The 115,343-nt window shown below is 61.6% G+C and carries 84 protein-coding genes (2 of these 84 running past the window's edge); 37 read left to right on the plus strand and 47 right to left on the minus strand.

Annotation, left to right across the window (positions count from 1 at the left end; translation table 11 throughout):
* Together AB5Y81_RS03270 and AB5Y81_RS03275 are read left to right on the plus strand one after the other, a co-directional pair.
* Positions 1–1,580, plus strand: partial view of a cation acetate symporter gene (locus tag AB5Y81_RS03270; protein WP_017779662.1) — the 3' portion only. Its footprint begins 76 nt before the window's first position; the window shows 1,580 of its 1,656 coding nt (coding positions 77–1,656); its start codon lies beyond the left edge, outside the window; it ends in the stop codon at positions 1,578–1,580.
* Between the two features lie 235 nt (positions 1,581–1,815).
* A complete protein-coding gene (locus AB5Y81_RS03275; protein ID WP_010633798.1) occupies positions 1,816–3,408 on the plus strand; it encodes an ABC-F family ATPase in 1,593 nt (530 codons plus the stop codon).
* Between the two features lie 244 nt (positions 3,409–3,652).
* On the opposite strand, the gene ppiD is transcribed toward AB5Y81_RS03275, so the two are convergent.
* From ppiD to tig, 6 genes are all read right to left on the minus strand, one after another.
* Positions 3,653–5,566 (minus strand): peptidylprolyl isomerase, encoded by a 1,914-nt coding sequence (ppiD, locus tag AB5Y81_RS03280; RefSeq protein ID WP_017779660.1) that lies wholly within the window; start codon positions 5,564–5,566, stop codon positions 3,653–3,655.
* A gap of 151 nt (positions 5,567–5,717) precedes the next feature.
* On the minus strand, positions 5,718–5,990 hold the full coding sequence (gene hupB, locus AB5Y81_RS03285) for a nucleoid-associated protein HU-beta (RefSeq protein ID WP_005315375.1): 273 nt from the start codon (positions 5,988–5,990) through the stop codon (positions 5,718–5,720).
* Between the two features lie 240 nt (positions 5,991–6,230).
* Positions 6,231–8,585 (minus strand): endopeptidase La, encoded by a 2,355-nt coding sequence (gene lon / locus AB5Y81_RS03290; protein ID WP_005301522.1) that lies wholly within the window; start codon positions 8,583–8,585, stop codon positions 6,231–6,233.
* A gap of 141 nt (positions 8,586–8,726) precedes the next feature.
* Positions 8,727–10,001, minus strand: a complete 1,275-nt coding sequence (gene clpX, locus AB5Y81_RS03295; RefSeq protein ID WP_279484269.1) for an ATP-dependent protease ATP-binding subunit ClpX — start codon at positions 9,999–10,001, stop codon at positions 8,727–8,729.
* A 146-nt stretch (positions 10,002–10,147) separates the two neighbouring features.
* Complete coding sequence (gene clpP / locus AB5Y81_RS03300) at positions 10,148–10,771, minus strand: ATP-dependent Clp endopeptidase proteolytic subunit ClpP (protein ID WP_005301526.1); 624 nt, start codon at positions 10,769–10,771, stop codon at positions 10,148–10,150.
* Positions 10,772–10,857: 86 nt separating this feature from the next.
* Complete coding sequence (tig, locus tag AB5Y81_RS03305) at positions 10,858–12,168, minus strand: trigger factor (protein WP_005301527.1); 1,311 nt, start codon at positions 12,166–12,168, stop codon at positions 10,858–10,860.
* A gap of 428 nt (positions 12,169–12,596) precedes the next feature.
* Here tig and AB5Y81_RS03310 point away from each other — a divergent pair, with 428 nt between their 5' ends.
* Together AB5Y81_RS03310 and yfbR are read left to right on the plus strand one after the other, a co-directional pair.
* The gene (locus tag AB5Y81_RS03310; RefSeq protein WP_043166338.1) at positions 12,597–13,031 is read left to right on the plus strand and encodes a YccF domain-containing protein; all 435 of its coding nucleotides are present in this window, start codon (positions 12,597–12,599) and stop codon (positions 13,029–13,031) included.
* A gap of 72 nt (positions 13,032–13,103) precedes the next feature.
* The gene (gene yfbR, locus AB5Y81_RS03315; RefSeq protein ID WP_010633794.1) at positions 13,104–13,694 is read left to right on the plus strand and encodes a 5'-deoxynucleotidase; all 591 of its coding nucleotides are present in this window, start codon (positions 13,104–13,106) and stop codon (positions 13,692–13,694) included.
* Between the two features lie 86 nt (positions 13,695–13,780).
* Here the strand turns inward: yfbR and lolE are convergent, their stop codons facing one another.
* Genes lolE through AB5Y81_RS03330 form a run of 3 tightly spaced genes read right to left on the minus strand, consistent with a single transcriptional unit; the run spans position 13,781 to position 16,996 of the window.
* Complete coding sequence (gene lolE, locus AB5Y81_RS03320) at positions 13,781–15,022, minus strand: lipoprotein-releasing ABC transporter permease subunit LolE (protein WP_005301531.1); 1,242 nt, start codon at positions 15,020–15,022, stop codon at positions 13,781–13,783.
* Positions 15,022–15,720, minus strand: coding sequence for a lipoprotein-releasing ABC transporter ATP-binding protein LolD (gene lolD, locus AB5Y81_RS03325; protein WP_026141350.1), 699 nt, complete (start codon positions 15,718–15,720; stop codon positions 15,022–15,024). Before lolD ends, lolE begins: the two co-directional genes overlap by 1 nt.
* Before the next feature lie 40 nt (positions 15,721–15,760).
* On the minus strand, positions 15,761–16,996 hold the full coding sequence (locus AB5Y81_RS03330) for a lipoprotein-releasing ABC transporter permease subunit (RefSeq protein WP_017781394.1): 1,236 nt from the start codon (positions 16,994–16,996) through the stop codon (positions 15,761–15,763).
* A 76-nt stretch (positions 16,997–17,072) separates the two neighbouring features.
* Between AB5Y81_RS03330 and AB5Y81_RS03335 the strand changes: the two genes are divergently transcribed.
* Both AB5Y81_RS03335 and mfd read left to right on the plus strand, forming a co-directional pair.
* Positions 17,073–17,648, plus strand: a complete 576-nt coding sequence (locus tag AB5Y81_RS03335) for a hypothetical protein (protein WP_010633791.1) — start codon at positions 17,073–17,075, stop codon at positions 17,646–17,648.
* 9 nt (positions 17,649–17,657) lie between these two features.
* Positions 17,658–21,122, plus strand: coding sequence for a transcription-repair coupling factor (gene mfd, locus AB5Y81_RS03340; protein WP_025201612.1), 3,465 nt, complete (start codon positions 17,658–17,660; stop codon positions 21,120–21,122).
* An 86-nt stretch (positions 21,123–21,208) separates the two neighbouring features.
* Here the strand turns inward: mfd and fbp are convergent, their stop codons facing one another.
* Positions 21,209–22,243 carry a class 1 fructose-bisphosphatase gene (gene fbp / locus AB5Y81_RS03345; protein WP_017764306.1) on the minus strand — a complete coding sequence of 345 codons (1,035 nt, stop codon included), beginning with the start codon at positions 22,241–22,243 and terminating at the stop codon, positions 21,209–21,211.
* Between the two features lie 384 nt (positions 22,244–22,627).
* Between fbp and AB5Y81_RS03350 the strand changes: the two genes are divergently transcribed.
* Positions 22,628–24,244 carry a peptide ABC transporter substrate-binding protein gene (locus AB5Y81_RS03350; protein WP_279484268.1) on the plus strand — a complete coding sequence of 539 codons (1,617 nt, stop codon included), beginning with the start codon at positions 22,628–22,630 and terminating at the stop codon, positions 24,242–24,244.
* 48 nt (positions 24,245–24,292) lie between these two features.
* Here AB5Y81_RS03350 and AB5Y81_RS03355 read toward each other — a convergent pair whose 3' ends face one another.
* From AB5Y81_RS03355 to sixA, 3 genes are all read right to left on the minus strand, one after another.
* Positions 24,293–25,210, minus strand: coding sequence for a DMT family transporter (locus tag AB5Y81_RS03355; protein WP_017781390.1), 918 nt, complete (start codon positions 25,208–25,210; stop codon positions 24,293–24,295).
* A 201-nt stretch (positions 25,211–25,411) separates the two neighbouring features.
* Positions 25,412–25,618 (minus strand): DUF1107 domain-containing protein, encoded by a 207-nt coding sequence (locus AB5Y81_RS03360; RefSeq protein WP_005301545.1) that lies wholly within the window; start codon positions 25,616–25,618, stop codon positions 25,412–25,414.
* A gap of 133 nt (positions 25,619–25,751) precedes the next feature.
* The gene (sixA, locus tag AB5Y81_RS03365) at positions 25,752–26,219 is read right to left on the minus strand and encodes a phosphohistidine phosphatase SixA (protein ID WP_139752874.1); all 468 of its coding nucleotides are present in this window, start codon (positions 26,217–26,219) and stop codon (positions 25,752–25,754) included.
* A 162-nt stretch (positions 26,220–26,381) separates the two neighbouring features.
* On the opposite strand from sixA, the gene AB5Y81_RS03370 reads away from it, so the two are divergent.
* Positions 26,382–29,156 (plus strand): insulinase family protein, encoded by a 2,775-nt coding sequence (locus AB5Y81_RS03370; protein ID WP_279484267.1) that lies wholly within the window; start codon positions 26,382–26,384, stop codon positions 29,154–29,156.
* A 308-nt stretch (positions 29,157–29,464) separates the two neighbouring features.
* Here AB5Y81_RS03370 and AB5Y81_RS03375 read toward each other — a convergent pair whose 3' ends face one another.
* Positions 29,465–30,118, minus strand: a complete 654-nt coding sequence (locus tag AB5Y81_RS03375; protein ID WP_017781387.1) for a thiopurine S-methyltransferase — start codon at positions 30,116–30,118, stop codon at positions 29,465–29,467.
* A 216-nt stretch (positions 30,119–30,334) separates the two neighbouring features.
* The gene (locus AB5Y81_RS03380) at positions 30,335–31,684 is read right to left on the minus strand and encodes a leucine-rich repeat-containing protein kinase family protein (RefSeq protein WP_279484266.1); all 1,350 of its coding nucleotides are present in this window, start codon (positions 31,682–31,684) and stop codon (positions 30,335–30,337) included.
* A gap of 312 nt (positions 31,685–31,996) precedes the next feature.
* Between AB5Y81_RS03380 and AB5Y81_RS03385 the strand changes: the two genes are divergently transcribed.
* The 4 genes from AB5Y81_RS03385 (at position 31,997) to AB5Y81_RS03400 (ending at position 35,767) form a co-directional block, all read left to right on the plus strand.
* Complete coding sequence (locus AB5Y81_RS03385; protein WP_279484265.1) at positions 31,997–32,761, plus strand: SDR family oxidoreductase; 765 nt, start codon at positions 31,997–31,999, stop codon at positions 32,759–32,761.
* Between the two features lie 51 nt (positions 32,762–32,812).
* Complete coding sequence (locus tag AB5Y81_RS03390; RefSeq protein ID WP_279484264.1) at positions 32,813–33,640, plus strand: methylated-DNA--[protein]-cysteine S-methyltransferase; 828 nt, start codon at positions 32,813–32,815, stop codon at positions 33,638–33,640.
* A gap of 532 nt (positions 33,641–34,172) precedes the next feature.
* Positions 34,173–35,204, plus strand: a complete 1,032-nt coding sequence (locus AB5Y81_RS03395) for a hypothetical protein (RefSeq protein ID WP_219312607.1) — start codon at positions 34,173–34,175, stop codon at positions 35,202–35,204.
* The gene (locus AB5Y81_RS03400; protein WP_219312609.1) at positions 35,201–35,767 is read left to right on the plus strand and encodes a hypothetical protein; all 567 of its coding nucleotides are present in this window, start codon (positions 35,201–35,203) and stop codon (positions 35,765–35,767) included. The genes AB5Y81_RS03395 and AB5Y81_RS03400 overlap by 4 nt, the downstream gene beginning before the upstream one ends.
* A gap of 330 nt (positions 35,768–36,097) precedes the next feature.
* Here the strand turns inward: AB5Y81_RS03400 and AB5Y81_RS03405 are convergent, their stop codons facing one another.
* The 3 genes from AB5Y81_RS03405 to guaB form a co-directional block, all read right to left on the minus strand.
* Positions 36,098–36,370 (minus strand): hypothetical protein, encoded by a 273-nt coding sequence (locus tag AB5Y81_RS03405; RefSeq protein ID WP_010633780.1) that lies wholly within the window; start codon positions 36,368–36,370, stop codon positions 36,098–36,100.
* A 379-nt stretch (positions 36,371–36,749) separates the two neighbouring features.
* Positions 36,750–38,339 (minus strand): glutamine-hydrolyzing GMP synthase, encoded by a 1,590-nt coding sequence (gene guaA, locus AB5Y81_RS03410; protein WP_016350936.1) that lies wholly within the window; start codon positions 38,337–38,339, stop codon positions 36,750–36,752.
* 83 nt (positions 38,340–38,422) lie between these two features.
* Positions 38,423–39,886 carry an IMP dehydrogenase gene (gene guaB / locus AB5Y81_RS03415; RefSeq protein WP_005301581.1) on the minus strand — a complete coding sequence of 488 codons (1,464 nt, stop codon included), beginning with the start codon at positions 39,884–39,886 and terminating at the stop codon, positions 38,423–38,425.
* 446 nt (positions 39,887–40,332) lie between these two features.
* Here guaB and AB5Y81_RS03420 point away from each other — a divergent pair, with 446 nt between their 5' ends.
* The 6 genes from AB5Y81_RS03420 (at position 40,333) to xseA (ending at position 46,955) form a co-directional block, all read left to right on the plus strand.
* On the plus strand, positions 40,333–42,219 hold the full coding sequence (locus AB5Y81_RS03420) for a potassium transporter Kup (protein WP_279484262.1): 1,887 nt from the start codon (positions 40,333–40,335) through the stop codon (positions 42,217–42,219).
* Between the two features lie 236 nt (positions 42,220–42,455).
* Positions 42,456–43,238, plus strand: a complete 783-nt coding sequence (locus tag AB5Y81_RS03425) for an energy transducer TonB (RefSeq protein ID WP_279484261.1) — start codon at positions 42,456–42,458, stop codon at positions 43,236–43,238.
* 2 nt (positions 43,239–43,240) lie between these two features.
* Positions 43,241–43,996, plus strand: coding sequence for a MotA/TolQ/ExbB proton channel family protein (locus AB5Y81_RS03430; RefSeq protein WP_279484260.1), 756 nt, complete (start codon positions 43,241–43,243; stop codon positions 43,994–43,996).
* Positions 43,996–44,415, plus strand: coding sequence for a biopolymer transporter ExbD (locus AB5Y81_RS03435; RefSeq protein WP_042065041.1), 420 nt, complete (start codon positions 43,996–43,998; stop codon positions 44,413–44,415). The genes AB5Y81_RS03430 and AB5Y81_RS03435 overlap by 1 nt, the downstream gene beginning before the upstream one ends.
* A 138-nt stretch (positions 44,416–44,553) precedes the next feature.
* Positions 44,554–45,483, plus strand: coding sequence for a DMT family transporter (locus tag AB5Y81_RS03440; protein ID WP_279484259.1), 930 nt, complete (start codon positions 44,554–44,556; stop codon positions 45,481–45,483).
* A gap of 107 nt (positions 45,484–45,590) precedes the next feature.
* Positions 45,591–46,955, plus strand: a complete 1,365-nt coding sequence (gene xseA, locus AB5Y81_RS03445) for an exodeoxyribonuclease VII large subunit (RefSeq protein WP_117403380.1) — start codon at positions 45,591–45,593, stop codon at positions 46,953–46,955.
* An 85-nt stretch (positions 46,956–47,040) separates the two neighbouring features.
* Here the strand turns inward: xseA and hutW are convergent, their stop codons facing one another.
* Complete coding sequence (gene hutW, locus AB5Y81_RS03450; RefSeq protein WP_279484258.1) at positions 47,041–48,411, minus strand: heme anaerobic degradation radical SAM methyltransferase ChuW/HutW; 1,371 nt, start codon at positions 48,409–48,411, stop codon at positions 47,041–47,043.
* 260 nt (positions 48,412–48,671) lie between these two features.
* Here hutW and AB5Y81_RS03455 point away from each other — a divergent pair, with 260 nt between their 5' ends.
* On the plus strand, positions 48,672–50,267 hold the full coding sequence (locus AB5Y81_RS03455) for a methyl-accepting chemotaxis protein (RefSeq protein WP_010633772.1): 1,596 nt from the start codon (positions 48,672–48,674) through the stop codon (positions 50,265–50,267).
* A 106-nt stretch (positions 50,268–50,373) separates the two neighbouring features.
* Here AB5Y81_RS03455 and aroG read toward each other — a convergent pair whose 3' ends face one another.
* From aroG to AB5Y81_RS03480, 5 genes are all read right to left on the minus strand, one after another.
* Positions 50,374–51,429, minus strand: a complete 1,056-nt coding sequence (gene aroG, locus AB5Y81_RS03460; protein WP_279484257.1) for a 3-deoxy-7-phosphoheptulonate synthase AroG — start codon at positions 51,427–51,429, stop codon at positions 50,374–50,376.
* A gap of 213 nt (positions 51,430–51,642) precedes the next feature.
* Entirely contained in the window at positions 51,643–52,926 is a 1,284-nt protein-coding gene (aroA, locus tag AB5Y81_RS03465; RefSeq protein WP_010633771.1) for a 3-phosphoshikimate 1-carboxyvinyltransferase, read from the minus strand.
* A 171-nt stretch (positions 52,927–53,097) separates the two neighbouring features.
* The gene (gene serC / locus AB5Y81_RS03470) at positions 53,098–54,186 is read right to left on the minus strand and encodes a 3-phosphoserine/phosphohydroxythreonine transaminase (protein WP_017779633.1); all 1,089 of its coding nucleotides are present in this window, start codon (positions 54,184–54,186) and stop codon (positions 53,098–53,100) included.
* A gap of 224 nt (positions 54,187–54,410) precedes the next feature.
* Positions 54,411–55,337 (minus strand): electron transfer flavoprotein subunit alpha/FixB family protein, encoded by a 927-nt coding sequence (locus AB5Y81_RS03475; protein ID WP_279484256.1) that lies wholly within the window; start codon positions 55,335–55,337, stop codon positions 54,411–54,413.
* 100 nt (positions 55,338–55,437) lie between these two features.
* Positions 55,438–56,187 carry an electron transfer flavoprotein subunit beta/FixA family protein gene (locus AB5Y81_RS03480; RefSeq protein WP_162513062.1) on the minus strand — a complete coding sequence of 250 codons (750 nt, stop codon included), beginning with the start codon at positions 56,185–56,187 and terminating at the stop codon, positions 55,438–55,440.
* A 123-nt stretch (positions 56,188–56,310) separates the two neighbouring features.
* On the opposite strand from AB5Y81_RS03480, the gene AB5Y81_RS03485 reads away from it, so the two are divergent.
* From AB5Y81_RS03485 to AB5Y81_RS03495, 3 genes are all read left to right on the plus strand, one after another.
* A complete protein-coding gene (locus tag AB5Y81_RS03485; protein WP_279484255.1) occupies positions 56,311–57,954 on the plus strand; it encodes an electron transfer flavoprotein-ubiquinone oxidoreductase in 1,644 nt (547 codons plus the stop codon).
* Positions 57,955–58,367: 413 nt separating this feature from the next.
* A complete protein-coding gene (gene corA, locus AB5Y81_RS03490) occupies positions 58,368–59,315 on the plus strand; it encodes a magnesium/cobalt transporter CorA (protein ID WP_005301617.1) in 948 nt (315 codons plus the stop codon).
* A gap of 142 nt (positions 59,316–59,457) precedes the next feature.
* A complete protein-coding gene (locus AB5Y81_RS03495) occupies positions 59,458–59,919 on the plus strand; it encodes a DUF2919 domain-containing protein (RefSeq protein WP_024941953.1) in 462 nt (153 codons plus the stop codon).
* Positions 59,920–59,932: 13 nt separating this feature from the next.
* On the opposite strand, the gene AB5Y81_RS03500 is transcribed toward AB5Y81_RS03495, so the two are convergent.
* A complete protein-coding gene (locus AB5Y81_RS03500; protein ID WP_024941952.1) occupies positions 59,933–60,685 on the minus strand; it encodes a hypothetical protein in 753 nt (250 codons plus the stop codon).
* A 251-nt stretch (positions 60,686–60,936) separates the two neighbouring features.
* On the opposite strand from AB5Y81_RS03500, the gene AB5Y81_RS03505 reads away from it, so the two are divergent.
* The 5 genes from AB5Y81_RS03505 to AB5Y81_RS03525 all read left to right on the plus strand — a co-directional run bounded on the left by AB5Y81_RS03505 (position 60,937) and on the right by AB5Y81_RS03525 (position 67,212).
* Positions 60,937–62,166, plus strand: a complete 1,230-nt coding sequence (locus AB5Y81_RS03505; RefSeq protein WP_216972748.1) for a siderophore amonabactin export MFS transporter — start codon at positions 60,937–60,939, stop codon at positions 62,164–62,166.
* A 57-nt stretch (positions 62,167–62,223) separates the two neighbouring features.
* Entirely contained in the window at positions 62,224–64,197 is a 1,974-nt protein-coding gene (locus tag AB5Y81_RS03510) for a siderophore amonabactin TonB-dependent receptor (RefSeq protein ID WP_279484254.1), read from the plus strand.
* A gap of 70 nt (positions 64,198–64,267) precedes the next feature.
* Positions 64,268–65,284, plus strand: coding sequence for an amonabactin ABC transporter permease subunit 2 (locus AB5Y81_RS03515; protein ID WP_005301628.1), 1,017 nt, complete (start codon positions 64,268–64,270; stop codon positions 65,282–65,284).
* Between the two features lie 13 nt (positions 65,285–65,297).
* Complete coding sequence (locus tag AB5Y81_RS03520) at positions 65,298–66,365, plus strand: amonabactin ABC transporter permease subunit 1 (RefSeq protein WP_181969382.1); 1,068 nt, start codon at positions 65,298–65,300, stop codon at positions 66,363–66,365.
* A gap of 43 nt (positions 66,366–66,408) precedes the next feature.
* Complete coding sequence (locus AB5Y81_RS03525) at positions 66,409–67,212, plus strand: amonabactin ABC transporter ATP-binding protein (protein WP_279484253.1); 804 nt, start codon at positions 66,409–66,411, stop codon at positions 67,210–67,212.
* Positions 67,213–67,273: 61 nt separating this feature from the next.
* Here AB5Y81_RS03525 and amoD read toward each other — a convergent pair whose 3' ends face one another.
* Positions 67,274–68,059 (minus strand): amonabactin biosynthesis phosphopantetheinyl transferase AmoD, encoded by a 786-nt coding sequence (gene amoD / locus AB5Y81_RS03530; RefSeq protein WP_279485538.1) that lies wholly within the window; start codon positions 68,057–68,059, stop codon positions 67,274–67,276.
* A gap of 156 nt (positions 68,060–68,215) precedes the next feature.
* On the opposite strand from amoD, the gene AB5Y81_RS03535 reads away from it, so the two are divergent.
* On the plus strand, positions 68,216–69,160 hold the full coding sequence (locus AB5Y81_RS03535; protein ID WP_017778923.1) for an amonabactin ABC transporter substrate-binding protein: 945 nt from the start codon (positions 68,216–68,218) through the stop codon (positions 69,158–69,160).
* An 86-nt stretch (positions 69,161–69,246) separates the two neighbouring features.
* On the opposite strand, the gene amoH is transcribed toward AB5Y81_RS03535, so the two are convergent.
* The 7 genes from amoH to amoC form a co-directional block, all read right to left on the minus strand.
* Positions 69,247–70,791 carry an amonabactin biosynthesis glycine adenylation protein AmoH gene (gene amoH / locus AB5Y81_RS03540; protein ID WP_279484252.1) on the minus strand — a complete coding sequence of 515 codons (1,545 nt, stop codon included), beginning with the start codon at positions 70,789–70,791 and terminating at the stop codon, positions 69,247–69,249.
* Entirely contained in the window at positions 70,788–77,084 is a 6,297-nt protein-coding gene (gene amoG, locus AB5Y81_RS03545; RefSeq protein ID WP_368146544.1) for an amonabactin biosynthesis non-ribosomal peptide synthetase AmoG, read from the minus strand. Before amoG ends, amoH begins: the two co-directional genes overlap by 4 nt.
* Before the next feature lie 135 nt (positions 77,085–77,219).
* Positions 77,220–77,969 carry an amonabactin biosynthesis protein AmoA gene (gene amoA / locus AB5Y81_RS03550; RefSeq protein ID WP_126881703.1) on the minus strand — a complete coding sequence of 250 codons (750 nt, stop codon included), beginning with the start codon at positions 77,967–77,969 and terminating at the stop codon, positions 77,220–77,222.
* Between the two features lie 29 nt (positions 77,970–77,998).
* On the minus strand, positions 77,999–81,100 hold the full coding sequence (gene amoF / locus AB5Y81_RS03555; RefSeq protein WP_368146545.1) for an amonabactin biosynthesis non-ribosomal peptide synthetase AmoF: 3,102 nt from the start codon (positions 81,098–81,100) through the stop codon (positions 77,999–78,001).
* Positions 81,097–82,020, minus strand: coding sequence for an amonabactin biosynthesis bifunctional protein AmoB (gene amoB / locus AB5Y81_RS03560; RefSeq protein ID WP_279484249.1), 924 nt, complete (start codon positions 82,018–82,020; stop codon positions 81,097–81,099). Before amoB ends, amoF begins: the two co-directional genes overlap by 4 nt.
* 23 nt (positions 82,021–82,043) lie before the next feature.
* A complete protein-coding gene (locus AB5Y81_RS03565; RefSeq protein WP_279484248.1) occupies positions 82,044–83,711 on the minus strand; it encodes a (2,3-dihydroxybenzoyl)adenylate synthase in 1,668 nt (555 codons plus the stop codon).
* Between the two features lie 76 nt (positions 83,712–83,787).
* Entirely contained in the window at positions 83,788–84,975 is a 1,188-nt protein-coding gene (amoC, locus tag AB5Y81_RS03570) for an amonabactin biosynthesis isochorismate synthase AmoC (protein ID WP_279484247.1), read from the minus strand.
* Between the two features lie 314 nt (positions 84,976–85,289).
* Here amoC and AB5Y81_RS03575 point away from each other — a divergent pair, with 314 nt between their 5' ends.
* Both AB5Y81_RS03575 and AB5Y81_RS03580 read left to right on the plus strand, forming a co-directional pair.
* Positions 85,290–85,841: a lipoprotein gene (locus AB5Y81_RS03575; RefSeq protein ID WP_279484246.1), complete on the plus strand. Its 552-nt coding sequence runs from the start codon at positions 85,290–85,292 to the stop codon at positions 85,839–85,841.
* A 145-nt stretch (positions 85,842–85,986) separates the two neighbouring features.
* Complete coding sequence (locus AB5Y81_RS03580) at positions 85,987–87,987, plus strand: hypothetical protein (RefSeq protein ID WP_279484245.1); 2,001 nt, start codon at positions 85,987–85,989, stop codon at positions 87,985–87,987.
* Between the two features lie 77 nt (positions 87,988–88,064).
* Here the strand turns inward: AB5Y81_RS03580 and glgC are convergent, their stop codons facing one another.
* The gene (glgC, locus tag AB5Y81_RS03585) at positions 88,065–89,339 is read right to left on the minus strand and encodes a glucose-1-phosphate adenylyltransferase (RefSeq protein ID WP_005301813.1); all 1,275 of its coding nucleotides are present in this window, start codon (positions 89,337–89,339) and stop codon (positions 88,065–88,067) included.
* Positions 89,340–89,527: 188 nt separating this feature from the next.
* On the opposite strand from glgC, the gene AB5Y81_RS03590 reads away from it, so the two are divergent.
* Positions 89,528–91,168, plus strand: coding sequence for an EAL domain-containing protein (locus tag AB5Y81_RS03590; RefSeq protein ID WP_025201585.1), 1,641 nt, complete (start codon positions 89,528–89,530; stop codon positions 91,166–91,168).
* Here AB5Y81_RS03590 and AB5Y81_RS03595 read toward each other — a convergent pair.
* From AB5Y81_RS03595 to AB5Y81_RS03655, 13 genes are all read right to left on the minus strand, one after another.
* Entirely contained in the window at positions 91,131–91,625 is a 495-nt protein-coding gene (locus AB5Y81_RS03595; protein ID WP_010633746.1) for a hypothetical protein, read from the minus strand. The genes AB5Y81_RS03590 and AB5Y81_RS03595 overlap by 38 nt on opposite strands.
* A 169-nt stretch (positions 91,626–91,794) precedes the next feature.
* The gene (locus AB5Y81_RS03600) at positions 91,795–92,157 is read right to left on the minus strand and encodes a DUF2750 domain-containing protein (protein WP_005301823.1); all 363 of its coding nucleotides are present in this window, start codon (positions 92,155–92,157) and stop codon (positions 91,795–91,797) included.
* Between the two features lie 188 nt (positions 92,158–92,345).
* A complete protein-coding gene (locus tag AB5Y81_RS03605; RefSeq protein WP_005301825.1) occupies positions 92,346–93,650 on the minus strand; it encodes an inosine/guanosine kinase in 1,305 nt (434 codons plus the stop codon).
* Positions 93,651–93,829: 179 nt separating this feature from the next.
* Positions 93,830–94,222: an MAPEG family protein gene (locus tag AB5Y81_RS03610; RefSeq protein WP_005301828.1), complete on the minus strand. Its 393-nt coding sequence runs from the start codon at positions 94,220–94,222 to the stop codon at positions 93,830–93,832.
* Positions 94,223–94,295: 73 nt separating this feature from the next.
* Positions 94,296–95,270, minus strand: a complete 975-nt coding sequence (hemH, locus tag AB5Y81_RS03615) for a ferrochelatase (protein WP_201883716.1) — start codon at positions 95,268–95,270, stop codon at positions 94,296–94,298.
* A 114-nt stretch (positions 95,271–95,384) separates the two neighbouring features.
* A complete protein-coding gene (gene adk, locus AB5Y81_RS03620) occupies positions 95,385–96,029 on the minus strand; it encodes an adenylate kinase (protein WP_005301834.1) in 645 nt (214 codons plus the stop codon).
* A 254-nt stretch (positions 96,030–96,283) separates the two neighbouring features.
* Positions 96,284–98,197, minus strand: coding sequence for a molecular chaperone HtpG (gene htpG / locus AB5Y81_RS03625; protein ID WP_279484244.1), 1,914 nt, complete (start codon positions 98,195–98,197; stop codon positions 96,284–96,286).
* A gap of 245 nt (positions 98,198–98,442) precedes the next feature.
* Positions 98,443–99,045 (minus strand): recombination mediator RecR, encoded by a 603-nt coding sequence (recR, locus tag AB5Y81_RS03630; protein WP_010633741.1) that lies wholly within the window; start codon positions 99,043–99,045, stop codon positions 98,443–98,445.
* Positions 99,046–99,170: 125 nt separating this feature from the next.
* Positions 99,171–100,028, minus strand: coding sequence for a formate dehydrogenase accessory sulfurtransferase FdhD (gene fdhD / locus AB5Y81_RS03635; RefSeq protein ID WP_279484243.1), 858 nt, complete (start codon positions 100,026–100,028; stop codon positions 99,171–99,173).
* 11 nt (positions 100,029–100,039) lie between these two features.
* On the minus strand, positions 100,040–102,169 hold the full coding sequence (locus AB5Y81_RS03640) for a sigma 54-interacting transcriptional regulator (protein WP_279484242.1): 2,130 nt from the start codon (positions 102,167–102,169) through the stop codon (positions 100,040–100,042).
* 354 nt (positions 102,170–102,523) lie between these two features.
* Complete coding sequence (locus AB5Y81_RS03645; protein ID WP_025201581.1) at positions 102,524–102,922, minus strand: hypothetical protein; 399 nt, start codon at positions 102,920–102,922, stop codon at positions 102,524–102,526.
* Between the two features lie 81 nt (positions 102,923–103,003).
* A complete protein-coding gene (gene fdhF / locus AB5Y81_RS03650) occupies positions 103,004–105,148 on the minus strand; it encodes a formate dehydrogenase subunit alpha (protein ID WP_279484241.1) in 2,145 nt (714 codons plus the stop codon).
* 46 nt (positions 105,149–105,194) lie between these two features.
* Positions 105,195–105,794, minus strand: coding sequence for a 4Fe-4S binding protein (locus tag AB5Y81_RS03655; RefSeq protein ID WP_279484240.1), 600 nt, complete (start codon positions 105,792–105,794; stop codon positions 105,195–105,197).
* Positions 105,795–106,357: 563 nt separating this feature from the next.
* Here AB5Y81_RS03655 and AB5Y81_RS03660 point away from each other — a divergent pair.
* The 6 genes from AB5Y81_RS03660 to AB5Y81_RS03685 all read left to right on the plus strand — a co-directional run.
* A complete protein-coding gene (locus tag AB5Y81_RS03660; protein WP_279484239.1) occupies positions 106,358–107,062 on the plus strand; it encodes a hypothetical protein in 705 nt (234 codons plus the stop codon).
* On the plus strand, positions 107,055–109,370 hold the full coding sequence (locus AB5Y81_RS03665; protein WP_368146547.1) for a DEAD/DEAH box helicase: 2,316 nt from the start codon (positions 107,055–107,057) through the stop codon (positions 109,368–109,370). Before AB5Y81_RS03660 ends, AB5Y81_RS03665 begins: the two co-directional genes overlap by 8 nt.
* 550 nt (positions 109,371–109,920) lie before the next feature.
* Entirely contained in the window at positions 109,921–111,789 is a 1,869-nt protein-coding gene (kup, locus tag AB5Y81_RS03670) for a low affinity potassium transporter Kup (protein WP_279484236.1), read from the plus strand.
* Positions 111,790–112,373: 584 nt separating this feature from the next.
* Complete coding sequence (locus tag AB5Y81_RS03675; protein WP_279484235.1) at positions 112,374–113,039, plus strand: 4Fe-4S dicluster domain-containing protein; 666 nt, start codon at positions 112,374–112,376, stop codon at positions 113,037–113,039.
* Positions 113,039–114,937, plus strand: coding sequence for a hydrogenase 4 subunit B (gene hyfB, locus AB5Y81_RS03680; protein ID WP_279484234.1), 1,899 nt, complete (start codon positions 113,039–113,041; stop codon positions 114,935–114,937). The genes AB5Y81_RS03675 and hyfB overlap by 1 nt, the downstream gene beginning before the upstream one ends.
* Position 114,938: 1 nt before the next feature.
* Positions 114,939–115,343: the start of a respiratory chain complex I subunit 1 family protein gene (locus tag AB5Y81_RS03685; protein WP_279484233.1), read on the plus strand. Its footprint extends 549 nt past the window's final position; 405 of the gene's 954 nt are visible here — the first part of the coding sequence; the start codon lies at positions 114,939–114,941; the stop codon falls past the right edge of the window.

The following is a 115,343-nucleotide window of genomic DNA, read 5'->3' on the forward strand; positions in this document are numbered from 1 at the left end:
AAGTGCATCGCCAGCCCCTCAACATCCCGGCCATCATCATGTTCGTGGTCTTCGTGGCGGCGACCCTGTTCATCACCTACTGGGCCTCCAAACGCAACCGTTCGGCCGCTGACTACTACGCCGCCGGCGGGCGCATCACCGGCTTCCAGAACGGTCTGGCCATTGCCGGTGACTACATGTCTGCCGCCTCCTTCCTCGGCATCTCGGCGCTGGTCTACACCTCCGGCTACGACGGTCTCATCTACTCCATCGGCTTTCTGGTGGGCTGGCCCATCATCCTGTTCCTGATCGCCGAACGGCTGCGCAACCTCGGCAAGTACACCTTTGCCGACGTAGCCTCCTATCGCCTCAAACAGACCGAGGTGCGCACCCTCTCCGCCAGCGGTTCCCTGGTGGTGGTCGCCCTCTACCTCATCGCCCAGATGGTCGGTGCCGGCAAGCTCATCGAGCTGCTGTTCGGCCTGCAATACCACGTGGCCGTGGTGCTGGTCGGCATCCTGATGGTGCTCTACGTACTGTTTGGCGGCATGCTGGCCACCACCTGGGTGCAGATCATCAAGGCGGTGATGCTGCTCTCCGGTGCCAGCTTCATGGCCATCATGGTGATGAAGTCAGTCAACTTCGACATCGGCACCCTGTTCAGTGAAGCGGTCAAGGTGCACGAGAAGGGCATCGCCATCATGAGCCCGGGTGGCCTGGTCGCCGATCCCATCTCCGCCATCTCGCTGGGTCTCGCCCTGATGTTCGGTACCGCCGGCCTGCCCCACATCCTGATGCGCTTCTTCACCGTGAGTGACGCCAAGGAAGCGCGCAAGAGCGTGTTCTATGCCACCGGCTTCATCGGCTACTTCTACATCCTCACCTTCATCATCGGCTTTGGCGCCATCCTGCTGGTCAGCACCAACCCCGACTTCAAGGATGCCACCGGCGCCCTGCTGGGCGGCACCAACATGGCCGCCATTCACCTGGCCGATGCGGTAGGTGGCAGCCTGTTCCTGGGCTTCATCTCCGCCGTGGCGTTTGCCACCATACTGGCGGTGGTGGCCGGGCTGACCCTGGCCGGTGCCTCTGCGGTCTCCCACGACCTCTACGCCAGCGTCATCAAGAAGGGCAAAGCCAACGAAGCCGACGAGCTGCGCGTCTCCAAGCTCACCACCATAGTGCTGGGTGTGGTTGCCATCGGGCTGGGGATCCTGTTCGAGAAGCAGAACATAGCCTTCATGGTGGGACTGGCCTTCTCCATCGCCGCCAGCTGCAACTTCCCGGTGCTGTTCCTCTCCATGTTCTGGTCACGCCTGACCACCCGCGGCGCCGTCTATGGCGGCTGGCTGGGGCTGGTGAGTGCAGTCAGCCTGATGATCCTGGGCCCGACCGTGTGGGTGAAGGTGCTGGGTCATGCCCAGGCCATCTTCCCCTACGAGTACCCTGCCCTCTTCTCCATGGGGCTGGCGTTTGTCGGGATCTGGTTCTTCTCGGTGACCGACAAGTCACAAAATGCCGCCGACGAGCACGCCAAGTTCTTCCCGCAGTTCGTTCGCTCCCAGACCGGGCTTGGCGCCGCCAGCGCCAGCTCCCATTAAGCCTTCCATTGGCAGTTGCAAGCCGGCCTCAGGGCCGGTTTTTTTCATGCCGACAGGCCGCGCTTAGTACCCGTTGCAGTCCGATCGACGCGGCCATGGCCGCCAGGGTGCGCGAGTGCCCAGCACCACCATCCAAATCCCCCCTGCAATAGACCCGGATCACAGTTCTTGCTAAAACTTTCGGGGGATCTGTGCCATAATGCGCGCCATTTGACAGATCAACCGGGACATTCCAGTGCTTTCAAGCAACAACATCACCATGCAGTTCGGCGCCAAGCCGCTGTTTGAGAACATCAGCGTCAAGTTTGGCGGCGGCAACCGCTACGGCCTCATCGGCGCCAACGGCTGTGGCAAGTCCACCTTCATGAAGATCCTCGGCGGCGATCTGGAGCCCACTGGCGGTAATGTGAGCCTGGACGTCAACGAGCGGATCGGTAAGCTGCGTCAGGATCAGTTCGCCTACGAAGAGATGCGCGTACTGGACGTGGTCATGATGGGTCACACCGAGCTGTGGGCCGCCATCGCCGAGCGCGACGCCATCTACGCCAACCTGGAAGCGACCGACGACGACTACATGAAGGCCGCCGAGCTGGAAGGCCTGGTCGCCGAGTATGACGGCTATACCGCCGAAGCGCGCGCAGGCGAGCTGCTGCTGGGTGCCGGCATTCCCATCGAGCAGCACAACGGCCCGATGAGCGAAGTGGCGCCGGGCTGGAAACTGCGGGTGCTGCTGGCACAGGCGCTGTTCTCCAACCCCGACATCCTGCTGCTGGACGAACCGACCAACAACCTGGACATCAACACCATTCGCTGGCTGGAACAGGTGCTCAACGATCGCGAGAGCACCATGATCATCATCTCTCACGACCGTCACTTCCTGAACTCCGTCTGCACCCACATGGCGGATCTGGACTACGGCGAGCTGCGCGTCTACCCGGGCAACTACGACGAGTACATGACCGCCGCTACCCAGGCCCGTGAGCGGCTGCTGGCCGACAACGCCAAGAAGAAGGCCCAGATCGCCGATCTGCAATCCTTCGTCTCCCGTTTCAGCGCCAACGCCTCCAAGTCCAGCCAGGCCACCTCTCGCCTCAAGCAGATCGACAAGATCAAGATTGAGGAAGTGAAGGTCTCCAGCCGCCAGAACCCCTTCATCCGCTTCGAGCAGGAGAAGAAGCTCTACCGCAACATCCTGGAGATCGAAGGCGTTTCCAAGGGTTATGGCGACGGTCCCCTGTTCAAGGGGCTCAACATGATGCTGGAAGTGGGCGAGAAGGTCGCCATTCTGGGTACCAACGGGATCGGTAAATCCACCCTGATCAAGACGCTCGTTGGGGCACTGGCACCGGATACCGGCACTATCAAGTGGTCCGAAAACGCCCAGATCGGCTACTACGCCCAGGATCACGCCGAGGACTTCGACACTGACCTCAATGTGTTCGACTGGATGGCCCAGTGGAAACAGGAGAACGAAGACGAGCAGGCCGTACGCTCCGTGCTGGGCCGTCTGCTGTTCTCCCAGGACGACATCAAGAAGCCGGTCAAGGTGCTCTCCGGTGGTGAACAGGGCCGCATGCTGTTCGGCAAGCTGATGATGCAGCGCCCCAACATCCTGATCATGGATGAACCGACCAACCACCTGGACATGGAATCCATCGAATCCTTGAACCTGGCGCTGGAGATGTACAAGGGCACCCTGATCTTCGTCTCCCACGACCGTGAGTTTGTCTCCTCCCTGGCGACCCGCATCCTGGAGCTGACCGAAAACGGCATCCGCGATTTCGGCGGCACCTACGAGGATTACCTGCGCACTCAGGGCGTGGTGTAACTCCCTGCCCGCACATCCCGTCAATAAAAACCGGCACCTGAGTGCCGGTTTTTTTATGCCTGTTGGCAAGGCTCCCTCTTGGGATGCAGACCAGAAGAGCCAAGGGTTTGGCTCCCGCAGCTTATCTTCGGCCAGGCAGCTTATTTCGGTCAGAAGGGGCAGCACATCCCGCCCCTTCTGCCGCGTGCAGATAAAAAAACGGCCCCATCAAGGGGCCGTTCTCGTATCGACTGATCGGTTCGACTTATTCGACCGTGGCTTCCACGTCGGTGAAGTACTCAATCTTGGCAGACTTGCGCAGCTCGTCGATGAGAGACTTGTAGCTCACCTGAGCCTTGCCTTGACCCAGCTGGCCTTGCAGCAGCTTGGCCATGCCGGACGGCTCCTTGGCGACGGTCACCTTGTCCAGAGCCACCACCACGCGGTCGCCATTGGCTTCGGTCACCAGCTCGACGCTCGGCTTGCCATCGACCGGATGAGGCATGCGGAAGGCCTGTGCCACCAGGTTCTGATCCAGATCCTGGGCGAAACGGGCGACGCCATCGTGGCTCTCCACCTTCAGACCCAGTGCAGTCAGCTCGGGCTGGATGTTCTCACCGGCCTTGAGCTTGTCCAGCAGACCCTGCGCCTTGCCACGGGCCACTTCACTGGCCTTGTCGTGCTTGATGGCGGCAATCACCTGCTCTTTCACCTCCGCCAGCGGCTTGGCCGCTTTCGGCTGGTGACCGGTGATGTGCATCACCAGCGCCTTGCCGTCAGCCAGTTCGATCACGTCGGAGTTGGTGTTGTCATCGCGCAGCTGCTCGGAGAAGGCCGCAGAGAGCGCCTTGGGATCATTGAGCGGTGCCGGGGCATCAGCCTGGCTGAAGTAACCGGTGGACTGCACCTTGAGGCCCATGGTCTCGGCGGTCAAGTCCAGCGAGTCCGGGTTCTCGAAGCTGCTGTCGGCCATCTTCTGCTGCTCGGCAAAGAACAGCTCCTTGGCCTTGTCGCTCTGCAGACGGCTGATGGTCTCTGCCTTCACATCGGCAAACGGCTTGGTCTGGGCCGGTTCAACCCCCAGCAGCTTGATGACGTGGAAGCCGAACGGGCTCTTGACGACGGCGGAGAGATCGCCGGCCTTGGCCAGGGCGAATGCCGCCTTCTCGAACGCCGGATCCATCACCCCTTTCTCGAACCAATCCAGCTCGCCGCCTTTTTTGGCGGAGAAGGTATCGGAAGAGTCGGCCTTGGCCAGGGCGGCGAAGTCGTCACCCGCCTTGGCTTTTGCCAGTACGGCTTCTGCCTTCTGCTCGGCGGCTTTCTCGTCCTTGCCAAACGGGATCAGGATGTGAGCCACGTGGCGACGCTCGGCACGCTGGAACAGATCCTGATGCTGATCGTAGTAGTCCTGGGCATCCTGCTCGCTCACCTTGACGTCTTTGCCAAGGGTGGCGGCGTCCAGCAGCAGATAGTCGACCTTGACCTGCTCGTCGTTCATGAAGCGGTTGCTGTTGGCCTTGTAGTACTGCTCCACCTCTTCATCGGAGACTTTTACGTCACCCAGATAGGCGGAGGCGGCCAGGCGCACCAGACGCAGATCGCGAGTCTGGTTGTAGAGCTTGTCCAGTTGCTCGGCTTCACCCTTGAGCGCAAATTCGGTGCCCAGCAGGGCGCCCATCAGTTGCTGACGCACCATGTCCTGGCGCAGGGAGTCACGGAACATCTCGGGGGTCATGCCGGCACGGCGGATCAGCTGCAGGTAGCGATCATTGTTGAACTTGCCCTCTTCGGCAAACTCGGGCATGGCTACGATGGCCTGCTTGATCTGCTCATCGCTGACCCGCAGACCCAGTTCACGGGCCTTGCTGTCAAACAGGGCCTGATCGATCAGACGGTCCAGTACGCCGCGACGGAACTGTTTCATGTAATCGGGATTGGCGGCCAGCTGATTGAAGGACTCCCCCATTTGGGACTCCATGCGGGCGCGCTCGTTGCGGTAGGCATTTTCCAGTGCCGCGGCAGTGATATCCGTGCCGTTGACGGTGGCGGGGGCGGTACGGGCCGGACCGTTCAGATAGCTACCTACACCGGCCAAGGCAAAGGAGAGGATGATCAGGCCCAAGATAACCTTGGCCACCTTGCCCTGCGCCCCTTCGCGTAGTTTATCCAACATCATGTTTGTACTTATGCTCCCGAACTCGATGGGCGTAAATAATGAAAAGGCGCACCGATTGCGATGCGCCTTGGTCAATCAGTATGAGGGAGAGCCCTCTCACTTGTCTGGTCTGTGACCAAGGACGGTAGCCGATGTAGAATCAGCGCCCGGCTTAGTTGACCGCGTCTTTCAGGGCTTTACCGGCTTTGAAGGCAGGAACTTTACCAGCGGCGATTTCGATGGTCGCGCCAGTTTGCGGGTTACGGCCAGAACGGGCAGCACGTTCGCGCACGGCGAAAGTACCGAAACCAACCAGAGCAACCTGGTCACCCTCTTTCAGAGCTTCACCGACGGCGTCAATGAAAGCATCCAGCGCACGGCCAGCAGCGGCTTTGGAGATATCAGCACCGTCTGCAATCTTGTCAATCAGTTGAGATTTATTCACTCTTATATTCCCCTTTTATCGAACATCGCTGCGGCGCCGATTTCCCTGGCCACAACAAGTGGAGGTTTTATAGCAAGCCTCCTGATCAGTTGCAAGTGACAATCTGGCGCAAACCCGCGCCACATCACGCCTTGCGACTCATCATGAGTTCCCGATCGGTGGTCAAGGCTACTTCCGTTATCCGGAGCATGCAAGCCTTAACCACCGCCCGAATGCGCCAAATTTGCGGCGCATCAACATTTATACGACAGAAACGCGCTCAAACCCTTGCGGATTGTCCTGCAACGCCAGTTCCAGTACCTCGTCAATCCAGCGAACCGGATGAATTTCAAGGTCTTGTTTGACGTTGTCCGGGATCTCCTCGAGGTCCCGCTCGTTCTCTTTCGGGATCAGCACACGCTTGATGCCACCACGATGCGCCGCCAGCAGCTTCTCTTTGAGACCGCCGATGGGCAGCACTTCGCCGCGCAGGGTGATCTCCCCCGTCATGGCCACATCAGCACGAACCGGATTACCGGTCAAGCTGGAGACCAGGGCGGTACACATGGCGATACCGGCGCTCGGACCGTCTTTGGGGGTGGCCCCTTCCGGTACGTGCACGTGGATGTCGCGCTTCTCGTAGAAGTCCGCATTGATGCGCAGCTTCTCGGCACGGGCCCGCACCACCGTCATGGCGGCCTGGATGGACTCCTGCATCACGTCACCGAGGGAGCCTGTGTAGGTGAGCTTGCCCTTGCCCGGCATGTTGGTGGTCTCGATGGTGAGCAGATCGCCCCCCACTTCGGTCCACGCCAGACCACAGACCTGACCCACCTGGTTCTGGTCGGTCGCCTTGCCGTAGTCGAAACGCTGCACCCCGAGGAACTCCTTGAGGTTGGCCTGATTGACCTGAACATGCTTGATGCTCTTGTCCAGCAGGATGCGCTTGACCGCTTTGCGACAAATCTTGGAGATCTCGCGCTCCAGGCTACGCACCCCCGCCTCGCGGGTGTAGTAGCGGATCACTCCGACCAGGGCGGAATCCTCGATGGTGATCTCGGACTCTTTCAGGCCGTTGCGCTGGATCTGCTTGGAGACCAGGTGCTGCTTGGCGATGTTGAGCTTCTCGTCTTCGGTGTAACCGGACAGACGGATCACTTCCATTCGGTCCAGCAGCGGACCCGGGATGTTCATGGAGTTGGAGGTGGCCACGAACATCACGTCCGACAGGTCATAATCCACTTCCAGGTAGTGATCGTTGAAGCTGTTGTTCTGCTCGGGATCCAGCACTTCCAGCAGGGCGGATGCGGGATCGCCACGCATGTCCGAGCTCATCTTGTCGATCTCGTCGAGCAGGAACAGCGGGTTCTTCACGCCGACTTTCGCCATCTTCTGGATGAGCTTGCCGGGCATGGAACCGATGTAGGTACGACGATGACCGCGGATCTCCGCCTCGTCACGCACGCCGCCGAGCGCCATGCGCACATATTTGCGACCGGTGGCCTTGGCGATGGACTGACCCAGGGAGGTCTTGCCCACACCGGGAGGCCCAACCAGGCAGAGGATGGGGCCCTTGAGCTTGTTGACCCGCGCCTGCACCGCCAGATACTCGAGAATGCGATCCTTGACCTTCTCCAGGCCATAGTGATCGGCATCCAGCACCTCTTGCGCCTTGCCCAAGTCTTTCTTGACCTTGGAGCGCGCCTTCCACGGCACCTGCACCATCCAGTCGACGTAGCTGCGCACCACAGTGGCTTCCGCCGACATGGGGGACATCATCTTCAGCTTGGCAAGCTCGGCCTGCGCCTTCTCACGGGCATCTTCCGGCATGCCGGCCTCTTCAATCTTGCGATTGAGGGCCTCGAACTCATCCGGACTGTCTTCCAGCTCACCCAGCTCTTTCTGGATGGCCTTCATCTGCTCGTTGAGATAGTACTCGCGCTGGCTCTTCTCCATCTGCTTCTTGACCCGGGAGCGGATGCGCTTCTCGACCTGCAGCAGGTCGATCTCCGACTCCATCATGGCCATCAGAAACTCGATGCGCTCGGACACAGAGGCAATTTCCAGCACCTTCTGCTTGTCTTCGAGCTTGAGCGGCATGTGGGCAGCCATGGTATCGGCCAGGCGCGCCGCATCGTCGATCGCCGAAATCGAGGTGAGCACCTCGGGCGGGATCTTCTTGTTGAGCTTGATGTAACCTTCAAACTGACCGATGGCAGAACGTACCAGCACGTCCTGGTCCTTCTCGTCGATCGCCTTGGAGGCGATGTACTGCGCCTCGCCAACGAAGAAGTCCCGGTCGTCGATCATCCGCTCAAGACGGGCACGCTGGCCCCCTTCCACCAGCACCTTGACGGTGCCGTCGGGCAGCTTGAGCATCTGCAGAATATTGGCCACTGTCCCGACGGAGAAGATCTCCTCCACCGTCGGCTCATCGGTTGACGCATCCTTCTGGGCCACCAGCAGAACTTTCTTGTCCTGCTCCATGGCCGCTTCCAGACAGCGAATGGATTTTTCCCGCCCCACAAAGAGTGGAATGACCATGTGGGGATAAACCACCACGTCACGAAGAGGCAGGACGGGAATCTCGATGCGTTCTGAACGCTCTAGGTTCATATATGTCCTCTCGGCTTGTTATACCGTTGGCAAAGCGCTTGGCTGAGTATATGGGGGCGCTTAGATGAGATTCAATCGCCGAAACCGCAAAAAGCATGAAAGGGGCAAAAAGCCCCTTTCATTTGATTAAAAATCAGACATTTACTCTGATGCGGCGGCCTGGGTCTCGGGATTTTCGTAGATCATCAAGGGCGCGGAGTCCCCCTTGATCACGGTCTCGTCGATCACCACCTTGCTGATACCGTCCAGCGACGGCAGGTCATACATGGTATCCAGCAGCACGGCTTCCACGATGGAACGTAGACCGCGAGCGCCGGTTTTGCGCTCCATCGCCTTGCGGGCAATGGCGTTCAAGGCGTCGTCACGGAACTCCAGCTCCACCCCTTCCAGATCGAACAGCGCGGCATACTGCTTGGTCAGCGCGTTCTTCGGCTCTTTCAGGATCTGGATGAGGGCAGCCTCGTCCAGCTCGGTCAGGGTCGCGACCACCGGCAGACGACCGATGAACTCGGGGATCAGACCGTATTTGATCAGATCTTCCGGCTCCACCTTGGCAAAGCTCTCGCTCAGGGTCGCCTTGGCGCTCTTGGACTTCACCTCGGCACCAAAGCCGATGCCGGTGCCCTTGACGGAGCGCTGCTCGATCACCTTGTCCAAGCCGGCGAAGGCGCCACCGCAGATGAACAGGATCTTGGAGGTATCCACCTGCAAGAACTCCTGCTGCGGGTGCTTGCGACCACCTTGCGGCGGCACGGAAGCTATGGTCCCTTCGATCAGCTTGAGCAGGGCCTGCTGCACCCCTTCCCCGGAGACGTCGCGGGTGATGGAGGGGTTGTCCGACTTGCGGGAGATCTTGTCGATCTCGTCGATGTAGACGATGCCACGCTGGGCCTTCTCCACGTCGTAGTCGCACTTTTGCAGCAGCTTCTGGATGATGTTCTCCACGTCCTCGCCCACGTAACCGGCTTCGGTCAGGGTGGTGGCGTCGGCCATGGTGAACGGCACATCCAGCAGACGAGCCAGGGTTTCGGCCAGCAGGGTCTTGCCGCTGCCGGTCGGACCGATCAGCAGGATGTTGGATTTGCCCAGCTCCACACCACCGGACTCGCTGCCGCTGCGCAGCCGCTTGTAGTGGTTGTAGACGGCCACCGCCAGCACCTTCTTGGCGTACTCCTGCCCGATCACATAGTCATCCAGATGAGCGCGGATTTCATGAGGGGTCGGCAGCTCGCTACCATCGCGCTTGGGCGAGATCTCGCGGATCTCCTCGCGGATGATGTCGTTGCACAGCTCGACGCACTCATCACATATGTAGACGGAAGGGCCAGCGATCAGCTTGCGCACTTCATGCTGGCTTTTGCCGCAAAAAGAGCAGTAGAGCAGCTTATCACCCTCACCCTTGCGTTTTTCTGTCATTCAGCAACCTCGTTTTATCAATAGAGGATGGATTGTCCTGTTGAGTTTACAACAGTCCGGAACACCCTGCCCATGCCTGATCTGCCGATTTAGGGCATCACCAAATCAGATGATGTCCTCAATGATGGTACGGGCTAGCTCGTGGCTCAGCCGCGGCGGCTCAGGACACCGTCAACCAGACCATAGGCCACGGCCTGCTCGGCGGACATGAAGTTGTCACGGTCGGTGTCACGCTCGATGGTGGCCATGTCCTGTCCGGTATGGAAGGCAAGACGCTCGTTCAGGGTATTCTTGATCTTCAGGATCTCCTGGGCGTGGATCTGGATATCAGATGCCTGGCCCTGGAAACCGCCCAGCGGCTGGTGGATCATCACGCGGGCATTGGGCAGGCAGAAACGCTTGCCCTTGGCACCACCGGCCAGCAGGAAGGCGCCCATGGAGCAGGCCTGCCCCATGCACACAGTGCTGACGTCCGGCTTGATGAACTGCATGGTGTCATAAATGGACATGCCGGCCGTGACGGCCCCACCCGGAGAGTTGATGTAGATGCTGATGTCCTGATCCGGATTTTCGGACTCCAGGAACAGCAGCTGAGCCACCACCAGATTCGCCATGTGATCTTCGACCTGACCGGTCAGGAAGATCACCCGCTCCTTCAGCAGACGAGAATAGATGTCGTAGGAACGCTCCCCTTTCGCGGTTTGCTCTACCACCATCGGGATGAGCGCATTGCGTGGGGATTCAGTCACATCGTTATAGTTCTTGTACATAAGGCATTGTCCCTAAAATAAAATGGCCCGAGTGGAGATCACACGAGCCATTATACTTAACAGTCTTGACCTTAAGTCAAATGTTCTTAGGCAGCGGCACCGGACTTGTTGATCACTTCGTCAAATGCAACTTCTTTCTCGGTCACCTGGGCCTTGGAGAGGATCAGGTCGATGGCTTGATCTTCTACCGCCAGGTTGCGAACGCCGTTCAGCATCTGCTCGTTCTTCTGGTAGTACTCGATCACTTCCTTCGGATCTTCGTAGGCAGTGGCCATGGATTCGATGATGCTGTTGACGCGGGCGTCGTCAGCCTTGATCTCGTTGGTACGGATCACGTCACCCAGCAGCAGACCTACGCGTACGCGACGCTCGGCCTGGGCCTGGAACAGCTCGGCCGGCAGTTCAGGTGCGTTGCCGCCCTGGAAGCCGCCGAAACGCTGCAGTGCCTGCTGACGCAGGGCATCGATTTCCTGAGCAACGGCAGCCTTCGGCAGATCGATCTGGTTGGCTTCAACCAGGCCGTTCAGCACCTGCTCTTTCACGCTGTTTTTCAGGGCTTGAGCCAGTTCACGCTCCATGTTCTTGCGCACTTCGGCTTTCAGCTCTTCAACGCTGCCGCTCTCGATGCCGAAACGCTTGACGAACTCTTCGGTCAGCTCAGGCAGGATCTGCTCTTCCACCTTGTTCAGCTTGGAAGCGAACTTGGCAGCTTTGCCTTTCAGGTTTTCAGCGTGGTAGTCAGCCGGGAAGGTCACGTCGATGGTGAACTCGTCGCCTGCTTTCTTGCCCATGATGGCGTCTTCGAAGCCAGGGATCATGCGACCGGCACCCAGTACCAGGTTGAAGCCTTCGGCCTTGCCGCCGTCGAACTCTTCACCGTCGATGGAACCGACGAAGTCCATGGTCACACGCATGCCATCGGCAGCGGCGGCGTCCACTTCACTCCAGGTAGCGTGCTGCTTGCGCAGGGTGTCGATCATGTTGGCCAGATCTTCATCCTTCACGGTAGCAACCGGCTTCTCGACCTTGATGGTCTCCAGACCGGCAACTTCGAACTCCGGATACACTTCGAAAGTGGCGGTGAATTCGAAATCCTGACCTTCTTTGATCTCTTTCGGATCCATGGTCGGGGCACCAGCCGGGCTCAGTTTGTTGTCGATGATGGCCTTGATGAAGTTGCTCTGCATCATTTCGTCAGCAACGCGAGCATGAGCCATGGCGCCGAACATTTTCTTGATGATGGCAACCGGAGCCTTGCCAGGACGGAAACCGTCGATGCGACGGGTTTTGGCCAGGCCGTTCAATTCTTTGCGCACGGCGGCGTCAACGGTAGCGGCCGGTACGGTGATGGTAAGACGGCGTTCCAGACCCTGGGTTGTCTCTACAGAAACTTGCATTCTTCTACCTCGTTCAACTCAGCACTGCGTGCTGACCCTTTATTGCCCCTGGGCAAAGCCCGGAGTCTTCCTGTTTATAAAGACAACGACTGTCTTTGTGATGAGAAAATATGACGCGACATTATAGCGGCGCACTTTGATCGAGTCGAGCCACACGTCCCTAAACCGGGCTGGCAATGGCACAATTCGCGCAAAACTGCCCCTTATATGGGGAAAACCGAGCCCGACTTCAAGGATGCAGACTGCAAGAATTTGCACTTGCTCACCTTTTTTCGTGCAAGAGCCTACTTTTTCAGCTCATCAGCCGGCAGACCGGCCACGGCGTGCAGGCTGCGACCCAAATTGTCCGCCCCGCCCCTTCAACCATTGCGTCCATGACCATCGCTCGTTATGGTGGCAGCCATCTTGATAAGTCTGGAGTCACCGACATGGCCTTTTTCCGCTTCTTGTTCAATCTGCTCTGGTTCGTACTGGGAGGCGTCTTCATGGGGCTGGCCTGGTGGCTGGCCGGACTGATCTGTTTCATCTCCCTCATCGGCATCCCCTGGGGACGCGCCTGCTTCGTCATCGGCACCTTCACCTTCTTCCCGTTTGGCAAGCAGGCAGTCAACCGCAAGACCATGACGGGGCTGAGCGACATGGGCACCGGCACCATGGGGCTGATTGGCAACATCATCTGGTTCGTGCTGATCGGGATCTGGCTGGCCATCGGCCACATCGCCTCGGCGCTGGCCTGCTTCGTCACCATCATCGGCATCCCGTTCGGCATTCAGCACCTCAAGCTGGCGCTCATCAGCCTGGCCCCCATCGGCCAGATGATCGTCACCAATCAGGAAGCCGAATCCGGTCGCTATATTCGTTAAGGGCGATGCCGCCGACCGCAAAAAAGGGCAGACTAGGGTCTGCCCTTTTTCATTGCCATCTTGAGGTACCCCATGCTGCCCAGCCACTTCTTCGCCAATCTCGCCCGCATGAAACTCATCTACCGCTGGCCGCTGATGCGCAACATCCAGCCCGAGAACATCGCCGAGCACAGCCTGCAGGTGGCCATGGTGGCCCACGCCCTCGGCCTCATCAAAAACCGGCTCTTTGGCGGCAGTGTGGATGCCGATCGCGCCGCCGTGATGGCCCTTTATCACGACAGCAGCGAGGTGCTGACCGGCGATCTGCCCACCCCGGTCAAGTACTTCAATCCCGAGATTGCCCGCGAATACAAGAAGATTGAGTTGGCGGCCGAGCAGCGCCTGCTCGGCATGTTGCCGCCTGAGCTGGTAGAGGATTTTCGCCCGCTGCTGGACTCGGGTGCCCAGGACGGCGAGCTGGCCAGGTTGGTGAAGGATGCCGACACTCTCTGCGCCTATACCAAGTGCCTGGAGGAGATCAACGCCGGCAACCGGGAGTTCGAGCCGGCGCGCAAGCGCCTCGAGCAGATGCTGGCCGCCCGGATGAGCGACGAGATGCGCTACTTCATCGACATCTTCGTGGCGAGCTTCTCCCTGCCACTCGATGAACTCAACGCCCATTAAACCAGCCAGCTCCCCTCAAAACAGAAAGACCCGCCGGTTTGCGCCGGCGGGTCTTTCGTTTTTCTCAGCAGACAAGATGCCGCGTATCAGTGCCCCAGCTCGCGCGACGGCACCAGCCCGCTCGCCCGCCAGGCGGGGTAAAGGGTCGCCACCAGGCTCATCAGGATGGCGGCGCCGGTCACAATGAGCAAGTCCTGCATGTGCAGCTCGGTCGGCAGAAAGTCGATGAAGTAGATGTCCGGATTGAGGAAACGGTGGCCGATCACCCCTTCAATGGCGCTCAGGATCTGGGTCAGCTTGCTGGAGAGCAGGCCACCGAGCAGGGCGCCGAGCAGAGCCCCTGCCACCCCGTTCACCATCCCCTGAATGACGAAGGTGAGCCGGATCTGGCCCGGGCTCGCCCCCATGGTCTTCAAGATGGCGATCTCGCTGCGCTTCTCGTTCACCGCCATCACCAGGGTGGAGACGATGTTGAAACAGGCCACCGCCACCACCATCAGCATCACCACGTACATCACGGTGCGCACCATCTGGATGTCCTGATAGAGATAGCCCTGGCGGCTCATCCAGCTGCTGATGTAGACGTAGTGCGGAAACTTCTGGGCGGCCGCCACCGTGATGGACTGCGCCTTGAGCACATCGTTCACCTTGAGACTGAAGCCCTCCACCGCACTACCCATGCCGGTGATGGCCTGGGCATCCGCCAGATGCATGAAGCCGAGCACCCCATCGAGCTGGCCGCCGATCTCGAGCAGCCCCACCACCTTGAGGGTCTCCCGCTTCGGGTTCTTGATGCCGGTGGCATCGCCCCCCTGAGGCAGCAGCAGGGTGACGGTATCCCCTATCTTGACCCCCAGCTTGTCGGCAATGGTTTTGCCGAGGATGAGGCCGTGCTCGCCGGCTTGCAGCTCGCGCAGGCCGCGCCCCGTCATGTAGTTGCCCGCATCGGAGAGATTGGCCTCGAGCTCCGGCAGCACGGCGCGCACTTGCAGCCCCTTGAGGGCGCTGCCGTGCTCCAGCAAGCCGTCGAGTCGGATCACCGGGGCGGCAGCCTCCACCCCGGGCTGGGCCAGCAGGTAATCCCGCAGCTTGGGCCAGTTGGGGAGCGGCGCCTCCATCCCCATCAGCTCGCCGTGGGGCACCACGGAGAGCACCCGGTTTTTGAGCTCCCGCTCAAAACCGTTCATGGCGGAGAGCCCCAGGATCAGCGCCATCACCCCGAGGGCGATGCCGATGAGGGAGGAGGCGGAGATAAAGGCGATGAAGCCGTTGCGACGGCGGGAGCGGCTGTAACGCAGGCCCAGAAACAGGGGCAGCGGTTTGAACATCAGGCGACCTCCGCCATCACGCCGCTCACCAGGGTCACCCGGCGATGGAGCTTGGCTGCCAGGCTCAAGTCGTGGGTCACCACCACGAACGCGGTGCCGAGCTCGCGGTTGAGCTCGCAGAGCAGCTCATAGACGGCGGTGGCACTGGCGTGATCCAGGTTGCCGGTGGGCTCGTCCGCCAGCACCAGGCTGGGTTCGTTGACCAGGGCGCGGGCGATGGCCACCCGCTGGCGCTCACCACCGGAGAGCTCGGACGGTCTGTGGTTGAGACGATGGGAGAGCCCTACCCGCCCCAGCATCTTGCTCGCCTTCTCGGTGGCGCTCGTCACCGACTCGCCGGCGATCAGCAGCGGCATGGCAGCATTTTCCAGCGCACTGAATTCGGAGAGCAGGTGGTGGAACTGGTAGACAAACCCCAGCTCCTGGTTGCGAAACTTCGCCTGGGTGCGGCTGTCCCAGCGGTGGATATCCTGCCCCTTGAACAGCACGGCGCCGCTGGAGGGGTTGTCGAGCGCCCCCATCAGGTGCAGCAGGGTGGTCTTGCCGGAGCCCGAGCTGCCCACCACCGCCAGCATCTCGCCGGGCGCCACACTAAGATCGATGCCCTTGAGTACCTGGGTCTCCAGATCGCCCTCTTTGTAGACATGGTTGAGGGCCTGACAGCGCAGCAGCGGCTCGCAGGAGACGGATTGATTCATAAAGGGGGCTCCACTTGCACCAGTAACAACAGAAGATGAATTATTCATAGCGCAGCGCCTCCGCCGGTTTGACCCGGGCCGCGCGGGCCGCCGGGTAGAGGGTGGCGCTGAAGCTGAGCAGCACGGCGCCCAGCAAAATGGTCACGACCTGAGCCGGTTCGACGATGACCGGCAGGCCCGAGCCGCCGGCCGTCATATAGAGGTTGAGCCCCACCGCATTGAGCAGAGGGTTGAGCCCCATGGAGAGTGCCAGCCCCGCCAGCCCCCCGAACAGGGCGCCGATGACGCCGCTGGAGGCCCCCAGCACCATGAAGATCTTGACGATGCCAGACTCGCTCATGCCCATGGTACGCAGGATGGCGACCTCCCCTTCCTTGTCGGTCACCACCATCACCAGGGCGGAGAGGATGTTGAAGGTGGCGACCGCGATGATCAGCACCAGCATCAGACCCATCATCCGCTTCTCCATGGCCACCGCCTGGAACAGCTCGCCGCGCTCGCGGCGCCAGTCCTGCCACTCCAGCCCGTCCGGCAGCGCCGTCTTCACCACCTGATCAGCGGCGAAGGGATCATCCAGCCAGAGGCGGATGCCGCCTACCTTGTCCGCAGGCAGGCGCAGCAGACGCTGGGCATCTCCCAGCGCAATCAGGGCAACCTGGCTGTCCACGTCGGCGCCGACCCCGAAGATGCCGGAGACGGTGAAGAGGCGCTGGGCCGGCACCCGGCCAAACGGGGTGAAACGGGTGCCTTCGGTCAGGATCAGACGGACCTGGTCGCCCATGGAGACCTTGAGACGATTGGCCACCCCCTGCCCCAGCACTATGTGGTATTCGCCGGCTTGCAGGCTGTCCAGACGCCCCATCTGCATCTGGGCGTGCAGGATGTCATCCTTGGGCCACTGGGCGGGATCGATCCCCTGCACGCTCACACCGGTGAGCTGACCGGGGCTTTGCAACATGCCTTCGCTGTCGAGCATGGGGGCATGGGCGATCACGTGGGGCAACCTGGCCAAGTCCGGCAGCCCCTGCGGCGCGGCGTCGATGCGCCCCGCCGGGCTGGTCACCACCACATGGGGGATCACCCCGAGGATGCGCCCCTTGAGCTGCCCTTCAAAACCGTTCATCACCGAGATGACCACCATCAGGGCCGCGACCCCGATGGCAATGCCGAAAGTGGAAAACAGGGAGATAAATGACACGAAGCGATTGCTGCGTCGCGAGCCTGCGTAACGCAGGCCGATGGCCAGCGACAGTGGCTGAAAAAGTCCAGTCTTCAAGGATATCTACGTTGCCAACAAAATAAGATACCGGATAATAAAGGGAAACCGTCTATGACAACAAGGGATAGCCTCCATGCAGGAACAGTTCTTCAGTGTCACCCATGCCACGCCGGTCAATGTGATCCCCATGCCCGGCGATTTTCACCTGCCCTCGCTGGAGGCACTGGAAGCCGAGCTGCCCGAACCCTTTCGCATCGCCTCCTCCATCACTTCCATCGACATGGTGACCAGCCGCCTGCTCCGCAACCAGAGTGAGTCGATGCACGATCTGGTGGAGATCATCAACCAGCAGTCGCGCAAGATCGACATGATCATGGGCTATGTGCTGTCGGTGCAGGATCACCCGGAGCACCGCTTCCACACCCTGCGCTTTGGCGCCGGCCAGCTCACCTATCTGCACCCGCGCCAGGGCCACGGCGAGGCACCGCACCTGCACCAGATAGTGCGGCTCAAGATCTTCCTGCGCGAAGAGGCCTCCGCCATCTACTGCTACGGCCAGGTCAAGCAGCTGGAACCGAGCGAGCACGGCACCCAGGTGGTGCTCGACTATGTGCGGATCCGCGAGGATGACCGCGAACTGCTGGTACGCGCCAGCCTGCATATCCAGTCCAAACAACTCAAACTTCGTGCGCAAGACCGTCAACGTTAAAAGAATCGAATGATGCCAATGAAGCTCCCCGCCTTGCCCGCCAAGGCGGGCCAAAAGTTAACGCTCGGCCAGCTGACAGGCAGCAGCCTCTCGCTGATGGCCGCTCGCCTCACCGAGGAGGCTCATCGCCCCGTCCTGCTGGTGACCGCCGATACCCCGAGTGCCCTGCGCCTCGAACAGGAACTGCAGTACCTCTTGGCCGACAAGGGCTGCCCGGTGCTGCTGTTCCCGGATTGGGAGACCCTGCCCTACGACACCTTCTCCCCCCATCAGGACATCATCTCCCAGCGGCTCGAGACCCTCTACAAGCTGCCGCAGATGAGCAGCGGCGTGCTGATCGTGCCCATCTCCACCCTGATGTTGCGCACGGCGCCCCGGGTCTATCTCGACAAGTACAGCCTGATGGTGAAGAGCGGCCAGCGCCTCAACCTGCAGCAGCTGCGCGCACGCCTGGCCGAGGCAGGTTACGTGGCGGTGGAGCAGGTGCTGGAGCACGGCGAATTTGCCGCCCGCGGCTCACTGCTCGATCTCTTCCCCATGGGCAGCAGCAGCCCCTATCGCATCGACTTCTTCGACGACGAGGTGGACTCCATCCGCCCGTTCGACCCCGAGACCCAGCGCTCCAGCGAGCCGGTCAAGAGCGTCAGCCTGTTGCCGGCCCGGGAGTTTCCCACCGATGAAGCCGCCATCGAGCTGTTTCGCGGCCAGTATCGCGAACAGTTCGAGATCTCCCGCGCCGATGGCTCCATCTATCAGGAGGTGAGCAAGGGGCGCTGGCCGGCGGGCATCGAGTACTATCTGCCGCTCTTCTTCCAGCAGACCGCCAGCCTGTTTGATCACCTGCCGGACAACACCCTGCTGCTGACCGTGGGGGAGATCTACCCCGCCGCCCAGCGCTTCTGGAACGACATCGGCCAGCGCTACGAAGACAGGCGCTGGGACAATACCCGGCCCCTGCTGCCACCCCAGCAGATCTACCTGCCGGTGGAACAGCTGTTTGCCGCTCTGGGTCAGTACGCGGCCGTACGGCTGCAGGAGGCCCCCACCGCCGGCGATGCCGGCCAGCACGACCTCCCTCTCTCGGCGCTGCCGGACCTTCAGCTCGATCACAGCAAGGAGCAGCCGCTGCTGGCCCTCAGCCAGTTCCTGCAAGATTTTGCCGGCCGCACCTTGTTTGCGGTGGAGTCCGAAGGACGGCGCGAGGTGCTGGGGGACCTGCTGGCGCGCATTGCGCTGCAACCCAAGGAGTTCACCTCGCTCGATGCCTTCATCACCAGCAAGGCCCGCCACGGCCTGCTGGTGGCACCGCTCGAACGCGGTTTCTTGCTGCGAGAGCCGGGGCAAGAGGAGCTGGCGCTCATCACCGAAACCGAACTGCTGGGCGGCAAGATCCGCAGCAAACGGCAACGGGAGAAGAGCAAGAATTTAAGCTCCGATGCGGTGATCCGAAACCTGGGCGAGCTGACCCAGGGTCAGCCGGTGGTGCATCTGGATCACGGGGTCGGTCGCTATCTGGGGCTGGAGACCATAGACGCCGGCGGCCTGCCCACCGAGTTTCTGACCCTGGAGTACGCCGGTGGCGACAAGCTGTTCGTGCCGGTCACCAGCTTGCACCTCATCAGCCGCTACACAGGTTCCGACAATCCGCCCAGCCACAAGCTCGGCGGCGAGGCCTGGGTCAAGGCGCGGCGCAAGGCGGCCGAGAAGGTGCGCGACGTGGCGGCCGAGCTGCTCGATGTCTACGCCCACCGCGCGGCCCGCGCCGGCTTTGCCTTCAAGCACGACCGCGAGGCCTATCGCCAGTTTGCCGCCGGCTTCCCGTTCGAGGAGACCGAGGATCAGCTCAACGCCATCAATGCTGTGCTCGGCGACATGTGCCAGGCCAAGAGCATGGATCGGCTGGTGTGCGGCGACGTGGGCTTTGGCAAGACCGAGGTGGCGATGCGGGCAGCCTTTGTGGCCGTGCACGGCGGCAAGCAGGTGGCCGTGCTGGTGCCCACCACCCTCTTGGCCCAGCAACACTATGACAACTTCCGCGACCGCTTCGCCAACTGGCCGGTGCGGGTGGAGGTGCTGAGCCGCTTCCGCTCCGCCAAGGAGCAGAGCGCGGTGATGAAGGAGATGGCCGAGGGCAAGGTGGACATCATCATCGGCACCCACAAGCTGCTCGGCGCCGAGCTCACCTTCAAGGATCTCGGCCTGCTCATCGTCGACGAGGAGCATCGCTTCGGGGTGCGCCAGAAGGAGAAGATCAAGGCGCTGCGCGCCGACGTGGATATCCTCACCCTCACAGCTACCCCCATTCCGCGTACCCTCAACATGGCGATGTCGGGCATGCGGGATCTCTCCATCATCGCCACCCCGCCCGCCAAGCGCCTGGCCATCAAGACCTTCGTGCGCCAGCATGAGCCGGCGGTGGTGCGCGAGGCGGTGCTGCGGGAATTGAAGCGTGGCGGTCAGGTCTACTACCTGCACAACGACGTGGAGAGCATCGAGAAGTGTGCGGCGGATCTTGCCGAGCTGGTGCCGGAGGCGCGCATCGGCATCGCCCACGGCCAGATGCGCGAACGGGAGCTCGAGCGGGTGATGTCGGACTTCTACCACCAGCGTTTCAACCTGCTGGTCTGCACCACCATCATCGAGACCGGCATCGACGTGCCGAGCGCCAACACCATTATCATGGACCGGGCGGATCATCTGGGCCTGGCCCAGCTGCACCAGCTGCGGGGCCGGGTCGGCCGCTCTCACCACCAGGCCTATGCCTATCTGCTCACCCCCCATCCCAAGCTGATGACCAAGGACGCGGCCAAGCGGCTGGAGGCCATCGCGTCCCTCGAAGATCTCGGCGCCGGCTTTGCGCTCGCCACCCACGATCTGGAGATCCGCGGCGCCGGCGAACTGCTTGGCGACGATCAGAGCGGCCAGATCGAATCGGTGGGCTTCACCCTCTACATGGAGATGCTGGAGCAGGCGGTGGAGGCGCTCAAACATGGCAAGGAGCCGTCGCTCGAACAGCTCATGAGTCAGCACACCGAGGTGGAGCTGCGCCTGCCGGCCTTGCTCCCGGACGACTACATCCCGGACGTCAACATGCGCCTCTCCATGTACAAACGGATCGCCAGTGCGGCGGACGAGCAGGAGCTGCGCGAACTCAAAGTGGAGCTGATCGACCGCTTCGGCCTGCTGCCGGAACCGACCAAGACCCTGATGGAGCTGGCCGCCTTCCGCCAGCGCGCCACGGCGCTGGGCATTCGCCGGGTGGAGATGAGCGAGCGCGGCGGCTATCTGGACTTTACCCAGGAGACCCGCGTCAACCCGGCCTATCTGGTCAAGCTGCTCTCCGAGCAACCGCGCATCTACAAGATGGACGGGCCGACCCGGCTGCGCTTCCAGGTGCCGACCCAGGAGCGGGCCATGCGCCTCAAGCTGGTGGACGGTCTGCTGGCGGATCTCGCCAACCACGCCAGCCCCTGAGGTGGCGGTGATTGAGCGGCTAGCCGCTCATCCAAATAAAACGGGAGCCATATTGGCTCCCGTTTTTTATCCCGTGACACAAGCGGTCAAGACTGCTCGGCCGGGTTCTCGTGGGCGGAGAACTCCCGCATGAAGGCCTCGGCCCGCTCCACCATCTTGGTGGAGCCCACGAAATAGGGGGTGCGCTGGTGCAGCGCGGTGGGCTGGATATCCATGATGCGGTTGAAGCCGTCGGAGGCTCTGCCACCCGCCTGCTCCACCAGGAACGCCATGGGGTTGCACTCATAGAGCAGACGCAGCTTACCGTTCGGCGAGTTGGTGCCGGACGGATAGATGTAGATGCCACCCTTGAGCAGGTTGCGGTGAAAATCGGAGACCAGGGAACCGATGTAGCGGGAGGTGTAAGGGCGGTGGGTCGCCTCGTCCCGCTCCTGGCAATATTTGAGGTACTTCTTCACCCCGTCCGGGAACTTGATGTAGTTGCCCTCGTTGATGGAGTAGATCTTGCCCTCCTCCGGAATGCGGATGTTCTCGTGGGAGAGGCAGAAGCAGCCGATGGAGGGGTCGTAGGTAAAGCCGTTGACGCCAAAACCAGTGGTGTAGACCAGCATGGTGGAGGAGCCATAGACCACGTAACCGGCGGCGACCTGACGGTTGCCCGGCTGCAGGAAGTCTTCCAGGGTGACGCCGGCACCCGGCTTGCTGACCCGGCGATAGATAGAGAAGATGGTCCCGACGGAGACGTTGACGTCGATGTTGGAGGAGCCGTCGAGGGGATCTATCAGCACCACGTACTTGGAGTGGCGGGAGAGCTCGGAATCGAAGGAGACGAAATCCTCCTCCTCTTCGGAGGCCATGCCACACACCTCGCCACGGGCTTCCAGCGCAGCCTTGAAGCGCTCGTTGGCGTAGACGTCCAGCTTCTGCTGCACCTCGCCCTGCACGTTTTCAGCACCCATGGAGCCGATGATGTCCGCCAGCCCCGCCTTGTTGATCTCCCGGTTCACCACCTTGGCAGCCAGGCGAATGGAGCTGAGCAGAGAGGTCAGCTCGCCGGTCGCAGTGGGATAATCCGCCTGCTTTTTGACGATGAACTCGCCCATGGTGATCATGTTTCGCATTATGGTTCCTTTAAGATCGTTTCCGTTGGCATTGAAAACGTTTGCAAGCATCAGCAAAAAAAGTGCCGATCCTCGACAGCGTTGTTTTGTAACCTAATGTAACGTCTGTTTTTTGTTTTTGCAGCGAATTAAGCCGCTTGATAAATGCACATTCCCGCCATTTTTTCTGCCCGACGCTCGCCATAAACTGGTTTCAATCGGTAACTTTTCGAATGTTAATTCGTGGCAAAAAATCACGAAGATGTTGCCATGAAGGCGCCAAGATCCCCGCTCTGCCCCCTATCTGGGGCGCATGCCAAAGGAGACCGGCCTGCCTCTTGAGATCTCGCCATCAATCCCGCACACTGGCCAGGCTTTGGAAGCAAAAAAACATAAGGATATTCAATGAAAAGGACTCTCATTGCCGGCACGGTGGCCGCTCTGTTCGCACTCCCCGTCCTGGCGGCCCAGGTACCGGCCGGTACCAAGCTGTTACCCGCAGAACAGCAAACCTTCATCCGCAACATAGGTACCGAACCCGCCTCCATCGATCCCCAGATGGTGGAAGAGAGCGCGGGCAGCGAAATCGTCAACGATCTGTTCGAGGGGCTCTACACCCTGGACGGGGACGGCAAGCTGCAGCCTGCCGGCGCCCTGGGTTACCAGCTCGATCCCACCGGCACCGTCTACACCTTCAAGCTCAGACCAGATGCCAAGTGGTCCAACGGCGAGCCGGTGACGGCGGCCGATTACGTCTATGGCTGGCAGCGGGCGGCGGATCCCAAGAACGCCTCCAACTACGCCTGGTTCATCGAGCTGACCGGTGTCACCAATGCCGCCGAGGTCATCCAGGGCAAGCAGAGCCCGGATACGCTGGGCATCAAGGCGCTCGATGAGCATACCCTGCAGATCACCTTGAAAAACCCGGTCCCCTTCTTTCTGAAGACCCTCTCCCACTACACCACCTTCCCGGCACCGAAGGCGACCATTGAGAAGTTCGGTCATGAGTGGGTCAAGCCGGGCAACATCGTCTCCAACGGCGCCTTCGTGCTCAAGGAGTGGACTCCCAACGAACGCCTCATCGCCGAGCGCAACCCCCATTACTGGGACAACAAGAATACGGTGCTGAACAAGGTGCTCTATCTGGAGATCGTCTCCGACACCGCCGCCTACAACCGCTACCGCGCCGGCGAGCTGCACTACACCAGCTACCCGCTCGAGCAGTACAAGCAGCTCAAGCAGCAGAGTCCGCAGGAGCTGGTGAGCGTACCGACCCTGGCCACCTACTACTACGTGTTCAACACCCAGCGTAAACCGTTCGATGACCCCAAGGTGCGCAAGGCGCTGTCGCTTGCCATCGACAGGGACACCATCACCGAGAAGATCCTGGGACAGGGTCAGATCTCTGCCTTCAGCCTGACCCCGCCCATCGTCGACGGCTTCGAGCTCAAGCGACCGGCCAGCGAGCTGATGAGCAAGGAGGAGCGGATCAAGCAGGCCAAGGCGTTGCTCGGCGAGGCGGGCTACGGCCCGGACAAGCCGCTGACGGTGGACATCCTCTACAACACCAACGAGGGGCACAAGAAGATAGCGCTGGCCATCTCCTCCATGTGGAAGCACAACCTGGGTGTCCAGGCCAAACTCAACAACATGGAGTGGAAAACCATGGTCTCGGCCCTCAACGAAGGGGATTTCGGGGTCAGTCGCTACTCCTGGAACGGGGACTATAACGACGCCTCCACCTTCCTCGATATCCTGACCTCCAGCAGCAGCGCCAACAGCGGCAAGTGGTTCAACAAGGAGTACGACGCCCTGCTGAGCAAGGCCCACGACTCGCAGGATGGCGCCGAGCGCAACCGCCTCTATCAACAGGCGGAAGCGGTGATCGAGGCCGACGCCCCCATCGCCCCGGTCTACTTCTACGTCAAGTCCCGCCTGCTCAAGCCCAACATCAAGGGCTACCCCTACCAGAATCCGCAGGATCTGGTCTACTCGAAGGACCTCTACCTCACCGCGCAGTGAGGCTAGCTATCCCGCATAAAAAAAGACCGCCATTCGGCGGTCTTTTTTTCAATCCTCCTGGCAGGCGGCCAGTGCCACCCTGCGCCGGCGCAGCACCACAGGTTGTACCAGCAGCTGGGCCAGCAAGACCCCAAACAGGGTCATGCCACCGCCGATCAGGTGGTAGCTGGTCAATCTCTCGCCGAGCCAGCTGATGGCCAGGCCCGCTGTCATCACCGGCAGCAGGTTCATGAAGATGGCAGTGCGGCTCGCCCCGAGCAGAGCAATGCCCTGCATCCAGAGCCAGGGGGACAGGGCCGAAGTCGGGATCCCCGCGTAGAGGATGAGCCAGAGCGCCCGCCCGTCCGGCCAGTGCCCATCCACCAGCAGATAAAACGGGGTGAGGAACAGCAGACTGCAGAGCACCTGGCCGTAGAGCATGGACCAGTTGTCGAGCCCCAGATCCCACTTCTTGAGCAGCACGCTGTAGAGCGCATAGGTGCCCGCCGACAGCAGCATATAGACGGAGCCGATGTGGATGCCCTGGGTAAAGAGGCGGGCGGGATCCCCCTGCCCCAGCAAAATGGCCAGCCCCAGAATGGAGATGACGCCGCCTAGCAGCGCCCCCCAGGTGGGACGTTCGCGCAGCAGCCAGATGCTGAGCAGCACAGTCATCAACGGCGTCAGCCCCATCATCAGGCCAATTTCGGTCGCCCCCAGGGTCTGCGCTGCGTAGTAGCCGAAGGTCTGGTTGAGCACCATGCCGAGCAGGGCCAGCGCCGCCAGTTGATAGAAGCCGGCCCGCAGTTTGGCTCGCTCGCGCCAGGCCCGATGGGCCAGAAACGGGGTCAGCACGATGGCGGCCACCATCCAGCGCGACCAGGCAAGCGCCGCCGGTGAGAGTACCCCCACCGCCAATTTGCTGACGATGGCGTTGCCGGCCCAGATGGCCATGCAGGAGAAGGGAAACAAGAAGGCAAGGGGCATCGCTATATCCAGAAAAAACCAGCGGGTATTTCAGGCGGGAGTATAGGGAGGCCGGCAGGATTAGCAAGCATCAGGCCGTCCGGGGTGGATTGCCTGACAAAAAGGGGAACCGAACAGCGCCAAAGAGGCCGGAATGGCCCCAAAAACAATCATGCCCGCACAGTGGCGGGCATGATACGGATCAGCGAGGTGACGAAGCTATCACGCCGCATCCATGTGCAGTCTCGAAATCAACGCGTTGACCTCGACCACGGTCTGGCGGTGGGGAATGTCCGCCGACGTGGGCATCATCAGCAAGCCGGACTGGAAGTCGAAGCGTCCTCTGCCGTGGATGTAAATCCGCCCCTTGAAGAAGGTTTTGACATGTTTTGCCACCATCAGTGGCAGGTACTTCTTGAATACTCTCATCGTTTGCAACCTCTTGCAGTTGTATCCGTATGACAGCAGCTTCTGCGAAATAATTCCGTCAAATCTGTATAAAAATCCGGAAAAATCGCAACTCTCTTCCCCAAAAAACCAATCTATAACTTTTTATTAACTTTTAGCGTATTGTATGTGGTCCTTCCAACCAGAGCAAGGCCCCCTTGCCATCCTGCCACTCGATACAGGCCAGGCCCGAGGTGGCAAACATGGGGGCACCGGCCGCCGGACAGAGGCTCTGCACCAGGTATCCCACCAGCGGCAGGTGGCTCACCATCAGGATGCTGTCATGTTTGGCCGCAAGCGCAGTGAGGTAACTTGCCACGAAGGCCGGATCGCCATAAGGGGTGATGTCACCACTCTCTTCGACGGCCCCCGCCTTGGGTAATTCACTGCATATGCTCTGCCAGGTTTGTCTGGCGCGCAGGTAGTTGCTGTGGATCACCCGATCCAGCTTGCCGCCAAGCTGGGGGGCCAGCCAGCGGGCCATGTGGATGGACTCTTCGATTCCCTGCTCGGTCAGTGGACGCTGTTCATCTGTTTTCGCATTCATGCCAGCCTGGCCATGACGCATGATGTAGATTTTCATTACAACCTCGCCCAACGGGCCTGTTTTGATAGCGGGGGGATCTTACCCCGCCATGCCGGGGGAAACAATTGCGCTACCTCTCAGAAAAGGGTTTGCCTCACCGGGTAGCGGGGTCGATAATCATGTTTAAATTCAAATAAATCCAACAAGAGTCACGCGCCAATGAGCCCATATGCCAGTCCCAACGACCATCGGCAATACCACTATCTGGAGCTGGCGAACCGGCTCAGGGTCTTGTTGATTTGCGATCCCGACACCGACAAGTCCGCCGCCTCCCTGGCCGTCAACACCGGCCACTTCGACGATCCGGCGGACCGGCAGGGGATGGCTCATTTCCTTGAGCATATGCTGTTCCTTGGCACCTGCACCTATCCCAAACCTGGTGAATACCAGCAATTTATGAGCCGTCATGGCGGCAGCAACAACGCCTGGACCGGCACCGAGTTCACCAACTTCTTCTTCGAAATCGACAACGGCTTCTTCGAGGCAGGGCTGGATCGCTTCTCCCAGTTCTTCATCTGCCCCACCTTCGATCCCGAGTGGGTGGACAAGGAGCGCAACGCGGTCGACTCCGAATACCGCCTCAAGCTGCAGGACGACGTGCGCCGCAGCTACCAGGTGCACAAGGAGACGGTCAACCCGGCTCACCCCTTCGCCAAATTCTCGGTGGGCAACCTGGATACTCTGGCCGATCTGCCCGGCCGGGATCTGCGCTCCGACCTTATCCGGTTTTACGAAACCCACTACAGCGCGGATCGCATGGCGCTGGTGATGATCTCGCCAGCGGATATCGAGACCCAGCTGGGTTGGTGCGATCGCTTTTTCGCTCCCATTTTGAATCGCAATTTGGGAACGCCGACCCTAGACATGCCCCTCTACCGGCTCGATGACCTGGGCATTCGCATCCAGATCAACCCGGTCAAGGAGACCCGCAAGCTCGCGCTCACCTTCCCGCTGCCCAACGTGGATGAGTATTACGACAAGAAGCCCCTCACCTTCCTGAGCCACCTCATCGGCTACGAAGGGGACGGCAGCCTGCTCTCCCTGCTGAAAGCGAAGGGCTGGGTCAACCAGCTCTCCGCCGGCGGTGGCATCAGCGGCGCCAACTTCAAGGATTTTGGCGTCAACTTCGGGCTGACCCCGCTCGGGCTCGAACACGTCAACGAGATAGTGACGGCCCTGTTCGGTTACTTGAAGCTCATCGAGCGCGGCGGAGTGGAAGCCTGGCGCTATGACGAGAAACGCACCGTACTCGAATCGGCGTTTCGTTTTCAGGAGCGGGGCCGGGCGCTCGACACCGTCTCCGGGCTGGTGTTGAACCTGTTCAGCTACGCCCCAGATGACCTGCTCTACGGCGACTACATGATGCGCGCATACGACGAGCCGCTCATTCGCCGCCTGCTCGCCAAGCTCACCCCCCACAACCTGCGCATGACCGTCACGGCGCCGGAGCTCGGCACGGACCGGCTGGCCCGCTGGTATCAGACCCCTTACAGCGTCTCCATCATCACCGAGGCGGAGAAGATCCGCTGGCAGCAGAGCGAGCCGGATCCGGCGCTGGCCCTGCCGCTGCCCAACCCCTTCATCAGCAACCGGCTCGACGTGCGCACGCCCGAGCTTGCCGCCGACATGCCCGCCTGCCTCATCGATCGGCCCGGCTTTCGGCTCTGGCACCTGCACGAGCATCAGTTCAGCGTGCCCAAGGGCAACCTCTACATCTCCATCGACAGCGAGCACGCGGTCAAGAGCCCGCGCCACATCGCCATGGCACGCCTGGCGGTGGAGCTGCTCACCGACCACCTCAACGCCCTCACCTACCCGGCGGAGCTGGCGGGGCTCGGTTATCAGATCTATGCCCACCAGGGCGGCTTTACCATCAACCTGAGCGGCTTTGCCGACAAGCAGCCGCTGCTGCTCGACATGATCCTCGGCAACCGCACCCTGGGTTACCCGGATCCGGCCCGTTTTGCCGAAATCAAGGAGCAGCTCATCCGCAACTGGGACAACCAGTCCAAGGCGCGCCCCATCTCCCAGCTGTTCAACCAGCTCACCAGCCTGCTGCAGCCCAACAACCCGCCGTTCGAGCAGTTGCTGCGCCACCTGCGCAGCGTCGAGCTGGGCGAGATGCCCGCCTTCGTGGCGAGCCTCTTTGCCGAGGTGCACGTAGAGACCCTGGTGCACGGCGACTGGACCGCCGCCGAGGCCCTCGAACTCGCCGCCCTGCTGGAGCGCCACCTCGGCGTCAACAGCCAGCCCAGTGCCGAGACCCGTCGCCCGCTCATCTCCATTCAGGACAGGGGCACCCTCATTCGCGAACAGGGCTGCGAGCATGAAGATTCGGCCCTGCTGGTCTACTACCAGTCGCGCACCACCCGGGCGCGGGATCTGGCCTGCTTCACCCTGGCCAACCACATCATGTCCTCCACCTTCTTTCACGAGCTGCGCACTCGTCAGCAGCTCGGCTATGTGGTGGGGGCCGGCAACCTGCCCCTCAATCGCCATCCCGGCCTCATCTTCTACATTCAGTCGCCGGTGGCCGGGCCGCAGATCCTGCTGGATGCGGTGGAGGAGTTCATCGACCTGTTTCCGCTGGCCATGCTCGAACTCACCGCCCAGCAGTGGCAGGACAGCAAGGCGGGCCTGCAGGCCCAGCTGAGCGAGCGGGATGCCAACCTGCGCAGCCGCGGCCAGCGCCTGTGGGTCAGCATCGGCAACAAGGATCTCGGCTTTGATCAGCGCGAAAGGGTGTGCGAGGAGGTCGGCAACCTGAGCCGCGCCGATCTGGTGCGCTTTATCACCCAGCTGAGATCGAGAACGTCGGATCGGCTGATCCTCTGCAGCTATGGTCAGGGCCACGAGCACGACGAGCGCATCACCGGCCAGTTTATCGACGACCCGCGCGCGTTCCGGCTCAATGCCGCCACCTTCGAGGCCTGATCAGGCCTCTTTTTCCCCTTCTTGCAGCCAATAAAAAGCCGACCCCGTGGGGTCGGCTGGAAAAACCATAATCAATTGCGACCAGAGCCGCCAAAAGTGAACATGAGCGTGAAAATCAGACACTGAGTTGATGGTCGGCGGGCAGTCCCAAACCAGAGCGCGCCTGCCGATGACAACAGTGATTGAGAAACAGGCTCATCTTAGGCACTCCCCTCCCTTGTCACGTTGATCTATGTCAAAGGAGGTAATAAAGAGTCAACCAGCTGCAGCTTTATGGCCAGTTTTATGGCCTCAGGTCACGCTTTTGGTCAGGCCTCTGGACGGCGTACCAGCCGGTAGGCCACCTCGTCGAAGTAGGAGAGCTGACCCGACAGCACCCTGGGATGATCGAGCTCCGCCGCTCGCCCCAGCACCTCTACCTGGAAGTGGCGCTCGAACAGGGTGCGCACCTCCATCTCCCCCACCGAGAACGGCGGTTGGCGCTGCTGCTCCGGCTGATACTCCAGAGTCACCAGCAGGATCTGACCACCCGCCTCGATAAGCCGGCTCATCAGCTCGGCATATTGACGGCGCATGGCGGTCGGCAGGGCAATGAGGGCCGCCCTGTCGTAAGCCAGCCGATAACGGCGGCCAAGTTCGGGGGCGGCGAAAAAATCCCCCTCATAGATGCGCAGGCTGTCGTGCTGATGGCACTGATAGGGCCCCTCGGCACTCACCGTTTCACTCAGTTTGTTCTCGCTGAAAAAGCTGTTGATGGCGACGGACGAGAGCTCGAACCCGTCGACCGGATGACCCTGCCCGCTCAACCAGAGCATGTCGCGGGACTTGCCGCACAGGGGCACCAGCACGGGCTCGCCCTGCTGCTGGGCCGACCACCAGGATTGCAGCCAGCGATTGAAATCCGCCTGATGAAAGCCGATCCGGTTCTCTTCCCAACGCTGATGCCAAAAAGCCGCTTCCATCCTGTCACCCCTGTCATGTAAAGATGCCTCAATATCACAACTTAGCCCGCTGCGCGCAAGCACCAACAGGGCCACAGCCACAACTTTTACCCAAAAAAGCACAGCAAAACAAAAAAGGGCCCCAAGGCCCCCTTTTGACATCTTTTTGTCATCCACTCCTGCTCTTGCTCGCCAGCTTTGCGCCCGCTTGCTACCGCGACGGCAGGGCGAGCCGGATCAGAGCAAGACTGGCTCGGCACAGATGACCGCCGCCACCGCAGCAAGCCTTGCCACAACCTCGGTAAAGTCGGGGCGCGCCGCTACCACCTCGGCAAGACATTCATCCACCAGCACATACAGGGCATCCAGCCTGTCATCACGGGGAGCGCAGCGGGCCAGCAGCTCTTCCAGCAGGCAGCCGAAGGCCCTCACCTCCAGTCGCTCCAGCAAGCCGGCCAGCTCGCCGTTGGTTCGCTCGTAACAGGAGGCGGCGCCGAAATCCCCGAGCAGCAGCCGCCCCTCCCCTTGCAAGGAGTGCAGCATGTTGTGGGCGTAGAGATCGCCGTGCAGGATGCCGCGCCTGTGCAGATGCAGCGCGGCGCTCGCCACCCCCTGCGCCATGGCCAGCAGCGCCGCCGGGGTAAAGCGGGCATCGGCCGGGTAGATGTCGCGGGTGCAGGAGTCTAAGCTCGGCGGCCCCGCCAGGTTGATAAAATCAGGGTCTATCAGCGCCATCACCAGCGCCGGGATGCCGGAGGGGTGATCGCCCACCCGCCCCTCGACCCCGACCAGATGGAGATGACGGCCGGCCGCCAGCGACACCGCCAGCTCGCAGCGGGGCAGCCCATCGCTGGTCACGGCCCCCTTGAAGCATTTGACCGCCACCGCCCGCGGCCCCGTCGGCGTTGCCAGCTCGGCGCGATGGATGACGCCGGATGCCCCCTGCCCCAGCAGCTCGCCCACCGTCAGCGCAGCCCACGGGATGTCGGCCACCGAGGCGCACTGGCCCAGCCGCTGCTCCTGCCTGTCGCTGAAGGGGTTGCCTGCATACGCCAGCCAAGCGAGGCGCGGCAGGCTCACCAGCCAATGCGGGAGCGCGTCGAGCCGGTTGGCGGCGATACGCACCAGCTCCAGACGCTGGCAGTTGGCAAGGCTTGCCGGCAGCTCGCGCAGGCGGTTGCCCGAGAGCATCAGCTTTTGCAGGGCGCCGCATTGACCCAGCTCATCGGGCAACTGCTCCACCACGTTGTCGGTCAGGATCAACCAGCGCAGCCCCATCGGTAGCGACGCAGCAGACACAGTGGCGATCCGGTTGGCCTTGAAGCCCACCATGGTAAGTGCCGGGCAGCGCCCCAGCACCTCGGGCAGCTCGGTAAAGCGGTTTTCGGAGCAGAAAATGATGCGCAGCTTGCTAAACCCGGCCAGCTCGTCAGGCAGCCGACTCAACTGGTTGCCGGTGAGATCCAGCACCTCCAGCGTCTCTTTGAGAGCCAGGATCTCGGGCGGGAACTCCGTCAGGTTTTCGGCGAGTTTGAGGTGGCGGGCGCCGCAGAGTTCACCTGCGCGCAGCTGTTCCAGGGTATGCATGACATCATCTCTATCGGGGTGGCCGGCTCGCGGCCAGCGGCGCTGCCGGTGTGGCCCGGCAGTCAAACCGGCAGTCAAAAAAAGAGGGGGCATTATAGAGAATGACGGCCGAAGATCCCCTGTTTTGTTGCCGCAAGGGCCGCTATCTGCGCACGGTGCCGTGATAGGGGGGCAAAGAGAGCAAGATCCGGGTCGTGTCTGCGAGGGCCGGTTGCCATAGTGGGGCTAAACCAGCTTGGAGTTGAACCCATTGAGGGTCCAACCCACTGCCAACCCTGTGCGCCCGCACAACACACCTGCGAGGGAACTGCCATGTCATTACTGTCCAACAAGGTCGCCATCATCACCGGCGCCAGCTCCGGCATCGGCCGCGCCAGCGCCATCCTGTTTGCCCGGGAAGGGGCCAGCGTGGTCGTCGGCGCCCGCCGCCAGCCCGAGCTGGATCTGCTGGTGGAGGAGATCCGCCATGAGGGGGGACAGGCGGTGAGCCTGGCGGGGGATGTGAAAAGCGAGACTTACGCCCGCGCCCTGGTGGATCTCGCGCTGACCCGTTTCGGCGGGCTCGATATCGCCTTCAACAACGCCGGCACCACGGGGACACCGGGCAGCGTGCCGGCGCTTGGACTGGCGCAGTGGCAAGAGACCCTGGATACCAACCTCACCAGCGCCTTTGTGGGGGCCAAGTACCAGATCCCCGCCATGCAGGCACGCGGCGGCGGCTCGCTTATCTTTACCTCCACCTTCGTCGGCCATACCCTGGGGTTGCCCGGCATGGCGGCCTATGCCGCGAGCAAGGCCGGCCTCATCGGCCTGACCCAGGTGCTGGCCGCCGAATATGGGGCACAAGGGGTGCGGGTCAACGCCCTGCTGCCGGGGGGCACCGACACCCCCATGGGGCAGGCCTTTACCAATACGCCGGAGAGTCTCGCCTTTGTGCAGAATATGCATGCCCTCAAACGGCTGGCCCAACCGGAGGAGATCGCCCGCTCGGCCCTTTATCTCTCGTCCGATGCATCCAGCTTTACCACCGGCATTGCCCTGCTGGCCGATGGTGGGGTATCTATTTGTCGCACATGACCTTGTCACACCCAAGATACTGCGGCTGCAAACCTATCGTGAGAGCGCCTTATGTCTGATTACGCCCGCATCGCCGATGCCATCCGTTTTATCGCAAGCCAGGTGGCGCGCCAGCCCACCCTGGACGAGATAGCGGCGCACGTTCACTTAAGCCCCTTTCACTTCCAGCGGCTGTTCAGCCGCTGGGCCGGGGTGACCCCCAAACGCTATCTGCAGGTGCTGACTCTGGAGCGGGCCAAGGCGCTGCTGCAGGAGTCGCGCCCGCTGCTGGAGGTGGCCGATACCCTGGGCCTTAGCAGCGGCTCGCGGCTCTACGATCATTTCGTACAGCTCGAAGCGGTGACGCCGGGCGAATACAAGCAGCGCGGGGCCGGGCTGGTCATCGATCACGGGGTGCACGACACCCCCTTCGGTCAGGCATTCGTCGCCCTGACCCCGCGGGGGGTATGCAACTTCTCGTTTCTCGATGACCAGACACCGCAGGCGCCGCTGACCGCCCTCGCCCAGAGCTGGCCCGAGGCGGAGCTGCGAGAATCGCCATCACGCACCCAGGGGGTCATCCACACCATGTTCGACACCAGCAAGGCACCGGATCGCCCCATCTCCTTGCACGTGAGCGGCACCAACTTTCAGATCAGCGTCTGGCGGGCGCTATTGCAGATCCCGCCCGCCAAGGTGGTGAGCTACGCCCAGGTGGCGAGCGCCGTCGGCAACCCCAAGGCCGCCCGAGCCGTGGGGCTGGCGGTGGGCGCCAACCCCGTCGCCTTGATGATCCCCTGTCACCGAGTCATCCAGCAAAACGGCAAACTCGGCGGCTATCACTGGGGCGAGACCCGCAAACAGGCGATACACGCCTGGGAAGCGGCGAGGTATGAGTGAAAGTGGCTTTCTCCGCTCGGCCTGATGAGGAAAACAGGAATCTTGGTAGTGAGTCAGCAGATAATCAGGCAGCGCCAGACAAACATGCGGCGATATAAAGCAGGGAGATCAGAAGAATCGGGGCGCAAATCGCCCCTTTTGTTGCTTTGGCAAGGCTCGGCGCTCAGCCACACCACCACGGCGAATTAACGAAGAGACGTAGGGTGCAATAAGCGCAGCGCATTGCCCCCTACCCTCACTACCTCACTACCTCGCTACCTCACTACCTCGCTACCTCACTACCTCGCTACCTCACTACCTCACTACCTCACTACCTCACTACCTCACTACCTCACTACCTCACTACCTCACTATAAAATCAATCATTTCCTACCTAGAAAACTACGAAATAGTTACATTTTCATTCACTAAGCAGCGATGCATTTGATATAATTCTCATTCGACCCTCGTCGTGCCCCAAACAGGTAATGAGGGAAAGATGTTAAGTTGTAATCATGGCGCCAGTGCTAGTAATAAAAATATTGAGGTTTGAATGAACGGAACTCTACAGTATTACAACATCCACAAGTTAGGAATCTACAAAAGAGGTTCAGACCAAGAATTATTTGACTCAAGCGAGTTAATCATCAACTCATTAATTGATTGGTTTAATTCTAGGCCAAACTTAGTTAACACTAGCACCAAAGTGGCTGAAAAGACCACTGGGCAAATTAACGTTTACTGTTATGATATCACTGGCCAGGATGGAGAGTATGTCATTATTCTTTGGAATGAGCTGACTAATGCTGAAAATGAAATCCTAACCGTAAGCAAGGACTCAAAACCTGGAAAGGCCAAAGTTAAATCTGGTGTAAACTCAAAAGATGACATACCTGGTCTACCTAGCTATTACTGGATATCACTTAATAATGGCTTCGTCGCGACAATAGCTTTTGACCATGCAATAACATCATTAGCTGCACTAAAAAACTACATTACTTCATATGTTCAAAGCTACTCTGAGTTTGCTATCACTCATGAGGAAGATGAAAATAAAGTTATCGGTTATCGTCACCCTGACAATGACGGTGAGTTAGGCTATTTTAAATTTGAACTAAAAAGAAAAATTGATGAATTGACTATAGAGGAATTGACAGAAAAATATGACCGAATAACTAAAATTGTTCGCAGAATAAAGAAATCTGCAGTAAACACTGAACTAAAAGGCTTTTTCCACAATCTTGCTAGCAACGCAATTAATAGAGGAATCCCTGACAATAAAGATGCAAATGTAGAAATTGAACTTGATTTCACCCCTGCAACACAACAAGACTTCCTTAATATAGTAAATGCTTATAAAAAGCAAATTACTGACCCTGAAAGATATAACAATCTAGGGTTTGTAATAAAAGGGGAAAATGGGAAGAAAATATTTTTAGATGGAAAGCATCTCCGAACTGAGCATGGTTTTGAAATTGTACGTAAAAAGAAAAATCCCTTTGGAGCATCTGAGCTACTTAACTATATAGAGGCTAAGTATCGTATATTAATTCCTAGGAAACAGAAAAAAAGAAGGGCTGCATGAACGATAATATCGTACACTACTGCAAATTGGTCAAGCCGATTTTATGGCTATTAGCTATTTTTGGCTATATAATGCTCGCCAATCAATATTTATTTGACTTTGCATTAAGCCTAAAAGTTGATTTAATCAAATCTCAAATAGGAATACTAATCAATGTCTCCGCTATATTATTTGGTGTTATTGGTGCATGGTTGGCTCTAATTTACCCAACTGCTTTGCAGAAAGCTCAAGGAAAAGAAAATGTTGGGTTAATTTATAGTGGAGTAGACCTTAGCGTACTAAAAAGCTTGGTTTTAGTATTGCTTTTTAGTACAACAGCACTAGTAACCTCCTTATGTTGCGATTTAATTTTAACTTTTTCCACTCATAGTCTTATTACACCTACCATTAGTGCCGACAAAATAAAAGCAACATGTGCCACAATAGTTTGGTTTCTCTTCTTTCTACAAATATCAGCTATATCATCCTTGCTAACATCTGCATTAAAACTAGTTTATGACTTGTTTATAAGTAAATCATTCACTGATCTTCATCGATTGCTTAGACGAAAAAAAACTAGTTAGAATATATAAATTTACTTTCCACCTAGTTATAGTTCATAAGAAAATTTTTCTTTTATAAATGAGTAAAGTAACTATAAACATAAAAACAATACTTTATAGCAGACTTTATTTTACTCATCATCAACTCGGGTATTCATGGGTGCTATGCTAATAATATTTGGCACTCAACATAAAAATAAATTCACTCACATTAGAAATAAGCGTTTTTTCTGGAATCATTTATGTCTTTAGTTTGAGTAAAAAGACGCCCTAAGGCGTCTTTCTTATTTCTAGAATCTGGAGCAAGCAGGTTGGAAGCTACTCCCCCTCCCCGCCTTGCCCACAACCCTATCAGATCGGGGTGATGGAGGTGATATGGGCCGAGCCATCCAGGGATTGGAAGATCTGCACCACGGCTTCCCCGTGGATCGGGTTGGGCAGCGGCACCGTGGTTTTGCATTTGAAACGGTAGTTGGTGCCGGCGACGACCTGGGTGGAAACTTCAAAGGGGGTGTACTGCACCCCGACAAATCCTTCCAGCGCCTGGTTGAATACGGCCTGATCTTTTGCGCTCAGCTTGTGGTAGGCAGTCCATCCGCCCAACAACACTGCTTGTTCTGACATAACAAACCCTCCGTGATCTCTTGTCCCTACTCGTTTGGCTGTTCGGGTTCCGCCCCGTTTATTCAAGTGGTGTCCGGACTCCACCGGGGGCCATACCAGATATCGGTATGTCCGGTGTCGACAGTGCCCATGAAGACTTTGCTGTCGCCACCCTCCCCTGCTGCCGCGACCGCCGCCTCACAGAGTCGGTCTCAATTGGCATGGCTGAGCCTAGTGCGAGATCCATAAAACACCCCCTGTCAGATATGACAGAGGCAGGGAGGCGAGAAAGCGGCTAGCGAGGGGAAAAATGAGGCGCAAACGATTGGAAAAAGAAAAGACGCCGCAAGGGCGTCTTTTTTACATTTTTATGCTTGAAGGGTGAAAGGGCGTGCGCCGCTTATTCCCATTCGATGGTTGCAGGCGGCTTACCGGAGACGTCGTACACCACGCGGGAGATGCCGTTGATCTCGTTGATGATGCGATTAGACACGTGACCGAGGAAGTCGTACGGCAGGTGGGCCCAGTGGGCGGTCATGAAGTCGATGGTTTCGACGGCGCGCAGGGCAATGACCCAGTCATATTTGCGACCATCGCCCATCACGCCAACGGAGCGCACCGGCAGGAACACGGCGAAGGCCTGGCTGACCTGGTTGTAGAGGTCGGCTTTGCGCAGCTCTTCGATAAAGACCGCATCGGCCTTGCGCAGCAGATCGCAGTACTCTTTCTTCACTTCGCCAAGTACCCGCACGCCCAGACCCGGGCCCGGGAACGGGTGACGGTAGAGCATGTCGTAAGGCAGACCCAGCTCGAGGCCAACGCGGCGCACTTCGTCCTTGAACAGCTCGCGCAGCGGTTCGACCAGACCCATCTTCATCTCTTCCGGCAGGCCGCCGACGTTGTGGTGAGACTTGATGACGTGGGCCTTGCCGGTCTTGCTGGCGGCAGATTCGATGACGTCCGGGTAGATGGTGCCTTGTGCCAGCCAGCGGGCGTTTTTCAGCTTTTTCGCTTCATCGTCAAACACTTCGACGAAGACGCGGCCGATGATCTTGCGCTTGGCTTCCGGTTCATCTTCACCCGCCAGGGCGGAAAGGAAGCGCTCTTCGGCATCGACCTTGACGATGTTCAGACCAAAGTGATCGCCAAACATCTCCATCACCTGCTGACCTTCGTTCAGGCGCAGCAGACCGTTGTCGACGAAGACGCAGGTGAGGCGATCGCCGATGGCACGGTGTACCAGCATGGCGACCACGGAGGAGTCCACCCCGCCGGAGAGACCCAGGATCACCTCGTCGTCACCCACCTGCTCGCGGATGCGGGCAACGGCGTCGTCGATGATGGTGGCCGGGGTCCACAGGCATTCACAGCCACAGATGTCTTTGACGAAGTGCTCCAGCATGCGGGCACCCTGACGGGTGTGGGTCACTTCCGGGTGGAACTGCACGCCGTAGAAACGCTTGGCTTCGTTGGCCATGGCAGCGTGCGGGCAGGTGGCAGTCTGGGCGATGGTGGTGAAGTCGGCCGGGATGGTGGTGACCTTGTCGCCGTGGCTCATCCAGACATCCAGCAGCGCATTGCCGTTGTCGGCGATGGCATCTTCGATGTTGCGCAAGAGGGCACTGGTCTTGCCAGAGTTGCCCAGCACTTCCACCTTGGCGTAACCGAACTCACGCTCGGTGGAGGATTGCACCTTGCCACCCAGCTGCTCGGCCATGGTCTGCATGCCGTAGCAGATGCCGAACACCGGCACGCCGGCGTTGAACACGTACTCGGGGGCGCGCGGGCTGCCCGCTTCGGTGACGGACTCGGGGCCGCCGGAGAGGATGATGCCGCTCGGATTGAATTCGCGGATCTGCTCTTCGGTCACATCCCAGGCCCACAGTTCGCAGTAGACGCCGATTTCGCGCACGCGGCGGGCGATCAGCTGGGTGTACTGGGAACCAAAGTCGAGGATAAGGATACGGTGCTGGTGAATGTCTTTAGTCATTTTATTCCTGCATCAGGCTGCTGTTGTCACAAAAAGCACGGGATAAAAAAGGGGTGGAGAAACGGGGCCGCAGCCCCGTTTTATCAGCCCATCCGGTAGTTGGGGGCTTCTTTGGTAATGGTCACGTCGTGCACGTGGGACTCTTTCATCCCGGCGCCCGAGATGCGCACGAATTCGGCCTTGGTGCGCATGTCGTCGATGGTGGCGCTGCCGGTCAGGCCCATGGAGGAGCGCAGACCGCCCATCTGCTGGTGGATGATCTCCTTGAGGCGGCCCTTGTACGGCACGCGCCCTTCGATCCCTTCCGGCACCAGCTTGTCGGCGGCGTTGTCGGTCTGGAAGTAACGGTCGCTGGAGCCTTTGGACATGGCGCCCAGAGAACCCATGCCACGGTAGGACTTGAAGGAGCGGCCCTGGTAGAGCTCGATCTCGCCCGGTGCCTCTTCGGTACCGGCAAACATGGAGCCCACCATGACGCAGCTGGCGCCAGCGGCGATGGCCTTGGCCACGTCACCGGAGAAGCGGATGCCGCCATCGGCAATCACCGGAATGCCGGTGCCTTCCAGCGCGTCGACGGCGTCGGAGATGGCGGTGATCTGGGGCACGCCCACGCCGGTCACGATACGGGTAGTACAGATGGAGCCCGGGCCTATCCCGACCTTGACGGCGTTGACGCCGGCAGCGGCCAGCGCCTTGGCGCCCGCGGCAGTCGCCACGTTGCCGCCGATGATCTGCAGATCAGGGTAGGCTTCGCGGGTCGCCTTGATGCGATCCAACACACCCTGGGAGTGGCCGTGGGATGAATCGATCAGCAGCACGTCCACACCGGCTTCCACCAGGGCGGCGACGCGCTCTTCGTTGCCAGCACCGGCACCGACGGCAGCGCCGACCCGCAGACGACCCTTGTCATCTTTACAGGCGTTCGGCTTGCGCTCGGCTTTCTGGAAGTCCTTGACGGTGATCATGCCCTTGAGTTTGAAGTCGGCGTTGACCACCAGCACCTTCTCGATACGGTGCTTCTGCATCAGGCCGACCACCTCTTCACGAGGAGCCCCTTCACGCACGGTGACCAGACGATCCTTCTGGGTCATGATCTGTTCGACAGTCTGGGAGAGATCGGTCACGAAGCGCACGTCACGACCGGTGATGATGCCCACCAGCTGGTTGCCTTCGGTTACCACCGGATAGCCGGCGAAACCGTTCTTGTGGCTCAGCTCCTTGATCTGGGCGATGGTCAGGTCAGGGCGTACGGTGACAGGGTCGGTGACCACGCCGCTCTCGTACTTCTTGACCTTGCGCACTTCTGCAGCCTGCTGCTCGATGGACATGTTCTTGTGGATAAAGCCGATACCGCCTTCCTGGGCCAGTGCGATAGCCAGACGGGCTTCGGTCACTGTGTCCATGGCAGCGGAGATCATGGGGATGTTCAGGCTGATGGCAGAGGTCAGCTTGGTACGCAGATCGGCAGTATTGGGAAGAACTTCGGAGTGGGCGGGAACCAACAGTACATCGTCGAAGGTTAACGCTTCTTTGGCAATCCTGAGCATGGCAATATCTCACCGTTGAGGAAGTGGGGGTGTAAAATATTGCCGACGAAGTTTACTCACGCATTGGTCACTGGTAAAGAAGTTTTTTGAATTTTTTATGGCGTTTTGACCTTTTCAGCCGCCAAGGCGCTAAAAACCCAACAATTTTCGTCATAAAACGGCCGTTTGCAGGCAAAAGAGTTGCCTCATTGCGGTTTTATGCAAAAAAGCCCCCGTTTAATTTTTTCAGGCAGCCCCGCAACCCCTCCCCCGTCACAGACCCGTTGGTACCTGTCGAGCGCCCTCGCAAACCGGGTCACTCGCCTCTGGCAAGTTCGTCAACAACTAAGCCAAGCTGCGCCGTATCCGGCTGGTTTCCCCGAGCCGGTACGTTCAGGCGACATGACCTTTTGATGACGCGGGTTTGCTTTGAGCCGGCGCCTACGTATCATGATTAACATTCTGAATTGAAATGGAATTTCATGATGAATCACGGACACCCGCAAGGGCGCATGGCCATTACCCTGGCGGCACTGGGGGTCGTCTATGGCGATCTCGGCACCAGCCCGCTCTATGCCCTCAAGGAGAGCTTCGCCGGACACCTGGGCCTGCAACCTACGCCGGCGGGGATCCTCTCCATCGTCTCCCTCTTCTTCTGGACCATCATGATCGTGGTCTCATTCAAATATGTGCTGCTGGTGCTTCGGGCCGACGACAAGGGAGAAGGGGGGATCCTCACCCTCGCCTCGCTGGCCTCCCGCCGCCTCCCGGCCAAGCCGCGCGCCCTGCTCATGATGCTCGGTCTGGTCGGCGTCGGGCTCTTCATCGGGGATGCGGTGATCACCCCCGCCATCTCGGTGCTCTCGGCGGTCGAAGGGCTGCAGGTGATCACCCCGGAGCTGGCGCCCTTCGTGCTGCCCATCACCCTCACCGTACTGGTGATCCTGTTCGGGGCCCAGCATTACGGCACCGCCGGCATCGGCCGCCTGTTCGGCCCGGTCATGCTGCTCTGGTTCGGGGTGCTGGCGGCGCTCGGGGCCTATGAGATCGCTCAAAACCCCGCCATCCTGCAGGCCGTCAATCCGCTCTACGCCCTCGATTTCATGGCCAGCCGACCGGGTGTCGCTTTCATCACCCTGGGGGCCGTCGTGCTCTGCGTCACCGGCACGGAGGCGCTCTACGCCGACATGGGCCACTTTGGCCGTGGCGCCATCCGGCTGGCCTGGGGCTCCCTGGTGATGCCGGCCCTGCTGCTCAACTACTTCGGCCAGGGGGCCCTGCTGCTGCGCAATCCCACCGCCATCGAAAATCCCTTCTACCTGCTCGCCCCCTCCTGGCTGGCCTTTCCCCTGTTGATCCTCGCTACCCTGGCCACCGTCATCGCCTCCCAGGCGGTGATCTCGGGCACCTACTCGGTGGTGCGCCAGGCCATCTTGCTCGGCTACCTGCCGCGCCAGGAGATCCGCCACACCTCGGAGCACGAGATAGGCCAGATCTACCTGCCGCTGGTGAACTGGTTGCTGCTGGGGGGCATCGTCATCGTCATCTTCTGGTTCCAGAGTTCAAGCAACCTGGCGGCCGCCTACGGCATTGCGGTGACCGGCACCATGGCGCTCACCACCCTGCTGCTGATGGTGGTGGCCGCCCGCCGCTGGAAGTGGTCGCGCTGGCTCATTGCGCTGGTATGCGCGCCGCTGCTGCTGGTCGATGTCACCTTCTTTGCCGCCAATACCACCAAGTTTCTGGCCGGTGGCTGGCTCCCCATCCTGTTTGCTCTGCTGGCCATCCTGGTGATGACCACCTGGAAGCGCGGACGGGAGCTGGTGCTCGACAAGCTGGAACACAAGTCACTGGCGCTGAAAGGGTTTGTCGACAACATGCAGGCAGACCCGCCGCTGCTGGTACCCGGCACCGCCGTGTTTCTCTCGAAATCGGTGCAGGTGGTGCCCCACGCCATGCTGCACAACCTCAAACACAACAAGATCCTGCACAAACGGGTCATTTTCCTGACCGTTCAGATCAAGGACGAGCCCTGGCTCTCCTTCAAGGAGCGCATCGAACTCACCCACCTTGGCGAGGGGTTCTGGCAGGTGATCGCCCACTTCGGCTACAAGGAGGTGCCCTCCATGGAGGAGATCTTCCAGGCCTGCGCCCAGGAGGATCTGAAGGTCACCATGGCCAAGACCTCCTTCTTCCTCTCCCACGAGCACCTTGTCAGCACAGATCTGCCCGGCATGGCGCGCTGGCGAGAGGGCCTGTTCGTCTGGATGAACCGCAACTCCCTCAAGGCCACCGACTTTTTCCATATTCCTGCCAACCGGGTGGTGGAGCTCGGGGTATTGCTGGAGCTGTAACCCGCTGCCGCCACTCATTACCAGAAGGCGGCGTTGCAACCTGTGAGGCGCTAAAGGGAGCCCAGTATCGATGCTTATCCCCAGGTTTTTCATCCTGTTACGATTAAAACACGATTGATAATAGTTATTGTTTGATAGGTTGTTCGTCGGGCAAGCTTGCGGCATCGGCGCCGGTTCGGGCGCCTTCACACTAGCCGTTCGAGTATGTATATGAAGACTCGTCAGGGAGCCCAGTGATGGACGCCTGCAGCCCGAGACCAACACTTCCTGCCAACGATCCCGGCGCCGCCCGTCTCGTTTGCCTTGCCATCGCGATCGCCCTGCATCTTGCCGCCTTCTGGTGGCTCTATGCGCACCAGCCTGCGCCCATCACCCCGCCCTTGCCGCTGACCCTGTCGGCCCGCTGGGTCGGTGAGGCAGCGACCAATGATGCACCGGCCAAGGCGGCCCCCGCCCCTGCTACCACAACGCAGCAAATACAAAAAGTGCAGCAAAAGGCCAGGCCGTTGCCACTACCCAAAAAACCGCCGCTCAAGCCAGTCAAAAAGAGCATCAAGCCGCTGGTCAAACCGCTTGAAAGCCGCACGCCTCCCGTACAGCCCACCAAGGTCACGCCGATGAGCAGTCCGCAACCACCGGTCACCGTGCCCGCCCCTGCGGCGGCAACAGCCACACAGATGAGTGGCGCAAGTGCCAGTCAGCATCCTGCCCAGAAGGCTGGCGGCGACGCGGGCAACAGTGCCCCCATCGCCCGCGATGCACGGCTCAACAACCCCGAGCCCCAATACCCCTATGAGTCGAGACGACGGGGAGAAGAGGGGCGGGTCATCCTCAATGTGCGGGTGACGGCCGAGGGCACCGCCGCCTCGGTGGAGGTGGCCAAGAGTAGCGGCTATCGGCGGCTGGACATGACGGCCCGCAAGACCGTCAGCCGCTGGAAATTCATTCCTGCCAGACAGAACAACCTGGCCGTCGAGGCCTCGGCAAACGTCACCATCATTTTCAAATTATGGGCTTGAACATGGATCCTGAAATCGCAAGCAACGGTATGGGCATCGCCCACCTGCTCAGCCAGAACAGCGGCGTGGGGCTGATCCCCTTCATCCTGCTGGTACTGATGTCCCTTGGCACCTGCTACTACGCCCTGCTCAAGGGCTATCTCGCACAGCGGGAACTACGCCTCAACGCCCGCTTCGTTGCCGATTTCTGGCAACACGACAACGTGCAGGAGATGGAGCGCCAGCTGGCCCACCTGCCGCCGCAGGAGGCCTATGGCCGGCTGACCGGCGCAGCGCTGGCGGCCGTGGCCCAGCTGAACCGGGCCGAGGAGCGTGCGGTCAGCTGCAAGCTGGGCTCTCCGGATGAATATCTGCTGCGCGCCATGCGCCGGGCCATCACCCAGGAGCGGGTGCGGCTGGAGCAGGGGCTGGCCTTCCTCGCCTCGGTGGGCTCGGCAGCCCCCTTCATCGGGCTGTTCGGCACCGTCTGGGGCATCTACCACGCCCTGCTGGCCATCGGCGCCGCCGGTCAGAGCAGTCTGGACAAGGTTGCCGGCCCCGTGGGCGAGGCGCTGATCATGACCGGCTTCGGCCTCGCGGTCGCCCTGCCGGCCGTGCTCATCTACAACTTCTTCGTGCGGCGCAATCGCCTCAGGCTCGCGGCGCTGGAGGAGTTTGGCCACGATCTGTTCACCCTGCTGGTGACCGGCTGCGAGCAGATCGCCACCACCAAGGTCACTCCGCTGATGGAGCGGAAAGCCAGAGAGGGGCGCGGCTGATGGCATTTGGCAAACTGTCGGACGAGGGGGACGATCAACCCCTCTCCGAGATCAACATGATCCCGATGATCGACGTCATGCTGGTGCTGCTCATCGTCTTCATGATCACCGCCCCCCTGCTCACCAACGCGGTCAAGCTGGAGCTGCCAGAGGCCAGCAGCCAGCTCAACCAGCCAGACAAGCAGGACATAAACCTCGCCATCGATGGCGCCGGCAAGATCTACTGGAACGATCAGGAGGTCGATGAGACCGCCCTGCTCGCCAAGATGGAGAGCGCCGGCCAGGCCGAGGGGGAGCTGCCCGAGATCCAGCTGCGCATCGATCGCAAGGTGGAGTACGGCATCATCGCCAGGGTGATGGCCCAGGCCTCCCAGCACGGCCTGCACAAGATTGCCTTCGTGAGCCAGCCGGAGCCGTAACGCTCCCGTCACCCACACACCGGTACGCCAGGGCATGGACGCCCTGCTGCCATCCAGGCAGTTGCCAGCACAGGCACCTTGTCGGCATCATGCCGATGCAGCGTCAATATTGGCCACCATCACCGCAAGGACGACACCATGAAACCTGCCGATTATGGGCGCCTGCTTCTGCTGGCCGCCATCTGGGGCGCCAGCTTCCTGTTCATGCGCATCGCCGCCCCGGCGTTTGGCGCCGTCAACACCACCTTCCTGCGGGTACTGTTCGCCCTTATCGGGCTTGCCGTCATGCTCCTGCTGCTGCGCGCCCCCATGGGGTTTCAGGGCAAGCTCAAGTCCGCCATGCTGCTCGGCGTCATCAACTCCGCCATTCCGTTTCTGATGTACGCCATCGCCGCCCTCTGGCTGCCGGCCGGCTACTCGGCCATCCTCAACGCCACCACGCCGCTGATGGGGGCCCTCATCGGCTTTTCCTGCTTCAACGAGCACCTTGACCGGCGCAAATGGCTGGGGGTGGTATTGGGGGTGATCGGGATCAGCCTCATCACCACCACCGGTGAGGTGAGTGCCGATGGGCATCTGCTGCCCGGGGTGCTGGCCTGCCTGTTTGCCACCGCCTGCTACGGCCTCGCCGGCTTTCTCACCCGCAGCTGGATCACCCATCGCGGAGGGCTCGATGCCAAGCTGGTGGCCTTTGGCAGCCAGCTGGGTGCCAGCCTGTTCCTGCTGCCCTTTTTCGCTTACCAGCTGGCGGCCGGCCCCGCGGTCGACTGGGCCGTGCCCACCGCCTGGGCCAGCGTGCTGGCGGTCGGCGTGGTCTGCACCGCCCTCGCCTACCTGCTCTATTTTCGACTGATCGCCGATATCGGCCCGCTGCGCAGTCTCACCGTCACCTTCCTGATCCCCCCCTTCGGCATCTTGTGGGGCGCGCTGGTGCTGGGCGAGACCTTGAGCCAGGGCTTCGTACTGGGGGGCCTGGTCGTCTGCCTCTCGGTCTGGCTGGTGACCAGCCAGACCAGTGCCCCGACCGTTCAGGCCCGGGCGCAGCCTCAGGATCCGGACGCACGCTGAACCCGCCAGGGGCAGCGCCGCTCGGCGTTCGCCCCGAACTGCGTTAAGATGGCGCCATTGTTTTATGCCCCCGCCCCCAAGACGGGGCACACAGTGCAGGACCAGCCTTGAACTACCGCAACGAACCGAGTCAAAGCAGACAACAGCAGGTCTTTACCGTCACCCGCCTCAACAGCGCCGTGCGCATGATCCTGGAGCAGGATCTGGGGCTGGTGTGGCTGACCGGCGAGCTCTCCAACCTGGCGATGCCAAGCTCCGGCCACTGGTACTTCTCCCTCAAGGACATGTCGGCCCAGGTGCGCTGTGCCATGTTCAAGGGCAACAACCGGCGGGTGGCCTTCCGCCCTCAGGACGGCATGCAGGTGCTGGTGCAGGCGCGGGTCTCGCTTTATGAGCCGCGCGGCGACTACCAGCTGATCATCGAATCGATGCAGCCGGCGGGTGATGGCGTGCTGGCGCTGCGCTTTGAGGAGCTCAAGCGCCGCCTCGGCGCCGAGGGACTGTTCGACGAGGGGCGCAAGCGACCGCTGCCCCGCGAACCGCGCGCGGTGGGCCTCATCACCTCCGCCACCGGTGCTGCCCTCCATGACATGCTGACGGTGCTCAAACGCCGCGCGCCGGATCTGCCGGTGTTTATCTACCCGACCCAGGTGCAGGGCAGCGCCGCCATCGGCCAGATCGTCTCTGCCATTGCCCTGGCCAACCGCCGCGCCGAGGTGGATGTGCTGATCGTCGGACGCGGCGGCGGGTCGCTGGAAGATCTCTGGTGCTTCAACGAAGAGGCGGTGGCGCGCGCCATCGCCCACTCCGCCATCCCGGTGGTGAGCGCGGTGGGCCACGAGGTGGACGTCACCATCAGCGACTTTGCCGCCGACCTGCGCGCCCCGACCCCGTCGGCGGCGGCCGAGCTGGTGGCGCCGGATCAGAGCGCTCGCGCCCAGCGCCTCGCCCATCTCAAGCAGCAACTGCTGCAGGCGATGAACCGCCAGCAGACCGCCGCCCGCCACGATTTCATCCTGCTGCAAAAGCGGCTCGACCATCAGGATCCGAAGCGGCGGCTGGAGCAGCAATCCCAGCGCCTCGACGAGCTCTCCGCCCGTTTGCAGCAGCTGATGAACCACAGACTGCATCAGGGGGAGCGGCGCCTTGCCAATCTGGAGTTGCGCCTGCAGGGCAAGAGCCCGGAGCGCTTGCTGGCCGCCGGCAAGCGTCGCCACCAGCTGGCCGAGGAGCGCCTCCATGCCCTCATCGCCAAGCGCCAAGACCTTGCTAGCCACCGCCTCGCCATGCTCAGCGCCCGCCTCGACGGGGTGAGCCCGCTCGCCACCCTGGGCCGCGGCTACTCCATCACCCGCACCCAAAGCGGTGAGGTGATAAGCCGCGCCGCCCAGGTCGATGCCGGCCAGACGCTGGTCACCCAGCTTGCAGAGGGGCAGTTGCGGGTGCGGGTGGAAGAGGTCCACCAGCCATAACGCACAAGGGGGCACATCAGGTGCCCCCTTGTTTATCATCTCTCTTTGCCCGGCCCTCTTGGCCAGTGCACTCACACCAGCACACTCACACCAGCGAATGGCGTACCGCCTGCGCCGGATCGGCAGGCGCCGTACCCGACCCCGCCAGCGGGTTGAGCTGCAAGTATTCAAACAGCCCGACCTGCAGATTGACGTTCCAGAAGCGCCCCGCCAGAGTGAGCTCGAGCCGCACCTCGCTCAGCGTCGCCAGCCCGTGCTGCTGCCAGGCCTCGAACAAGGGTTGCAGATGTACCCGCAGCGGCGTCGGCAGGCGGGCCAGCGCCAGCCAGCCGCTGTCGAGCGCGCCGCGCAGCAGACCATCGAGGCGGCCATTGGGATTGCGCCCCATCACCATGCCGGGGGCCCGCTGATCCGCCGCCAGCGCCTCGTGCCAGAGCGCCAGATCCCGGCCATACATGAGGCCGTGCCCATGCACGTTGCCGCCAGCCCCGGCCCCGAAGGGGAGGATCTCGGCGCCGCGCTTGGCCATCTGGTTGTAGCGGCTCTGCTCGGCCTCGCAGCGCCGCCAGTGGCTGCAGGAGAGCCGCTGCCAACCCCCCTGCTCCAGCGTCTGGGCGCCATAGGCATACATGGCGGCCCGCTGCTGGCCGTCGGCGGCCCAGCCGAGTTTGCCCTTCGCCTCGGCACGGGCCAGATGGGTGCCGGCCATGGCGATGAGCTGATAGAGATCCACTCCGTGCACCCCGCTCACCATCACATCCGCGATGTCCTGACGCCACACCGCATCGTCCTGGCCTGGCAGGCCGAAGATGAGATCGGCCACGATCACCGCATCATCGTGACGGGTCAACTCCCCCAGCCGGGTCAGCAGGGTCTCCCGGTCGTCGAAGCGGGCCGCCGCCTGGCGCACCTCGGTATCAAAGCTCTGCACCCCGAACGAGAAGCGGTTGAAGCCGCCCGCCAGCGCACTGCGCCACTTGGCATCGTCAAAACCGTTGAGGCGCCCCTCCAGGGTCACCTCCGCATCCGGGGTCAGGGGAAAACGACGGATGGCGGCGGCCAGCATCGCCAGCTCGTCGGCGCTCATGTCCGTCGGCGTGCCGCCCCCCACATAGACGGCCGAGAAGGGGCGGCTCTGGGTGAAGGGTGTCTCGGCGGCCCGGGCAAGCGCGCCGCAGAGCGCGTTGACATAGCGGGTGATGCGGGCCGGGTTGGCGCCATTTTCAAAGAAATTGCAGAAGCTGCAGCGCTTGCGGCAAAACGGGATGTGGATATAGAGCGCCCGCTCGTCCGCCTCGCTCTCGCGGCGCCACCAGGCTTGCCAGTCGGCATGGTCGAGGGTGAGCGGACGCATGCCGCCACGACTGGCGTGGGCCGAGGTCTTGGCGCCAAAGGCGAACTTGAGGGGATCCGGGGTGGCAAGACCTGTCATGGTCGGGGTCAGCAGTGGTGTCATCGCAGGCAGGCTATCGAGTGAAATAATGCAAATGATAACCACTATCAATAAGTGCCAAGTTTGTGCTGGATCAACTCAATGACGAACAACCCTCGTTTGCTACGCACCATTAACCTCCATCATGGATCCAGTTAACAGTTAATTTACTCAAGATGAGGTAGGGTGAGCCGATAGAGAACCATCTCCCCCGTTCTGATGAGCAAACGGGGGAGAGTCATCAACCATTGACGATCGCTCACCTGCGCATGGACCTGCCAACGATGCAAAATCTGTCTCTGAACTGGAAAATCTTTCTCCCCCTCGCCCTGGTCATCGGCTGCACCTTCGCCCTCAGCTTCGAGCTTTCCGCCTGGCTGCAACGGGATCTCGCCATCCGGCTGGCGGGTGAAAAGGTGGAGAGCGCCGCCAACACCTACATGGATCAGCTCAACGTGCTGATGATGACGGGGGCCATCGCTAATCGCCAGATCGTGCAGACCAAGCTCAAGAGCGAGGCCGGCATCGTCGAGGCCCGCCTGATCCGCGCCCCGGCGGTCACCAGCCTGTTCGGCCCAGGCCACCCGGATCAGCAGATTGAAGACAAGCTGGACGAGCGCGCCATCCAGCAGGGGGAGACCATTCTCGAGCAGCAGGGCAACCAGCTCACCCTGATCAAGCCCTTCAAGGCCTACAAGGAGTACCGCGGTACCCAGTGCACCACCTGCCACCAGGTGGCGGAAGGCACCGTCATGGGGGCGGTGCGCATCAGTTACGATCTCAGCCACACCTTTGGCGAGATCCATCGCAACAACCTGATCCTGAGCGGCAGCCTGGTAGCGGTGTTTGGGCTGGGCTTCGGCCTGCTGGGCTGGGTGCTGCAGCGCTACATCAAGCGGCCGGTACGCCACCTGCAACTGGCCATGACCCGCATGGCCAAGGAGCGGGATCTCTCCCTCCCCCTGGAAAACCCCAACCGGGATGAGCTGGGCGAGATGACCCGTGCCGTCAGCGCCATGGTGCAGGGTTTTCGCCACAGCCTGCAGGAGGTGGAAAGCGCCACCCACCAGCTCTATCAGGAGTCCAACCAGATCCGCCAGGTGGCGACCCAGACCGAAGGCTCGGCCCGTCAGCAGGAGAGCATGACGGTACAGGTGGCCGCCGCCGTCAGCGAGCTGGCCGCCAGCTCTCACGAGGTGCGCGAACACGCCCGCAAGAGCGCCGAACTCTCCGCCCTCACCAACCAGGATGCGGCCAACACCAGTCGCCTCGCCCAGCACTCCATCAACGACATGGGCGAGATGTCGGCTGAGATCGAGCGGGTCGACAAGGTGATCCAGCAGCTCGACAACCGCTGCCTGGCGGTCGACGGGGTGCTGGAGGTGATCAAGGGGATCGCGGATCAGACCAACCTGCTGGCTCTTAACGCCGCCATCGAGGCGGCCCGGGCCGGCGAGCAGGGCCGCGGCTTTGCGGTGGTGGCCGACGAGGTGCGCGCCCTCTCCAACCGCAGCCGCGCCGCCAGCGAGGAGATCTCCCAGATGATCGCCGCCCTGCAGAACGAGGCCCAGAGCGCGGTATCGGTGATCGGGGATGCTAAGGCCAAGGCGGACGAGAGCATCCACAAGACGGAAGCGACCCTGGCCGCCATGCAGAACATCATCGGCCGCATCAGCAGCATCAACGATCTCAATGCCCAGATGGCTCAGTCCGCCGAGGAGCAGGACAGGGTCTGCAGCGAGGTGGACGGCTCGGTGAGCGACATTCGCAACACCTCCAACGACACCCTGGGCCAGGCTCACGCCGCCAATCTCGCCAGCGTCCAGCTGGTGGAGCAGTGCCGCAAGCTCGAGCAGCTGCTCAAGACCTACCGCTGGTGATCATGCCTGCCGCCCGCGGCGGCCAATAAAAAAGCGCGACCCAGGGTCGCGCTTTTGTTTTGTGTGTCGTAGCTCAGGCGCGCCACGTGGCGCAGCCTGCCCGAAATTAGCCTGCGTTGCGGGTGGCCACCGCATCGGCCAGATTGCGCAGCAGGGTCTCGGTGTCGGCCCAGCCGATGCAGGCATCTGTGATGCTCTGACCGAAGGTGAGTTCGCACCCTTCCACCAGATCCTGACGACCCTCCACCAGGTGGCTCTCCACCATGACGCCGAACACAGCCCGGCTGCCGGCACGCAGCTGACCGGCCACGTCCTCGGCCACCAGCATCTGGTTCTTGAACTGCTTGCTGCTGTTGGCGTGGCTGAAGTCGATCATCACCTTCTGCGGCAGACCGGCCTTGTCCAGCCCCTTCACCACTTCGTCCACATGGGCGGCGCTGTAGTTCGGCTCACGGCCGCCGCGCAGGATGATGTGACAGTCCGGGTTGCCCCGGGTCGCGACGATGGCGGAGTGGCCGTACTTGGTCACCGACAGGAAGTGGTGCGGCGCACTGGCAGCGCCGATGGCATCGATGGCCACCTTGATGGTGCCGTCGGTGCCGTTCTTGAAGCCCACCGGGCAGGAGAGACCGGAGGCCAGCTCGCGGTGCACCTGGGATTCGGTGGTGCGGGCCCCGATGGCGCCCCAGCTCATCAGATCCGCCACGTATTGCGGGGTGATCATGTCGAGGAACTCGGAGGCGGTCGGCAGCCCCATGTCGTTGAGATCCAACAGCAGCTTGCGACCGATGCGCAGGCCGTCGTTGATCTGGCAGCTGTTGTCGAGGTAAGGGTCGTTGATCAGCCCCTTCCAGCCCACCGTGGTGCGCGGCTTCTCGAAATAGACCCGCATCACTATCTCCAGCTGGCCCTTGAGTTCGTCACGCAGCACCTTGAGGCGCTTGCCGTACTCCAGCGCGGCAGCCGGGTCGTGAATGGAACAGGGGCCGATCACCACCAGCAGGCGCTGATCTTCACCGGCCAGGATCTGATGGATGGCCTGACGGGATTCAAAGACGGTATTGGATGCGACCTCGGTGGCCGGAAACTTCTCAAGCACCGCAACCGGGGGTAATAACTCTTTGATTTCACTAATACGAACGTCGTCGGTTTGATGCTGCATGATAAGGCTTCCTGCTAGATGACTGCGATAAAGAAACTTCAATCTAGCCCGCACAAGCAGCAGTGTAAATAGAAAATTACATTATCTCATAAGGAATTTTCTTAACCTACCTTGCAAGTTTGAATAATGCTGCTAGGCGAGGATGAAAAGAGGGGAACAGCAGGCCGGGGCAGCCCAAAGAAACAGGCCCGCTGCGAGGCGGGCCTGGTTGACTCATGCACGCTGGCTGATGCTGGCCAGCTTGTCGAAGTAGTCCGGGAAGGTCTTGGAGGTACAACCCGGATCATTGATGGTGACAGCAGTATCGGACAGCGCCACCAGCGAGAAGCACATGGCGATGCGGTGGTCGTTGTAGGTATCGATGGCCGCATGCTTGAGTTGGGCTGGCGGGGTGACGGTGATGAAGTCACGCCCCTCCTCCACCTCGACGCCCAGCTTGCGCAGCTCGGTCGCCATGGCGTGCAGGCGGTCGGTCTCCTTCACCCGCCAGTTGTAGATGTTGCGAATGGAGGTGGGCCCCTCGGCGAACAGCGCGGCCACGGCGATGGTCATGGCCGCATCGGGAATGTGGTTCATGTCCATGTCGATGCCGTGCAGCGGCGCCTGCTCGGCCTCGATGAAGTCATCGCCCCAGGTGATGCGGGCGCCCATCTTCTCCAGCACGTCGGCGAAGTGGATGTCGCCCTGAATGCTGTGCTTGCCGATGCCGGTGACCCGCACCTTGCCCTTGATGGCGCCCGCCGCGAGGAAGTAGGAGGCGCTGGAGGCATCCCCTTCCACCAGGAAGTCACCCGGGCTGACGTAGCTCTGGTTGCCCTTGATGTAGAACAGCTTGTAGTTGTCGTGCTCGATGACCACCCCGAACTGCTTCATGATGTGCAGGGTGATGTCGATGTAGGGCTTGGAGACCAGCTCCCCCTTGATGTGGATGCGGGTGTCGCCCGCCGCCATCGGCGCCGCCATCAGGAAGGCGGTCAGGAACTGGCTGGAAACGGAACCGTCGACATGGACGTCGCCGCCCCACAGCCCCTTGGCATCCACCACCAGCGGCGGATAGCCGTCTTTCTTCAGGTACTGGATATGGGCGCCCGCTTCGCGCAGGGCATCCACCAGATGGCCGATGGGGCGCTCTTCCATGCGCGGTTCCCCGCCCAGGGTGTATTCGCCGGAGCCCAGACACAGGGCGGCGCACAGCGGTCGCATGGCGGTGCCGGCGTTGCCAAGGAACAGATTGACCGGCTCCTTCACCGCGAAGCTGCGACCCAGACCGTGCACTGTGCACTCGGTCTTGTCGGCGGAGAGCTTGTACTTGACCCCGAGCTGGGTCAGCGCCGCCAGCATGTGACGAATGTCATCGCTGTCGAGCAGGTTGGTAAGCCGGGTGGTGCCACGGGCCAGGGCTGCCAGCAGCAGGGCCCGGTTGGACACGCTCTTGGAGCCGGGCAGATTGACCTCACCGGCCACACGAGAAATGGGTTCCAAACGCAACGAATTCATAGACTTCCTGTACGATCTCAAAAAATTGACCTGACCGGACGTTAGCAGCCCACGCCCTGCTCGGCAAGACTGCACGTGGCACAAAAGCGGGCCGCGGGGACGGCCGGTCCGGCATCAGGGAAAAAACAGACGCCGGGGAGTCCCCGGCGTCGGCAATCGGGGAAAAACGCCTCAGCCGTGGCGCTTGGCAAAGCCGTCCATAAAGCTGACCAGCGCCTTCACCCCTTCCAGCGGCATGGCGTTATAGAGGCTGGCGCGCATGCCGCCGACGATGCGGTGTCCCTTGAGCGCCAGCAGGCCGGCGGCTTCTGATTCGGCCAGGAACAACTTGTCCAGCTCGGCATTTTTCAGCTGGAACGGGATGTTCATCCGCGAACGGCAGCTGGCATCCACCTGGTTGCCATAGAAGCTCGACTGATCGAGATAGCCATAGAGGAAATCGGCCTTCTCCTTGTTGCGCGCTTCCATCGCCTCGAGGCCACCCTGTTCTTTCAGCCACTCGAACACCAGCCCGGCCAGATACCAGGCGTAGGTGGGCGGGGTGTTGAACATGGAATCGTTCTTGGCGGTGAGCTGGTAGTCGAAGATCGACGGCACATCGGCGCGGGCCTGGTTCAGCAGATCGTCGCGCACGATGGCGATGGCCAGCCCAGAGGGGCCAATGTTTTTCTGCGCGCCAGCATAGATGATGCCGAAGCGGCTCACGTCGATGGGACGGGAGAGGATGGTGGAGGAGAGATCCGCCACCAGCGGCACCTCGCCGGTGGCCGGGATGTCGAACATCTCGATGCCATCGATGGTTTCGTTCGGGCAGTAGTGCACATAGGCCGCATCGGCGCGAAACGCCGGGGTCGGCAGCAGGTGGGAGATCCCCTGCTCGTTCTTGGCAACACCCTGGAAGGTCTGGATATCGCCATACTTTTTGGCCTCATCCACCGCGCTCTGGGACCAGACCCCGGTCAGCAGGAAGTCGGCCTTCTTGTTGGCGCCTCCCAGCAGGTTCATGGGCACCGCGGAGAACTGGCCACGGCCGCCGCCGTGCATGAACAGCACCTTGTAGTTGTCCGGCACCGCCAGCAGCTCGCGCAGATCGGCTTCGGCCTTCTCGGCGACCGCCATGTAGGGCTTGCCGCGGTGGGAGAGCTCCATGACCGAGGCTCCCAGCCCCTGGAAATTACAAAATTCGCGCTGGGCGCGCTCCATGACTTCGACCGGCAACATGGCGGGGCCGGCGCAGAAGTTGTAAATCTGTTTGCTCATGACGCTTTCCGTGAGTGGATGAGTGTGATCGGGGACTTGTCTGGTTTTACACAAGTGCAGCCCCCGGATCAAAGGCTTTTTGGGAGCTGGCTCAACCTTTTGCCGACCCGCCGCCAGTGCTCTTGGCAGAAAAAAGCCCTGAACGGGTCAGGGCTTGCAGAGAACATGCGTGGAAACGGGTGCCTGCCGGTGCTCAATGCCCCAGGCCCCCTTTTTTCACCAGGTTACAGCTTGGCGGTGAGCTCCGGCAGCAAGGTGAAGAGATCCCCCACCAGCCCGTAGTCGGCCACCTGGAAGATCGGGGCCTCGCTGTCTTTGTTGATGGCGACGATCACCTTCGACTCCTTCATCCCCGCCAGATGCTGGATGGCGCCCGAGATGCCGACCGCGATATAGAGCTCAGGCGCCACCACCTTGCCGGTCTGACCCACCTGCAGATCGTTGGCGACAAAGCCCGCATCCACCGCCGCCCGCGACGCGCCCACCGCGCCGCCCAGCTTGTCGGCCAGCGCCTCGATCAGAGCGAACTGCGCCTTGGAGCCGAGCGCCCGCCCGCCGGAGACCACCACCCGCGCCGCCGCGAGCTCGGGTCTGGCGGAGCGCACGGCGCGCCGTTCGATGAGGCGGGTACGGCAGGCCACCTCGCTCACCGGCAACCGCTCTACCTCTGCCTGGCCGCCGCTCGCCGCCTTGGCGAAGGCGGTGGGCCGGATGGTGAGCACCTTGATGGGGGCGCTGCTCGCCACCCGGGCCACGGCGTTGCCCGCGTAGATGGGGCGCAGGAAGGTGTCGCCGCTCTCGATGCCGGTCACCTCGGAGAGCATCTCCACCCCGAGCCTGGCCGCCACCCGCGGCAGCAGATCCTTGCCCTGGGTGCTGGCGGCCATCAGGCAGTGCTGATAATCCCGCGCGATATGGGCCAGCAGCGGATCGACTCCGTCGCTCAGCCCCTCCGCCAGCATGGGGTGCTCGGCCAGCAGCACCCGGCTCACCCCCTGCAGGGCGGCGGCCTGTTCGCCCGCCTCGGTCAATCCCTGCCCCAGCAACAGCAGATGCACCTCGCCGCCCAGCTGGCCCCCTGCGGTGACCAGACGGGCCACGTTGTCGGCCAACTGGCCCTGATGATGTTCGGCAATGATCAATACTCTCATGACTGCCCCTTGCTATCGTCCGTTGATGTCCCTGCCTGTGTGCCCATCACGCCCCCGAGCCTGTCGCCGGCGAGCGGGGTTCTGTTGATTGCTGGCAGCATCAGAGTACCTTCGCTTCATGCTTGAGTTTGTCCAGCAGCTCGTCCACCGAGCTCACCATGATGCCGGCGCTGCGGGCAGCGGGAGCCATCACCCCGAGCAGCCGGGTCTGGCCGGCCGGCTCGACGCCGAGGTCGGCAAAGGGCGCGCTCTCAAGCGGCTTGCGCTTGGCCTTCATGATGTTGGGGAGCGAGGCAAAGCGCGGCTCGTTGAGGCGCAGATCCACGGTCACCACCGCCGGCAGCGCCATGCCGAGGGTCTCGAGGCCGCCGTCAATCTCGCGGGTCACCTGCAATTCCCCCTCCACCAGCTTGATGGCGGAGGCGAAAGTGGCGAGCGGCCAGTCATTGAGGGCGGCGAGCATCTGGCCCACCTGGTTGTTGTCGGAATCGATGGACTGCTTGCCGAGCAGCACCAGATCGGGCTTTTCCTGCTCGCATACCTGTTGCAGGGCGCGCGCCACAGTAAGCGGGGTCAGGGTCTCGCCGGTCACGTAATGACGGGCTCGATCCGCTCCCAGCGCCAGGGCGTGACGCAGCTGTTCGGCCGCCGCCTCGGGGCCGAAGGTCACCACCACCAGCTCGGATGCCACGCCGGCTTCGCGCAGCCTGACCCCCTCTTCCACCGCAATTTCACAAAACGGGTTGATCCCCATCTTGACGTTGGCCAGCTCCACGTCCGAGCCATCGCTCTTGACCCGGACCTTGACGTTGTAATCCAGCACCCGCTTGACCGCGACCAGCAGCTTCATGACGCGCATCCCTCGCTTCTGTTGAGTGAATCCATGAAAACCCTCACATTTTTTGCTTACATTTACTTTACGTTTACGTAAACTACCAGCACTACCCTAGGCCAAGTCGAGCACAGAGGCAAGATGGAACGCGAAGCAATGGAATTTGATGTCGTCATCGTCGGTGGCGGCCCGGCGGGACTCAGTGCCGCCATCGCCCTCAAGCAGCACAATGCCGAGCTGTCGGTCTGCCTGCTGGAGAAGGGAGCGGAGATCGGCGCCCATCTGCTCTCCGGCGCCCTGCTGGATCCCGTCGCCCTCAAGGAGCTGCTGCCAGAGAGCTGGCAACAGGCCCCGCTCGGGGTCGAGGTCAACGACGATCAGGTGCACCTGCTGCAAAGCGACAGCCGCGCCCTGCAACTGCCCAACTGGGCGGTGCCGCCGCGCATGCACAACGAGGGCAGCCGCATCATCAGCCTCGGCAACCTCTGTCGCTGGCTCGGTCAGCAGGCCGAGCTGCTGGGAGTCGAAATATACCCGGGTTTTACCGCAAGCGAACTCATCATGGAAGCGGGACGGGTCAAGGGTGTGATCACCGGCGATCTCGGGCTGGATCGGGCGGGCAATCCGAAAGCGGATCACGTGCCCGGCATGGCGCTGCTCGGTCGCTACACCCTGTTTGCCGAAGGGGCCCGTGGCCATCTCGGCAAGCAGCTGATCGCCGACTTTCATCTGGAAAACGCCGCCCAGCCGCAGCACTACGCCATCGGCTTCAAGGAGCTGTGGCAGCTCCCCCCCGGCCAGGGCAAAGCGGGCCAAGTGCTGCACGGCAGCGGCTGGCCGCTCTCTGAGGGGAAGGAAGACAAGAGCCAGGGCGGCTTCTATCTCTATCATCTGGAGCAAGATCAGGTGGCGGTCGGGCTGATTGTCGATCTCAACTACCGCAACCCCTGGCTCAGCCCGTTTGACGAGTTTCAGCGCCTCAAGTATCACCCGCTCATCGCCGCGGCATTGCAGGGGGGCGAGCGCATCAGCTACGGCGCCCGCGCCATCGCCAAGGGGGGCTGGCACTCCCTGCCCCGCATGCACTTTCCCGGCGGCCTGCTCATCGGTTGCGATGCCGGCACCCTCGACTTCTCCCGCATCAAGGGGATCCACACCGCCATGAAGTCCGGCATGCTGGCGGCCAAGACAGTTGCTATGAGTCTGCGCGGCGGCGATGAAGGGGGCCGGGATCTGGCCGAATACGGCGATGCGCTGCAACAGAGCTGGCTGGCCCATGAGCTCAAAACGGCGCGCAACTTCGGCGCCGCCCTGCACCGCTGGGGCCCCTGGCTCGGTGGCGCTTTCAACTGGCTGGAGCAGCGGTTGTTTGCTAACTCCTCGCCGTTCACCCTGCTGGACAAGGAGCCGGACTACCGCCAACTGCGCATGGCCAGTCGCTGCCAGCCCATCGACTACCCCAAGCCGGATGGCAAGCTCAGCTTCGACAAGCTCTCGTCTGTCTATCTGGCCAACACCAGCCACGACGAGGATCAGCCCTGCCACCTCAAGCTGCAGGATGAGACGATCCCGGTGGCGGTCAACCTGCCCACCTGGGCCGAACCGGCCCAGCGCTACTGCCCGGCCGGGGTGTTCGAGATCCTGGGTTCGGAGAGCCAGCCCCGCCTGCAGATCAACGCGGCCAACTGCATCCACTGCAAGACCTGCGACATCAAGGATCCGAGCCAGAACATCGTCTGGACGCCGCCGCAGGGAGGCTCAGGCCCCAACTATCCCAATATGTAACAGGCCGGCCCATGCAGACCTGTGCAGATAACAAGGATGTGCAGCCCCAACACATCAAATAGAGGCGGTTTCCGGCGTGCAGCCGGGGGCTGTCGCAGGGCGCTCGGGAGCCCGCCATCCCGGCCGGTGAACCCAAGTCCTCCCGCCTATCGGGGGGAATAAAGGAGGCCACGCCGGGATCGCCCGTTTTGAGGTCGGCGCGGCTGCTCCGACCTCGCTGTTTTTTTGAGCGAACAGGCTGAACCTCCGATGAATAGGCCCTGACAAGCGCGGCCCGCCCCTGTATAGTTCGCCGCATTCAGGTTTTCCATCGGCCCGTTCAGCTTGTCCACGGGATCGCTTTCTACGCGCTCTAAGGCCGCATGACCTGTGCAACCATCCCTGATTACCCATGACTTCTTAAGGGGGGACAGATGATCACCGCTTACATTCTCAATAACAAGGTACTGGACATAGTCACGCTCGGGCCTGACGACATAGTGCCTGACAACACCGTCTGGCTGGATGCCTACAAGCCGGACACGGCGGAACGAGAATGGTTGACGGGCCTGTTTCTGGAAGAGGTGCCCGACAAGGAGGAGCTCGATGACATCGAAGCATCCGCCCGTTTCTACTGGGATACCGACGGTCTGCACATTCACTCCCTGTTTCCCCAGCGGATCGGCCGTGACACCAAGGGTGTCCACGTCTCCTTTACCCTGCGCAACAATTTGCTGATCAGCATCCGCGAAGATGACATCGGCTTGGTGCGCCTGCTGCGCCACTACATGCGCCAGGACCGGCTGGAGGTGGAGGACGCCCTCGACATCCTGCTGGAGGTGCAGAACCTGAAAGTCGAATACCTCTCCGATCTCATCGAAGATGGCTACAAGACGTTGGAAAACACCGCCGATCAGATCTTCGAGCCGGATCAGATCAATCCCATGCTCAAGGAGTTGATGGCCCAGGAAGAGGCCAACGGCCAGATCCGTCTCTCCCTGCACGATACCCGTCGCGCCCTGCGCTTCTTGAAACGCAGCCTGCGCCAGCGCATGACGGGCGAGCAGAACAAGTGGATCGACGAGATGCTGCACGACGTGGAGTCCCTGCTGCCCCACACCCAGTTCCTGTTCGACAAGATCAACTTCCAGCTCGAGGCCTCCATGGGGGTGACCAACCTGGAGCAGAACAAGGTGATCAAGATCTTCTCGGTAGCGGCTGTCATCTTCCTGCCGCCAACCCTTATCGCCAGCATATACGGCATGAACTTCGGTCGCATGCCGGAGCTCGCCTGGGAGTACGGCTATCCCCTCTCCCTGGTACTGATGGTGATGTCATCGCTCGGCACGGGTCTCTTCTTCAAGCGAAAAGGCTGGCTGTGACGCCGGCGGCCCGGCACCAAAAGTGATAAGCGGATTGGGGGGCCTGGCCCCCCGATTAATTCCCGTCCCTGGCTCGCCTTGCAAAGGGCTCTGCTTCGCCCCATATCCCCTTCATCCTTTGCACAGACGACCCCGGGCAACCATGACCCTCTACCCCGAACACAGATATGACGATCACGGCCAGCTGCGTCCCCCGCTCTGGTTCTGGCCCATCGCCCTCTTGCTGACCCGCTCGGTCTGGCTGTTTCTGATGGCCGGCGTCACCCGCGAGAGCGGCAGCGCCATCCTGACCCTCTTCTACCCGGACCGGCTCACCCTCTACATCAGCCTGCTGACCGACGTGCCCGCCATGCTGGCGCTGCTCGCCTGCGGCGGCACCTATCAGCAGACCCAGAGCATCCGGGCCTGGCTCAGGCGCCACAGCCCCTTGCTGCTGCTCTGCTCTGCCGTCAGCGGCCTGCTGATGCAACTGCACAGCCTCAATCTGCAGAAGTGGTCGTTCAGCTGGCCCACCGCCCTGGTGCTGGTCGCCACCCTCTGGTCACTCTGGTATCTGCTGCGTAGCCGCCAGCTGCGTGAATACGCGGTGGATCAACCCCACTGAAGGGCGAGTCGGCTCACTGGCGGGTGACCCGGATCTGCAGGGTCTGGCGATCACTCTGACTGCCACTGCCCCCCTGCAACTGGGTGCCCAGGCTGCTGCCCTGCTGCGCCGCGCTGGTGGAGAGCTCTCCCACCGTCAGCCACTGACCGGGGGCACCGCTCACCTCGGTGGCACTCTGCCCCCGGTTGATGGTGCCCTGCTCCAGCCTGGCCTGCTCGCTGCTGAGCGCTATCTGTACCCTGTCGCCAATCAGGGTGGCGGTGGCATAGAGGCCGTTCACCAGTGGCATCAGCCCCACCACCTGGCCACCGCGCCACTGATAGAAGGTGACCGGTTGATAGGTGCCCATCTGCAATAGCACGGGCCGACCCGACAGGCCGCGTACCTGCCAGCTGTCGTTCTGGCTGCGCTGATACTGCTGGGCATTGCCCTCCAGCAGCCACTGCCGCTTGGCGGCATCCCGGCCCAGCCCCACCCCGGCCTGCTGGCTACTGGAAGCGCCATCCACCCGCCACTCGATGAGCAGGCTCTGGGGCGGCTGGTTGAATTTGGCCAGCGCCGCTTCCGCCTCCTGCAGCTGGGCGGCGCTGCCGCTCAGCACCAGCTGGTTGCCCATGGCGCTCACCCCCAGCTCCGGATAGAGATCCTTGAGGGTCTGCACCGCCGCCTGGGTTTCGAATACCGGGATCACCTTCACCTCGGCCCGCAGCGGTAGGCACCAGAGCCCCCACAGCAGCCAGAGTCCAAACCCGCGCCATCTTCTCATCTTCTCCTCCCGTCCCACTCGGCAGCCCTCCGCCTCATCGGCCTGCTCATCACCTCGTCATCATGGGCCATCCCGCCCGCTTTTCAATGATTTTGCCCGTGAGCGGTGAACGCCGTGCAGGTCAGGTCCTTCATTTTTCGATGAAAAGAGCGGAGATAGATCAAATAACACAAATAAAAATGATTACCATTTGTTGTCACGAAAAAATCGCTCGGATACAATTCGGTCTCATTTTTTCGAGCTTGCCGTCGATGAAGCCAGTGACCACCACCCCCGCCGCCATCCACCTTGCCCTGCTGGTCAATATGCTCTCCATGGGCAGCATGATGATGGTGATGCCCCTTGGGCCGGACCTGGTCATCAGCCTCGGCATGCAACCGGAGCAGACCGGCTACTTCAGCGGTGGTGCCACCCTGGGGGCCGCCCTGATGGGCCTCATCGCCGCCCCCTGGCTCGATCGGGTCAATCGCAAACCCGCCCTGCTGGTGCTGCTCACCCTGCGTTTTCTGCTGCTGATGGCCTGCCCCCTGGTGCAAAACAGCCAGCAGCTGCTGGTGCTGTTCGTCCTGTCGGGCTGTGTGGCCGGCCCGCTCGCCGCCATCCTGATGGCAGCCGTGCTGGATCTGGTGCCGCCTGCCGAGCGGGGCCGCCGCCTCGCCTACGTGGGCATGGCGTTCTCCCTGGCGGCCATTCTGGTAGTGCCCATCGCCCTGGTGCTGGCCCAGTGGTTTGGCTGGCAGAGCCCCTTCCTGCTGTTTGGTGCTAGCGGCCTGCTGCTGGCGCTGCTGAGCAGCCGCCTGCTGCCCTCCTTGCCGGTCAACCGCGCCCCTCACGGCAGCGGCCTGCGCCAGTTGCTGGCCTCCCCGCTCTGTCAGGGGGCCCTGTTGATCCTCTGCCTGCAGATGTTCGGCCACTTCCTGCTGATCCCGCACTTTGCCAACTACTTCCAGTTCAACCTCGCCTTCCCGCGCGAGCAGATCGCCGCCCTCTACCTGTGCGGCGGCCTCGCCAGCATGGCCACCATGCGGCTGTGCGGCGGCTGGATTGATCAGGGCCGGGCCCAGGCCGCCATCCTGATCACCAGCCTGCTGCTGGCGCTGATCACTTTGCTCGGTTTCGCCATGCCGGTCGGCATGCCCGTCTACCTGCTGTTCACCCTCTTCATGGCGCTGAGCTCGGCCCGATCCAGTTCGACCCTCGCCATCACCGCATCCATCCCAGCCCCTCATCAGCGCGCCGCCTTCATGTCTTTTCAGGGCACGGTCACCAATGTGGCGGCCGGGCTTGGCAGCCTGCTCTCCGCCAGGTTGCTGGTGTCGGATCAGAGCGGCGCCCTGCACGGCTTTGCTGGGCTCGCCTGGATCAATATCGGCTGCGGTCTGCTGGCCTGCGGCGGTGTCTGGCTCCTGCTCAAGGGGCTGGCACAGACAAGGAACAACAATAACCCCGAGTCTGGCCCCGCCAGACAAGGAAGTCAGTGAGCCACCGGCCCCAGAGCCGGACCCCATAACCTCTGTTTTATTCATGGAGTTTTGACTATGCAGTTGCAGCCTGGCGTCTTTCGCCTGAACCCCGTCCTGCTCTCCCTCGGTCTTATCGCCCTGCCGGGCCTGGCCCAGGCCGAAGCGCCCAAAGCCAACGAGACCCTGGTGGTCACCGCCACCCAGACCAAGCACACCGAGCTCTCCGCGCCGGCCAGCGTCTCTGTGGTAACCCGCGCCGATCTGGACAAGATGAACGCCAACAACATCGGCGAAGCGCTCAAGCACGTGCCGGGCGTCAACGTCATCGGCACCAACCCCACCGGCCGCAACGAGATCAAGATCCGCGGCATGGGCGGCGACTACACCCTGCTGCTGATCAACGGCAAGCGGGTCAACGCCCGCGAGACCCTGGGCAGCTCGTTTGGCAATGACTTCGACTTGAGCTCCATCCCCATGGCTGCCATCGAGCGCATCGAGGTGATCCGCGGTCCCGTCTCCTCCCTCTATGGCGCCGACGCCCTCGGTGGCGTGGTCAACGTGATCCTGCGCCAGGCCAAGGAGCAGACCGAGGCGGCCTTCGGCTACACCCATACCATGCCCACCAAGGGTGATGGCGGTGATGCCAACCGTGGCAACGCCTTCGTCTCCGGCGCCCTGATCGACAACAAGCTGCTCGGCAGCCTGGTGGTGGAAGGCTATCAGCGAGATCGCTGGCACAGCGATCAGTCCAACAACAAGGACGCCGATGCGCTGGAGAAACGGGAAGTGGTCAACATGCTCTCCAGCCTGAAGTGGCTGGTCAGCGACAACCAGGATGTGGAGTTCGATCTGGGCTACAACCAGAACGACATGGACAGCTACTTCAACAACGTGCCGCGCGCCCCTACCGCCCCGGCCACTCCGCACAACGTGCAAAAGCTCGATCGCCTGAGCCTGGGGGTCACCCACAACGGCCGTTGGGAACACTTCGACAGCCGGGCTCGCTACTACTTCGAGCAGACCGATCTGATGGATGACTCCCAGCTCAACGGTGGCGCGGCCGACGTCACCCAGACCAACCACACCGTCGACGGCCAGCTGAGCGGCTACCTCGGGGATCATCTGCTGACTTCCGGCGCAGAATTCCGCAAAACCGAGCTGGAACACAGCCGCAGCATCACCAACGGCAGCGTGGATGCGAGCCAGAGCGCTCTCTATCTGCAGGACGAGTTCGGCTTTGGCGATCTGGCGCTGACTCTCTCCGGTCGTCTGGATCACCACGAAACCTATGGCAACGAGTTCAGCCCGCGCGCCTATGCGCTCTACAAGCTGAGCGACGAGTGGGTGATCAAGGGCGGCGCCGGCAAGGCGTTCAAGGCCCCGACCCTGGCACAGTCCAGCGAAGGCTTCGCCACCACCGCCTGCCGCGGCGCCTGCAAGGTAGTCGGCAACCCGGATCTGAAACCGGAAACCGCCGTCAGCTACGAGCTGGGCACCGCCTATGAGGCAGAACGCTTTGGCGCCGGCCTCACCGGCTTCCACAACGACATCGAGGATCTGATCCAGAGCGATCAGTGGGGCCCGGGCTACCGTCCGAGCGTGATGACCTACCTCAACCTCAAGAAGGCGCGGGTCAAGGGGCTGGAGCTGACCGGCTGGGTCGATGTGATGGACGACGTCAAGCTGACCGGCAACTGGACCATGCTGGACTCCGAAGACAAGAGCACCGGCGACGATCTGGCCAAGACCCCGGATCACACCGGCAACCTGAGCCTGGATTGGCAAGCCACCGAGATCGTCAGCACCAACCTGGCCTGGCAGTACGTGGGCAGCCAGTTCATCAAGGTGCCGATGCACAACTCCCAGGCGCTCAAGTCCGACAGCTACCAGACCCTGGACGTCAACACCAAGTGGAAGGTCACCCCGGCGCTCGACTTCAAGCTGGGCATCACCAACCTCACCAACACCAAGCGTGACCAGGTCGCCACCGACGCCGACTTCATTCTGGAAGGTCGTACCGTCTACGCCGGCGTGGATTACAAGCTGTAAGCCCCGCAGGGGAGTCCGTCAGGGCTCCCCTCTTTCTGCTGTTATTGCCTCGACATGAAGGAGTAGCCGGGTGCAGAGACACCAAACACACCTGTTCTGGCTGGGAGTGATCCTCCTGTTCCTGCTGATCTGTCTGTCACTGGCCACTGGCGCCGGTGTCTATGGTGGCCGCGAGGTCGCCGGTTTTCTGCTGGGCGATCCCGCCCTCGTGGCCGATGAAAAACTCGCCATGATAGTTCACACCCTGCGTCTGCCCCGCACCCTGTGTGCCCTGGTGGTGGGCGTCTCCCTGGCGCTGGCGGCCTCCATGCTGCAAAGCGCCACCCGCAATCCGCTGGCCGAACCCGGCCTGCTCGGGGTCAACGCCGGCGCCGTGTTCGCCCTGGTGATCGGCCTCACCTATTTTGGCGTCGAATCCGCCTACGGTTATCTGCTCTGGTCCGGCATGGGGGCCCTGCTCGGCAACCTCATCGTGCTCGGTCTCGGCCTGATGGTGGGGCGCTCCAACCCCCTCAAGCTCATTCTGGTGGGGGTCGCTCTCTCCGCCACCTTCGGCGGCCTCTCCAACTTCCTGCTGCTCTCCAACCAGGTGGTGCTGGAGCAGTTCCGCTTCTGGAATCTGGGGTCGCTGGCCGCCTCGGATCTCGATGCGGTGCTCACCGTGATGCCCTTTGCCCTGCTCGGCCTGCTGCTGACCCTGGCACTCTGTCGCCAGCTCACCCTGATGCAGATGGGTGACAGCCAGGCGCTGGCGCTCGGCATCCGGCCGACCCGGGTGCGCATCGGCGTGCTCTTGGCCGCCACCCTGTTTACCGCCTGCGCCATCGCCATCGCCGGCCCCATCGGCTTCGTCGGTTTTCTCGCCGCCTACTGCGCCCGTCTGGTGGAGCCGGTGCGCCTCGCCATCCAGGTGCGCTTCTCCGCCCTGTTCGGGGTGCTCTTTCTGCTCGGCGCCGACATCCTGGCGCGCTGGCTGATCCAGCCGTTCGAGCTGCCCAACGGGGTGATCCTGGCGCTGATCGGTGCCCCCGTGCTCATCCTGGTGGTGCGCAGCGGCGGCTTCCGCGCCCTGCTGGCCGTCAAATAAGGTTGCCTGCCTCATGAACAATTCCATCCATCCCTCCCTCACCACGACGCTTCCCACCGGTACCGTCTGCCTGCGCGTTGGCAGCCGCACCCTGTTGCTGCACCGCCGCGCCTGGCTGATCACCCTAGGGCTCCTGGTGGCCCTGGTGCTGCTCTCCCTGCTGGCGCTGACCCTGGGCTCCGGCAAGCTCACCATGCTGGGGGTGATCCAGACCCTGCTTGGCGAGGGCAACCGGCTGAGCGAGGTGACCGTCTTCAAGATCCGCTTGCCGCGCATCGTCGCCGTGCTGGTGGCGGGAGCGGCCATGGGCCTCTCCGGCTGCCTGGTGCAGACCCTCATTCGCAACCGCCTCGCCACCCCGGACATGATCGGGGTCAACGAGGGGGCCTCCTTGGCCATCATCGCCTTCTCCCTCTACCTGACCCTCGGCAGCTGGCCCTGGTGGGCCGCGCCGCTGGGTGCCCTGTTTGCCGCCGCCGTGCTCTATGCCCTGTGCAACAAGCCGGGGGAGCAGGGCTACCTGTTCGTGGTGATCGGCATCGGCGTCTCCGAGCTGATGAACGCCATCGGCCAGTTCGTGATGTCCACCCAGTCGCTGGTGCACCTCACCAGCCTCTACCTGTGGAACATGGGCAACTTCGTCGGCCAGGGTTACAGCACCGTGCTGCCGGTGGGGATCCTGATCCTGCTGGTCTGCCCCTGGGTAGTTTATCTCTCCCGGGCCCTCGGCGTACTGCGTCTGGGCCCCGTCACCGCCCAGAGTCTGGGGGTGAACGTCAACCGGGTGCAGCTCGGCGTGCTGGCCCAGGCCATCGTGGTGGCGGCGCTCGGCACCGCCATCGGCGGCCCGGTGGTGTTCATCGCCATGGCGGCCCCGGTGCTCGCCTCCTGGCTCAGCCGGGATCGCATCGTGCCGCTGTGGATTGCCGCCCTGTGCGGCGCCCTGCTGCTGCTGGCCAGCGACACCCTGGTGCGGGTGCTGGCCAGCCCCCACGAGGTGGCCACCGGCATCATGACCCGTATTCTCGGCGGCCTGCTGCTGCTGTTCATCCTGCTCAAAGACCGCCAGAAGGCCGACTGACGATGCCATTCATCCAATTTCAAGACAGACCGAGGGCCGCCTGATGACGCTCACCATCAATCACCTGCAATTTGGCTATCAGCACAAGCCCGTCTTCAACGACATCTCCTTCACCATTCCCCAGGGCAAGCTGGTGGGGATCGTCGGCCCCAACGGCGGCGGCAAGTCCACCCTGCTCAAACTGCTGGCGGGCCAGGAGCAGCAGCAGGCCGGCGAGATCCTGCTCAAGGGCAAGCCGCTGGCAAGCTACGGCAAGAAAGCGCTGGCCCGCGAGCTCGCCTACCTGCCCCAGCGCCCGCTGGTGCCCGCCGGCATCCAGGTCGAGCAGCTGGTGCAGTACGGCCGCCATCCCCATCAGGGCTGGTTCAATCAGTGGAGCGAGGAGGATGCCCGCATGGTGAGCTGGGCCTGCGAGCGGATGCAGCTCGGCGACATTTTGCAGCAGAGCGCCAGCTCTCTCTCAGGCGGTCAGGCCCAGCGGGTGTGGCTCGCCATGGTGCTAGCCCAGGATGCGGACATCATCCTGCTGGATGAACCCACCAGCGCCCTCGACATCGGCCACCAGACCGAGGTGATGGAGGCCATCCACCAGATCACCGCCGAGGGCAAGACGGTGCTTATCGTCATCCACGATCTCGCCACCGCCGCCCGCTACTGCGACGAGCTGATCGCGCTGGGGAATGGCGGCATCCAGGCCATGGGGCCGGCCCGCGAGGTGGTGACCAAGTCCCTCATCGACCGCCTCTACCAGACCGACGTGGACATACTGCACGCCCCCGGCGACGGCGCCCCCATCATAGTGCCGCGCCGCAGACCGCACGCCTTTGCCATGAAGCAGCAGGCCTGAGCCCCATAAAAAAACCGCCCAGAGGCGGTTTTTTTATGCTTGTGTCTCGGCGCACCGCCACTCACAACAGCAGGCTGGTGAGCACCCCGCCCGGCCGTGTTTGCCAGTGCCCTGTTTGCCAATGCTGTGCCTGCCAGTGCAGTGTTTGCCAGTAGAGCGTACAGCGCCAACCGGCGGGCAGATCTGGGGTCAGCGTGTCTACGAGCTCGAGGGTGAGGGTCTGCTCCGTCATGGTCAGCCAGCGGGCATCGAGAAAGTCAAAATAGCGCCCCACCCTGGGGTAGAGCGCCTTGAACAGGCTCTCCTTGGCCGAAAAGATCAAGGTGAGCGCCTCAGCCCTGCTCAGGCCGATGGCAGGGGCAGCGGCCACCAGCCGGGCCCACTCCTCCCCACTGGCAATACCGGGCCAGAGCTCGCTCGCCTGCCCCTCTGCCAGCCAGCCCTCCAGATCCAGCCCCATTCCCGCCCGGCCCGGACGCACCGCACACAGGGCCATGCCGCGCCCCTGCAACAGGCTGTGGCTGATGCTGCCCTCAAACCCCGCAGGCCAGCAGGGTTCGCGGGCGTTGCCGATGGCCACGGGGTGCTCCGCGAGGTGGAAGGGGCGCAGGGCTTCGCGGGCCGCGAGACGCCCCGCCAGAAACTCCCCCAGCCGCTTGGGGGCCGCGCGCTGCAAGCTGGCGGGCAGCACCATGCCGGCCGCATCGTAACAGGCCTGGGTGAAGGCGGCGGGGTCAAAGCAGACCCGTTGCAGCGCCAGATGCGCCGCGCAGGGCAGCGGCAGGCTGTCGGCCTGCACGATAAAGCGGTCCAGTGAGCAGGCTGGCGCGGTGGCAATGAACATCACGAAGAGCCCTTGGTGGATGAGCCAGCATGGTAGCAAACCGTCCGCTCCTTACGCCACAAACACAAATGACAATCCTTATCATTTGAATTTGTGGTAGCATGAGTTCGCCCGTTTGGGACCCAGTGTTCCACTGATTTCACCAAGAAGGATGTAACGATGAAGATCTCCTCTCCCCTGGCTGCCGTGCTGATGCTGGCCAGCCTGGTCGGCTTCCAGGCACAGGCCGGCAGCGAGACCCGTCAGGTGACCGATGCCGACGGCAAGACCCAGGTCGTACCGGCCCAGCCCAAGCGGGTGGTGGTGCTGAGCGAAATCGATCTGGACAGCGCCCTGACCCTGGGGCTGCAACCGGTCGGCACCGTCAATGGCCGCGGCCAGTCCACCCTGCCCCGCTACCTGCTGCAACAGGCGGGCAAGGAGATCGCCGTAGTCGGCGATCTGGACAACCCCAATCTGGAGAAGCTGATCGATCTGGAACCCGACCTCATCCTCACCGGCCAGACCAAGCCCGAGTTGCTGGCCCTGCTCAAGGAGATCGCCCCCACCGTCGTCACCGGCAACTGGGGTGACTCCTGGAAGGAGATCTTCAATCGCAGCGCCCACGTGCTGAACCGGGACGCCGAAGCCAAGACCTTCCTCGCCCAGTATGACGCCCGCCTGCAGGAAGCCCGCAGCAAGCTCGCCAAGCATCAGGGCGAGCGCCTGAGCATAGTACGCTGGAACCCCAAGGGCCCCAGCTACATGCACAGCGGCACCTTCGCCAGCAGCGTGGTGGAAGAGATGGGGCTGACCCGGCCGACCCACCAGATCGGTGACAAGACCCCCCACTCCCCGGCCCTGAGCCTGGAATCCCTCAACCTGCTGGACGGCGACTGGCTGGTGATCGGCACCCTCAGCGCCAGCGGCGATGCGGTGGATGCCATGAAGCAGGCCGAGCAGACCCCGGCCTTCCAGCAGCTTGGCGCCATCAAGAGCAAGCGCTTCGGCGCCGTGGACGGATCCCTGTGGACCTCCACCGGCGGCCCCCAGGCGGCCCTCAAGGTGATCGACGACGTCGAGCAGCTGCTGGCCAAACCCGATGCGGCCCCCATCACCCAATAAGCCCGCGTGATGAGCGCCCACAAAGAAGCCCGCATATGCGGGCTTCTTTTTTATCCATGGCTTTTAACGTCTATTCAGACAACCATTTATTGCGGCAAGGGCAGCGCCTTTCTGTCCAGTTTGCCGCTGCCGGTCTTGGGCAGGGCATCCAGCAGGATGAGCCGCGCCGGCACCATGTAGTGCGGCAGCGTCGCCTGCAACCCCTTGCGCAGGGCGAGGCGATTGAGGGTCACCCCGCTTTTCGCCTCCACATAGCCCACCAGCATGGCCTCGTCCCCCTCGCCCACCAGACGCACTGCCGCCTCCTGCACCCCGGCCTGGCGGCGCAGTCCCGCCTCCACCTCGCCAAGCTCGATGCGAAAACCGCGCAGCTTGACCTGATCGTCGCGCCGACCCAGATAGAGGAAGCGGTCCGCCCCCAGCCGCCGCACCCGATCGCCGGTGCGATAGAGGCGATGGGTGGCCAGGCGCAGGAAGGCGGCGCGGGTCAAGGCCGGCTTGCGCCAGTACCCCTCGCACAGGGCCGGGCTCTCGATGCAGAGCTCGCCGTACTCCCCCTCCGCCACCGGCTGCCCCGCCTCGTCCAGCACCCAGTGCCGATAGCCGGGCAGGCTGTGGCTGATGGTGATCTGGCCATCAGTCGGTGGCCAGCGCACCTCGCTCACCAGCGACCAGACGGTGGCCTCGGTCGGCCCGTAGCAGTTCCACAGCCGCCGGGTGCGGGCACAGAGCTGCTCGGCCAACCCTGGGTCCAGCGCCTCGCCGCCGCACAGGGCGGTAAGGGTATTGCGCCCCTGCCAGCCCGCTTTAAGCAACATACGCCAGCAGGCCGGGGTGGCCTGCAGCCAGTTGATGGAAGGGTCGGCCTCGAGCAACGCCTGCATCCCCAGCGGATCCTTGTTGTGCTCGCCACCGGCCACCGTCAGCCGGCCACCGCCCCAGAACGGCCCCAGCATCTCCAGCAGGGATATGTCGAAGGCCGGGGTGGTAATGAAGAGCCAGTGGCAGCTCGGTGAAAGTCCGAGCCGATCGCGGATCCCGTCGAGGAAGCAGAGCAGGGCCCGCCGGCTGATGACCACCCCCTTGGGCTCGCCGGTGGAGCCCGAGGTGAACATCATGTAGGCAGCCAGGGCGTCATCCACCTGGGGCCAGGAGACAGGCCCTGCCGCTGCCGGCCCGTCGAGGGTGCGCAGCGGACAGCCGAAGGCGGGAGCCGGCCTGTCGCCGTCGCAGATCACCGCCGACAGGCGCGCCTGGCGGGCGATCCCCTGCAACCGCTCCACCGGAAAGTCCGGCTCAAGGGGCACGAAGGTGAGGCCGAGCCGCAGGCAGGCCAGCAGGCTGGCCACCAGATCGGGGTTGCGGGAGAGATAGAGGCCGACCCGCTCCCCCACCGCCAGCCCCTGCAGGCGGGCGGCAATCTGGGCCACCCGATCATTGAGCGCGCCGTAGCTAAGCCACTGCTCATCCGATCCTCCCTCACTGATGCCCTCCCCGCCCATACGGATGGCGGGGGCCAGCGGGGTGGCGGCCAGACAGGCCGCCAGCCGCGCGCCCAGGTTGGCCGCCCCCTTGGAGGCACCTCTCGGGGATGACACGGCCGGGGCCTTATGCTTGATGGTCACCGTCATAGCGCGGCCTCCGTTTGGCGCACCAGCCAGTGCCGATAGAGCCGGCTGGGGGATGGATGGGCCTTGAGCATCTGCAGGGTAAGCGGCGCCCGCTCCTGGCCAAACGCCTCGTTGAGAGCCGCCAGCAGGGCGAGCTGCTGCACCGAATCCACCCCGAGTTCACACAGGGTCTGCTGCCAGATGCCGGGCACGCCGCACAGACGCTCCCACAGGGCCACCAGCGCGCGGGCCTCGGCCGGTGGCTGAGCCAGGCCGGGCTCAGCCCTGCTGGCGGCCACTTGTGTGGCTGTCGCTTGTGCTGAGTACGGCGCGGCCACAGCCACGCTGGCCGGCTGGCCCAGATCCGCCTGCGCCAGCCAGCCAAGCTCGGCCAGCCAGTCAGCCAGCACCGCCTCGGCCCGGGCCTCGGGGATCTGCTCGCCGTCGAATTCGAGGCGCAGCTGGAGCGTCTCGCCCCGGCTGCTGACCACCAAGGAGAGCGGCAGCGCCACCTTCTCCACCACGGCGCCAAAGCGCGGCACCAGCTGGTGGGGTTCGGGGGTAGCAGGGGACGCCGGCATGGGGTAGTTCTCGAACACGAACAGGCTCTGGAACAGGCGTGCCCGGCCTTTGGTCAGTGCCGCCAGCGACTGGGTGCCGTGCTCGTTGAGCGCCATCAGGTCGGTCTGCAACCTGGCGATATGCTCGGCCAGGGTCAGCTCGGTGCGCCACGCCAGCGCCAGGGGCAGGCTGTTGATGTAGAGCCCGACGCTCGCGGTGATCCCCTCGATGGGATAGTCCCGCCCTGGAGTCACGTTGCCCACCAGGGTGACGGCATCGCCAGAGCGGCGTGCCAGCAGACGGTGCCAGGCATATTGGGCCAACAGGCCCGCGGTCACGCCAAGGTCGCGGGCACGGTTCGCGAGCAAGGTCGCCACCTCGGCCGACAACGCCGTGGCGCACACCGCCGGTCGCAGCTGGGTATGGCGCCCGCTTGAGCTAGCGTCCAGCGTCACCCCGAACAGGCAGGCGAGATCGTTAGGCGTTGCCAAGAGCTCGCCACGCCCCTGCCAGTAGGCATCGGCGCTGCGGGCTTGGCTCGCGATATGGCGGCCAAATTCGAGCCAGGCCGTATCCGACTCGCCCTGCGGCAGCAGGCCGTTCATCAGCGCCTGATAGCCGCGATGCAAGGAGCCCAGCAACACGGGGCCGCTCCAGCCATCCAGCACGCCGTGATGGACGCTGAAGATCACCTTGTGGTGATCGGGGGCCAATTTGAAACAGGCAAGGCGCAGCAGGGGCGCCTGCTCCAGCGGGATCGGGCGGGCCAGATCCTGCTGGCGATAGGCCTGGACCCGTGTCTCTGCATTTTCCACTTCAGACAAGTCCTCATAGTGGAATGGCAACTCGGCGTGCTTCAAGATGCGCTGCAGCGCCACCCCGTCCGCCAGTACCAGTTCGCTGCGAAGGGCCGGCCAGCGGGCGATCTGCCCCTGCCAGGCCTGACGGTAGACCGCCATGTCCAGCGGCTGGTGATAGTCAATCTCGGTCTGCAGGTGATAGGCGTGATCCCGGGGCAGCAGCGCCCTGTGATGGAACATGCTCTGCTGAAGCGAGGTCATGGGCAGCAGGGTCTCCACCTCGCGCCCGGCCAGCACCCCATCGAGCGCAGCTTGTGAGAGAGCGATCCCCAGGAAGTCGCTCGGGGTGTGACGCGGAGCCTTCAGGTTGCAGCAGTGCTCCACCAGTGCCGTCAGGTTGTCCGCCAGCCGTGCCATCAGGGCGTCGCTCGCCTGCTGGTTGAGGGCACCCACCTGGCGCAGGGTGAGGCGGCCGTTGTAGACGCCACCGTGCAGACTGACCAGCTCGCGCGGCAGGTTGTCAGGGGACGTGGGTGCCCCGGGTGCCATCGGCAGGGGCTGCCAGGGTTGAGCGGCCTCGCCCTGATGGCTGACCCCCAGGTAGTTGAAGACCACCAGGGCTTCGGGCAGTGCCCAGCCACCTGGGTGGTGCAGTCGCAGGGCGTTGAAGCCCACCCCCTTGTCCGGCACGGCGCGCAGTTGCTCCTTGGTGGTGCACACCAGCGCATCCCACTCCTTGGCATCCGCCAGCGCCAGCGGATAGGTGCTGGTAAACCAGCCCAGGGTACGGCTCACGTCGAGTTCGGCATCGATGGCCTCACGGCCGTGTCCTTCCAGCATCACGCAATGACGGCTGCCGTAACCCTGCTCGCTCAGGGTACGGGTCAGGGCCGCCAGCAACAGGTCTGGCACCCGGGTGAAGTAGGCCTGATTGGCGGTGTCGATTAGACGAGCCGTGGTCTCCTGACTCAGCTGCAGCAGGCTGGCGGCGGCGCGGCCATCGGCGGCGCGCGCCGCTTCCAGCAGGTGACCCTGGCTGCCTTCCCCCTGAGCCAACCAGAAGCCAAGCTGATCCTCTTCCCGTTTGGCATAAGCCGCGAGCCCCTCGCCCCACTGGCGATAGCTGCTGCCCTTGGCGGGCAGCGGCTCGCCCCTGCTCACCCGTGCCAGATCCTCGGCCAGAATGCGCCAGGAGACCGCATCGATGACCAGGTGATGGAAGGCAAGGAAGAGTCCCTCCACCGTCTCGCCCTCGCGATCGCCCTCCAAGGAGATATTGCGCAGGCGGGCCCAGGCCAGGGTGTGGCCGCTGGCAGGGTCGAAATCTCCCTGCAGTTCGGTCAGGCGGGCCTGCAGCCCGGCCTCATCCAGGCTGCCAGCATCCAGGGTCGGCAGCGGCGGCAATGGCAGTTCGGCCAGGTAGCGCTGGCCGGTCGGGGTCACCGCCAGGCGCAGGGCATCGTGGTGCTGGCGCAGGGTATCCAGCCAGCCGCGCAGGGCCTCATCGTCCACCCCGGCCGGCAGGCGCAGGATCACCCCCTGGTTCCAGTGACCGTACTTGGCAAAGCCCTGCTCGAAGAACCAGTGCTGAATGGGGTGGAGCGGGAACTCGCCAGTCAGGCTGCCCTGCTCGCTTCTGTGGCTGACGGCCTGCTGCTGGCCGAGCTGGCGGCAGAGGCGGCGCACCGTCTTGGCTTCGAACACGTCCTTCACGCTGCAGTGCAGCCCCGCATCCCGCAACCGGGTGGTGAGCTGGATGCTGAGGATGGAGTCACCGCCCAGACGGAAGAAATCATCCTCCACCCCGAGCGGTTGCTTGAGCACCCCTTGCCAAATGGCGAGCACGGTCTGCTCCAGTTCGTTTTGCGGCTCGCCCTTGCTCTGCTGCCAGACGATGGCGGGCAGGCGGCGCAAGTCCAGCTTGCCGTTGGGGGTGAGCGGCATCTCGGGCAGCCAGCAGAGGCGGGCCGGCACCATGTATTCGGGCAGACACTCGCCGGCCCGCTGCAGCAGGGCATCGCCGTCGGGCTCCCTTGCCCCGGCCTGCAAACAGGCGTAAGCGAGCAGGCGCCCCTCCTGCACCACCACCTTGATCTGGCGCATCGCCGGGCACAATTCGGCAAGCCGGGTCTCTATCTCCCCCGGCTCGATGCGATAGCCGCGCAGCTTGATCTGCTCGTCAATCCGGCCCAGATACTGGATGTTGCCATCGCGGCGCAGCAGGGCCCGATCGCCGGTGCGATAGAGGCGATGGGCACGTTCCTCATTCGTTGCATCAAAGGCCAGCTCGATAAAGGCCTCCTGGGTGCGCTCCGGCAGATTGAGGTAGCCGCGGGCCAGCCCCAGCCCCGCCAGGCAGAGCTCGCCGGGCACCCCCACCGGGCAGAGGTTGCCCGCCTCGTCCAGGATCAGCGCCTTCAGGTTGTTGACGGGGCGACCTATGGTGATGGGCGCCCCCGGGGTGAGCCGCGCGCAGAGCGCGGTGACGGTGCACTCGGTCGGACCGTACATGTTGAACAGCGCCACCCGCTCTCCCCAACGCTCCACCAGGCTGCTCGGGCACGCTTCGCCGCCAAAACCGATGGCCTTGAGGGAACCGAGATCCGCCACTGGCAATAGATTCGCGAGCAGGGCGGTCGGCAAGATCATATGGCTGGCACCCCGAGCGATCGCGGCACTGATCACCCCCTCGCCCGGCTCGCCGAAGTGCAGGGGCGCGCCGCAGTAGAGCGGCAGCAGGGTGGTCATGTTGCCCGCATCGAACGAGAGGGACATGCAGTTGAACATGGCGCCACCCTTCCCAAGAGCGATGCGCTCGCCGTGATCCGCCATCAGGTTGACCAGGCTGCCCTGCTCCACCATGACCCCCTTGGGCAGGCCAGTGCTGCCGGAGGTGTAGATGATCTGGGCCAGCATGGCAGCGTCCCGAGGCAGTGCGGGCGTGCTGGTTGGCATCTTGTCCAGCGCCAGCCCGTGCAGATCGTGATATTCGGCAGTCGTGCCCTTGATGGCCTCGGCAAGCCGGGCATCCGGCTCTCCCCCGAGCACCAGTGCAATACTGGCGTCGCTCAGGATATGGGCCAGTCGCTCGGCGGGATAGGCAGGATCCAGCGGCACATAGGCCGCCCCCGCCTTCCAGCAGGCGAGCAGGGCGATGACGAAGGCGACATCACGTCTGGCCTGGATGCCGATGGCGGCGCCCGGGGTGACCCCCTGAACCTGCAGCCAGTGGGCCAGCCGGTTGGCACGCACCTCCAGTTCGCCATAGGTCAACGCATCCGCTCCATCGCTCACCGCCAGCGCGTCCGGGCACTTCCCAGCGCGCCGCTCGATATGGCAGAGCAGAGTGTCACGGCTCGGGTAGTCTTGCGGCAGGTCGGCAAGCTCGGCGGCCAGCGCCGCCTGGTCGGTGCCCGCCTCCAGCGGCAGTTGCCAGATGTCGGTCTCGGGGGCCGCCACCACGGCGCGCATCAGGTGCAGCAGGCGATCGGCATAAGCCTGGATGGTCTCTCGCTCGAACAGGGCGGTGGCGAACAGCCAGTCCACCCGGACGGAGTCCATCAGCTCGGTCACCTTGACCGAGATGTCGGTCTTGGCCGGCAGCACCGGCGAGGTCTCCTCCACCAGCTGGCAGCCGGGGATGAGATCGTTGAAGTCCACCTTGGCCTGATAGACCAGCATGATCTGGAAGATGGGGTTGATGGCGGTAGTGCGATCGGCGCCGATGGCCTCGGCCAGCGCCTCGAAACGGTAGAGCTGGTGATCGAAGGCCGCCAGATCCTCCTCCCGGCACTGCTGCAGATAGTCGACAAAGCTGGGCTTGCCGCTGAGTTGAGTGCGCAGCACCAGCGTATTGACGAAAAAGCCCACCAGCGACTCGATCTCGTGGCGCTCGCGATAGGCGAGCGGGGTGCCGATCACCACCTCCTTCTCGCCGCTCTGGCGCACCATCAGCAGGGCAAACAGGGCGTGCAGACCGATGAAGTTGGAGGTGCTGTGGCGCTGGCAGAGGCGCTTGAAGCTCTCCCACAGATCGTTGTCGATGGTGGAGAAGACCAGCTCGCCACCGCTGTCCTGATGGGCCGGGCGCGGCTTGTCGAGCGGCAGGCCGTGCACCTCGGGGCTGCCACCGAGTCGGTCGACCCAGAACGGCTTGAACTCGGCGTGATAATCGAGAAAACGCGGTGAGTTGAACCAGCGGGCATAGTCGATGTAGGTGAGCGGCAGCTCGCTCACCTGCAGGGGTTCGCGGTTCTGATGAGCAAGAAAGGCGCGCTTGAGATCCGCGAACATGTTCTTGACCGACCAGCCGTCGGAGATGATGTGGTGCTGGGTGATCAGCAGCACGTGTTCGCGGCTGCCCAGCCGTATCAGGTGCACCCGGCTCAGATCCCCCTGGGTCAGGGAGAAGGGGCGGCCTATTTCCTCGCGCACCCGGCGGGCCACATAGGCCTCGCGCTCGGCAATGGGCTCTACGCTCACGTCCTCAATCTGCAACGTGAAGGGCGTGTGGGGCAGGATCTCCTGCGCCCCCCTGCCCGCCTCGTCCTTGATGAAGCGGGTGCGCATGCTGGGGTGGTGGGCAAACAGGTGGTCGAAGGCAAACTCCAGCGCCGCCGTGTCCAGCTCTCCCTTGACGCGAAAATAGACCGGCATGTTGTAGAGGTGGGAGGCCTCCTCGTACTGCTCGATAAACCAGAGCCCGCTCTGGGACGACGAGAGCGGCCCCTGCCGGGCGCCCTCGGCATCACGTTGCGCAAGAATGGGCGCCTCGAAGGCGGCACGGGCCGCCAGGCAGCGCACCAGCTCATCCTTGTGGGCCTTGATGGTGGCACCGATGGCCGGTGTCACCGCCTCCTTGCTCGACTGGGAGATAAGCTGGCCCTTGTCGTTCAGCCCAAGCTTGACCCCCTGCCGTTCCAGCTGCTTCAACAGCAAAATCATATTGTTCATCTGTACCTCAGACAGCCGGCGTGGCTCGATGGGAAGAAAAACCGTCCTGCCCCTTCTCATTCAGGGCGAGCTTCACGCTCTGACCGTCCAGCCGTTTCAACAGCAAAATCATATTGTTCATCTGTTTCTCAAGCCTCAGGCACTCAGGGTGGCGCCGCCGTCGACGACCAGATCCTGCAGCGTGATGTGGCTGGCCAGATCCGAGGCCAGGAAGAGGACGGTATGGGCGATCTCCGCCGGGGTGGCTACCTTGCGCAGGGGGATGCCGAGCTTGAACTGCTCCGGCAACCCGGCAATGGTGCGGGCCATGGCCTCCTCGCTTGGCAGCATGCCGCGCAGCATGGGGGTATCCGTCGAGCCCGGCGACACCAGGTTGGCGCGCACGCCGAAGGGGGCCAGCTCCAGCCCCACCGTCTGGGTCAGGCTGGTGACCGCCGCCTTGGAGGCGCAATAGGCCGCCATCTGCATGCGCGGCACATGGGCGGCATTGGAGCCGATGGTGACGATGGCGCCGCGCCGCTGCCCCTTGAAGTGGGGCACCAGGGCCCGCAGCAGATAGAAGACGCCGCTGGCGTTGACCGTCATGCAGTCGTGCCAGTCGTCATCGTTTAAGGTCTCGGTGGGGCCGAGGCGCAGCACCCCGGCCCCGTTCACCAGCACATCGAGCCCGCCGTCCGCCAGCAGCGCTGCGCAGCAGGCGTTGACCGCCTTCGAGTCGCCAATATCGAGCAGCCGGGTGGCATAGGGGTAGTCGGCTTCGGGAAACGCCAGATCCAGCCCCACCACGGATGCGCCGGCCGCCACGAACTGCGTGGCCACCTCGCGGCCGATGCCACGCCCGGCCCCGGTCACCCAGACCCGCTTGCCAGTGAAATCAAAGGCCATTTTTTGCTGATCCTTCGTCATCTTGCTCATCACCACACCATCTCCACGCTCTCTTCGTCCTCGGCAAGCAGGCCGTCGAGGAAGCGGCAGAAGTCGTCGAGGCGCGGGTGATCGAACACATCGGAGACCTTGACCTGCACCCCGAACTCGGCGCCGAGCCGGTTGACGATCTGGATGGTCTGCAGGGACTGGCCCCCCAGTTCGAAGAAGTTGTCCGCGGGCGCCATGGTGGCCAGCCCCAGGATCTGCTGCCAGATGGCGCCGACCCGGTTCTCGGTTTCGCTGCCCAGGGTCAACGCTTCGCCGCCCGCCTGGTAGGCGGCCAGCAGGGCCTTGCGATCCAGCTTGTTGGAGCCGGTGCGGGGCAACTGGTCATAGTGGCGATAGTCGGTGGGGATCATGGCGGCAGGCAGCACCCTGGCCAGCTGCACCTTGATGACCCGGCTGTCGCGCTCCGGCCCCGCCACGAAGGCCACCAGCCGGCGCACGCTGCCGATGCTCACCCCCTGCACGCAGGCCTCGTCCACCCCGGGCAGGGCCAGCAGCTGGGCCTCCACTTCGCCGGGCTGGATGCGATAGCCGCTTATCTTGAATTCGTTGTCGCGCCGGCCGAGGTAGACCAGCCGGCCAGCCACCAGGCGCACCCGATCGCCGGTGCGATAGACGGGCATCTGCTCCGCACCGACACGCAGGGTGCCAAAGCTCCCTTGCTCGCCCCCCACATAGCCGTTGGCCAGCTGCGGGCCGAGCAGCACCAGCTCCCCCTCGCTGGCGGGTTGCTCCCCTGCCCCGAGGATGAGCGCCTGCATACCGGGCAGCGGCAGGCCGATGGGCAACTGGGCCTGGCTCGGGTCTTCCTGTTGCAACTCCTGAGTGGTCACCACCACGGTCGTCTCGGTGGGGCCGTAGGTGTTGAACAGGCGCACATCGGAGCGGCCCTGGCGCTGCCACTGGGCCAGCTGCTCGGGGTAGACCGCCTCGCCGCCGATGATGACGGTGGTAAGCCCGGCAGGAATGTGGGCCTGACCCGCCGTCAGCGCCACCACCCACTCGTTCCAGAACGCGGTGGGCAGGTCGAGGTGGGTGATCCCCTGCGCTTCTACCCCAGCCGCAAAGGCGGGCATGGATTCGAGCAGGGCGTCGGTGCGCAGCACCAGGGTGGCACCGGCACTCAGGGTGGCGAACACCTCCTCGATGCTGGCGTCAAAGTTGAAGGGGGCGAATTGCAGCATCCGCGCGTCTTCATCCAGGTGATAACGGCAGCGGGCGGCGGCAGCGAAGTGATCCAGCGCGCCGTGGCTGACCGCCACCCCTTTGGGCAGGCCGGTCGAGCCCGAGGTGAACATCAGGTAGGCGACGGCGCGGCCGGCGGCCGGCTGGTTGAGCCGATCATCGCTCACCAGATCCCCCGCCAGCAGCGTACGTCCCTCAAACATGCTGGCCAGCTTGTGGCGATACTCGGCCTGGGTGATCAGGGTCTTGACCTCCCCCAGCCGCAGAATATGGCCCTGACGCTCCAGCGGTTGCTCAGGGTCGAGCGGCACATAGACGGCGCCCGCCAGCAGCACCGCCAGCTGGGCGAAGATGGCCTGGGGGGTGCGGGCCAGCATGACCCCCACCTTGTCGCCGGGGGCGACGCCTGCAGCCTGCAGGGCGGCCGCCATCTGTTCGCAGCGGGCCAGCAGCGCCTCGTAGCTGAAGCGGGCCTCTCCCTGCGCCGTGCTCTGAATCAAGGCAATCTTGTGCGGGGTCTGGGCGGCGAAGTGGCAGAGTGCCTCCAGCACCGGTCGTGCCTGGATAGCCTCGTGAGCGGGGCCGGCGATCAGGGCGCTGGCTCGCTGCTCCGCCAGCCAGTCGGCCTTGAGGGTCCTCAGGGTCTGGGCGGGCTCGGCCAGCCAGCGGCCCAGCAGGGCAAACAGGGTATCGGCGATGGCTGCCAGATCCCCCTGCTGGTAGCAGCCGGGGTTGGCGTCCAGATCCAGTCTGGGCTGGCCATCGACGCCGACCTGCACTTCGATGGTGAGGTCCTCCACCGGGCCGGCGCTGATGTTGAGAATATGGGCAGATAGCGGCCCGAAGCGGCGAGCGTGATCGAACGGCATGATGTTGACCAGGGGGCCGAACAGGCGTTTGTCGCCCCCCACCAGGCCAAGATCGCGGCGCAGCAGCTCGTAGCGATAGTGCTGGTGTTTGCGCACCCCGCGCTTGGCCTTGGCCACGGCGCCGGCGGCCCCCGCCAGATCCAGTTCTTCACCCAGTGTCAGCGCCAGCGGGGTAATGTTCATCTGCATGCAGGGCACGGTCAACGATGCCGAGCCGATGCGGTTCATCATCATCAGGCCGAGCAGGGTCTTATCCTGGCCGCTCGACAGCGACAGCTGGGCCGAGAGGCCGGCCAGCAGCAGATCGGGCCAGCCCAGCTTGTGCTCGTCGGCAAAGCCGGTCAGGGATTGCCACAGCGCCGCTGGTAGCGGGCGGCTCTCGCGGATAAAGTCGGCGGCGATCGGCGCGCGGGTCTCGCCAAAGGACTTCACCTCGGGCCAGCCTTGCAGCTGCTCCTGCCAGAAGGCGCGGGCGGCGGCGTTCTTGCCGCTTAGCTCGCGGCTCGCCTCTTCCGCCAGCACCTCCGCCAACGAACCGAAAGGGGATGGGGAGTGCATCTCACCGGCCAGTCCCTCTGCATAGATCTCGGCGATGCGCTGGAACAGCAAGGTGGTGCCAAAGCCGTCGAGGGCGATGTGGTGCACGCAGCTGTAGAGGTAATCGCGGCCGGGGCCGCGCAGCAGGGCGAAGCGGCAGGGCGCTTCTTGGGTCAACTCGAACGGGCGGCGCAGATCGGCCCAGGCCCAGGCGCGGGCCAGCGTCTCGTCATCGCGCTCGAGGGAGACCTCTTCATAGGCCAGGGGCAGCTCGGCCGGGACGAAGCAGACCGCCTCGCCATCCTGCTCGAAATGGCCCCTGAGCGCCTCGCACTCCCCCACCGCCTTGGCAAGGGCCGCGGCCAGCACGGCCGCCTCGACCTTGCCGTCGAAGGCGATGCACTCGGCGGTGTTGAACATCGCCTTGTCGTCGTTGAGCAGATGTCCGGACCAGAGCCCCTGCTGGGGGATGGTCAAGGGGAAGCGGTTCATGGGGTCACCTCCAGCGCCTGGGCTGCCAGTTTGGACTCGATGAGGCGCCACCAACCGTTGAGGGTCGGCAGCTTGGCGAGATCCACGAAGCCGAGCTCCACCCCGGCGGCGCGCCACTCGGTGAGCAGGGCCATGATCCGCACCGAATCCAGACCGTAGTCGATGAGGTTCTCGTCGGGGTCAAACTCCCCTTCGTCCTCGTCGATATGGCTCAGCAGCCGCGCCTTGAGACCCTCATACGTCAGCAACGGATTGGTGGACAACGGGTTGGCCTGGGCGGCAGAAGCGGAAGCCGGGGCAAGGGCCAGCACCTCCTCGCAGCGGATCACCTTGCCGCAGCGGGTCGCCACGTAGTCGAGCGCCATCTGGTGATCGGCCAGGGAGAAGTCCGCCACCCCGTCCGCCAGGAAGAAGGGCTGGATGTCGCGCATGAAGGCGTCGCAGGCGGTCATCATGCAGCCGATATGGCCGTAGATGCCGCCGATGATCAGCTGATCCCGTCCCAGCGCTTTGAGCATCTGCTCGAGCTCGGAGCGCTGGAAGGCGCTGTAGCGCCACTTGACCAGCACGGTGTCGTCACGCTCCGGGCGCAGCGCTGCCACCACCTGCTGCTGCTCGGGCCGCTTGTTGAGCCCCGGGCCCCACATGTCGTTGAGCAGGGCGCGATCTTCAGGGGATTGATCCTTGGGCTGGGCGGTGTAGAAGACCGGAATGCCGAGGGCCTTGCACTGCTTGCGCACGGCGGCCAGGCGCTCGGTGAGCGCCGCGATCAGCGGGCTGTTTTCGCCATAGAAGGCGGTGAAGTACTCCTGCATGTCGTGGATCAGCAGGGCGGCGCGTTTGGGATCCAGAGACCAGTCGACCTTGTTGGCCTTCCACTGGCTGGGCATGGCGTAATTGTTCAGGGTTGGGATAGCCATAACGTCATGATTCCTTTTTAGTTTTATGCAGTTGTCAGGGACTGGTTGGCGGCGATGGCGTGCGCAATGCGCGCCCGCAGCCCCTGCTTGTCAATCTTGCCCACCGCCGTCATGGGCAGGGCGTCCAGGGTTTCGAAACGGTCGGGCAGCTTGAAGTCCGCCACCCCGCGCTCGCGCAGAAACTTGCGCAAGGCCAGCGGCTTCAAGGCGGGATCCGTGCTGACAATGAAGGCGCAGCTCTTCTCCCCCATGGCGCTGTCGGGCATGGAGACCAGGGCCGCATGGGTGATGGCCGGATGGTGCAGCAGCTGGTTTTCCACCTCTTCCGCCGCGATCTTCTCGCCGCCCCGGTTGATCTGATCCTTCTGCCGCCCCACCACAGTGAGGTAACCATCGGCATCCTGTACCACCAGATCGCCGGAGCAGTAGAAGCCCTCGGCATCGAACACCCGGGCGTTGTGGGCCGGGCTCTGGTAGTAACCGCGGAAGGTATAGGGGCCGCGGGTGTGCAGGGCGCCAGGCTCGCCGGGGGCGACCGGATTGCCCGCCTCATCGAGGATGCGCACCTCGTCATCCGGGCTCATGGGGCGGCCCTGGGTGTGGATCACCTTTTCGTCGGGGTCATCCAGCCGGGTGTAGTTGACCAACCCCTCCGCCATGCCGAACACCTGCTGTAGCCGGCAGCCAAGCAGCGGCCCAATCTTGCTGGCCACCGCCTCCCCCAGCTTGGCGCCGCCCACTTGCAACAAGTCGAGGCTCTCGAGCTGAGTGCGCGCGGTGGGGTCCGCTTCCGCGGCCTGCAGCCAGAGCGAGACCGCCGGCGGCACCAGCGAGGTGAGATTGACCTGGTGGCGGGCAATCAGCGGGAAACAGCTGATGGGGCTGGGGTCGGGGGCGAGCACCACGGTGCCGCCCGCCTCGAACACCCCCAGGGCGCCCGGGGAGCTCAGGGGGAAGTTGTGGGGCGCCGGCAGGGCGCACAGATAGCGGGTATGAGGGCCTAGGCCGCAGATCTCATTGCTGCGGCGCACGCTGTAGTAATAGTCGTCATGGGTACGGGGAATGAGCTTGGGAGTGCCGGTGCTGCCGCCGGAGAGCTGGAAGAAGGCCACCTCGTCCGCCGGGGTCGGGGCAAAGGAGACGGATGGGGAGATCCCCTCATCCCCCTCGTCGAACCAGCGGGTCAGCCCCAGCTCCCCCGCGTCGCCATCCAGCAGCGCCAGCTCGGCGCCGATGCTTGTCAGCAGCTCGCTCTCGCGTCCCTTGCTCGCAAACAGCGGATGAGCCAGCGAGCCGATAAAGAGGCGCGGTGTGATCTGCTCGGCATAAGAGAGGAGCTCCAGCCGGTTGTGGCTAAAGAGCGCATTGACCGGCGCAATGCCGGCCTTGAGCAGGGCAAAGAACACCAGATAGAACTCGGCCACGTTGGGGAGCTGCACCAGTGCGGTATCCCCTGCCCCCAGGCCGCGGCGGGCCAGATTTGCGGCCAGCCGGCTCGAGGCGGCGTCCAGCTCGCCATAGTTGAAGCGGCGCTCACCGCAGAGAATGGCCTCGGCGTCGGGGGCCTGCTCGCACTGACGCACCAGCATGGCTGTCAGCGGCTCACCGCGCCAATAGCCCTTGGCGCGGTAGCGCTGGGCCAATGCATCGGGCCAGCGGGTATAGGGCAGGAAGCGGTTGGTATCGCTCATTGCGCGACCTCCGGACTCAGGTCCAGGGCTTTCAGATTTGGCTGCCCACTCGGCCAGCCCAGATATTGAAGCTGCGTCATTGCGCCACCTCCAAATCCAAGCCCAGGGCCTTGAGCATGGTCCCCAGCTTGGTGCCGGTCTCGGCCCACTCCATGGCGGGATCCGAGCCCGCGACGATGCCGGCGCCGGCAAACAGCTCCACCTGATGGCCATCGAGTACGCCGCAGCGGATCACCACGGCCCACTCACCGTTGCCCTGGCTGTCGCACCAGCCGACGATGCCGCTGAACAGGGCACGCCGGAAGGGCTCCTGCTCGCGGATAAACTGGCGGGCAAGTTCGGTGGGATAGCCGCACAGGGCCGGGGTGGGATGCAGCTGGCAGGCCAAGGAGAGCACCGATGCCTCGCCGCCATTGAGCCGGCCGGCGATGGGAGTGCCCAGATGCCAGAGGGTATCCGTGCTCATCAGCGAGGGATGAGCGGGAATGGCCAGCTCGCGGCAGTGGGGGGTCAGCACCCGGCGGATCTCGTCGATCACCAACTTGTGTTCATGCTGATCCTTGCGGGAGGCCAGCAGATCCCGGGCGACCATTTCGTCTTGCGCCGGCTCGCTCACCCGTCTGGCGGAACCCGCCAGCGGATGGGTGAACACCTCTCCCCCGCTGACCCGCAGCAGCAGCTCCGGACTGGCACCGAGCAGGCGGCGGCCCTGGCCAAGCGGCAGGGAGAAGTGGAAGGCGTGGGGGTTCTGGGCCATCAGACGGGTCATCACCCGCTTCGGATCGGCGGGCTGATGCAGGGTGAGTGTCAGCTTGCGCGACAACACCACCTTGGACAGCCGGCCTTGTGCAAACGCATCCAGCGCCGCACTGACCGAGGCCTGGAATTCGCTGGCCGGCGGGGTGCTCTGCACCGAGATGACCCGATTGGCCTCGACGGCCTGCTCGGCCGCTGTCGTAGGCGCCTGCTGCACCGGAACAGGGCGCTCGCCCCGCTTATAGCGGCCGGGCACATAAAGGCAGGAGGCCTCCGCCGGATCGAACGCAAAGGCACCGATCAGCAGGGGGTTGCTCTGGCCGGCGGCGCTGGCCGCGGCCAGCGCGTCGGCAATCTGTTGTTCCAGCAAGGGCCATTCACAGGCGGGGGTGGTGATAGGCTGGCCCAGGTCAGTGGCACTGATCGTGCCCTGCCCCGAGGTAAACAAGAAATCGGGCGGTGACGCAGCCTGGGCAGGCGCGCTATTTTCCATCACAAGAGTATCCACGTTACACCCTCAAATATGATTCAAAATGATAATGATTATCAATTTGTATTTGTGCGGCGGTAAAATACTCGCTTTGAAATCCCCCGGTCAATGGGATTTTTGTGCCGATAAAACTGGAACTTATCTGTGGATATTGCCCGTCGTGGCCCACCGTGCAGGGCCGACCCCTCTTGCCCGTATGAGCACCGCTGCCAACACCCCATATGAGGCTGCGACAAAAACCGCGGACTCACCGCCCGCGCTGGCAGCGAGCGCCATTTACCCCTAAGATGGCGCCATCTTCATGACCATTGTTTCAACCCACGGGATCCTCGATGTTAAAGCACCTGCTTCTGCTCCCCCTCAGCCTGCTGCTGGCGGCCTGTTCACTCACCCAGTACAACGTCAGCGAAGGGGAGATCAACCAGTACCTCAAAGAGAGGGTCGCCTTCGAAAAACAGCTGGGGATCCCCGGCATCATGTCGAGCAAGATCCGCCTCGATGAGATGCAGAGCCGCATCGGTCGCCGCCAGGCTGACCGGGTCGAGCTGGATGCCGCCGGCGACCTGCAGGTGATGAGCCCGCTCGGCAGCCAGCAGATGAAGATCCGCCTCTCCCTGAGCGCCCGCCCCGACTACGTGGCCGAGCAGGGGGCCATCTATCTGCGCGATCTCGAGCTACTCTCGGTCAAGACAGAGCCGGCCGACGTGGGCACCGCCCTCACCCCGCTGCTGCCCACCTTCAACCAGTCCCTCTCCCTGTTCCTCTCCCAGACCCCCGTCTATCGGCTCGATGGCAGCCGCCAGAACGAAGCGCGGATCAAGGAGAAAGTCGAAGCACTCAAGGTGGAGCCCGGCCGGCTGGTGATCCCCTTCAAGCTGCTCTGACCCCCAACCGCGCCCCTCTTCTCTTCAACCCCAGGGGCGCGGTTTTTTCTTCTCAAGCTCCCCCCTTTGCCTCATAATGCACACCATTCTCATTTAGATTCATGAGAAGCGTCATAATAAAATCAAACATATGGTGAGAAGGGACATGAGAAAAACCGTACTGGTCCAGGCGATCGCCTGCGCGATCCTGAGCGGCGCCGCACACGCCGCCGTCAAGGTAGAAGACAAGACATTCAACACCGCCGCCAACATGCTGGCCTACACCGAATTCGAGCTCTCCGGCGAGCCGCTGGCCGAGGCCCTCGGTCTGGATCTGGATGTGCTGGACGCCAACCGCGCCGACGAGCCGACTCCGTTCGACTTCGCCGCCGGCATCGAATCCTATGAATACTCCGAAGAGGCGATGTACGCCCTCAACTATCAATCCGGCATGGGCCCGCACCTGGTGAACGGGCCGCAAAACCTGGCTCGTGGCGGCACCATGGCCACCCTCGGCCAGCGAGTGCTGGCCATGGCCGATGCGGTCGGTTTCCCGGCCGATGAAGTGCCGCAGGGCATGTATCCCCTCTCCCTGCCCTACGCCTCCGCCAACCCGGAGTTCGCACAAGCCGTCAACGCCACCCCGGTCAACGGCGACCAGATCACCATCAAGACCGCCAAGGGCAACGAGAAGAGCGTCAAGACCCAGGTGCCGGCCTACTTCCGCGACTACGCCACCCTGCGCTGGAGCGGCAGTGACAACCTGCTGGTACCGGCGGCCGTGGGCGGCATCCTGCTCAAGGAAGTGATGTGGTCCCAGGACTTCCTCGGCGGCATGCACGTGGCCGAGACCGATGAAGAGGTGGAAGCCGCGTCCGCCACCATGGATCAGGACGGCAAGCACAAACTGGGCGTCTCTGCCGCCGACGGCTTCAACGGCATGATGCTGACCGAGCAGTCCATCGACAAGCTGGCCATCCTGCAGGGTCAGCTCGGCTTTGACGGCAAGCAGCTGGGCGCCAGGATCACTCCGCAATACGATCCGGCCAAGGGCATCGTCTACTTCCCCCATCAGGTGAAAGTGACCGAGACGGCCAAGAACGAGGTCGGCGCCATCGGCAAGCTCGAGGTGGTTGATGGCTCCGCTCAGCTGCGCGACGCCTGGATGATGCTGTGGCCGCTCTCCGAGTTCTACGCCTTCACCGATCAGCGCAGCGCCAACACCAACCAGAACCCGGCCTTCCACGCCGTGTTTGACGGTGCCCCGTTCGCCGCCGCACCGGCCGCCAACAAGGGCAGCGATGCCGCCAAGCTGGTAGCGGGTGACGATGCCTTCTCCCTGGCGCTGAACCTCTCCGGCATGGTGTTCAAGAACCTCAATGCCCTCCACTTCGAGCCCAAGGCCGGCACCCTGGTGGACAGCTGGCAGGCCGGCAAACAGGCCAAGCACGTCACCACCTTTGACGCCGCCTACAGCCTGGTCGCTCTGCAGATCTTCCAGCGCGCCCAGGATGCACTGCCGGTGGGCTACGCCGCCGGTGACAATGGCGAGCTGAATCTGAAAACCGCCCAGGGCCAGCAGGCACTGGTGCTCATTCGCCAGCAGGCCGACTTCATCCTGGCCAATCTCAAGGGCAAAAATGGGCTGGTGCACGATGGGATCACCCTGGGTGGCAAGCTCGATGCCGGCCAGTCCATCGACGCGCAGTTTGCCACCATCCGCGGCCTGACCGCCGCCTTCCTGGCCACCTCGGATGCCAAGTACCGCACCGCGGCGCGCGAGCTGTTCATCGCCGCCGACAAGGCCTACTTCAACCAGAAGGCCGGTACCTGGCTCGCTGGCAAACAGGGTGAATACACCCCCTGGACCCAGGCCGCCATCTCCGGCGCTCTGCGCTCTGCCATGCTGAACCTGCGCAACGAAGGTAGCGAGAAGGCCCCGGCGCTGGAACTGGCCCAGCTGACCCAGCGCTACGTGAGCTGGTTCCGCGGCACCGTCAACGGCGGCATGCAGATGGCCGAGTGGATCGGCGACTCCGGCGAGAACGTCATCGAAGGGGCCGGTGGTGACACCGACGAAGATGGCGTCCCGCAAGTCACCGCCGCCGGTGGCAAGCACGGCACCGCCATGGTGATGGCCGCCAAGGCGCTGATCACCGAAAAATAATCAGCCACCGGCTGAACAGAAAAAGGGAGCCTTATCGGCTCCCTTTTTAGTTGTGGCGTCTGGCGTTGGCAGCGACATCACCCCAGCTTGGCCAGCATCTCCTTGGTCACCAGCACTATGCCCTGCTCGGAGCGGTAGAAGCGGCGGCTGTCCTCGTCCGCGTTCTCCCCCACCACCAGGCCATCGGGCAACTTGCAGCCCTTGTCCACCACCACCCGCCGCAAGCGGCAGCCGGAACCTATCTCTACCCCGGGGAAGATCACCGCCTGATCCAGGGTGCAGAAGGAGTGCACCCGCACATGGGTGAACAGCACCGAGTTGAGCACGAAGGAGCCGCTGACAATCGACCCCCCCGCAAACATGGAGTTGATGGTCATGCCGTGCTGGCCGTTGCGGTCCTGCACGAACTTGGCTGGCGGCGTCATGGTCTGGCTGGTCCAGATGGGCCAGTTTTCGTCATAGATGTCCAGCTCGGGTACCACGGAGGCGAGATCCATGTTGGCCTCCCAGAACGAATCCAGGGTACCCACATCCCGCCAGTAGGGTTTCAGCCCCTCCTTGGCTCCCACGCAGGACATGGTGAACGGGTGGGCAAAAGCCTTACCCTCCCCCACGATGCGCGGGATCACGTCCATGCCGAAGTCATGCTTGGACTCCTGGTTGTGGATGTCCTCCTCCAGCAGCTGATAGAGGTACTCCGCCTCGAAGATGTAGATGCCCATGGAGGCCAGGGAGACGTGCTCGTTACCCGGCATGGCGGGCGGATTGGCCGGCTTCTCCACGAAGGCGCGGATCTTGCGCTGCTCGTCGATGTCCATCACCCCGAAGGCGGAAGCCTCCGCGCGCGGCACCTCGATGCAGGCCACCGTCACCTTGGCGCCGAGACGCACGTGATCGAGCAGCATGGCGGCGTAGTCCATCTTGTAGATGTGATCCCCCGCCAGCACCACTATGTATTTGGGGCCGTAGTCACGGATGATGTCGACGTTCTGGTAGATGGCATCGGCGGTGCCGCGATACCAGTGCACCTCGTCCACCCGCTGCTGGGCAGGCAGCAGGTCGATGAACTCGTTCATCTGGTAGCGCAGGAAAGACCAGCCCGATTGCAGGTGACGCAGCAGGCTGTGGGACTTGTACTGGGTCACCACCCCCACCCGGCGAATGCCTGAGTTGATGCAGTTGGAGAGCACGAAATCGATGATGCGGAACTTGCCGCCAAAATGGACGGCAGGCTTGGCGCGGTTGTCGGTCAACTGCTTCAGGCGACTGCCCCGTCCCCCCGCGAGCACCAAGGCCATACTCTGGTTCAATAGTTGCCGTGCTTTGGCAGTATTTACGGGTTCTAACAACATAATTACCTCTGCCTTGTTTTGATCCATTCTCGATTCATCTTCGCCTGTTTCCGGCGTCATGAAAGTGGTTTCACTCACATTTAACTGATTTCAATTGGCCCTTTTCCAGGAGTTGAGCGGGATCGCATGCTTTGCGATGCGAGCTTGGTTAGAATTTCAGCATCAACGACATCATCAAGGATGACACCATGTTGAACAAGCTCGGGAGCAACCAGCTGATGGTGATGGCTCTCATCTGTGCTCCCCTGCTGATGCTGCAGGGGCTCTGGCTCGCCTTCGCGAGCACGCCGCTCACCCTGCTGCTCATCCTCGCCACCAGCCTGCTCGGCTTTGGCCTGCTGATCCGGCTGGTGATGAGGCTGCAACAGGCGGATCGGGAGAGACAGGAGCAGGTGTGGTGCCGGGCGCTGCAACTGCGCGATCCCACCTGCCTGGAGACCCCGACAGCCCAGGCCGCCCTGCAGCAACTGCTCGCCCACTTCAACGAAGCCGAGCTCGATGCCCACCGCCAGATCAGCGAACTGCACAATCAGGCGACCCAGGACGAGCTGACCCAGCTGCAAAACCGCCACGCCTTTCGGCGCGACATGACCGAGCTGCTGCAGCGGGATCAGGATACCCAGACCGCCACCCTGGTGCTGGTCCGCGCCACCGAGCTTGGCAAGCTCAACGCCCAGCGCGGCTTTCAGTCGGGGGATGCCTACATCAAGGATATTGCCAATCTCATCAACAAGGTGGTGAGCCGCTTTCCCGGCCATCAGGTCTACCGCATCTCGGGGGCCGATTTCGCGGTGCTGGTACGGCCAGAGGCCAACATACCGCCCCCCCTGCTCGGGCGGGATCTGAAGATCGCCTTCGACCACTATCAGCAGCAGCACGAGCTGGAGAGCGCCGCCTACTCCGGGCTGACCCGGCTCAGCAGCGGCCAGAAGATAGAGGCCATTCTGGCCCGGGCAGATCTGGCGCTGGCCCGTGCCCAAACCGAGACGGTCAATGGCTGGGCCATCCAGCAGGATGACAACGTGGTGGAGCTGCAGGGGCAGCATCACTGGAAGCTGGTACTGACCGAGCTGCTGGAGCAGGAGCGGATCGACTTTACCTATCAGCCGATCCAGCCCATGCACCGCAGCATGCTGGCCTACAACGAGATCTACACCCGTTTCAGCGGTGCCGACGGTACCGTGCTGCCCACCGACACCCTGTTTGCCATGGCCCAGCGGCTGGACATGGTGATGCGGCTGGAGCAGATGCTGGTGATCCACGTCATGCGCCAGTACCGGGCTTTTGGCTCGAATCAGAGTCGCTGGGGCATCAACCTCTCCAGCAATCTGCTGCAAAACAGCGCCTTTCTGATCTGGCTGGACCGACAGCTGCTCAACGATCCCAACACCAGTGCCAACCTGGTGTTCGAGCTGGATGAGGAGCACCTGGAGCGCAACCTGACCGGGGCCAAGCGGGTGTTCGAGCTGCTCAGACGCAACGGCAGCCGCTCCGCCATCTGCAACTTCGGCAAGGGGATCGGCTCGTTCAATCTGTTTCGCGAGCTCAAGCCCGACTACATCAAGCTGGATCCTGCCCTTATCACCGGGCTGGAGCAGGATCTCACCAATCAGCAGTTCGTGCGGATGATCGTCGACGTGTCACACCGGATGGGGTGCCAGGTGATTGCGGAAGGGGTCGAGCAGCTGGGCCAGAAGCAGTTGCTGCAGGGCATGTATGTGGACGGGCTGCAGGGCTATCTCATCGCCAGGCCCCAGCCGCTTCGGCCGGACATCAGCCAGCTCGGGCTCTTTACTGAGGATGCTTCAACTTCAACAGAGTCAGAATGATGTCGTTGAGCTGGCGATAGCGCTCCAGCTCCTTCTGATCGTAGCGGGTCGCCAGGGCGGTGGGATTGTGGCGATTCTTGAGGTAACGGTTGATTTGCAACCGGTTGAAGCCCGCCACCTGATAGACCTGCCCCAACAGGGCATTGAGCTCCTCGTGTTCAAGACCTGCCTTGGCAAGGTAATCCTCCTGGGCCGGGCTCTCCAGCTGGCAGCTCTGCTTGGCGATGCGGCCGGTCTCCTGCAGATAGCTGAGCCACTGCTCCAGATAGAGCGGCTTGCAACCCGCCAGCAAGTTGAAGAAGCCCACCGCATCGCAGCGACAGTCGGTCAGCAGCAGTACCGCCAGTCGATCGTCATCACAGTGAAAGGTGACGGGGCCGCTCTGTCCCCAGTCCAGCGCCTGGACCCGGATCTCGGCCCGCTCCCCCGCAGCGCCGGTGACGTCGAATACAAACATGGCTCCTCCCGCTCGGCAAAAGGTTGATGATGGACCATCCCCCCGACGGGTGCAAAGGCAAATCGCCTTTTCATTCAGTATTCTGCAAGCCGGCCATAAAAAAACCGACATCCATTACGGATATCGGTTCTCGTCACGCGGGCCAAGGCCCGGTTCAATGCAGCCTGGTTCAGGCGTCCAGTTCCACCAGCGCCTTGGCCAGCTCGATGGGTTCTAGCTCCTGCCCTTCCAGATCGGCGTTCCAGTTCGGGCCGACCAGCACGTCGTCTTCGTCCAGATCGTTGATCCAGATGTCGAGGAACTCTTCCAGCTCGATCACTTCCGGCTCGTAGTCGGCCCACTCGTCCACGCAGTGCAGACGGGCGTCCTCTTCGGCGGACCAGAGCGGCATCACGTCCGCATCTTCGAACTCGGCAGAGCGGCAGACCACCCAGTCTTCACCGTAGCGCAGACCCCACACCTGACCCGACTCGCGGACTTCTTCGATGAACAGTTGGAAATTGGCGTCAAGATTGTCAGTTAACTTACTCATGGGGCTCTCTCTTTAATCGGGTGCTGCGGCCACGGCAGTGCCGAGTGGAAATGCGGTGGCCAAATGGTGTCGCAAAAGCGACATGGACTCAAGCATCTTGGGGGTTATCACACAAAAAACTGCCCGATGGCGGGTTTTACCTGACAAAACGCCTCCCGAAGGAGGCGTTTTCAGCGCAGAGGGCGGGATCAACGCTCCCAGTACACCTCTTCCAGGCTGTCTTCCTTCTCCGGCAGACCGCGCGACAGGCGCGGGCTGCTCTGGGCCAGCACCTCGTAGCTCACCCGGTTGGCGTACTTGCACACCTGAGAGAGGGAGGAGTAGGTGAGGAACTCGGCCACGTGCTTGGCGGAGTTGGGCACGGCACTGCGGTGATAGGCGTTGGCCACCATGTCGTGCAGCACGGCAGAGAGCGCCCCGTCCCCTGCCCCGTTGGTGTTCTTGATCTTCTCCGGCCCGCCCATGTAGGGGGAGATGTGGGAGTAGATGCGCTTGGGCACGCGGCAGCCACTGCGGGTCATCGGGCGGCTGAACTCGTACATGTTGAACTCGGGGATGACGCCGGGCAGCAGCGGCAGGGTGGTTTCGCGCTTGAAGTCATCTTCGGTGTAGGCGGCCATGTAGAGCCCCACCGGACCTGCGGTGCAGAGCACCATGTCGGCCCAGTCCAGCGCCTTGTCGGCGGCGGCCAGCGGATCGGAGAAACCGGTCAGGGCCTCGCCCTCTTCCTCGTTCATGGCGAGCACGGTGACGTTCTCGCTGATGAAATCGCGCCACCACTGGGGGTCGGACTCGATGACGAAGCGAGTACCCAGGGTCAGCACCACAGGCACGCCGGCCTCGCGGGCATAGCGCACCGCAGCCATGGCCGCGTCTTTCATCGGAGTGCCATCTTCACCGCGCACCAGGTAGGCGGTGATGACCAGGGCGGAGGACTCCTTGATGATCTCCTCGGGGATGTGGGCCACATCCAGATGGTCCATCTTGCCGGCGTTGATGCCAAAGCTGCGTTCGCCCCCTTCGGTGATGAAGGTGAAGCAGCGGCCGACCGGGCCGTCTACCGGCTGCAGGTAGTCCAGGTTGACCCGCGACGAGGTGTTGCACAGATAGCGGTAGGCGTAGCTGCCGATGCGGATGTCCTGGCTCATGACGCCGAGCAGAATGGAGTGGGAGTCCGCCAGTACCGAGTAGTTGTGCATGGTGTTGCCGATGGTGCCGCCGGCAAATTCGCTCACCACCATGTTGTTGCTCTTGAGCTCGTCGTAGATCTGCTCCGCCACCTCGTCGGAGATGAGCATGGAGTGGCCGCGGCTCAGGCCGTAACGCTCGAGAAACGCCAGGTCAACGTGCGCTTCGATGTCGACCAGCGTCTGGTCAATCCCGACCACATAGGCCTTGCCCCGCTCCGAGAGCTCCGCACTCTGGGAGATGAGGGGATCACGACGATCCACTGGAAAGTAGTGTTTGGACTTGCGCTGACCGGGAAATTTCATGGCAATGTTCTTGTGCTCTGGGGGAAAGAGGGGCGGGATTTTAACACAATCCGCCGCGCCGAAAAGTCGCCTGATTAAAATATGAAGTCAGTATAGACAAGGGTTGCAGAGGAAAACGTTTACCAAAACCCATCAAAAAAACCACCTCGCGAGGAGGTGGTTTTGGGGGCGGACAAGACTCAGCCGGCGGCGAGTCCGCTGGCCAGCGCCAGCACCGAGAAGAGCCCGAGCGAGAGCCAGAAGAAGAGGGTGCCGAAGAGGCGCGGCATGTTCGGCGCCTTGGGGATCTGGATGCCGATGGCGTGCAGGATGCGCCCCACCAGCAACAGCACGCCGCCAAGGTGCAGCCAGAAGGCACCGACTCCCGCCAGCTCGCACAGCGCCATCAGCAGCAGGGTGAGCGGCACGTACTCGGCGAAGTTGCCGTGGGCCCGGATGGCGGCGCGCATCTCCGGCGCCTCCCCTTCCCCTATCATCACCTTGAACTGGGCGCGGCGCTTGACCACCCAGAAGGAGAGCAGCAGAAACAGCAGCCCCAAGAGGCCGGCGTAAATCAGGGTGATATGCATCATGATGACGCTCCTTCTCCTTGGATAACGAACAAAACACGGCCCGCTCCGGGGTACGGCACGGGCGGCGTGTCGATCAGGCCAGCTCGCGGCAGATCAGCGACACCATCATGCGGATGTGGGCCTGATCGCTGTTGAGGGCTGGAATGTATTCAAACTGCTCGCCACCGGCGGCCATGAAGATCTCCCGGTTCTGCACCTGGATCTCCTCCAGGGTTTCGAGGCAGTCGGCGGCAAAGGCCGGGCAGATCACGTCAAGCCGCTTGATCCCGGTGGCCGGCAGGCCGCCGATGGTCACGTCGGTGTAGGGCTTGAGCCACTCCTCCTTGCCAAAGCGGGACTGGAAGCTGGCGGTCCACTGGCTGGCCTCCAGCCCGAGCGCCTCGGCCAGCAGGGCGGCGGTGCGCCGGCACTGCTGACCATAGGGATCCCCTTCCCGCTCGTAGCGCTCGGGAATGCCGTGGAACGACATCAGCAGGTGCTCGCCCTGGCCGTGCTGCTCCCAGTGGCGGCGCACGCTCATGGCCAGCGCCTGGATATATTCAGGGTGAGCATGGTAATCACGAATGAGCCGCACCACCGGCAGGTTGCGCTCTTTTTTCATCGCCTTGGCCCAGCCATCGAACACCGAGGCGGTCGTACTGACCGAATACTGGGGATAGAGCGGCAGCAGGATCACCCGGTTGACCCCCTTGGCCTTGAGCGCCTGCCAACCCTCCTCCAGCGAAGGGGAGCCGTAGGTCATGGCCAGCTCCACCGGCACCTCGACCCCTTCGCGCCTGAGCTCCTGCTCCAGCGCCGCGCGCTGCTGCTGGCTTATCACCATCAGCGGCGAGCCCTGCTCGGTCCACACCTGCTGATAGAGCTTGGCCACCTTGGGGGAGCGGGTCGGCAGGATGATGAAGTGGAGCAGCGGGCACCAGAGGTAGCGCGGCAGGTCGACGACCCGCTGATCGTGCAGAAACTGGCTGAGAAACGCCTTGACGGCGGCCGTGGTGGGCGCGGCTGGGGTACCCAGATTGACCAGCAAGATCCCGGTTTTCGTGGTCACGTTTGCTTCCTGTCTTTCTGTTGTTATGTCTTATATGCAAGAAAGGGCCCTGTCGGGCCCTTGTCTCAATGGCGCATTGCCGCTGGCCCCTGGGGGACGATGGCAATGGCGGGCTTAGCCCAGGATGGTCGCCAGCTGCTTGCTGACCAGTTCCACCGGCTGGGTGCCATCAATCTTGACGTAACGGGTGTTGCCCGCTTCCGCTTCCTTGCCGTAGAAGCCGATGAGCGGTGCGGTCTGCTGATGGTACACATCCAGACGCTTGCGCACTGTGGTCTCTTCGTCGTCGGCACGGATCACCAGATCTTCACCGGTCACGTCGTCCTTGCCTTCCACTTTCGGCGGGTTGAACACCACGTGGTAGGTACGGCCGGAGCCGGAGTGTACGCGACGACCGCTCATGCGCTTGACGATCTCTTCGTCAGGCACGTCGAATTCCAGTACGAAGTCCACGGCAACACCAGCGTCCTTCATGGCTTGCGCCTGGGGAATGGTGCGCGGGAAACCGTCCAGCAGGAAGCCGTTGGCGCAATCCGGTTGGGCAATACGCTCTTTGACCAGGCCGATGATGATGTCGTCAGAGACGAGCTGACCTGCGTCCATCACGGCTTTGGCCTTGAGGCCCAGCTCGGTGCCCGCCTTGATCGCGGCACGCAGCATGTCGCCGGTGGAGATCTGCGGAATACCGTGTTTTTCCATGATGAACTGAGCCTGAGTACCCTTGCCGGCACCCGGAGCCCCCAACAGAACAATGCGCATACACGCTCCTATTGATTGGTTATTCAATTCTTGAGAAGGCAAAAAACTACACGGTTTCGCTCATTTCCACAAGCTTGGCCCGTGTGAGTGACTTATTTTTCACCATTTTCCCGTCACGGCAATACGACCATTGGCGCAGATCCGTTTACGAAAAATGAGTGAAAATGCAGCAGCGCTGCACGCAACTGGCGCCCGCCCCAAACGGGGCAGGCGCCAGAAAAGAAAGAGCCCACTGCACGCAGTGGGCCCAAACATCATGCCTGGAGTAACAGACGGTTGATACGGGAGACGAAGCTCGCCGGATCATTGAGCCCGCCCTGCTCGGCCAGCTGAGCCTGTTCGTGCAAGAGGGTGACCCACTCGCCGAACAGCGCTTCATCCTGAATGGTGTCGAGCTTCTTCACCAGAGCGTGGTCGGGGTTCAGTTCCAGAATGTACTTCTGCTCCGGCACCGGCTGACCGGCGGCGCGCATCAGCTTGATCATCTGGGTGCTCATGCCGTGGGCATCGGTGACGATGCAAGACGGCGAGTCGGTCAGACGGTGGGTGACGCGCACCTCTTTTACCGCATCCCCGAGGCTCTGCTTGACCCGCTCCACCAGACCGGCGTTGGCCTTCTCGGCCTCTTCCTGTGCCTGTTTGGAGGCTTCGTCTTCCAGATCGCCGAGATCCAGCTCGCCACGGGTGACGGAGACCAGCTGCTTGCCGTCGAACTCGGTCAGGTGGCTCATCAGCCACTCGTCGACCCGCTCCCACATCAGCAGCACTTCGACGCCCTTCTTGCGGAAGATCTCGAGGTGCGGGCTGTTTTTGGCGGCAGCGTAGGAGTCGGCGGTGATGTAGTAAATCTTCTCCTGGCCTTCCTTCATGCGGCCAACGTAATCCTCCAGCGACACGGTCTGGGCTTCGCCCTCGCCGGCAGTGCTGGCAAAGCGCAGCAGTTTAGCGATCTCTTCGCGGTTGGCGTAATCCTCGGCCGGGCCTTCTTTCAGCACATTGCCGAACTCGCTCCAGAACTTGGCGTACTTCTCGGCATCGTCCTTGGCCAGCTTGGCCAGCATGGTCAGCACTCGCTTGGAGCAGGCCTTGCGCAGGGAGACGGTCACCTTGTTGTCTTGCAGGATCTCGCGGCTCACGTTGAGCGGCAGATCGTTGGAGTCCAGCACCCCTTTGACGAAGCGCAGGTAGGTCGGCATGAACTGCTCGGCGTCGTCCATGATGAAGACGCGCTGTACGTAGAGCTTGAGGCCGTGCTTCTGCTCCCGGTTGTAGAGGTCAAACGGTGCGCGGGCCGGCACGTAGAGCAGGCTGGTGTACTCCTGCGCCCCTTCCACCCGGTTGTGACCCCACAAGAGCGGATCTTCGAAGTCGTGGGCGACGTGCTTGTAGAACTCCTGATACTCCTCGTCCTTGATGTCCTTCGGGTTGCGGGTCCACAGCGCAGTGGCGCGGTTGACCTGCTCCCACTCGCCCGGGGTGCCGACGATGGTTTCACCGTCTTCTTCCCGATCCGGGGTACCCTCTTTGAACATCTCTACCGGCACGCTGATGTGGTCGGAATATTTGCTGACCACGGAGCGCAGACGCCAGTCGTCGAGGAACTCGTCCTCTTCGGCACGCAGGTGCAAGATGACATCAGTACCGCGACCCTCTTTGGTCACGTCGGCCACGGTGAAGGAGCCTTCGCCTTCCGATTCCCACTGCACGCCCTGCTCCGGAGCGGTACCGGCGGCGCGGGAGACCACGGTCACCTTGTCGGCGACGATGAAGGCGGAGTAGAAGCCCACCCCGAACTGACCGATCAGCTGGGAGTCGCGGCCCTGATCACCGGAGAGGTTCTTGAAGAACTCGGCGGTGCCGGATTTCGCGATGGTGCCCAGGTGCTCGATCACCTGATCCCGGGTCATACCGATCCCGTTATCGGAGATGGTCAGGGTCCGTTTTTCTTTATCAACCACCAGGCGAACGCGCAACTGGCCGTCGTTTTCGAACAAAGAGGCATCGGAAAGCGCCTTGAAGCGCAGCTTGTCCGCCGCATCGGAGGCGTTGGAGATCAGCTCGCGCAGGAATACTTCTTTGTTGGAATAGAGGCTGTGGGCCATCAGGCTCAGCAGTTGTTTGACTTCAGTCTGAAACCCGTGGGTTTCGGCATGAACGCTTTGGGTCATCGACACTATCCTCAGGCGATTCGGGTTGAACATATTCCCGATCCAAGATGGGGCCGGCGATCGCCATTTCAAGGGGACAAATGCAACGAGCGGTGCGAATGGCGATTTTTGCGTCAATCGAGGCTGTGACCCTATCCTGCGCAAATAAAAAACCCGCCGGGGCGGGTTCTGGTATCGCAGGCTGAGTCGCCACGCAGGGCCTGTTGAAGAACAGAGGCTGACTCAGTTGAGGGGCTGGCGCTGACTCAATTGAGAGGCTGACGCCCCATCAGGGAGTGGGAGAGCGTGGTGCCATCCACCAGCTCCAGCTCGCCACCCACCGGCACCCCATGGGCAATCCGGCTCACCTTGACGCCGGCGGCGCGGGCCATGTCGGCGATGTACCAGGCGGTGGCGTCCCCCTCGATGGTGGGGTTGGTGGCCAGAATAAGCTCGCTGATCGCCTCGTCTTTCAACCGTCGCTCCAGGATCTCCAGTCCCAGCTCCTCGGGGCCAATGCCGTCCAGCGGCGAGAGGTGACCCATCAGCACGAAGTAGCGGCCGGAGAACTGGCCGGTCTGCTCGATGGCGGCCACGTCTGCCGGACTCTCCACCACGCACAGCAGGCCGTTCTCTTCGCGCTTGGGATTGGCGCAGATCTCGCAGCGCTCGTTCTCGGTGAAGGTACGGCAGTGGCTGCAGTGGCCAATCTCGGTGAGGGCACGAGAGAGCAGCTGGGCCAGCCGCAGGCCGCCGCTGCGCTCACGCTCGAGCAGGGTAAACGCCATGCGCTGGGCCGACTTGGGGCCAACCCCCGGCAACACCTGCAGGGCTTTCATCATCTCATCCAGCAGCGGGCTGAATTTCATGGGCTTGGTATCCTTTGACGCTGTGTCGGCCACGGCGCCCTGACGGGCAAGGAGCGCGACCGAACCTATCTTGTTGGCGCAGGACTATACCCGAGCCAACCCCGAGCGCCAATGGCCTTGTGCCCTCAGCCCTCTGCCGAAGCGGGGGATGATGCCGCACTCGCCAGCAGGATGCGCTGGCGACCGCAGTAGATCTCGGCCCGCCCCGGGCGGCAAAAGCCCACCAGGGTGAGCCCGGTCTGCTCGGCCCGCTCGACCGCGAGCTCGGTGGCGGCCGAGATGGCGAGCAGGATCTCCACCCCGGCGCTGGCGCACTTTTGCACCATCTCGAAGCTGGCGCGGCTGGTCACCAGGATGGCGCCGTCGCGCCGGCCAGTGCGCTGCAGGTGCCCCACCAGCTTGTCCAGCGCGATATGACGCCCCACGTCCTCGCGGATGGCAAGAATGTTGCCCTCACCGTCCACGTGCACGGCGGCATGGGTCGCCCCCGTACTCTGCCCCAGCAGCTGGAGCGGGCGCAGCGCCGCCAGCACCTTGTCGATATGACCCACCGCAAAACGTTGGCTGTCGGGCAGCCTTGGCTGGGCGCGCACCACCTGCTCCAGGCTCTCGCTGCCGCAGATGCCGCAGCCGGTGCGCCCGGCCAGGGTGCGCCGCTTCTCTTTCAGGCGATGAACGCAGCGATTGGCCAGGGTGATGTGCAGCTCGATGCCGCGACAGGCGCTCTGCTGCTCGATGTCGTGGATATCGAGCAGGCTGTCGATGATCCCCTCGGAGAGCGAGAAGCCGATGGCAAAATCTTCCAGATCAGCAGCCGAGCACATCATCACGCTGTGGGCGATGCCGTTATAGACCAGCGCCACCGGGGTTTCGCAGGGCAGCTGCATGGCGCTGTCGGTGGTGACGCCGCGCTGATGGTAATGGACCACCTCGCGATGGGCGCTGAGCGCCTGCGGGGTATCGGGGTCGAGTTCAAGCAACATCTGGGGGCCCCTTAGTTGAGGGTGCGGGGATCTTTGGCCGAGATCCCGAGCCGTTTCATTTTCGACAGCAAGGTGGTGCGCTTCATGCCGAGACGCTGGGCCGCGCCCCGCTTGCCGGCAACGATGCCGTTGCACGCCTTCAGCGCCCGGATAATGCTGGCTCGCTCATCCTCCCCCTGTGCCTCGTCACCCTGCGGCAAGGCGGGCAGCGGCTCACGAAACAGCTCCCGGGCCGGCTCGTCATAGACCAGGGTCTCTATCTTGTGAAAGCCCTTGAGGGGCAGCAGCTCGTCCGGCGAAAGGTTGAGCACGTGGCCGCGGGTCATCACCACCGCCCGCTCGATGATGTTCTCCAGCTCACGGATGTTGCCGTACCAGGGGAGCGACACCAGCATCTTCATGGCGTCGGCCGGGATGGAGGTGATGGTGCGGCGCATCCGCTTGGCGATCTTCTTGATGAAGAAGTTGACCAGGAGCGGAATATCCTCGCGCCGCTCGCGCAGGGGCGGCAGCTCGATGGGAAAGACGTTGAGGCGGTAATAGAGGTCGCTGCGAAAGCGCTTGTTCTTGACCATGGAGAGCAGATCGCAGTTGGTGGCCGCCACCAGCCGCACGTCGATGGCAATGGGATTGCTGTTGCCCACCCGCTCCAGCTCGTGCTCCTGCAAGACCCGCAACAGTTTGGGCTGCAGATCAAGCGGCATGTCCCCCACCTCGTCGAGGAACAGGGTGCCTTTGTGGGCCCGCTCGAAGCGGCCGATGCGCTGGGTCAGCGCCCCGGTGAAGGCCCCCTTCTCGTGGCCGAACAGATCGCTCTCGATGAGGCCGGTGGGAATGGCGGCGCAGTTCACCTTGACCATCTCGTGATCGTGGCGGGCACTCAGGGCGTGAATCGCCTGGGCGATCAGCTCCTTGCCGGTGCCGGTCTCCCCCAGAATGAGCACGGTGCAGTCGCTCTGGGCCACCAGCTTCACCTTCTCCAGCACCTTCTCCATCACGGCGCTCTGGTAGATGATGTTGGCAAAGTCCCCCTGCGGCGCGGGTCCGTCGACTCTGAGGGTCTTCTCCCTGGCGCCGGTGGTGTTGGAGATCTCCTGCTGCGCCTGCACGTTGTTCATGGCAATCGCCGTGCGCGCCGCCACTTGTTCGAGCAGCGAGATATCGAGATCGGCGAAGAAATCCGCCTCGGGGTGAGAGAGGATCAGCACCCCCAGCAGGTTGCCCCGATAGCGCAGCGGCAGGATGCAGGAGCTGTCAGCGTCCGGGGGCAGGATCTGGGAGGTGAAGCGGCAGCTCGACTGACAGCCGTGGCCCTGCTCGCGATAGAGGAAAAAGGGCTCGCTGTGGCCGAGCGCCCCCTGCAGGCAGTTCTTCTCAAAACACGAATGGTTGATGATGCCGGGCTGTTCACGCTGCTGCTGATTGACCAGGTAGCTCTTAAAGCTGTCGGAGGTGGCGTTGTACTCGGCCAGGCACAGGCTGCTGATGCCAACGTGGTGGTGCAGTATGGTGAACAGGCTCTGGGGCAGCTCGGCGATGCGCACCAGTTTGATCACCGCGTTGGTCACATCCACCAGGATCTTGCAGCTGTCGCGCTCAAGGCGCAGGGAGTTGGCCTGCTCCAGGGTGCGCTCCTTGTCCAGCACGTTCTCCAGCGCAATGGCGACGATGGCCGCCAGCTGGGTCAGCTTGGCCAGGGTCTCCATCGGGAAGGCATTGGCCTCGCGGCTGATGAACTCCACCCCGCCCAGGTGGCTGCGGGCGGTGGTGATGGGCAGCTGGCAGTAGGAGTGCAAACCGTCATAGACAGGAGTGCTCGCCAGCTGTTCGCAGCGGTGGCGAAAGCGGCTTGCCGGCAGCACGATGGCCTGCTCGCGGGAAAAATGGAGATCGGCCTTGCGGCAGATGAGGTGAGCCGGCCCCTGCTCCCCCAGGTAGTAGAAGACCGCCTCCTCCCCCGTCCCCAGGTTGAGGATGAGGTTGACCCGATCCACCTGGCGAAAGCAGGGCTGGATCCGGTTCAGCTTCTTGATGAAGTCATCCAGGGTGACGGCAGAGAGCAGGTTCTTGGAGAGGGAGAGAAAGCCGTCATCCCAGATGGGTGAGATGTCGGTCAACGGAATGGCACTCACATTCAGCATTCAGGCCTCGCATTACATCTAGATGGGTACCCTTGCCGGCCAATTGCAGCACGGCAACAACGGTAAACAATGCATCAGCCATCGCAGTCAGATGTTATAATTAATTTTTAAAAACTTAACGCTTAATTATAAAAACTAACATGCAGCGAAATAGCATCGCGCAGATTATCGCAGGATGGCTGGCATAATAAGTTAGCCCCATCCCCATTACAACCAAGCCGGCCCTGGCACATATTACAGCTCCGTCAGCGGATATTTCCCGCCGCGCCCAAATATGGCGTCACTATCGCCGTCATTCGCCGCATATCGCCGCCAACTGGCCCATCCTCTGCCCCTGTTGCCGCTGTCGCAGGCTCATGAGGAGAGCAGCCGGTAGTTGTGCAGCTTCAGTCCGCCGAAGATGAAGGCGGCCGAAAAGAGCTGAAGCCCCAGCAATAACCCACTGATATTGTCAGCTATTTCCACCGACACCACCCGATGGGTGAGGTAGACCCCGAGCCCCAGCACGCCTGCCAGCAGGCAGTTGACCAGGGTGGTGGAGAGAAAGGCGATGAGCCAGGCCGCCTGCACGCTCAATGCCGCCAGCACGGCGCTCATGGCGATGCGTGCGGCGATAAAACAGCCAAAGAAGGCAAACCCCAGCAGAAATATCAATTCGTCGTGCCAGAGAAAACACCCAACCCCTAACAACATCACCAGCAAATAAGCGGAGACATAAAAGATCCCGAACGAAAGATTTAATTCATTTTTCATGATGGACACCTGCCAGCTGAAAAAAGGATGAGCGGATCCGGGCCCTGTATACAGAGCCTGGATCCACTTTATTAACGACGATTACCCTTTGGCGGCGCTGCGCAATTTCGCCTTGAGCGCGCTGTATTCAGTCTGGACGTACACTTCCGCCCCTGGCTGATCCTCGATACGCTCAATTTTCACTGCGCAGTACTTGTACTCCGGCGTGTAGGAGACAGGGTCCACGTGCTCGATGGTGAGCTCGTTGCAGGCCCCGATCCACCACTGGTAGGTCATGTAGACCACCCCGGCGTTGACCCGGTCGTTGTAGTTGGCCCGGGTGATCACCTTGCCGCGGCGCGACGAGATCCAGACCAGCGCCTGATCCTTCACCCCGAGCTTCTTGGCATCACTCGGGTGGATCTGCACATAGCCAGGCTCATCGGCCAGGGTCTGCAGCGCCGAGCAGTTGCCGGTCATGGAGCGGCAGGAGTAGTGGCCCACCTCCCGCACGGTGGAGAGCACCAGCGGGTACTCGGCACAGGGCTGCTCCAGCGGCGGCCGCCACTCGGAGGCGATAAGCCTCCCCTTGCCGCTCGGGGTGGTGAACACATTCCCCTCGAACAGGGTGCTGGTGCCCGGGTGATCCTCGGTCGGACAGGGCCACTGCACGCTCTTGAGATCGGCCATCTTGTCGTAGCTGACCCCGGCATAGAGCGGGCAGAGTCCGCGCAGCTCGTCCCAGATCTGCTCGGTGTCGCGATACTCCATGGGATACCCCATGGCGGTGGCCATCAGCGAGAAGATGGCCCAGTCCGGCTTCACGTTGTCCGGCGGCGTCACCGCCTTGTAGAAGCGCTGGAAGCCGCGATCCGCCGAGCTGTAAACCCCCTCGTGCTCGCCCCAACTGGTGGCGGGCAAAATGACGTCCGCCATCTCGGCAGTCTGGGTCATGAAGATATCCTGCACGATCACCAGCTCCATCCCCGCCAGGGTACGGCGGAACTGACCGAGATCTGCCTCGGTCTGGGCCGGATCTTCCCCGAAGATGTAGAAGGCCTTGCACTTGCCCTCCTCCACCTTGTGGCCAAGCTCGGTCAGGCGATAGCCGGGTTTCTGGGAGAGCGACTCCACCCCCCACGCCTTGGCAAACTTGGCGCTGATGGCGGGATCGCTCACCGACTGATAACCCGGGAACTGGTGCGGCAGCATCCCCATGTCGCAGGTGCCCTGCACGTTGTTCTGGCCGCGTACCGGCCCGCAGCCGGTGCCACGGCGACCGAAGTTGCCGGTCAGCAGCGCAATCCCCGCGAGCCCCTTGACCACGTCCACCGCCTGACCGTACTGGGTCACCCCCATGCCCCACAGGATCATGGAAGCAGGCGAAGCGGCATAGGTGCGAATGGCGGCGCGGATATCGGCGGCTTTGAGGCCGGTGATCCCCTCCACGTATTCCGGGGTGTACTTGGCCACCGTGGTCTTGAAGGTATCGAACCCTTCGGTGTAGTTGGCGACGAACGCCTTGTTGTAGAGCCCTTCATTGATCAAGACGTTGGCGAAGGCGTTGACCAGCGCCATGTTGGATCCGTTTTTGAGCGGCAGCCACTGATCGGCGATACGGGCGGTCTCCACCATACGGGGATCACACACAATCACCTTGGCCCCGTTTGCCTTCGCCTTGAGGATATGGCGGGCGACGATGGGGTGAGAGTCAGCAGCGTTGTAACCAAACACCAGCAGGCACTTGGTCTCTTGAATTTCGGGAATGGCGTTGCTCATGGCGCCGTTGCCTACAGTTGTCTCCAGACCGGAGACTGAGGGTGCGTGTCACACCCTCGCGCAGTGATCGACGTTGTTCGTCCCAAGCACGGCGCGGGCAAATTTTTGCATCACATAGTTGGCTTCATTGCCGGGGCCACGGGCAGAGCCGGTGGTCATGATGGCGTCCGGGCCATATTTCGCCTTGATGGCGGCCAGACGGCTGCTGGCGAACGCGATCGCCTCATCCCAGGAGACCGCCTCGAACTTGCCACCGCGCTCGCGGCGGATCATCGGGCTCTTGAGACGGGGGGTCAGCAAGTTGGTGTCGTTCAAGAAATCCCAACCGTAATAGCCCTTGAGGCAGAGTTGCCCCTCGTTGGTCCGGCCGTTGGCGCCTTCGGCCCCCACCACCTTGTCGTTTTCAACCAGCAGGTTGATTTTGCAACCGGTGCCGCAATAGGGGCACACGGTAATGACTTTTTTCATGACTCACACTCTTGTTTGTTAACGAAAAACGGCTCGGCAAGCCCGCTCACACCCGCGCCGGCATCGCCAGCAGGGCCTCGGCACTGGCCAGCTGCTTCTGCCGGTTCAGGGTGTCAAGGTGGGCCGGCGTGACCAGCCGCAGCGCCTGGGTCGGGCACACCTCGACACAGGCCGGGCCCGCCTCGCGGTGCTGGCAGAGATCGCACTTGAGCGCCTGCGCCTTGGTCTGCGGCCGCTTGAAGAGCGAATCGGCCGTGGGGGCCACCTCTTTCACCACCACCGCCATGGCGCCGTAAGGACAGGCCACCACGCAGGACTTGCAGCCGATGCAGCGCGCCTGCAGCACCTTGACACAGCCATCCTCGCTGACGATGGCGTTGTTGGGGCAGGCCATGGCACAGGGCTTGTCTTCACACTGGCGGCAGAGCACCGGCGTGGTCACCTTGCTGCCCACGATCACCTTCAGGCGCGGCTGAAAATGGCTGTCCTTGGAGACCAGATGTCCATCCTCGATGGCAAGATGCAGGCCGCCCTCCCGCTCAAGGGTCCCGCTGCAGGACCCTGACTGGTGTGAAACGGCGCAGGCCACCTCACAGGTACGACACCCAATACAGAAACTGGGATCTGCAATCACGAAGCTGTTCATAGAGAGGGATCCTAAATGGTTCGTTACACCCGACCGCCCTCACCCACCTGGCAGGCGACAACGCGGTCTGCCCCCACAAAGCATTTATCAGACCAACACGGGCAGATGACCCGCCATAAAATCGCAAATGCATGAAAATAAAGAGGTAATCTGGATAGTAAAAGCGGTATTTGCCGTCACTGACGAGGGTGACGAAGGGGCCGTCCCCTTGCTCGACATGACAAAAGTGACGAGCTCGACACCGGCTGACAAAAGCGTTTCACCCCGTCCTTATTAGTTCAAGCGCACAAAAGAATGCCTATCAATAACTAATTTGTTGATCTTGGATAGATTTTACGCAGTTCGCCCTTTTTACCCCCTACCCGATTGGATAGCATGGTTCAGTTGACAACCAGCTCTGTTGAGGTCATTTCGTGCAGATAAGTAAAAAGATATCACTGGTTAAAAAACATAGTGATAGCTGCAGCTAAGAGGTTACTGTCTAATTTATAAAATTAATGGTTTTAAACAATTTCGTTTAAAACCCAGTGAATTAAAAATTATCAAAGAGTAAATGATTGTATATGAAGCTAGTCCATAAAAACATGACCATGATGTCAACATACAAAAAGAATGCAACAGGGAAAATTTATTCTCTAGGATTTGAAATTTCTGACCTAAACAAAAGGGTGTCAGAGATGCATAAGGTGATAACAGATACTAGCTGGTTAACCCCTTTAGATATAATAGATAAGTTAACATACGAAGCACGTTCGAAACCAACTATAGACAAAGTTGTGAATGACATTTTAAACAAGGTTGAGGATACTATCTCAGATGAGTTTGGTGAATACATGGTATCTGATTCAGCTCAGACTATTTTAAACAATCATCTAAATCATATAAGAGCACCACTTGCTGAGCTAATAAAAGAGAAAATAACTGGCAACCCTGGCTTTGATTTTCACACCGAATCACCAGATAAAATCGTTTCATTTGGAGAGGCAAAGTACAGCGGCGTTCAAAATTCCCATGGACGTTCATTAAAGCAGATCTCTGAATTTATTAATGCAAAAAAAGACATTCAAGAGCTGTCTGATTTAAGAAATTTTCTATCAGATACAGCAATTCTAAATGCGGTTCAGGGGAAAAAGTCATTTTGTGCTGCTTTTTCTATTATCTCTGATGATGTAGACAGCATAATGAAAAATGCTCTGCAATCATCCTATATGGATAGGCTCCTGGGCTATGAGGCAATATATCTAGTTGGAGTAAAAGTCTGTGCTTGAGCAACTAATTAATGGTGATTCCATAGAAGTCGACCTACAAGATGCAATTAAATCCATACATAAGAATGGGCCAATAAACCCAGCGACCCTAGAAAAACTAAGTTTTATAAAAAAATATCATAATAATATTTTTACTAAGTATGAGAGAAAAATTTTAAGTGTGATGGGGCTTTTTTATAAACTAAGAGAGCCAATGTCTATTTTAGAGGTAGTATACCAAAACTTAGGTGACTCTATATCAGACAAGTATGGCCATCAATTTACCCCTATCCAAGCTCGAGCTTACAAAGCTATTCTTAATCGAAAGTTCTACTCATTTTCTGCCCCAACAAGTACTGGCAAGTCATATTTATTTAGAGAGTTAATAAAACACTTCAATAATGACATTATTATTGTTGTTCCTTCCAGAGCTCTGATTGCAGAATTTTATACGGCAGTAATAAATCTTGTGGAAAAGGATGTTTTAGTCCTCCAATTTATTGAAAATGTGAATCAACACAATGCTCGGAGGCGAATCTTCATCATAACGCCAGAACGAGGGGTCGAAATATTTAAATATGCAAATGAATTTAACATCGACCTATTTCTTTTCGATGAAGCTCAAATATCTGATGACGAAATAAGAGGCCTTAGGTTTGATGCATTTGTGAGAAGAACTGAACGTGAGTTTCCAAATTCAAAAAAAGTCTTTGCACATCCATTTATTGAAAACCCTGAAGCACAGTTAAAAAAACATTCGTTTAAGAACGAAGCGACATGGGACAATTTTAGACAAAGCAATGTTGGAAAAATATATGCGACCATTGAAAATGATGGTTCTTTCACTTATTTTTCACCATATACAGAAACTAAGGAATTTCCTGTTGGTTACGACATACTAGAAAAAACCTTGAATGGCGGTGGCACAATACTAATTTATATATCTAAAAGTAAAATATTTAGTGATGGCCACATTGATAGCTTTGGAAAATATATTGCCATGTGTCCCACACTTAACAAAAAAAGCGCAATAGGAATTATTGAAAAGCTAAAAAAATATATAGGCACATCCAATACTGAATTAGGAAAGCAGTCCTCATTCATCCAGCTTATGGAACGAGGGGTTGTGGTACATCATGGTTCGATGCCCTTAAAGGCTCGTCTACTCATAGAGGAGTTCGTTCGCTCTGGACATGCCAAAATTTGCTTTGCGACATCTACTCTTAATCAAGGCATAAATATGCCCTTCGATTGTGTATTAATAGACAACTTTCGTGACATGAAAGAACTTGTTCTTAAAAACCTTATTGGTAGATCTGGTCGAAGCAGCAACCAGCCTAAATTTGATTATGGTTACACTATAATTAATAGACAAAATGTATCAACCTTTTCAAGCCGGCTAAATAAAGATGTTAAAATAAAGGAAGTATCTACTTTAGATGAATCATCAGAAAATATTCCTGATGATTATTCAGACTTGGTAGATGCTATGAAAACTAACTCTTTCAATGATGACCTACATTTAACTCAGTCTCAAATAAACAGGATTGAGCAAGCTGATTTAAAATCAGACATTGAATATGTCCTTGAACGTATTATTGTGGGTGATATCGCGATCACAGCTAACCAGTACTACAAGATTAAAAATACTGAAAGAACCAAGGTAAAAGAGAAAATAAAAAAGATATTTTGCTCACACCTGAAGAGACCTTTTCTCTCAAAATATGAACAAAGTATACTAAGTGCAGCGATTCCACTACTGCTATGGAAAATCCAAGGAAAATCATTTAGTGAAACGCTTTCATTAAGACATGCTTATCTCACAGAAAGAGAAAGTCGAAGTCGGCTCAAAAGACATCTTAGAGAAAACAAAATCTCCATCGAAGAATATAATAAATTGTTAGACGAGATTAAAATAAAAACATCTTTTAGAGCTGAGAGCTTACCGAATGTAGACCTTAAGTTCAATGACCTACTTTTTAAACGTGGAACTAAAGTTAAAGACTTCAGCTACGATATCCTTGTTTATGATACCTATGACTATCTAGATAAAGTCATTAGCCTTTCACTTGCAGACCCCTTATGTGCAGCCATGACCCTATATTATGATAAGACGAGTGACTCTAGGGCAAAAACTTTTAAGAACTACCTTCGTTATGGAACTAATGATGCAACAGAAATATGGCTACTAAAATATGGCTTTGACCCAGAAGATATAGAATGGATTTCTGCTTATGTTACTCACATTGACGAAAACAGTATTACTTTTTCTGACCAAATAAAAGATCTATCCCAAGAAGAATTAAGTGTTATTGGCAGATACATCTAATCATTTAACACGCTTGAGATTAATTTATGACTTAAGTAATGGCCACTGAGTAGGTGGCCTATTTTTTCACATTTTCACATTTTCACATTTTCACATTTTCACATTTTCACATTTTCACATTTTCATGAAAATTATACAGTTCCTACTGCAACCACCTTCCCCTCTGCCATCCTACCCACAATTAATTAGTCACTATTTTATCGTCTGTTTTGCACTCACTCCGTTAAAAAATAGTGGCCAAACCACTTCCTCAGATAAAACAAACGGTTGCCCGCAGATCGGGGAAATATTCAATCGACGGCCAATTAATAACCTTACTCAAAAGGACGTTTTGATTATTTATACCTGAGCATAAACCCACGACGGGTGTGTCATTATACTCTTAACGGCAGATGAACAGACTGTGTCCCATGATGAGCCTCTTTATATCCAGTTAGCTCCCTTTCCCATCGCAATCCATTAATGCGTTCCTGCGGCACCTGCCGCACGCCCGATAGACGGGGGCGGCCCGTGCTGGCCAATCGTCACCATCAAACTGACAGACAACTTCATGAACGGTAATCACAAACAAGCCCTGTCCGGCGTTACGCTGGCGGCGATCGGCGTGGTCTATGGCGACATCGGCACCAGCCCGCTCTATACCCTGCGCGAGTGCCTCTCCGGCCAGTTCGGTTTCGGAGTAGAGCCCGCCTCCATCCTGGGCTTTCTTTCACTGATCTTCTGGCTGCTGATCCTGGTGGTCTCGGTCAAGTATCTCTCCTTCGTGATGCGGGCCGACAACGCCGGCGAAGGGGGCATCCTCACCCTGATGTCGCTGGCAACCCGCAACACCCCGGCCAGGTGGACCCCCTTGCTGATCATCCTGGGGCTGATTGGCGGCAGCTTCTTCTATGGCGAGGTGGTGATCACCCCGGCCATGTCGGTGATGTCGGCCATCGAGGGCTTGAATATCGCCGCCCCCTCCCTCGACCCCTATATAGTGCCGCTCTCTGTGCTGGTGCTGACCCTGCTGTTCGCCATCCAGAAACACGGCACCGCCACCGTGGGCAAGCTGTTCGCCCCCATCATGCTCACCTGGTTCATCACCCTGGCGGTGCTGGGCCTGAACAGCATCTTCCAGCACCCCGAGGTACTGGGGGCGCTCAACCCCGTCTGGGCGCTGCGCTTCTTTGCCAAGTACCAGACCGCCTCCTTCTTTGCCCTCGGCGCCGTGGTGCTGGCCATCACCGGGGTGGAGGCGCTCTACGCCGACATGGGCCATTTTGGCAAGAGCCCGATCCGGCGCGCCTGGTTTATGGTGGTGTTGCCTTCTTTGGTGCTCAACTACTTCGGCCAGGGGGCACTGCTGCTGTCCCATCCCGAGGCCATCACCAACCCCTTCTTCCTGCTAGCACCGAAATGGGCGCTGCTGCCACTGCTGCTCTTGGCGACCCTGGCGACGGTGATCGCCTCGCAGGCCGTGATCTCCGGGGTCTTTTCGCTGACCCGGCAGGCGGTGCGGCTCGGTTATCTCTCACCCATCCGCATCGTGCACACCTCCGAGCAGGAGTCCGGCCAGATCTATATTCCGGTCATCAACTGGATGCTCTATATCTCGGTGGTGATCGTCATCATGAGCTTCGAGCACTCCAGCAATCTGGCGGCGGCCTACGGCATCGCCGTCACCGGCACCATGGTGCTCACCTCCATCCTCTCCTGCTCGGTGGCTCGCCACAGCTGGCACTGGAACAAGTACCTGGTGGCCGCCCTGTTTATCACGCTGCTGGCAATCGACGTGCCGCTGTTTGCCGCCAACCTCGCCAAGATCTTCTCCGGCGGCTGGCTGCCGCTCACCCTGGGGGCGGTGATGTTCACCGTGATGACCAGCTGGAAGAGCGAGCGCTTCCAGCTTATTCGTCGCCTCAACGAGCACGGCAATTCGCTGGAGCCGATGATCGCCTCGCTGGAAAAATCTCCGCCGACCCGGGTGGCCGGCACTGCTGTCTATATGTCGCGGGTGGTCAACGTGATCCCCCATGCGCTCCTGCACAACCTCAAGCACAACAAGGTACTGCATGAGCGGATCATCCTGCTCACCCTGCGGGTGGAAGAGGTGCCCTACGTCCACAACGTGCGCCGGGTCTGCATCGAGCAGCTCTCCCCCACCTTCTGGCGGGTGGTGGCAAGCTACGGCTGGCGCGAGACCCCCAACGTGGAGGAGATCTTCCACCGCTGCAACGCCGAGGGGCTGAGCTGCCGGATGATGGAGACCTCCTTCTTCATGGCCCACGAGTCGCTGATCATGAAGGAGCGCCCCTGGTATCTCTACCTGCGCGGCAAGCTCTTTATGCTGCTGCAGCGCAACGCCCTGCGCGCCCCGGATCAGTTCGAGATCCCGCCCAACCGGGTCATCGAGCTGGGATCCCAGGTGGATATCTGATGGCGTGAGTTGCGCTAAAGAGAGAGGGAGGCATTGGCCTCCCTCTCTTGTTTGCGTTCCCCCCGATTACCGCCCCCTCATCCCCAGCCCTTCTCCCGCGAGGGGAGAAGGGTGCACACCACGTCGACCATATGCTGCAAACGGTGCAATTCATTTTGTTCTTTGCCCCCTACCCCCGGCATGCTGCCGATATGTTTTCGTTCTCGTGCGTCCGATTACGCTTCGCTAATCGAACCTACGGTTTCAAGACAGACGGTCTCTATCCGAACAGACTCGCCGCCGTAGGGTGCAACAAGCGCAGCGCCGTGCACCACGAACATATTTTGATAGCGGTGTAATTCACTTCGTTCATTGCACCCTACTCATGATGTGTTTTCCAAGGTGACGAACCCTCTCCTACCCTTCGTCACAAGTGACGAGCGTCACGGTTCGACAGTGGGACAAGGCCTCGACATCCGTCGGCGCGGTTTTTAACGTCATTTAAAAACAAACACTTACACTCATCCAGCCAGGCAAAACCAAGCTGGCCCATATCTTGCCAACCTGCCCCTACTTTCTCCGTTCGCGACACGACAAGGTAGGCTATGAACCGCTTCGTTATCGCTGACCCCAAGCTTTGTATCGGCTGTGGCACCTGTATGGCGGCCTGCAGCGAGGTACACAAGGCGCAAGGTTTGCAGCAAGCCCCCCGTTTAACCGTTATGCGACACGAACAGGCGACCATGCCGGTTCAGTGCCGTCACTGTGACGATGCCCCCTGCAGCAAGGTGTGCCCGGTCGAGGCAATTCGCCAGACCGGCGATTGCGTGCAACTCAACGAGTCGCTCTGCATCGGCTGCAATCTCTGCGCCGTGGCCTGCCCCTTTGGCGCCATCCAGAGCGGCGGCAGCCGTCCGGTGGCCGTGACCACCAGTTACGACACCTATATCCCCTGTTCCATCCGCTCCAGCAACCCCTCCACCTCCGCGGGCCTGCGCTGCTTTGGCGAGGATCTGCTGAGCTGGGAGCCGGGCGTGCGCAGCATAGCTATCAAGTGCGACCTGTGCGAGTTTCGCGCCGATGGCCCGGCCTGTGTCGGTGCCTGCCCCTCCCAGGCACTGAAGCTGGTCAATGACGGCGACACCGAACGCGCCGCCCGTATCCGTCGTCAGCAAGCGGCCGACACCAACCCGCAAGGGGCCTCTGCCTTCTCGGCGCCTGCCACGGCGCTCCCTGCATCCGATTTATCTACCACAGAGGGAGTTCGCTGATGTTGTCCCCCCTTGTTATGGCCACGCTTCTGCTCTTTTTGCTGGGCGCTGCCGCCGGTTTGATGCTGCAAAAGCTGCCCGCACTGGCCAACCGCCTCAACAGTGGCTTTGCCCTGCTGGGCTCGCTCGCGGGCCTGGTCGCCGCCATCCAGATCTATGCCCAAGGCACGCCCGTCGACGGCCAGCTCTGGCTGCTGGGCTCAGTCCATCTCGGCTCTTTTTATCTAGACACGCTCTCCGCGCTGATGCTGCTGGTGATCAGCACCGTCGGCGTCGCCGTCGCCCTCTACTCCTTTGCCTATATCCGCGAATATCAGGGCAAGGGGGATGTGGCCATCGGCGCACTGATGAACCTCTTCCTGTTCGCCATGGTGGGCATGGTGCTGGCCGACAACGCGCTCGGTTTCTTGCTCTGCTACGAGCTGGTGACCCTCACCACCTACTGGCTGGTCAAAACCAACCCGCAGGCTGCCCAACAGAGCCGTCTCTATCTGGTGATGAACCATATCGGCATGGCGCTGGTGCTGATCGCCTTCTGGCTGCTCTGCCGCGAATCAGGCTCGCTGGAGTTCGCCGCGCTGCGCGAGCACCATCTGGCGGGCGCACTGGCATCCCTGGTGTTCCTGCTCAGCTTCTGCGGCTTTGGTCTGCGCGCCGGTTTCGTGCCGCTGCACGGCTGGCTGCCGGTGGCCGAGCCCGTTGCGCCGTCCCATATCTCGGCGCTGATGTCCGGCGTGATGGTGAAGCTGGGCCTCTTTGGCATCTTGCGGGTCAGCATCGATTTTCTCGGCGCCAGCCAGCTCTGGTGGGGCTATGTGGTACTGATCTTCGGTGCCTGCTCGGCAGTGCTCGGGGTGCTGTTTGCGCTGGCCGAGCACGATCTCAAGCGACTGCTCGCCTACCACACGGTGGAGAACATCGGCATCATCCTGATGGGGATGGGCATCGGCATGATCGGCATCGCCAACCAGCAACCGGCGCTGGTGGTGCTGGGGCTGCTCGGCGCCCTCTATCACCTGCTCAACCACGCCATCTTCAAGAGCCTGCTCTTTATGGGCACCGGCTCTGTGATGTTCCGCCTGCACACCCGCGACATGGACAAGATGGGGGGGCTGGCCAAACTGATGCCCTGGACCGCGCTGGCGTTCCTCATCGGTGCCATGGCCATCTCGGCGCTGCCGCCGCTGAACGGCTTTGTCAGCGAGTGGTTTATCTACCAGTCGCTGCTGTCCATGACCAAACTCGGCACCTCCGTCGTCGCACCGCTTGCGGTAGTGATGCTGGCGGTGACCGGCGCCATGGCGGTGATGTGTTTCGTCAAGGTGTACGGCATCTGCTTCTGCGGCGCACCGCGCAGCGAGAAGGCGAGTCACGCCCGCGAAGTGCCGGGCGCCATGGTGGCAGGCACCCTGCTGCTGGCCGCGGTCTGTCTGGTGCTGGGTCTGGGCGCCCCCTGGATTGCCCCCCATATCGCCAGCTATGGCCAAGCCTTGGTAAGCGGCCAGATGAACGTGGCCACTGGCGCCACCCTGCTGCCACTCGACAGCTCACAAGCGATCCTCTCCCCGCCCGTTATCGCCATCACCCTGCTGGGGCTGTTCCTCATCCCGCTGCTGGTACTGGCCATCTTCAAGGGGCCCAAGCTGGGTCGTCGTCACGCCGGCACCCCGTGGGCCTGTGGTTACGCCTACGAGGAGCGCATGAGCCTCACCTCTGGCGGTGTCACCCACACCTTGCGCCAACTCTGCGCGCCGCTCTATCGCAAGCAGCCGCAGCTCGATCTGGCCAGCGCCCTGCACGGGGTGAGCGATGCCAACGGCAACACCGGCTGGCCGCTGCTCTCTTTAATAAATGGCGTTGTGCTGGCGCTCTTTATCCTGATGGCTGTAGGAGTCTGATATGCCTGTTCTTGAAATGCCGAGCTGGGGCATGGTTGCCCTCGCCCTGACCCAGGCCATCGCCATGCTGGCGCTGGCGCCGCTCGCCACAGGTTTCAACCGGGTGCTGCGGGCCAAGATGCACTCCCGTCAGGGGCCGGGCCTGCTGCAGGATTACCGTGATATCGGGAAGCTCCTGCGCCGTCAGGAGGTAACTCCCGAGCCTGCCGGCATCATCTTCAACCTGATGCCTGCGCTGCTCATCGCCGCCCTCTTGCTGGTAGGGATGGCGCTGCCGACCCTGACTCACGAGTCCCCCTTCCCCATCGCCGGAGATTTCATCACCGATATCTATCTGTTCGCCATCTTCCGCTTCTTCTTCTCCCTCTCGGGACTCGACAGCGGCAGCATGTTTGCAGGGATCGGT

Origin of the sequence: Aeromonas sp. s2 (assembly GCF_040907935.1) — a bacterium.
GTDB classification, from domain to species: Bacteria; Pseudomonadota; Gammaproteobacteria; order Enterobacterales; family Aeromonadaceae; genus Aeromonas; species Aeromonas dhakensis.

What these genes read in the sequence shown, in the direction of transcription:
- AB5Y81_RS03600 (WP_005301823.1), bottom strand. Translation starts at nt 92,157, where the DNA reads ATGAGTAAGTTAACTGACAATCTTGACGCCAATTTCCAACTGTTCATC.
- lolE (WP_005301531.1), bottom strand. Translation starts at nt 15,022, where the DNA reads ATGTTCAAACCGCTGCCCCTGTTTCTGGGCCTGCGTTACAGCCGCTCC.
- amoB (WP_279484249.1), bottom strand. Translation starts at nt 82,020, where the DNA reads ATGGCTATCCCAACCCTGAACAATTACGCCATGCCCAGCCAGTGGAAG.
- sixA (WP_139752874.1), bottom strand. Translation starts at nt 26,219, where the DNA reads ATGAAAATCTACATCATGCGTCATGGCCAGGCTGGCATGAATGCGAAA.
- AB5Y81_RS03385 (WP_279484265.1), top strand. Translation starts at nt 31,997, where the DNA reads ATGTCATTACTGTCCAACAAGGTCGCCATCATCACCGGCGCCAGCTCC.
- AB5Y81_RS03525 (WP_279484253.1), top strand. Translation starts at nt 66,409, where the DNA reads ATGACGCTCACCATCAATCACCTGCAATTTGGCTATCAGCACAAGCCC.
- AB5Y81_RS03645 (WP_025201581.1), bottom strand. Translation starts at nt 102,922, where the DNA reads ATGAAAAATGAATTAAATCTTTCGTTCGGGATCTTTTATGTCTCCGCT.
- hyfB (WP_279484234.1), top strand. Translation starts at nt 113,039, where the DNA reads ATGTTGTCCCCCCTTGTTATGGCCACGCTTCTGCTCTTTTTGCTGGGC.
- AB5Y81_RS03430 (WP_279484260.1), top strand. Translation starts at nt 43,241, where the DNA reads ATGGATCCTGAAATCGCAAGCAACGGTATGGGCATCGCCCACCTGCTC.
- AB5Y81_RS03350 (WP_279484268.1), top strand. Translation starts at nt 22,628, where the DNA reads ATGAAAAGGACTCTCATTGCCGGCACGGTGGCCGCTCTGTTCGCACTC.
- aroG (WP_279484257.1), bottom strand. Translation starts at nt 51,429, where the DNA reads ATGCAGCATCAAACCGACGACGTTCGTATTAGTGAAATCAAAGAGTTA.
- AB5Y81_RS03520 (WP_181969382.1), top strand. Translation starts at nt 65,298, where the DNA reads ATGAACAATTCCATCCATCCCTCCCTCACCACGACGCTTCCCACCGGT.
- fbp (WP_017764306.1), bottom strand. Translation starts at nt 22,243, where the DNA reads ATGCGAAACATGATCACCATGGGCGAGTTCATCGTCAAAAAGCAGGCG.
- AB5Y81_RS03360 (WP_005301545.1), bottom strand. Translation starts at nt 25,618, where the DNA reads ATGAGAGTATTCAAGAAGTACCTGCCACTGATGGTGGCAAAACATGTC.
- AB5Y81_RS03590 (WP_025201585.1), top strand. Translation starts at nt 89,528, where the DNA reads ATGTTGAACAAGCTCGGGAGCAACCAGCTGATGGTGATGGCTCTCATC.
- AB5Y81_RS03400 (WP_219312609.1), top strand. Translation starts at nt 35,201, where the DNA reads ATGAACGATAATATCGTACACTACTGCAAATTGGTCAAGCCGATTTTA.
- adk (WP_005301834.1), bottom strand. Translation starts at nt 96,029, where the DNA reads ATGCGCATTGTTCTGTTGGGGGCTCCGGGTGCCGGCAAGGGTACTCAG.
- htpG (WP_279484244.1), bottom strand. Translation starts at nt 98,197, where the DNA reads ATGACCCAAAGCGTTCATGCCGAAACCCACGGGTTTCAGACTGAAGTC.
- AB5Y81_RS03370 (WP_279484267.1), top strand. Translation starts at nt 26,382, where the DNA reads ATGAGCCCATATGCCAGTCCCAACGACCATCGGCAATACCACTATCTG.
- AB5Y81_RS03335 (WP_010633791.1), top strand. Translation starts at nt 17,073, where the DNA reads ATGCAGGAACAGTTCTTCAGTGTCACCCATGCCACGCCGGTCAATGTG.
- tig (WP_005301527.1), bottom strand. Translation starts at nt 12,168, where the DNA reads ATGCAAGTTTCTGTAGAGACAACCCAGGGTCTGGAACGCCGTCTTACC.
- amoH (WP_279484252.1), bottom strand. Translation starts at nt 70,791, where the DNA reads ATGACGGTGACCATCAAGCATAAGGCCCCGGCCGTGTCATCCCCGAGA.
- AB5Y81_RS03535 (WP_017778923.1), top strand. Translation starts at nt 68,216, where the DNA reads ATGAAGATCTCCTCTCCCCTGGCTGCCGTGCTGATGCTGGCCAGCCTG.
- clpX (WP_279484269.1), bottom strand. Translation starts at nt 10,001, where the DNA reads ATGACAGAAAAACGCAAGGGTGAGGGTGATAAGCTGCTCTACTGCTCT.
- mfd (WP_025201612.1), top strand. Translation starts at nt 17,658, where the DNA reads ATGATGCCAATGAAGCTCCCCGCCTTGCCCGCCAAGGCGGGCCAAAAG.
- lon (WP_005301522.1), bottom strand. Translation starts at nt 8,585, where the DNA reads ATGAACCTAGAGCGTTCAGAACGCATCGAGATTCCCGTCCTGCCTCTT.
- AB5Y81_RS03605 (WP_005301825.1), bottom strand. Translation starts at nt 93,650, where the DNA reads ATGAAATTTCCCGGTCAGCGCAAGTCCAAACACTACTTTCCAGTGGAT.
- amoF (WP_368146545.1), bottom strand. Translation starts at nt 81,100, where the DNA reads ATGAACCGCTTCCCCTTGACCATCCCCCAGCAGGGGCTCTGGTCCGGA.
- AB5Y81_RS03655 (WP_279484240.1), bottom strand. Translation starts at nt 105,794, where the DNA reads ATGAACAGCTTCGTGATTGCAGATCCCAGTTTCTGTATTGGGTGTCGT.
- AB5Y81_RS03435 (WP_042065041.1), top strand. Translation starts at nt 43,996, where the DNA reads ATGGCATTTGGCAAACTGTCGGACGAGGGGGACGATCAACCCCTCTCC.
- AB5Y81_RS03405 (WP_010633780.1), bottom strand. Translation starts at nt 36,370, where the DNA reads ATGTCAGAACAAGCAGTGTTGTTGGGCGGATGGACTGCCTACCACAAG.
- AB5Y81_RS03610 (WP_005301828.1), bottom strand. Translation starts at nt 94,222, where the DNA reads ATGATGCATATCACCCTGATTTACGCCGGCCTCTTGGGGCTGCTGTTT.
- AB5Y81_RS03575 (WP_279484246.1), top strand. Translation starts at nt 85,290, where the DNA reads ATGTTAAAGCACCTGCTTCTGCTCCCCCTCAGCCTGCTGCTGGCGGCC.
- guaB (WP_005301581.1), bottom strand. Translation starts at nt 39,886, where the DNA reads ATGCTCAGGATTGCCAAAGAAGCGTTAACCTTCGACGATGTACTGTTG.
- lolD (WP_026141350.1), bottom strand. Translation starts at nt 15,720, where the DNA reads ATGAATCAATCCGTCTCCTGCGAGCCGCTGCTGCGCTGTCAGGCCCTC.
- amoG (WP_368146544.1), bottom strand. Translation starts at nt 77,084, where the DNA reads ATGAACAATATGATTTTGCTGTTGAAGCAGCTGGAACGGCAGGGGGTC.
- AB5Y81_RS03500 (WP_024941952.1), bottom strand. Translation starts at nt 60,685, where the DNA reads ATGAGAAGATGGCGCGGGTTTGGACTCTGGCTGCTGTGGGGGCTCTGG.
- AB5Y81_RS03495 (WP_024941953.1), top strand. Translation starts at nt 59,458, where the DNA reads ATGACCCTCTACCCCGAACACAGATATGACGATCACGGCCAGCTGCGT.
- yfbR (WP_010633794.1), top strand. Translation starts at nt 13,104, where the DNA reads ATGCTGCCCAGCCACTTCTTCGCCAATCTCGCCCGCATGAAACTCATC.
- AB5Y81_RS03310 (WP_043166338.1), top strand. Translation starts at nt 12,597, where the DNA reads ATGGCCTTTTTCCGCTTCTTGTTCAATCTGCTCTGGTTCGTACTGGGA.
- ppiD (WP_017779660.1), bottom strand. Translation starts at nt 5,566, where the DNA reads ATGATGTTGGATAAACTACGCGAAGGGGCGCAGGGCAAGGTGGCCAAG.
- AB5Y81_RS03395 (WP_219312607.1), top strand. Translation starts at nt 34,173, where the DNA reads ATGAACGGAACTCTACAGTATTACAACATCCACAAGTTAGGAATCTAC.
- kup (WP_279484236.1), top strand. Translation starts at nt 109,921, where the DNA reads ATGAACGGTAATCACAAACAAGCCCTGTCCGGCGTTACGCTGGCGGCG.
- AB5Y81_RS03640 (WP_279484242.1), bottom strand. Translation starts at nt 102,169, where the DNA reads ATGCTGAATGTGAGTGCCATTCCGTTGACCGACATCTCACCCATCTGG.
- AB5Y81_RS03660 (WP_279484239.1), top strand. Translation starts at nt 106,358, where the DNA reads ATGAAGCTAGTCCATAAAAACATGACCATGATGTCAACATACAAAAAG.
- AB5Y81_RS03440 (WP_279484259.1), top strand. Translation starts at nt 44,554, where the DNA reads ATGAAACCTGCCGATTATGGGCGCCTGCTTCTGCTGGCCGCCATCTGG.
- amoA (WP_126881703.1), bottom strand. Translation starts at nt 77,969, where the DNA reads ATGGCCTTTGATTTCACTGGCAAGCGGGTCTGGGTGACCGGGGCCGGG.
- guaA (WP_016350936.1), bottom strand. Translation starts at nt 38,339, where the DNA reads ATGACTAAAGACATTCACCAGCACCGTATCCTTATCCTCGACTTTGGT.
- AB5Y81_RS03455 (WP_010633772.1), top strand. Translation starts at nt 48,672, where the DNA reads ATGCAAAATCTGTCTCTGAACTGGAAAATCTTTCTCCCCCTCGCCCTG.
- AB5Y81_RS03595 (WP_010633746.1), bottom strand. Translation starts at nt 91,625, where the DNA reads ATGTTTGTATTCGACGTCACCGGCGCTGCGGGGGAGCGGGCCGAGATC.
- serC (WP_017779633.1), bottom strand. Translation starts at nt 54,186, where the DNA reads ATGAGCAAACAGATTTACAACTTCTGCGCCGGCCCCGCCATGTTGCCG.
- recR (WP_010633741.1), bottom strand. Translation starts at nt 99,045, where the DNA reads ATGAAATTCAGCCCGCTGCTGGATGAGATGATGAAAGCCCTGCAGGTG.
- AB5Y81_RS03380 (WP_279484266.1), bottom strand. Translation starts at nt 31,684, where the DNA reads ATGCATACCCTGGAACAGCTGCGCGCAGGTGAACTCTGCGGCGCCCGC.
- AB5Y81_RS03580 (WP_279484245.1), top strand. Translation starts at nt 85,987, where the DNA reads ATGAGAAAAACCGTACTGGTCCAGGCGATCGCCTGCGCGATCCTGAGC.
- AB5Y81_RS03675 (WP_279484235.1), top strand. Translation starts at nt 112,374, where the DNA reads ATGAACCGCTTCGTTATCGCTGACCCCAAGCTTTGTATCGGCTGTGGC.
- AB5Y81_RS03475 (WP_279484256.1), bottom strand. Translation starts at nt 55,337, where the DNA reads ATGAGAGTATTGATCATTGCCGAACATCATCAGGGCCAGTTGGCCGAC.
- fdhD (WP_279484243.1), bottom strand. Translation starts at nt 100,028, where the DNA reads ATGTTGCTTGAACTCGACCCCGATACCCCGCAGGCGCTCAGCGCCCAT.
- AB5Y81_RS03505 (WP_216972748.1), top strand. Translation starts at nt 60,937, where the DNA reads ATGAAGCCAGTGACCACCACCCCCGCCGCCATCCACCTTGCCCTGCTG.
- AB5Y81_RS03510 (WP_279484254.1), top strand. Translation starts at nt 62,224, where the DNA reads ATGCAGTTGCAGCCTGGCGTCTTTCGCCTGAACCCCGTCCTGCTCTCC.
- AB5Y81_RS03485 (WP_279484255.1), top strand. Translation starts at nt 56,311, where the DNA reads ATGGAACGCGAAGCAATGGAATTTGATGTCGTCATCGTCGGTGGCGGC.
- hutW (WP_279484258.1), bottom strand. Translation starts at nt 48,411, where the DNA reads ATGACACCACTGCTGACCCCGACCATGACAGGTCTTGCCACCCCGGAT.
- AB5Y81_RS03425 (WP_279484261.1), top strand. Translation starts at nt 42,456, where the DNA reads ATGGACGCCTGCAGCCCGAGACCAACACTTCCTGCCAACGATCCCGGC.
- AB5Y81_RS03390 (WP_279484264.1), top strand. Translation starts at nt 32,813, where the DNA reads ATGTCTGATTACGCCCGCATCGCCGATGCCATCCGTTTTATCGCAAGC.
- clpP (WP_005301526.1), bottom strand. Translation starts at nt 10,771, where the DNA reads ATGTACAAGAACTATAACGATGTGACTGAATCCCCACGCAATGCGCTC.
- AB5Y81_RS03375 (WP_017781387.1), bottom strand. Translation starts at nt 30,118, where the DNA reads ATGGAAGCGGCTTTTTGGCATCAGCGTTGGGAAGAGAACCGGATCGGC.
- aroA (WP_010633771.1), bottom strand. Translation starts at nt 52,926, where the DNA reads ATGAATTCGTTGCGTTTGGAACCCATTTCTCGTGTGGCCGGTGAGGTC.
- AB5Y81_RS03480 (WP_162513062.1), bottom strand. Translation starts at nt 56,187, where the DNA reads ATGAAGCTGCTGGTCGCGGTCAAGCGGGTGCTGGATTACAACGTCAAG.
- AB5Y81_RS03355 (WP_017781390.1), bottom strand. Translation starts at nt 25,210, where the DNA reads ATGCCCCTTGCCTTCTTGTTTCCCTTCTCCTGCATGGCCATCTGGGCC.
- corA (WP_005301617.1), top strand. Translation starts at nt 58,368, where the DNA reads ATGATCACCGCTTACATTCTCAATAACAAGGTACTGGACATAGTCACG.
- AB5Y81_RS03565 (WP_279484248.1), bottom strand. Translation starts at nt 83,711, where the DNA reads ATGAGCGATACCAACCGCTTCCTGCCCTATACCCGCTGGCCCGATGCA.
- glgC (WP_005301813.1), bottom strand. Translation starts at nt 89,339, where the DNA reads ATGTTGTTAGAACCCGTAAATACTGCCAAAGCACGGCAACTATTGAAC.